Annotated in this window: 104 protein-coding genes and 1 pseudogene (2 of these 105 only partly in view); 40 read left to right on the top strand and 65 right to left on the bottom strand. The window is 46.3% G+C overall.

Annotation, left to right across the window (positions count from 1 at the left end; genetic code table 11):
- Positions 1 to 65: the end of a peptidylprolyl isomerase gene (locus Q7C_RS12705; RefSeq protein ID WP_014705189.1), read on the top strand. 214 nt of this gene lie to the left of the window's left edge; the window shows 65 of its 279 coding nt (coding positions 215-279); its start codon lies beyond the left edge, outside the window; it ends in the stop codon at positions 63 to 65.
- A gap of 47 nt (positions 66 to 112) precedes the next feature.
- Here the strand turns inward: Q7C_RS12705 and dinG are convergent, their stop codons facing one another.
- From dinG to Q7C_RS12695, 3 genes are all read right to left on the bottom strand, one after another.
- Positions 113 to 1,984 (bottom strand): ATP-dependent DNA helicase DinG, encoded by a 1,872-nt coding sequence (gene dinG / locus Q7C_RS12700; RefSeq protein ID WP_014705188.1) that lies wholly within the window; start codon positions 1,982 to 1,984, stop codon positions 113 to 115.
- Entirely contained in the window at positions 1,978 to 2,193 is a 216-nt protein-coding gene (locus tag Q7C_RS13950; RefSeq protein ID WP_014705187.1) for a hypothetical protein, read from the bottom strand. The genes dinG and Q7C_RS13950 overlap by 7 nt, the downstream gene beginning before the upstream one ends.
- Positions 2,194 to 2,692: 499 nt before the next feature.
- Positions 2,693 to 3,145 carry a hypothetical protein gene (locus Q7C_RS12695; protein ID WP_014705186.1) on the bottom strand — a complete coding sequence of 151 codons (453 nt, stop codon included), beginning with the start codon at positions 3,143 to 3,145 and terminating at the stop codon, positions 2,693 to 2,695.
- Positions 3,146 to 3,312: 167 nt separating this feature from the next.
- On the opposite strand from Q7C_RS12695, the gene Q7C_RS12690 reads away from it, so the two are divergent.
- Both Q7C_RS12690 and Q7C_RS12685 read left to right on the top strand, forming a co-directional pair.
- Positions 3,313 to 4,662 (top strand): sensor histidine kinase, encoded by a 1,350-nt coding sequence (locus Q7C_RS12690; RefSeq protein WP_014705185.1) that lies wholly within the window; start codon positions 3,313 to 3,315, stop codon positions 4,660 to 4,662.
- The gene (locus Q7C_RS12685) at positions 4,655 to 5,329 is read left to right on the top strand and encodes a response regulator (RefSeq protein WP_238532326.1); all 675 of its coding nucleotides are present in this window, start codon (positions 4,655 to 4,657) and stop codon (positions 5,327 to 5,329) included. The genes Q7C_RS12690 and Q7C_RS12685 overlap by 8 nt, the downstream gene beginning before the upstream one ends.
- Positions 5,330 to 5,968: 639 nt before the next feature.
- On the opposite strand, the gene Q7C_RS12675 is transcribed toward Q7C_RS12685, so the two are convergent.
- From Q7C_RS12675 to Q7C_RS12640, 8 genes are read right to left on the bottom strand one after another with little or no spacing between them, the layout of a single operon-like run.
- A complete protein-coding gene (locus Q7C_RS12675; protein WP_014705182.1) occupies positions 5,969 to 6,352 on the bottom strand; it encodes a hypothetical protein in 384 nt (127 codons plus the stop codon).
- An 8-nt stretch (positions 6,353 to 6,360) separates the two neighbouring features.
- The gene (locus Q7C_RS12670) at positions 6,361 to 6,744 is read right to left on the bottom strand and encodes a hypothetical protein (protein WP_014705181.1); all 384 of its coding nucleotides are present in this window, start codon (positions 6,742 to 6,744) and stop codon (positions 6,361 to 6,363) included.
- Positions 6,745 to 6,790: 46 nt separating this feature from the next.
- Complete coding sequence (recJ, locus tag Q7C_RS12665) at positions 6,791 to 8,518, bottom strand: single-stranded-DNA-specific exonuclease RecJ (protein ID WP_014705180.1); 1,728 nt, start codon at positions 8,516 to 8,518, stop codon at positions 6,791 to 6,793.
- On the bottom strand, positions 8,512 to 9,414 hold the full coding sequence (locus tag Q7C_RS13410) for a Regulatory protein, RpfE type (protein WP_014705179.1): 903 nt from the start codon (positions 9,412 to 9,414) through the stop codon (positions 8,512 to 8,514). The genes recJ and Q7C_RS13410 overlap by 7 nt, the downstream gene beginning before the upstream one ends.
- The gene (gene hda / locus Q7C_RS12655) at positions 9,404 to 10,093 is read right to left on the bottom strand and encodes a DnaA regulatory inactivator Hda (protein WP_014705178.1); all 690 of its coding nucleotides are present in this window, start codon (positions 10,091 to 10,093) and stop codon (positions 9,404 to 9,406) included. The genes Q7C_RS13410 and hda overlap by 11 nt, the downstream gene beginning before the upstream one ends.
- Positions 10,094 to 10,099: 6 nt before the next feature.
- Positions 10,100 to 11,170 carry an AI-2E family transporter gene (locus tag Q7C_RS12650; protein ID WP_014705177.1) on the bottom strand — a complete coding sequence of 357 codons (1,071 nt, stop codon included), beginning with the start codon at positions 11,168 to 11,170 and terminating at the stop codon, positions 10,100 to 10,102.
- The gene (locus tag Q7C_RS12645; RefSeq protein WP_014705176.1) at positions 11,146 to 11,700 is read right to left on the bottom strand and encodes a CDP-alcohol phosphatidyltransferase family protein; all 555 of its coding nucleotides are present in this window, start codon (positions 11,698 to 11,700) and stop codon (positions 11,146 to 11,148) included. The genes Q7C_RS12650 and Q7C_RS12645 overlap by 25 nt, the downstream gene beginning before the upstream one ends.
- Positions 11,697 to 12,737 carry a DUF2066 domain-containing protein gene (locus Q7C_RS12640; RefSeq protein WP_014705175.1) on the bottom strand — a complete coding sequence of 347 codons (1,041 nt, stop codon included), beginning with the start codon at positions 12,735 to 12,737 and terminating at the stop codon, positions 11,697 to 11,699. The genes Q7C_RS12645 and Q7C_RS12640 overlap by 4 nt, the downstream gene beginning before the upstream one ends.
- Positions 12,738 to 12,794: 57 nt before the next feature.
- On the opposite strand from Q7C_RS12640, the gene purM reads away from it, so the two are divergent.
- Genes purM through Q7C_RS12610 form a run of 6 tightly spaced genes read left to right on the top strand, consistent with a single transcriptional unit; the run spans position 12,795 to position 17,773 of the window.
- Positions 12,795 to 13,856 carry a phosphoribosylformylglycinamidine cyclo-ligase gene (gene purM, locus Q7C_RS12635; protein ID WP_014705174.1) on the top strand — a complete coding sequence of 354 codons (1,062 nt, stop codon included), beginning with the start codon at positions 12,795 to 12,797 and terminating at the stop codon, positions 13,854 to 13,856.
- Positions 13,853 to 14,431 carry a phosphoribosylglycinamide formyltransferase gene (gene purN, locus Q7C_RS12630; RefSeq protein WP_041366751.1) on the top strand — a complete coding sequence of 193 codons (579 nt, stop codon included), beginning with the start codon at positions 13,853 to 13,855 and terminating at the stop codon, positions 14,429 to 14,431. Before purM ends, purN begins: the two co-directional genes overlap by 4 nt.
- Before the next feature lie 4 nt (positions 14,432 to 14,435).
- A complete protein-coding gene (locus Q7C_RS12625; RefSeq protein WP_014705172.1) occupies positions 14,436 to 15,188 on the top strand; it encodes a DUF3108 domain-containing protein in 753 nt (250 codons plus the stop codon).
- Positions 15,185 to 15,799, top strand: coding sequence for an NUDIX domain-containing protein (locus tag Q7C_RS12620; RefSeq protein ID WP_014705171.1), 615 nt, complete (start codon positions 15,185 to 15,187; stop codon positions 15,797 to 15,799). The genes Q7C_RS12625 and Q7C_RS12620 overlap by 4 nt, the downstream gene beginning before the upstream one ends.
- Positions 15,800 to 15,811: 12 nt before the next feature.
- Complete coding sequence (locus tag Q7C_RS12615) at positions 15,812 to 16,378, top strand: glycine cleavage system transcriptional repressor (RefSeq protein ID WP_014705170.1); 567 nt, start codon at positions 15,812 to 15,814, stop codon at positions 16,376 to 16,378.
- 21 nt (positions 16,379 to 16,399) lie between these two features.
- Complete coding sequence (locus Q7C_RS12610; protein WP_014705169.1) at positions 16,400 to 17,773, top strand: PFL family protein; 1,374 nt, start codon at positions 16,400 to 16,402, stop codon at positions 17,771 to 17,773.
- Between the two features lie 36 nt (positions 17,774 to 17,809).
- Here Q7C_RS12610 and purC read toward each other — a convergent pair whose 3' ends face one another.
- Genes purC through dapA form a run of 4 tightly spaced genes read right to left on the bottom strand, consistent with a single transcriptional unit; the run spans position 17,810 to position 21,246 of the window.
- The gene (gene purC / locus Q7C_RS12605) at positions 17,810 to 18,520 is read right to left on the bottom strand and encodes a phosphoribosylaminoimidazolesuccinocarboxamide synthase (protein WP_014705168.1); all 711 of its coding nucleotides are present in this window, start codon (positions 18,518 to 18,520) and stop codon (positions 17,810 to 17,812) included.
- Positions 18,521 to 18,531: 11 nt separating this feature from the next.
- The gene (locus Q7C_RS12600; protein ID WP_014705167.1) at positions 18,532 to 19,299 is read right to left on the bottom strand and encodes an MBL fold metallo-hydrolase; all 768 of its coding nucleotides are present in this window, start codon (positions 19,297 to 19,299) and stop codon (positions 18,532 to 18,534) included.
- Complete coding sequence (bamC, locus tag Q7C_RS12595) at positions 19,299 to 20,363, bottom strand: outer membrane protein assembly factor BamC (RefSeq protein WP_014705166.1); 1,065 nt, start codon at positions 20,361 to 20,363, stop codon at positions 19,299 to 19,301. The genes Q7C_RS12600 and bamC overlap by 1 nt, the downstream gene beginning before the upstream one ends.
- Positions 20,356 to 21,246, bottom strand: coding sequence for a 4-hydroxy-tetrahydrodipicolinate synthase (gene dapA / locus Q7C_RS12590; RefSeq protein ID WP_014705165.1), 891 nt, complete (start codon positions 21,244 to 21,246; stop codon positions 20,356 to 20,358). The genes bamC and dapA overlap by 8 nt, the downstream gene beginning before the upstream one ends.
- Positions 21,247 to 21,359: 113 nt before the next feature.
- Here dapA and Q7C_RS12585 point away from each other — a divergent pair, with 113 nt between their 5' ends.
- The 10 genes and pseudogenes from Q7C_RS12585 (at position 21,360) to Q7C_RS12535 (ending at position 34,495) form a co-directional block, all read left to right on the top strand.
- The gene (locus tag Q7C_RS12585) at positions 21,360 to 21,827 is read left to right on the top strand and encodes a peroxiredoxin (protein WP_014705164.1); all 468 of its coding nucleotides are present in this window, start codon (positions 21,360 to 21,362) and stop codon (positions 21,825 to 21,827) included.
- A gap of 159 nt (positions 21,828 to 21,986) precedes the next feature.
- Positions 21,987 to 24,137, top strand: a complete 2,151-nt coding sequence (locus Q7C_RS12580) for a methyl-accepting chemotaxis protein (RefSeq protein WP_014705163.1) — start codon at positions 21,987 to 21,989, stop codon at positions 24,135 to 24,137.
- Positions 24,138 to 24,274: 137 nt separating this feature from the next.
- Positions 24,275 to 24,802 carry a hypothetical protein gene (locus Q7C_RS12575; RefSeq protein WP_014705162.1) on the top strand — a complete coding sequence of 176 codons (528 nt, stop codon included), beginning with the start codon at positions 24,275 to 24,277 and terminating at the stop codon, positions 24,800 to 24,802.
- 301 nt (positions 24,803 to 25,103) lie between these two features.
- Positions 25,104 to 27,971 (top strand): ribonucleoside-diphosphate reductase subunit alpha, encoded by a 2,868-nt coding sequence (locus Q7C_RS12570; RefSeq protein WP_014705161.1) that lies wholly within the window; start codon positions 25,104 to 25,106, stop codon positions 27,969 to 27,971.
- Complete coding sequence (locus Q7C_RS12565) at positions 27,968 to 29,140, top strand: ribonucleotide-diphosphate reductase subunit beta (RefSeq protein ID WP_014705160.1); 1,173 nt, start codon at positions 27,968 to 27,970, stop codon at positions 29,138 to 29,140. Before Q7C_RS12570 ends, Q7C_RS12565 begins: the two co-directional genes overlap by 4 nt.
- 89 nt (positions 29,141 to 29,229) lie before the next feature.
- A complete protein-coding gene (locus tag Q7C_RS12560; protein ID WP_151194774.1) occupies positions 29,230 to 30,243 on the top strand; it encodes a nucleotidyltransferase in 1,014 nt (337 codons plus the stop codon).
- Between the two features lie 4 nt (positions 30,244 to 30,247).
- Positions 30,248 to 31,975 carry a ThiF family adenylyltransferase gene (locus Q7C_RS12555; protein WP_014705158.1) on the top strand — a complete coding sequence of 576 codons (1,728 nt, stop codon included), beginning with the start codon at positions 30,248 to 30,250 and terminating at the stop codon, positions 31,973 to 31,975.
- Positions 31,944 to 32,462, top strand: a complete 519-nt coding sequence (locus Q7C_RS13405) for a Mov34/MPN/PAD-1 family protein (protein WP_050954412.1) — start codon at positions 31,944 to 31,946, stop codon at positions 32,460 to 32,462. The genes Q7C_RS12555 and Q7C_RS13405 overlap by 32 nt, the downstream gene beginning before the upstream one ends.
- Positions 32,459 to 33,184 (top strand): DUF6602 domain-containing protein, encoded by a 726-nt coding sequence (locus tag Q7C_RS12545; protein WP_014705157.1) that lies wholly within the window; start codon positions 32,459 to 32,461, stop codon positions 33,182 to 33,184. Before Q7C_RS13405 ends, Q7C_RS12545 begins: the two co-directional genes overlap by 4 nt.
- 163 nt (positions 33,185 to 33,347) lie before the next feature.
- Positions 33,348 to 34,495: pseudogene (locus Q7C_RS12535) on the top strand (IS3 family transposase).
- 182 nt (positions 34,496 to 34,677) lie between these two features.
- Here the strand turns inward: Q7C_RS12535 and Q7C_RS12530 are convergent.
- The 7 genes from Q7C_RS12530 to Q7C_RS12505 all read right to left on the bottom strand — a co-directional run bounded on the left by Q7C_RS12530 (position 34,678) and on the right by Q7C_RS12505 (position 40,650).
- The gene (locus Q7C_RS12530) at positions 34,678 to 35,130 is read right to left on the bottom strand and encodes a hypothetical protein (protein WP_041366749.1); all 453 of its coding nucleotides are present in this window, start codon (positions 35,128 to 35,130) and stop codon (positions 34,678 to 34,680) included.
- Between the two features lie 22 nt (positions 35,131 to 35,152).
- Complete coding sequence (locus Q7C_RS12525; RefSeq protein WP_014705154.1) at positions 35,153 to 36,793, bottom strand: hypothetical protein; 1,641 nt, start codon at positions 36,791 to 36,793, stop codon at positions 35,153 to 35,155.
- 11 nt (positions 36,794 to 36,804) lie between these two features.
- Positions 36,805 to 37,488 (bottom strand): hypothetical protein, encoded by a 684-nt coding sequence (locus tag Q7C_RS12520; protein ID WP_041366745.1) that lies wholly within the window; start codon positions 37,486 to 37,488, stop codon positions 36,805 to 36,807.
- A 159-nt stretch (positions 37,489 to 37,647) separates the two neighbouring features.
- Entirely contained in the window at positions 37,648 to 38,943 is a 1,296-nt protein-coding gene (locus Q7C_RS12515) for a hypothetical protein (RefSeq protein ID WP_014705152.1), read from the bottom strand.
- A gap of 74 nt (positions 38,944 to 39,017) precedes the next feature.
- Positions 39,018 to 39,290 (bottom strand): hypothetical protein, encoded by a 273-nt coding sequence (locus Q7C_RS13635; protein ID WP_151194773.1) that lies wholly within the window; start codon positions 39,288 to 39,290, stop codon positions 39,018 to 39,020.
- A complete protein-coding gene (locus Q7C_RS12510; RefSeq protein ID WP_014705151.1) occupies positions 39,266 to 40,075 on the bottom strand; it encodes a hypothetical protein in 810 nt (269 codons plus the stop codon). The genes Q7C_RS13635 and Q7C_RS12510 overlap by 25 nt, the downstream gene beginning before the upstream one ends.
- Positions 40,072 to 40,650, bottom strand: coding sequence for a hypothetical protein (locus Q7C_RS12505; RefSeq protein WP_041366744.1), 579 nt, complete (start codon positions 40,648 to 40,650; stop codon positions 40,072 to 40,074). Before Q7C_RS12505 ends, Q7C_RS12510 begins: the two co-directional genes overlap by 4 nt.
- 238 nt (positions 40,651 to 40,888) lie before the next feature.
- Here Q7C_RS12505 and Q7C_RS12500 point away from each other — a divergent pair, with 238 nt between their 5' ends.
- A complete protein-coding gene (locus Q7C_RS12500; RefSeq protein WP_041366743.1) occupies positions 40,889 to 41,092 on the top strand; it encodes a hypothetical protein in 204 nt (67 codons plus the stop codon).
- Here Q7C_RS12500 and Q7C_RS12495 read toward each other — a convergent pair whose 3' ends face one another.
- Complete coding sequence (locus tag Q7C_RS12495; protein ID WP_151194772.1) at positions 41,093 to 41,338, bottom strand: hypothetical protein; 246 nt, start codon at positions 41,336 to 41,338, stop codon at positions 41,093 to 41,095.
- Positions 41,339 to 41,389: 51 nt separating this feature from the next.
- Complete coding sequence (locus Q7C_RS12490) at positions 41,390 to 42,961, bottom strand: tetratricopeptide repeat protein (RefSeq protein WP_014705147.1); 1,572 nt, start codon at positions 42,959 to 42,961, stop codon at positions 41,390 to 41,392.
- Between the two features lie 148 nt (positions 42,962 to 43,109).
- Here Q7C_RS12490 and Q7C_RS12485 point away from each other — a divergent pair, with 148 nt between their 5' ends.
- The 6 genes from Q7C_RS12485 (at position 43,110) to Q7C_RS12455 (ending at position 47,788) form a co-directional block, all read left to right on the top strand.
- Positions 43,110 to 43,580 (top strand): hypothetical protein, encoded by a 471-nt coding sequence (locus Q7C_RS12485; protein ID WP_041366742.1) that lies wholly within the window; start codon positions 43,110 to 43,112, stop codon positions 43,578 to 43,580.
- Positions 43,580 to 44,854 (top strand): trypsin-like serine peptidase, encoded by a 1,275-nt coding sequence (locus tag Q7C_RS12480; RefSeq protein ID WP_083839473.1) that lies wholly within the window; start codon positions 43,580 to 43,582, stop codon positions 44,852 to 44,854. Before Q7C_RS12485 ends, Q7C_RS12480 begins: the two co-directional genes overlap by 1 nt.
- A 91-nt stretch (positions 44,855 to 44,945) precedes the next feature.
- On the top strand, positions 44,946 to 45,743 hold the full coding sequence (locus Q7C_RS12475; protein WP_014705145.1) for an SDR family NAD(P)-dependent oxidoreductase: 798 nt from the start codon (positions 44,946 to 44,948) through the stop codon (positions 45,741 to 45,743).
- 16 nt (positions 45,744 to 45,759) lie between these two features.
- On the top strand, positions 45,760 to 46,293 hold the full coding sequence (locus Q7C_RS12470) for a hypothetical protein (protein WP_041366741.1): 534 nt from the start codon (positions 45,760 to 45,762) through the stop codon (positions 46,291 to 46,293).
- A gap of 135 nt (positions 46,294 to 46,428) precedes the next feature.
- Positions 46,429 to 46,908, top strand: coding sequence for a hypothetical protein (locus tag Q7C_RS12465; RefSeq protein ID WP_151194771.1), 480 nt, complete (start codon positions 46,429 to 46,431; stop codon positions 46,906 to 46,908).
- Between the two features lie 370 nt (positions 46,909 to 47,278).
- Entirely contained in the window at positions 47,279 to 47,788 is a 510-nt protein-coding gene (locus tag Q7C_RS12455) for a hypothetical protein (protein ID WP_041366738.1), read from the top strand.
- A gap of 332 nt (positions 47,789 to 48,120) precedes the next feature.
- On the opposite strand, the gene Q7C_RS12450 is transcribed toward Q7C_RS12455, so the two are convergent.
- Complete coding sequence (locus tag Q7C_RS12450; protein ID WP_014705141.1) at positions 48,121 to 49,755, bottom strand: trypsin-like serine peptidase; 1,635 nt, start codon at positions 49,753 to 49,755, stop codon at positions 48,121 to 48,123.
- A 141-nt stretch (positions 49,756 to 49,896) separates the two neighbouring features.
- Between Q7C_RS12450 and Q7C_RS12445 the strand changes: the two genes are divergently transcribed.
- The 4 genes from Q7C_RS12445 (at position 49,897) to Q7C_RS12430 (ending at position 52,376) form a co-directional block, all read left to right on the top strand.
- Complete coding sequence (locus tag Q7C_RS12445; protein ID WP_041366737.1) at positions 49,897 to 50,499, top strand: hypothetical protein; 603 nt, start codon at positions 49,897 to 49,899, stop codon at positions 50,497 to 50,499.
- Between the two features lie 375 nt (positions 50,500 to 50,874).
- A complete protein-coding gene (locus tag Q7C_RS12440; protein ID WP_014705139.1) occupies positions 50,875 to 51,207 on the top strand; it encodes an REP-associated tyrosine transposase in 333 nt (110 codons plus the stop codon).
- Positions 51,208 to 51,698: 491 nt separating this feature from the next.
- Entirely contained in the window at positions 51,699 to 52,049 is a 351-nt protein-coding gene (locus Q7C_RS12435) for a cupin domain-containing protein (RefSeq protein WP_014705137.1), read from the top strand.
- A 36-nt stretch (positions 52,050 to 52,085) separates the two neighbouring features.
- Positions 52,086 to 52,376, top strand: a complete 291-nt coding sequence (locus Q7C_RS12430) for a DUF3144 domain-containing protein (protein WP_014705136.1) — start codon at positions 52,086 to 52,088, stop codon at positions 52,374 to 52,376.
- Positions 52,377 to 52,465: 89 nt separating this feature from the next.
- Here the strand turns inward: Q7C_RS12430 and Q7C_RS12425 are convergent, their stop codons facing one another.
- Both Q7C_RS12425 and Q7C_RS12420 read right to left on the bottom strand, forming a co-directional pair.
- Positions 52,466 to 54,301, bottom strand: coding sequence for a lytic transglycosylase domain-containing protein (locus Q7C_RS12425; protein WP_041366736.1), 1,836 nt, complete (start codon positions 54,299 to 54,301; stop codon positions 52,466 to 52,468).
- A 246-nt stretch (positions 54,302 to 54,547) separates the two neighbouring features.
- Complete coding sequence (locus tag Q7C_RS12420; RefSeq protein ID WP_014705134.1) at positions 54,548 to 54,739, bottom strand: hypothetical protein; 192 nt, start codon at positions 54,737 to 54,739, stop codon at positions 54,548 to 54,550.
- Between the two features lie 168 nt (positions 54,740 to 54,907).
- Between Q7C_RS12420 and Q7C_RS12415 the strand changes: the two genes are divergently transcribed.
- Positions 54,908 to 55,693 (top strand): nuclease-related domain-containing protein, encoded by a 786-nt coding sequence (locus Q7C_RS12415; RefSeq protein ID WP_014705133.1) that lies wholly within the window; start codon positions 54,908 to 54,910, stop codon positions 55,691 to 55,693.
- 152 nt (positions 55,694 to 55,845) lie between these two features.
- On the top strand, positions 55,846 to 56,298 hold the full coding sequence (locus tag Q7C_RS12410) for a hypothetical protein (protein ID WP_014705132.1): 453 nt from the start codon (positions 55,846 to 55,848) through the stop codon (positions 56,296 to 56,298).
- Between the two features lie 32 nt (positions 56,299 to 56,330).
- Here Q7C_RS12410 and Q7C_RS12405 read toward each other — a convergent pair whose 3' ends face one another.
- Positions 56,331 to 57,497, bottom strand: coding sequence for an MFS transporter (locus Q7C_RS12405; protein WP_014705131.1), 1,167 nt, complete (start codon positions 57,495 to 57,497; stop codon positions 56,331 to 56,333).
- Between the two features lie 173 nt (positions 57,498 to 57,670).
- On the opposite strand from Q7C_RS12405, the gene Q7C_RS12400 reads away from it, so the two are divergent.
- Both Q7C_RS12400 and ykgO read left to right on the top strand, forming a co-directional pair.
- Positions 57,671 to 57,916, top strand: a complete 246-nt coding sequence (locus Q7C_RS12400; protein WP_014705130.1) for a type B 50S ribosomal protein L31 — start codon at positions 57,671 to 57,673, stop codon at positions 57,914 to 57,916.
- Between the two features lie 18 nt (positions 57,917 to 57,934).
- Positions 57,935 to 58,078, top strand: a complete 144-nt coding sequence (gene ykgO, locus Q7C_RS12395) for a type B 50S ribosomal protein L36 (RefSeq protein ID WP_014705129.1) — start codon at positions 57,935 to 57,937, stop codon at positions 58,076 to 58,078.
- A 61-nt stretch (positions 58,079 to 58,139) separates the two neighbouring features.
- Here the strand turns inward: ykgO and Q7C_RS13400 are convergent, their stop codons facing one another.
- Positions 58,140 to 58,565, bottom strand: coding sequence for a VOC family protein (locus tag Q7C_RS13400; RefSeq protein ID WP_014705128.1), 426 nt, complete (start codon positions 58,563 to 58,565; stop codon positions 58,140 to 58,142).
- Between the two features lie 106 nt (positions 58,566 to 58,671).
- Between Q7C_RS13400 and Q7C_RS12385 the strand changes: the two genes are divergently transcribed.
- On the top strand, positions 58,672 to 59,415 hold the full coding sequence (locus Q7C_RS12385; RefSeq protein WP_014705127.1) for a dienelactone hydrolase family protein: 744 nt from the start codon (positions 58,672 to 58,674) through the stop codon (positions 59,413 to 59,415).
- Positions 59,416 to 59,526: 111 nt separating this feature from the next.
- On the opposite strand, the gene Q7C_RS12380 is transcribed toward Q7C_RS12385, so the two are convergent.
- From Q7C_RS12380 to Q7C_RS12315, 14 genes are all read right to left on the bottom strand, one after another.
- Positions 59,527 to 60,966, bottom strand: coding sequence for a GGDEF domain-containing protein (locus tag Q7C_RS12380; protein ID WP_050954411.1), 1,440 nt, complete (start codon positions 60,964 to 60,966; stop codon positions 59,527 to 59,529).
- A 344-nt stretch (positions 60,967 to 61,310) separates the two neighbouring features.
- Entirely contained in the window at positions 61,311 to 69,467 is an 8,157-nt protein-coding gene (locus Q7C_RS12375) for a putative Ig domain-containing protein (RefSeq protein WP_083839472.1), read from the bottom strand.
- Positions 69,464 to 70,081, bottom strand: a complete 618-nt coding sequence (locus Q7C_RS12370; RefSeq protein WP_041366735.1) for a hypothetical protein — start codon at positions 70,079 to 70,081, stop codon at positions 69,464 to 69,466. The genes Q7C_RS12375 and Q7C_RS12370 overlap by 4 nt, the downstream gene beginning before the upstream one ends.
- 224 nt (positions 70,082 to 70,305) lie before the next feature.
- Positions 70,306 to 71,706: an HlyD family type I secretion periplasmic adaptor subunit gene (locus tag Q7C_RS12360; protein ID WP_014705122.1), complete on the bottom strand. Its 1,401-nt coding sequence runs from the start codon at positions 71,704 to 71,706 to the stop codon at positions 70,306 to 70,308.
- Positions 71,703 to 73,940 (bottom strand): type I secretion system permease/ATPase, encoded by a 2,238-nt coding sequence (locus Q7C_RS12355; RefSeq protein WP_274377663.1) that lies wholly within the window; start codon positions 73,938 to 73,940, stop codon positions 71,703 to 71,705. Before Q7C_RS12355 ends, Q7C_RS12360 begins: the two co-directional genes overlap by 4 nt.
- 199 nt (positions 73,941 to 74,139) lie before the next feature.
- On the bottom strand, positions 74,140 to 74,952 hold the full coding sequence (locus Q7C_RS12350) for a hypothetical protein (RefSeq protein ID WP_014705120.1): 813 nt from the start codon (positions 74,950 to 74,952) through the stop codon (positions 74,140 to 74,142).
- A 285-nt stretch (positions 74,953 to 75,237) separates the two neighbouring features.
- Positions 75,238 to 76,191, bottom strand: coding sequence for a hypothetical protein (locus Q7C_RS12345; protein WP_014705119.1), 954 nt, complete (start codon positions 76,189 to 76,191; stop codon positions 75,238 to 75,240).
- On the bottom strand, positions 76,188 to 77,246 hold the full coding sequence (locus tag Q7C_RS12340) for a VWA domain-containing protein (RefSeq protein ID WP_014705118.1): 1,059 nt from the start codon (positions 77,244 to 77,246) through the stop codon (positions 76,188 to 76,190). The genes Q7C_RS12345 and Q7C_RS12340 overlap by 4 nt, the downstream gene beginning before the upstream one ends.
- Before the next feature lie 6 nt (positions 77,247 to 77,252).
- Positions 77,253 to 78,014: a MotA/TolQ/ExbB proton channel family protein gene (locus Q7C_RS12335; RefSeq protein WP_014705117.1), complete on the bottom strand. Its 762-nt coding sequence runs from the start codon at positions 78,012 to 78,014 to the stop codon at positions 77,253 to 77,255.
- Positions 78,015 to 78,155: a hypothetical protein gene (locus tag Q7C_RS13725; protein WP_014705116.1), complete on the bottom strand. Its 141-nt coding sequence runs from the start codon at positions 78,153 to 78,155 to the stop codon at positions 78,015 to 78,017. It abuts the gene before it with no gap.
- Positions 78,155 to 80,161 (bottom strand): SUMF1/EgtB/PvdO family nonheme iron enzyme, encoded by a 2,007-nt coding sequence (locus tag Q7C_RS12330; RefSeq protein WP_041366733.1) that lies wholly within the window; start codon positions 80,159 to 80,161, stop codon positions 78,155 to 78,157. The genes Q7C_RS13725 and Q7C_RS12330 overlap by 1 nt, the downstream gene beginning before the upstream one ends.
- Entirely contained in the window at positions 80,148 to 81,566 is a 1,419-nt protein-coding gene (locus Q7C_RS12325) for a hypothetical protein (RefSeq protein WP_014705114.1), read from the bottom strand. The genes Q7C_RS12330 and Q7C_RS12325 overlap by 14 nt, the downstream gene beginning before the upstream one ends.
- 12 nt (positions 81,567 to 81,578) lie before the next feature.
- Complete coding sequence (locus Q7C_RS12320) at positions 81,579 to 82,823, bottom strand: hypothetical protein (protein WP_014705113.1); 1,245 nt, start codon at positions 82,821 to 82,823, stop codon at positions 81,579 to 81,581.
- Positions 82,810 to 83,427, bottom strand: a complete 618-nt coding sequence (locus Q7C_RS12315) for a hypothetical protein (protein ID WP_014705112.1) — start codon at positions 83,425 to 83,427, stop codon at positions 82,810 to 82,812. The genes Q7C_RS12320 and Q7C_RS12315 overlap by 14 nt, the downstream gene beginning before the upstream one ends.
- Before the next feature lie 170 nt (positions 83,428 to 83,597).
- Between Q7C_RS12315 and Q7C_RS12310 the strand changes: the two genes are divergently transcribed.
- Both Q7C_RS12310 and Q7C_RS12305 read left to right on the top strand, forming a co-directional pair.
- Complete coding sequence (locus tag Q7C_RS12310; RefSeq protein ID WP_014705111.1) at positions 83,598 to 83,813, top strand: hypothetical protein; 216 nt, start codon at positions 83,598 to 83,600, stop codon at positions 83,811 to 83,813.
- Between the two features lie 78 nt (positions 83,814 to 83,891).
- Complete coding sequence (locus tag Q7C_RS12305; RefSeq protein ID WP_014705110.1) at positions 83,892 to 84,620, top strand: dienelactone hydrolase family protein; 729 nt, start codon at positions 83,892 to 83,894, stop codon at positions 84,618 to 84,620.
- 20 nt (positions 84,621 to 84,640) lie between these two features.
- Here the strand turns inward: Q7C_RS12305 and Q7C_RS12300 are convergent, their stop codons facing one another.
- Complete coding sequence (locus Q7C_RS12300) at positions 84,641 to 85,126, bottom strand: hypothetical protein (RefSeq protein ID WP_014705109.1); 486 nt, start codon at positions 85,124 to 85,126, stop codon at positions 84,641 to 84,643.
- A gap of 219 nt (positions 85,127 to 85,345) precedes the next feature.
- Here Q7C_RS12300 and trkA point away from each other — a divergent pair, with 219 nt between their 5' ends.
- Complete coding sequence (gene trkA / locus Q7C_RS12290) at positions 85,346 to 86,725, top strand: Trk system potassium transporter TrkA (protein ID WP_014705107.1); 1,380 nt, start codon at positions 85,346 to 85,348, stop codon at positions 86,723 to 86,725.
- Positions 86,726 to 86,731: 6 nt separating this feature from the next.
- On the opposite strand, the gene Q7C_RS12285 is transcribed toward trkA, so the two are convergent.
- The 8 genes from Q7C_RS12285 to Q7C_RS12250 form a co-directional block, all read right to left on the bottom strand.
- Positions 86,732 to 87,649: a mechanosensitive ion channel family protein gene (locus Q7C_RS12285; RefSeq protein ID WP_151194770.1), complete on the bottom strand. Its 918-nt coding sequence runs from the start codon at positions 87,647 to 87,649 to the stop codon at positions 86,732 to 86,734.
- 110 nt (positions 87,650 to 87,759) lie between these two features.
- Positions 87,760 to 88,311 carry a formaldehyde-activating enzyme gene (gene fae / locus Q7C_RS12280; RefSeq protein ID WP_014705105.1) on the bottom strand — a complete coding sequence of 184 codons (552 nt, stop codon included), beginning with the start codon at positions 88,309 to 88,311 and terminating at the stop codon, positions 87,760 to 87,762.
- 80 nt (positions 88,312 to 88,391) lie between these two features.
- The gene (locus tag Q7C_RS12275; RefSeq protein ID WP_014705104.1) at positions 88,392 to 88,961 is read right to left on the bottom strand and encodes a manganese efflux pump MntP; all 570 of its coding nucleotides are present in this window, start codon (positions 88,959 to 88,961) and stop codon (positions 88,392 to 88,394) included.
- Between the two features lie 15 nt (positions 88,962 to 88,976).
- Positions 88,977 to 92,114 (bottom strand): efflux RND transporter permease subunit, encoded by a 3,138-nt coding sequence (locus Q7C_RS12270; protein WP_014705103.1) that lies wholly within the window; start codon positions 92,112 to 92,114, stop codon positions 88,977 to 88,979.
- 9 nt (positions 92,115 to 92,123) lie between these two features.
- Positions 92,124 to 93,341, bottom strand: coding sequence for an efflux RND transporter periplasmic adaptor subunit (locus Q7C_RS12265; RefSeq protein WP_014705102.1), 1,218 nt, complete (start codon positions 93,339 to 93,341; stop codon positions 92,124 to 92,126).
- A gap of 4 nt (positions 93,342 to 93,345) precedes the next feature.
- Complete coding sequence (locus Q7C_RS12260; RefSeq protein ID WP_014705101.1) at positions 93,346 to 94,632, bottom strand: TolC family protein; 1,287 nt, start codon at positions 94,630 to 94,632, stop codon at positions 93,346 to 93,348.
- Between the two features lie 68 nt (positions 94,633 to 94,700).
- A complete protein-coding gene (locus Q7C_RS12255) occupies positions 94,701 to 95,024 on the bottom strand; it encodes a hypothetical protein (RefSeq protein ID WP_014705100.1) in 324 nt (107 codons plus the stop codon).
- Positions 95,025 to 95,098: 74 nt separating this feature from the next.
- Complete coding sequence (locus tag Q7C_RS12250; protein ID WP_202946508.1) at positions 95,099 to 95,518, bottom strand: hypothetical protein; 420 nt, start codon at positions 95,516 to 95,518, stop codon at positions 95,099 to 95,101.
- A gap of 260 nt (positions 95,519 to 95,778) precedes the next feature.
- Between Q7C_RS12250 and dacB the strand changes: the two genes are divergently transcribed.
- Positions 95,779 to 97,182 carry a D-alanyl-D-alanine carboxypeptidase/D-alanyl-D-alanine endopeptidase gene (gene dacB, locus Q7C_RS12245; RefSeq protein ID WP_014705098.1) on the top strand — a complete coding sequence of 468 codons (1,404 nt, stop codon included), beginning with the start codon at positions 95,779 to 95,781 and terminating at the stop codon, positions 97,180 to 97,182.
- A 34-nt stretch (positions 97,183 to 97,216) separates the two neighbouring features.
- Here the strand turns inward: dacB and Q7C_RS12240 are convergent, their stop codons facing one another.
- The 10 genes from Q7C_RS12240 to Q7C_RS12195 all read right to left on the bottom strand — a co-directional run bounded on the left by Q7C_RS12240 (position 97,217) and on the right by Q7C_RS12195 (position 111,364).
- Entirely contained in the window at positions 97,217 to 98,929 is a 1,713-nt protein-coding gene (locus Q7C_RS12240; protein WP_050954410.1) for a diguanylate cyclase, read from the bottom strand.
- A gap of 108 nt (positions 98,930 to 99,037) precedes the next feature.
- Positions 99,038 to 102,961, bottom strand: coding sequence for a PAS domain-containing protein (locus tag Q7C_RS12235; RefSeq protein ID WP_014705096.1), 3,924 nt, complete (start codon positions 102,959 to 102,961; stop codon positions 99,038 to 99,040).
- A gap of 299 nt (positions 102,962 to 103,260) precedes the next feature.
- Complete coding sequence (locus tag Q7C_RS12230) at positions 103,261 to 103,590, bottom strand: DUF3325 domain-containing protein (protein WP_014705094.1); 330 nt, start codon at positions 103,588 to 103,590, stop codon at positions 103,261 to 103,263.
- Positions 103,580 to 105,286: a PepSY-associated TM helix domain-containing protein gene (locus Q7C_RS12225; RefSeq protein WP_014705093.1), complete on the bottom strand. Its 1,707-nt coding sequence runs from the start codon at positions 105,284 to 105,286 to the stop codon at positions 103,580 to 103,582. The genes Q7C_RS12230 and Q7C_RS12225 overlap by 11 nt, the downstream gene beginning before the upstream one ends.
- Complete coding sequence (locus tag Q7C_RS12220; protein ID WP_202946507.1) at positions 105,286 to 105,606, bottom strand: iron uptake protein; 321 nt, start codon at positions 105,604 to 105,606, stop codon at positions 105,286 to 105,288. Before Q7C_RS12220 ends, Q7C_RS12225 begins: the two co-directional genes overlap by 1 nt.
- A 973-nt stretch (positions 105,607 to 106,579) precedes the next feature.
- Positions 106,580 to 107,026, bottom strand: coding sequence for an RT0821/Lpp0805 family surface protein (locus Q7C_RS12215; protein ID WP_014705090.1), 447 nt, complete (start codon positions 107,024 to 107,026; stop codon positions 106,580 to 106,582).
- A gap of 112 nt (positions 107,027 to 107,138) precedes the next feature.
- Positions 107,139 to 107,846 carry a monofunctional biosynthetic peptidoglycan transglycosylase gene (mtgA, locus tag Q7C_RS12210; RefSeq protein ID WP_014705089.1) on the bottom strand — a complete coding sequence of 236 codons (708 nt, stop codon included), beginning with the start codon at positions 107,844 to 107,846 and terminating at the stop codon, positions 107,139 to 107,141.
- Positions 107,847 to 107,890: 44 nt separating this feature from the next.
- Entirely contained in the window at positions 107,891 to 108,121 is a 231-nt protein-coding gene (locus Q7C_RS12205; protein ID WP_014705088.1) for a DUF2789 domain-containing protein, read from the bottom strand.
- Between the two features lie 58 nt (positions 108,122 to 108,179).
- Positions 108,180 to 110,666: an ABC transporter permease gene (locus Q7C_RS12200; RefSeq protein ID WP_014705087.1), complete on the bottom strand. Its 2,487-nt coding sequence runs from the start codon at positions 110,664 to 110,666 to the stop codon at positions 108,180 to 108,182.
- A complete protein-coding gene (locus Q7C_RS12195; protein WP_014705086.1) occupies positions 110,663 to 111,364 on the bottom strand; it encodes an ABC transporter ATP-binding protein in 702 nt (233 codons plus the stop codon). The genes Q7C_RS12200 and Q7C_RS12195 overlap by 4 nt, the downstream gene beginning before the upstream one ends.
- A 33-nt stretch (positions 111,365 to 111,397) precedes the next feature.
- Between Q7C_RS12195 and Q7C_RS12190 the strand changes: the two genes are divergently transcribed.
- On the top strand, positions 111,398 to 112,027 hold the full coding sequence (locus tag Q7C_RS12190) for an arylesterase (protein WP_014705085.1): 630 nt from the start codon (positions 111,398 to 111,400) through the stop codon (positions 112,025 to 112,027).
- Here the strand turns inward: Q7C_RS12190 and Q7C_RS12185 are convergent.
- The 3 genes in view from Q7C_RS12185 to Q7C_RS12175 are tightly spaced (each overlapping or abutting the next) and all read right to left on the bottom strand, a layout consistent with a single transcriptional unit that may run on beyond the window.
- A complete protein-coding gene (locus Q7C_RS12185) occupies positions 112,020 to 113,675 on the bottom strand; it encodes an ABC transporter ATP-binding protein (protein WP_014705084.1) in 1,656 nt (551 codons plus the stop codon). The genes Q7C_RS12190 and Q7C_RS12185 overlap by 8 nt on opposite strands.
- A complete protein-coding gene (locus Q7C_RS12180) occupies positions 113,672 to 114,856 on the bottom strand; it encodes an ABC transporter permease (RefSeq protein ID WP_014705083.1) in 1,185 nt (394 codons plus the stop codon). The genes Q7C_RS12185 and Q7C_RS12180 overlap by 4 nt, the downstream gene beginning before the upstream one ends.
- A protein-coding gene (locus tag Q7C_RS12175; protein WP_014705082.1) for an ABC transporter permease crosses the window boundary here: on the bottom strand, positions 114,849 to 115,343 show its 3' end. The gene runs 888 nt beyond the window's last position; 495 of the gene's 1,383 nt are visible here — the last part of the coding sequence; its start codon lies off the right edge, out of view — the gene reads right to left on this strand; the stop codon is at positions 114,849 to 114,851. The genes Q7C_RS12180 and Q7C_RS12175 overlap by 8 nt, the downstream gene beginning before the upstream one ends.

Here is a 115,343-nt window from a genome sequence, read left to right as displayed (position 1 = left end):
CGGTACAAGGCCCAGTAAAAACGCAATTCGGATACCATTTGCTTGAGGTCACCAGCCGCAGTTAATGGTATTGTTGGCTCAACCCGGCTCACCGCCGGGTTGAGCTAATCACTCAGTGTCTTTCCAAACGATAATCCGGCAAACTTGCCAGCAATTGACGACCATAGCCCTTGGTCAATAATCGCCTGTCCAAAATCGTAATATTGCCATAGTCCGTTTCTTTACGAAGCAGTCGTCCACAAGCCTGAATCAATTTTACACTGACGGCAGGTAGAGATAGCGCCGTAAAAGGTCTGCCGCCTTTGGCGATAATCCATTCCTGACGGGCTTGTTCAATCGGCCGGGTAAAAACCGGAAAAGGCAACCGGGTGATAATGACATGCGTACACAGATCTCCCGGTAAATCCACCCCTTCTGCAAAACTATCCAACCCAAACAAAACACTGCCCAGGCCAGATTCAACGCGCTCACAATGTTTTTCAATCATCCGTTTCGCCGTCAACCCTTCGCCTTGCATCAAAATAACTTGCGTCAATGCCTTAGGCAGTCGTTGATAAACAAACTGCATCACCACTTTAGAAGTAAACAAAACCAATGTCGCGCTGCTGAGATCAACCAAATCTGGCAATTTTTCTGATAACTCAATTTGCCACTCTTGCGGCGACTCACTGGGTAAATAGCGCATCGCCGGCAAATTCAATGTGGCTTGTTGCTGATATTTAAATGGCGAGGGTACCGCCAAAAAATAACTGGAATCATACTGATACAAGCCACAATCATGGCGAAAGCGTTGAAAGCGGCCCATACCGCGCAACGTTGCCGACGTGATCACGACGCCATAAGCGCGATACCAAAGCGTTTTGGCAAGAAAATCCGCTGCGGTCATCGGCCCCGCATGCATCAACAAGCGCTTATCCTGATTTGTTTGCAACAAAGACAGCCAAAGTACATTCGGTGGCTTATCCGCTACCTGTTCGGCTAAAAATAATTGAACAAAATCCAATAGGTAGCCTGTCAGGTTTTGAACTGTGCCAACCTGCGGCAAAATAGCCTCGCCAACCCGTGCTGGAATCTTCAATGACTCCATGCCTTCTCGAAGCCATTTGCCGAGCAAAACAACATGCTTATAAAGTGTATTTGCCTGTTGCATCAACGCTATCATCGGCACAGACAAGGCAGAAAATAACGGCTGATCAGCAAATATGCGCGGCTCACTCAATTCACCACGCAACATATCGCTAACCATATCGGTATCAGCAAGCAGCGTTTGTAACGATTGCAAGTGTTGATTACAAGCTGAAATTGCCGAACGAGACTCTTTAAAAATATAGCCGAAATCAGCGGTCCGATAAGCCAAAATTGTCGGCAGCTTTTTAAGCATTTTTTCCGCAGATTCCAGCATTTGTTCAAGCTGCATAAAATCCAATGTCTTAGCAGCATGATCCAAAGCTTTTCGAGGCAAGTTATGCGCTTCATCGAAAACCAAGACCATTTCTTCCGGCGGCGGTAATACCAGCCCGCCGCCCAAATCGGCATCGCTCAAAATCACATCATGATTGACCACCGCAACATGCGCCTGCGTCAAGGCCCGCCGCAAAACATAATACGGGCAAGTTTGATAAAACCGGCAGCTTTTACCCGCACAGCCTTCAGAATCTGTCGATATTTGCTGCCATAACGGCATTTGTAGTGGGAGCTGACAATGATCCCGATCACCATCCCATTGATTGGATTCCCACTGCTGCCAAAGCTGCTTTCCCTGAGCCTGAAAAATAGCGTTCTGATATTTTTCATCGACGTCCAAATCCAGTGCAGTTTGCTGTGGCTCAGTGACCAGCTGTTCTAACCGACTCGGGCAAAGATAACGCCGACGGCCTTTTATTTGAATAAATCGAATTGGCTCGGCCAAAGCAGCAGAAAAAGCAGGCAAATCTTTACGCATCAATTGCTGTTGCAAATTGACCGTTGCGGTGCTGATTACCAACAGTTTTTTTGCTGCTGGGCGGTGCGGAGTGCCCCACTCAGATAGCCCAATGTCTTACCAACGCCGGTTGGCGCCTCCACCACCGCCATTCGAGGACCATTTACAACCTGCAGTTGTGCATCAATAAAATCTGCCATCTGTTGCTGCTGCAGCCTGACTTGGAAACCATCGATTTTTTCTGCGATCTGCTGGTAAATCGAATCCGTCAATGATTTTCCTCAAACTCAGGTAGCTGGTTCATGGTGCAAGAATTGATATTGTCCGCATCTTACTGACTTGATGCAATTTAATTATCAGTGTGATTTCAACAGCGTGTTTGTAGAACGAACTCTAATCATTCCAAACTAAAAACGCGATGCGTCTATGCAGTCATAAGTGAAAAGGCCTGCGACTTCACAAATTCTTTTGTAAATTGATCTAAAGGTTGATCTTCTGGCCTATGGATTTTTTATCAATTTCGTACCTAGCCTCTCCATTTTTTGAAATCTTAAAGATTACAAATTTTAATTAAATCTAATCTTTGGATATATGCTTTTCTGTCCTCTATTTAAGGTACTTTTGACTAAGATGCTAATGCTCAATTCTTTTTAGTTCTCTCGTGCTAACCCTATGTCTATATATAATTCAATCATCGTTTTTATCATCCCAAAATATAAATCAAAATTTAGCTTTTCAATCGTATCTAACACGATTTTATCTCAACAAAAACTAGTCTGTTAAAACAGTGCCTATCTCTTGTAATTTAAATAGCTCCTTAAATGCCGCCATATCAAATTCAGCAATAACGGTTCCGTCATCGTCCATAATTTCGTACATCACACCACGTGTCCCCCGAATATTAAACAAGACAATGGTCCCATCATCCCCACCACACTCTCTATGTGGTGAATCATCAGGCTGACTGATGGTATAACTTCCCGTCGGTCTGATTTCTTTTAATTCTCCGTTTGGATAATAAATGCGGTGCTCACCATGAATCACGAATGTGTGGTTAATCGCACAATGTCGGTGTAACACAATGGGCGTATGTGGCAAGAAATGGAATATCACATCAACCAGTTGGTGTGTTTCATCAACATCAAAAATATAATAATAGAAATTATTAAAATCAGTTAATTGCTGCCAATTTACAGCGTAATAATCAAATTCATAAGTCGTCATTTTTGCGCCTTTTCAGTTTGAAAAGTCACTATCCTAACTTCATCGCAAGCACCAGACTTACCCGTTTTTGACCGTATTAGACGGGTGTTTTGCCCGAATATCTCTGTTAAGCGCAAAACAGCCGCGATGTCATATAGAATTGAATCCCCTTTACCAACGAATTAGCTATGCGGCTCACAACCTATCTCATCAGCGTCGTGTTTATCTGTTCCAGCCTATGTTTAATCACGGTATCTGCATATACGTTGTTCAAAGCCAATAAATACACACAAGCCCAATTTAGACACGCTGAAACTTCAGCATTAAATACATTGAACTTACAGGTGACTCGAATTGCGACTGGGTTTGAGTACATCAAACGATTACCCGATTATATTTTGTGGGATGAAATGGGTAATGCGCCAGGCGTTTGCATCAGCTTTCTTGCTTACCATTCAAATCGTCAGGCAGGACGCTGTCGCGGAACCGATATTCAAGAAGTCACGCCAGCTTGGTTTGAGACCCTTTACTGGCACATTTTTTCACCTCAAGAAGAAACGAAACACATTATTGACCACGTAAACAAAGCTTATGGTGAATTATCGATAAGCCAGAATAAATCAGTTCAAGTCAGCACTGCATGGTCTGCGATACATCAGTTGATGAGCTATTCACTCCTGCTCTTTATCAGTTTGTCTGTCTTGCTTTTTTTCAGTATCAGTTTTGTAATGCGGCCATTAAAACTAATCCATTCCAGACTCAATCAAATCGCCTATCAAAACCTAGAGACTTCCTTGCCTAACTTTACTATTGTCGAATGGAACGATACGGCAAATACCGTAAATCACATGCTGCAGAGACTGAAACAATCACAGAAAGAAAACCAACAGTTGCTGTTTAGATTGATGAATGTCCAAGAAGAGGAACGTAAATATCTGGCCCGTGAGCTACATGATCAACTAGGGCAATCACTGACGGGCTTAACGGCGTCACACAGTCTTCTGATGAAACTTGTCGACAGTGACTCAGATGCCATTCAGACAACACTAAGCAGGGCTTGCACCGTAACAGCATCAATGCATATTCAACTCAGGCATATTTTGGATTACTTAAACCCTACAGACATTGAGAATCTGGGCTTAAGTGCCTGTCTACAATCACTTATTAACTACTGGCAGCAACATTGTCCATGCATACACTATCAGTTGGAAATGAGTGCTCAGTTAGATACAGTTTCAAGCGCAAATTCATTACAGTTATTTCGAATTGTTCAGGAGGCCGTCACCAATATTGCCAAACACGCACAAGCCAAAAATGCATTTATTACCATTCAATTAGACTCGCAAAAATCACAGCTTGAACTGGACATTGAGGATGATGGGAAACTGACAAATGTCACTCAGTTATCAGCTGGACATGGATTGATCGGTATATCTGAACGAGTTGAAGCCTTGGGTGCAAAATTAACGCTCACCAGTCCTCCAGACGGCGGCTTAAAACTGAATGTCGTTATGTCACTGAACAGGCCAGATGAATAACCTGATGCAGGCGGATTGCATAAAAGTGCTAATGATTGACGACCACGCTATCGTACGTGAAGGCTATCGGGCCCTCATTAACTCCTACTCTGATATCCATATTGCGGCTGAGACCAACACCGGAGAAACGGGCTATCAACTCTATAAATCTATACAACCCGATGTAGTTTTACTCGATATAAATCTGCCTGAAATGAGCGGTATTGAAACCATTAATAAGCTCCGCTTTTATGACCCTACGGCCCGTATTATTGTATTTACCATGCATTTGTCCGGATTGATTGCGGCTAAAAGCATTAAGGCTGGCGCTCGTGGTTATATTACAAAGAACAGCAACCCAGACAAATTAATTGATGCGATTCGTCATGTGGTGAGACATAAACAACTTGTTTTAAGTCCAGACATAGAGCATGCATTGGCAATTGAGCATGTTGCGAGTCAGACGGAGGCAATCAAACAGCTCTCTCCGAGAGAATTCGAAATATTAAGACTGATCGTGATGGCTAAGTCAGCTGAACAGATCGCCGAGATTTTGAATATCAGCCCTAAAACAGCAGCGAATTGTCACTACAGAATCAAAAACAAACTGGGCGTTGCCAATGATATTGAATTAACCCATCTTGCGATTAAATTAAAGATAGCCTCTCCTGATGATGTTATTCAATAATGAATCTGAGGAGTTCAGGGTCGATCGATTTTCAATCATGTCTGCCCCCATTGATCTCCCCATACCAGTCACCGGCAGCGTTTTATCCTTTGAATAGCGTTTCCGAAACAACTCTGCTTGCGGCCAGGCTTGGCAGCGGTGATAGCAGCGTCACAGCCAGACTGGCAGCGAGCATTTTAAGACTTTGTCTGCGGGTGAAGCGATTTTTCATGGTCTTAGAATATTAAATGGCTACTCATTACACTCACAACTCAACTTTCCATGTCTAGTGATTGATACATAGCATGAGTATGATGTACCTTTTTTAAGCATACAATTTGAGGTGTACAACTCATCATCACCTGCACCGCACAGTCCGTATGAATACGCTAGCAACACCCGCTCTTCCTTGGGCACTAAAGCCATAAAGGCTGTGCTCCCTGCAGCCTCGACTGATTCTTCATTAACATAAGATTGCATTCCCCCCAGCTTGACCTTCTTAATACAAATTTTACTAAGCGAATTGTTGTGAATAAGAACTTGGGTCATGAGTTGAGAAGTTGACCATGCTAAATAAAGCAATAGCATAATTAGCATCATGCTGATAACAAATGGTTTCATCTTTGACTTATCAGATGCCTTATTTGGAAACCTCATTTGTTAGCCAACTCTAATCATTACATTGGATCCGAATATTACTTGTATATTAAAAAGCAACAAAAAAATAACGTAATATGATTTGATGGCTCGAAATTCGGTCACGACCAGCCTGTAACGAATCAGGACTTCTGTGCCCTGCTCCAGCCAGTCGGTTTTGCCTTGCCTGAAGGCCATGGCGGTGATTTTACGACTATCGGGCAGGCGTAAATGATCCTGGTTCTTTCCCACCAAGCGCCAGTCTGCGACTTCAAACAGACCGTGGAATCGCGGTTCTTTAAAGCCTTGCCCCCAGGGCGCAGCATTGGGTAATCGTTCAGCCAGATCCAGGTTGATTTCAACGTGATGCAATTCACCATCGGAAGAAGGTATCAAGGGGTCAGCCAACTTGATTTCTATTCATAGCACTCACAACTCAGCTTTTCGTCTTGAAAGAGTGATAAATAGCAGTAGTCTGCTCCATGTCTTTCAAGCAGACAATGTGAGGTAATCATTTCTTTTTCTGTCGAATTACACAATCCATTTGAGTAAGTTAAAGCGACATCGACTTGACGGGGAGAGAATCCTGAAAAATGGATGAGTTCACGAATTTTGGCAGGCTTGTCATCAAGAAACGAAAATACGCCAACGTCTATCTCCTCAATGCAAATTTCACGCGATGTCAGATTGTGTAATTGAAAACTGGTTAGCATCAAAAAAACTGACCACATCGCATAAAGTATTAACAAAGCCAGAAATGTGCCGATGATTACATTTTTCAATCGTGTTTGACTTTCCATGTCGGATTCACTTTTTCTATTACTTAGTTCGTACTTCGGGCTAAATTCAAACCGGCTGCAATAAATCATCCACCAGAAACTGTACCGACTTAGTGGCTCGAAACTCGTTAACGGCCAGCCGGTAACGAATCAGCACTTGTGTACCCCGCTCCAGCCAGTCGGGTTTGCCTTGTCTGAAGGCCATGGCGGTGATTTTCCGGTTATCGGGCAGGCTTAAACTCAGGCGTAAGTGATCCTGATCCTGCCCCACCAACCGCCAGTCTGCGACTTCAAATAGACCGTGGAAGCGGGGTTCTTCAAAGCCCTGCCCCCAGGGGGCGGCATTGGGTAATTGTTCCGCCAAATCCAGATTGATTTCTCCGTGGTGAAGCTCACCATCGGAATGCAGGTGTTGCTGGTAGACCGCGGGATCAACCATTTCTGTCAGCACGGTTTCAAATGCTTGGGAAAAGGTCTGGAAATCATCCAGCTTTAAGGTTAGCCCAGCTGCCATGGCATGACCGCCAAAGCGTTGCAGCATGGCCGGGTGACGGGAGGCAATGCGGGCTAATACATCGCGAATATGCACACCGGCAATCGAACGCGCTGAGCCTTTGATTTCACCTTCATTGCCCGGTGCGAAGGCAATCACCGGTCGGTGCAGTTTTTCCTTGATACGTGAGGCCAATAAACCAATGACGCCCTGATGCCAGTCGGAATCGAACAGGCAAAATCCGGGAGCGGTATTGTCGGTGTCCAATGACAGCTTATCGAGCATGCTTAAAGCATCCTGCTGCATCTGCTGTTCGACGCTGCGTCGGTCCAAGTTAATCTGATCCAGTTGTGCAGCCGCCGTCAGCGCCTGCTGCCAGTCATCGCTCAGCAGTAGGTTAATACCCAAGCCCATATCATCCATACGACCCGCGGCATTGAGTCGGGGGGCGATGCTGAAAGCTAAATCCGGGCTGGCCAGCTTGACGGCTTCCCGTCCGGCAACTTGTGCCAAAGCCAGAATACCAGCACAGGCGCGACGCTGGCGCATGCGCTTCAAACCAACATCCACCAAGGTTCGGTTGAGTTGATCCAACGGCACCACATCCGCGACGGTGCCTAATGCCACCAGATCCAGCCAGTCGCTGACATTGGGTTGTTTCAGGCCCTGAACATCAAACCAGCTCTGCTCACGCAAAGCCTGACGCAAGCCTAATAGCAGGTAAAAACAGACGCCAACACCGGCCAGATTTTTAGAGGGAAACGTATCACCAGGCTGATTCGGATTAATAATGGCATCAGCTTGTGGCAGCGTTTCACCAGCAAGATGGTGATCGGTGACCAGTACCTTGATACCACGCGCTTTAGCCGCATCAACGCCTGCCACTGCGGCAATACCGTTATCCACGGTCAGCAGTAAATCAGGTTGGTTCTGCGAGGGAATTTCGTCGAGTAACTCAGGCGTCAGGCCATAACCATGAACAAAGCGGTTAGGCACAATAAAGTCGATGTTTTTTAGGCCCATCGCTTGAAGACCACGAATCGCCAGTGCACAACTGGTAGCACCATCACTGTCAAAGTCAGCCACAACCGTGACTTTCCATTGCTGATTGAGAGCTTCAAGTAATAAACCGACCGCCTTGTCCATGCCCAGCATTTGCTCGGGTCGCGGTAGGTCGGTGAGTTCAAAAAATAAGTTTTCAGCTTTTTGTATGCCTCTGGCGGCAAAGACCCGGCGCAGACACTCTGGCCAATTGTCCGGCAAGTTTTCCCAGCCACTGCTGTCACGGGTGGTAATCAACACCAGCTTCGCCAACAGGCAAGTGAGTAGGTGCCATGTTCAGGGATAATCAGCTTGAATGTTCCGATTTGAAATGTCCTCAATTGTCGCCACACGGCTTCCAACCAAGGTAGCAGCTCAACATAAGGATCAGCCGTTTGTTCTTCAACTTGGGGTAGTACAGTGATACCGCAACCCGATGGCCATTTAGCCGAAGTTTTCATGTCAGAATAATAAGGTCGGTTCACCGTTTTTGCTAAAGCTGGCAACAAGGCATTTTTCCCTAACAGCCAATCCCACTTCACCGACGGTATATAACTATCTAAACCTGAAAACCAGACAGCATTGATAGGTAAAAGACCGGCCGCTTCACGCTCGATATTTACCGGATGTTGCGCTAACACCATTTGCATTTCATTCATTAACCGCCGCCATTTACCGGCATCCTTACCCTGAGGTAATGCATCCGTGATGGGTTTTCCTTCCAACTTCTCCGGCGAATAACATTGCATATCGGGCTTAGCGTTGAGTCGTAGCCCCCAATGGCGTGAATCAAATGTTAACCAAGACGACGCATAGCCAGTCAACAAGGGTGACAAAGCCGCTTGAATGGCTTGCATTTCCAGCTGCGTAAGCTGGATTGTCTGCCGAAACATTAACAGTCGATCTCGATCCGCATGCAAATAACAGGGGTCGGCACATATCGCGGTTTCTTCAGGAAAGCGAATCTTGGCCATCGGTAAATCTGGACGCTGGCTTGTTGATGACATCAACAAACTGACAACATCCGCATTATTTTCTGTCAATCGCGCGCGCTCGATTAGCGTTTGTAGCCGATCCGGTAAATGTAGCCGATTTAACGGCTGAAACAAGTGCGACGCGCCCGGCCAAATAAGGCTGAATTCGCGATTAAATGTCATGGATAACGTCTTTGACAAACGGAATTGTCAATCGGCGTTTGGCTTGCAACGAAGCAGCGTCAAGTTGCTGCAAAATACGCATTAAAGACGGCATATCTCGTCCTGCATGCCGTAATAAATAACTGGCGACTTCATCGGGCATAATAAGGCCACGGCTTTGCGCTTGCAAAACCAATGCAGCTTGCTTGGCTTCATCTGTCATCAGTGACAGGCGAAATACCAAGGCCAAGCTGAGTCGTGAACGCAAGTCTGGTAAGTCCAGCGCTAATTCTGACGGCGGCGTTCGGCTGGTAAATACCATGCGCGACGGAGTTTGTTGAAGCCGATTAAACAGATGAAATAGGGCTTCCTCCCAGGCATCTGATCCTGCGATAGCGTCAACATCGTCAATCATGACCCAATCCGCCAAGACAACACCTTCTAAAGCTTGAGGGGCAGCGCTTTGTCGTAGTTCATTTAAATTCAGATAGGTAACGGATTGCCTATCAAGACGCTCCTGAATGGCAAGGCATAAATGGGTTTTACCCGCGCCCTTCTCACCGCTGAAGAACAACATCGGATAACCCTCACCCAGGCAAAATGTTTCAATTGCTTCGGCAATCTCAGGGTCGGCAAATAAAAAATTATCCAGCCGATAGACTTCCTGAGGAGAAAGTCGCAATGTCAGTTGCTGTGTCATCAGATATCAGGAATACAGCTGGCTTTTAACATAGCGATCATGGGCATGACGCAGCATCACCATAATCACGGCAGCCACAGGTAAAGCCAATAACACGCCAATAAATCCGAACAGGCTACCGCCGGCCATGACGGCAAAAATGACAGCAACCGGATGCATGCCAATACGTTCACCAACAAAGCGCGGCGTCAGGAACATGCCTTCAATCAGCTGCGCAAAACTGAACACGCCAATGACAAACAATACGGGTAGCCACTCTTGAAATTGCAGATAAGCCGCCGTCCCTGCCAACAAGATCCCGACAAGCAGACCCAAATAAGGAACAAAACTCACAATACCAGCAATAACGCCAATTAGTAATGCCAGGTCGAGTCCGATTAACGTCAAACCAATACTATAGATAATGGCGAGCGCCAACATGACCATCAGCTGACCGCGCAAAAAGCCAGCCAGCATGTCATCACAATCTTTTGCTAAATAGCTAACCTCTTCCTGATAACGACGTGGCAACAGTTCCTTGATTCTGCCAACCAGAATATCCCAGTCCCGAAGCAGGTAAAAAGTCAGTACGGGAATCAACACCAGATTGGTCAAAAAAGTCATCACTGCCAGCCCTGACTTACTGACATAGCCAACAATATTACCGGCAACTTTCCCCGCTTGCGCCCAGTAATCTTTAAAGGCGGTTTTCACCGTTTCCAGATCGAAAACCTCTTGAGACAGTCCCAGACTTTGCATGACCGGGCTCAGTGCAGTCTGTAAACGATCAATATATCCAGGTAACTTCTCAAACAAGGCTTTTAATTGCTCGTTCAACAAAGGAATAAACAGCAATAACGCCACGATAAGTGTGATAAACAAACTGACGAAAACGATAGAAACCGATAAGGTTCGAGAGAGCTTTTTATCTTCAAGCCGATCAACCAGCGGATCACCAAGATAAGCCAATAATGCCGCAATAAAGAAAGGCATCAATACCCCGGACAGCAAATAAATCAACCAGCCTGCCACTAATATCAATGCCAGAATTAACCAGCGATTATGTTGTGGGATCAGCGGTGTTTCCGTTGTCGCCATGCATTCATTCCCCAAACCAGAATATATTCACTGCCACTATTAATCACACTGGCCACTACCAACCAGATACCAACCGTCGTGACCGCATGATGTTCAGGAAACCACTGCGTTTGAATCATCACTGTGAGAACCAGCAGGATCTGCATCAGGGTGTTGATTTTACTGCTCCACAATGGTTTCAATTCATATTCACCAAACGCATAGTGATACGCCAATGCACCAATCACAATGATCACATCACGGCCAATGACCACAGCAAACAACCACCAGGGGAGCAGGCCCAAATAGCTGAGCGTGGCAAAACTAACAACCAGCAATAATTTATCCGCAATCGGATCCAGAATGGAACCCAGCCGACTCTGCCATTGAAAATGTTTGGCCAAAAAGCCATCCAAACCATCAGAAACGCCAGCAACAGCAAATAAAATCAGCGCTAAACCAAAATCAAACTGCAACATCGCCCACATCACCGGCAACACCAGAAAAATTCTGGCAATAGAAATGAGATTTGGAATATCGCGAAGCGTCAAGGCATTAACCGATATCGCTCAGTTTGATTGGTGGCAGAAGATTGCTCGGGTACCAGCACATTATCAAAAGCAAGTAGCTCACGAAACCGGTTCACATCTCCGCGGAGTTGTAATTCAGCATCCAAGACACCCTCCGCCAGACTTTGTACTGAAAATGAGGCGACGGTTTGTGACTGACGAAAATATTGGCTCAAACGTTGATAGTCAGCATAGTTTTGTACATTTGAAATCTGTAATTTATAGGCAGTCGCTTCTCCGGTCTGAATCGCGAAGCGTCTGCCGAGCCTGTCGGCAAGCTCATGCATGCCCTGAGCCAAAGCATCACTCAATGGCCCTTCACTAGACCAGCGCTGCGTTTCGTCACCGCTTAACAACTGCCAACTTATGCCTGTCTGATCGTTATTTCCCCGAATCTGCAGACTGACCACCAATTTTGCCCCATAACGATTTGAGGCACGGTTGAGCGCCGCCACGTTTCCCGTCCAGATATCCGAAAAACTGATTTGGCTTTGATCTTCCAAGTCCATTACCGGCATCAGCACAGGTAAACCGCGTTGTTTTGCCAAAGACTTCAGCGTCACGGTGACCGCATCTGTCTCATCGGCAATCAACTGATGTTGGCCCGCTTGTTCAGAAGCAATCCAAAACAATATTTGTGGCCGGTTGGCTCCCCACCGTGGTAAACCAACCTGCTCTAACGCACGATCCAGTGTGGGTTTATCAAAATCAATCACCACGGCTAGTTCTTGTGGCGAGGTCAAATCCATATTGTCGGCATTCACTTGTTGGTAAGCAAATTGACCTACATAGCGCTGCGCATCGGCCAGGATTGCCGTGATATCTGCTTGATTTACCTGCTGTCTATCGCCCACCAATTTCACAATCACTTGCTTGAGCGCATCCGGCAACACGCGGTTACGGTCTGACTCGCTTTGCGAATCAATGGCAACCTCGGCTTGATAAAGGTGGGCCACCTGCGCTGCCTGAGCAGAAAACGCAGTAAAAAGAACAATCAGCACGGTAAATAATCGAGTCATTGTGTTATTCTAGCACGCTGATTTTTCTCTGTGATGTCCATTATTTCAGGAATTGATATGACTGATCCCGCCGCCCCGTCTCAACCCGCCAAAACCAGTCTCAGTTATCAAGATGCTGGAGTCGATATTGAGGCTGGTAACACCTTGGTCGACCGTATAAAACCGCTAGCTTCGCGGACAAAACGACCAGGCGTTATGGCTGGCCTGGGTGGTTTTGGCAGTTTATTCGAGTTGCCAACAGAGCGATACCAGCAACCGGTGTTAGTTTCTGGTACGGATGGTGTTGGCACAAAACTACGTTTAGCGATTGAAACTGGCGTGCATGACACAATAGGCATCGATTTGGTGGCGATGTGTGTCAATGATATTGCTGTACTGGGTGCTGAGCCACTGTTTTTCCTTGATTACTATGCAACCGGCAAGCTGAATGTTGATGTCGCAGCCAGTGTTGTCAGTGGTATCGCCGAGGGTTGTCTACAATCCGGTGCTGCATTGGTTGGCGGGGAAACCGCAGAAATGCCCGGCATGTATGATGCTGATGACTATGATCTGGCCGGTTTTTGTGTCGGCATCGTCGAAAAAGCTAACATTATCGATGGCAGCAAAGTTCAGGATGGCGACGTGTTAATCGGCCTTGCCTCATCAGGCCCCCATGCCAATGGCTATTCATTAATTCGAAAAATCATTGAACACAGCGGCGTTGATTTAAACAGTTCCTTCGATGGTGCCACACTTGCCGAAAAGCTGCTCACTCCAACTAGAATATACGTTAAATCATTACTTCAACTTAATGAAAAAATTGATATTCATGCGTTATCTCATATTACCGGCGGTGGCTTGTTAGAAAATATTCCTCGCGTTTTACCAGACGGGGTTGTCGCTAAAATTGATGCTGGCAGTTGGCAGCGCCCTGCTATATTCGACTGGCTGCAACAGCACGGTAATGTGGTTGATAAAGAAATGTACCGCACATTTAATAACGGCATTGGCATGGTACTTTGCGTGGATGCAGAACAAGTGGATGAAGCGGTTAATACCCTGACAGCCTTAGGTGAAACGGCCATGAAAATCGGCCGAATAGAATCCTCTGACAGTGCTGAGCGCGTACAAATTATATGACTAAGGCCCGTTTAGTCGTTCTGATATCAGGCCGTGGCAGCAATATGCAATCGCTGATTAGTGCTATTGAAAACGATGAACTAGAGGCAGAAATTGTCGCGGTTATCAGTAATCGTCCTGATGCAGCGGGCCTGCAAAGTGCCAGTGATGCCGGGATCAATACCGAGGCGATTGATCATAAGGATTTTGCCAGTCGTGATGCATTCGACAAAAAACTCGCTGAAGTGGTTGATCATTTTCAGCCTGATTTTGTAATTCTTGCCGGCTTTATGCGAATTCTGACTGCTGATTTTGTCAATCACTTTGCTGGCCGACTAATTAATATCCATCCTTCTCTTCTGCCTAAATTTAAAGGCTTGCATACCCATCAACGTGCGATTGAAGCCGGTGAAAAAGAACATGGCGCCAGTGTACATTTTGTCACCGAAACGCTAGATGATGGTCCGGTAATTTTACAGGCTAGTGTGCCCGTTTTACCGGCCGACACACCCGACACCCTAGCTGCACGTGTTCTGGTCGAGGAACATAAGCTCTATCCCGCTGCCTTAAAGTTATTATTGCAGCAGGAGTCCTGAATTTATGATGTTATGGCTGTCTTGTCTCTGGATATGGATAGCGGCCTCTCCGGTGTTGGCCGATTCGACGCCAATGGATTATCAAGCCAATTATCAGGTTGAGTTAAATGGCATTCAAGCTGGCGAACTCGAGCAAACCTTAACAACTGATGAAGCCAGCAATCGTCAGTTAGTGACAAGAACGCAGGCCAAAGGCGTCTTTGCTTTTTTTAAGCCTGACATTATTACCGAAACCAGTATCTGGCAGCAGGTTGATGGCCAGATAAAACCGCAGTTTTACCGGTATCAACGTCAAGGTGGCAAAAAAGACAAGTTGTTAACCATGTCTTTCGACTGGTCGACCGCAATCGTACACATCGATGATCGTGAACACCCATGGGAACTCGCACTGCAGTCTGACACGCTCGATAAACACGTTTACCAATTACAACTCATGCGTGATTTAGCCGCCGATCGACAATCGCTACAGTACACCATCGCCGATGGTGGCAAACTCAAACAGTATGAAATCACGCGACAGGCAACTGAGGTAATCGAAACACCACTCGGGCACATTGAGGCTATTCGGCTAAGTCGGGATCGAGACCCAGACAGTGAGCGACAAACCACCTTATGGTGCGCGCCGGCGCTGGGATATTTACCCGTCAAATTAGAACATATCGAAAAAGATGACAGTCGTTTTACGGCTCACATTCGTAAACTCGATGGCTTGCCTGTATCGGCATTTCAGACACCCCAACCGAAATCAACACCATGAGCACAAAACAGTTTGAAATTTTAGAAGATAAACCGGTTTTTAAGGGTTTTTTTGGGGTGAACCAACTGACAGTTCGTCACACACTTTACCGTGGCGGTTGGAGTCCCCCGCTCAGTCGAGAAATTTTTCACCGGGGAGAATGCGTTGCGGTGTTACTCTACGATGCCCAGGAAGATGCTTTGGTGATGATTGAGCAATTCCGCGTAGGCGCATTACAGTTTGGCGATGAACGGGCCTGGTTGCTGGAAATTGTCGCTGGTGCCATTGAGCCAGGCGAAACACCGGAATCGGTTGCTCGCCGTGAAGTCCTTGAAGAATCAGGCTGTGAGGTTGAGGATTTATTTAAAATCAATTCTTTTTTTACCTCACCTGGTGGCACCTCTGAATTACTCCACCTTTATTGCGGCAAAATAGACAGTACCAAAGCTGGCGGATTGCATGGCCTTGATGAGGAAAATGAAGATATTGCCGTCTCTGTCATGCCGTTTTCCAATGTTTTTCGATTACTGGAACAAGGAAAAATTGTCTCAGCAATTCCCATTATTGCCATTCAATGGCTGGCATTAAATCGCACACAACTTCGTCAACGCTGGCAAGCAAAATCAACTTAGTGGAACAACCCCATGAATAAAATGCTGATTTCAGTTTTAGGAAGTGATGAACCTGGCATTATGGCCGTCGTTGCTGACAGCTTACGACAAGAAAATGGCAATATTGAAAACCTCAGTCAAACGCTGCTAAAAGACGTTTTCGGCGCGCTGCTGATGGTGAGTTTTCCAGATGATAAATCGGCACAAACCGTGAAAACCACGCTTGATCATGCCTGCATAAACATGAATCTGTTTATCAGCGTTAACCCTTGGAATCAACAAGCCTCTGAATGGCAACAAAATAAACCGGTTACACAGCCCTACATTGTTACCTGTATTGGCCCGGATCGTCAGGGACTGGTTGCTGACGTGGCCAAGCAATTATTTATCCATGGGGTCAATATCACGGATATGCAGGCTATTTTCAGGGGCGGTGAGGATCCCATGGATAATTTAATGATTTTTGAGGTAGATGTGCCTAAAGCGACAGTCATGGATGATTTACGGCTTGCGTTAGCGGACATTGCCAACCGCTTGGCTCTGGAAATCCATGTCCAGCATCGGCGGATTTTTGAATCTGTCAGCAATATCTTACTGTAAATCTTTTCCGGAAAATTCGTCATGCTGAATCAAAAAGACATTATTTCAACACTGCAAATGGTGCGTGAAGAAAATCTGGATCTGCGTACCGTGACGGTTGGTATCAATCTGACCGATTGTGTCAGTGATGATATTGGCCGGTTTAAACGCAATATTTACGACAAAATTCTAAAACACGCTGGTCAATTAGTGACAACCTGTCAGCGGATTGAACGTCGCTATGGGATTGAAGTGGCCAATAAGCGTATTTCGATTAGTCCTATCGGCGTGGTTGCCGCCCCATTCAGTACCGAACAGATGGTCGACATTGCCTTAACTTTGGATCACGCTGCCAACGAATTAGGCATTGATTTCATTGGTGGCTTTAGCGCACTGGTTGAAAAAGGCATCAGTCGAGGTGATCAAGCCTTAATCTCGGCGATTCCAGAAGCATTGACCCAGAGTAAACGCGTCTGTGCTTCCGTCAATGTTGCCAGTACCCGCGCTGGTTTAAACATGGATGCTATTAATCAGATGGGCCAAGTGATTAAACAGGCAGCACAGCTTACCGCTGAAAATGATGGCTTGGCGGCAGCAAAACTGGTCGTCTTTGCCAATATTCCACAGGATGTGCCGTTTATGGCTGGTGCTTACCTCGGTATTGGCGAAGCAGATGCTGTCGTCAGTGTCGGCGTTAGTGGCCCTGGCGTAGTCAAAGCTGCGTTGCAACGCGCTTTAGAGGAAGAAGAAAAACTGGATTTAAGTCGAGCTGCAGATGTCATTAAACAAACGGCGGCGCGGCTTACCCGAGCCGGTGAATTAGTTGGCCGTGAAGTAGCCAGCTCACTTGGTTTACCGTTTGGCATCGTCGATCTCTCTTTAGCCCCGACGCCAAATGAAAACGACAGTGTTGGCGAAATTTTCGAAGCCATTGGCCTACCTGCGATTGGTGCACCGGGCAGCACCGCTTTTTTAGCCATGCTCAATGATGCCGTTAAGAAAGGAGGCGCCTTTGCCAGTTCGCATGTCGGCGGATTAAGTGGTGCCTTTATTCCGGTTTGTGAAGATTTGACTATCGCGCGATCCGCAAGTAATCGCACGCTGTCTCTGGAAAAACTGGAAGCCATGACCGCTGTCTGTTCTGTCGGTCTGGATATGGTGGCACTGCCGGGGGATACCAGCGCCGAAATGCTCTCGGCTATCATCGCCGATGAAATGGCCATCGGCGTGATTAACAAAAAAACAACTGCGGCCAGACTCATTCCTGTGCCAGGAAAACAAGCCGGTGATCAGGTGTTTTTTGGTGGGTTGCTTGGAGAAGGACCGATTATGGCCGTCAACATGGGCAATCAGGAAAATCGTTTTGTGCGGCTGGGCGGCCGAATTCCTGCGCCAACCCAAAGCCTGGTTAATTAATCAATATAGCGACGCTTCGGGTAAAACCTCTGACGTTTACAGCGTTACACCAATGCGTTTCGCCACTTCTTCGTATGCCTCGATGACACCGCCAAGGCCTTGACGAAAACGATCTTTATCCAGTTTTTTACGGGTTTGTGCATCCCAAAGACGACAACCATCCGGACTGAATTCGTCACCGAGAATGACTTCTCCTCCGAATATGCCAAATTCTAGTTTGTAATCAACCAAAATCATGCCGGCGTCTGCAAACAATTGCTTGAGAACCGTATTGACCTCAAAGGTTAATTGTTTCATTTTTTGAACTTGCGCTTCAGTCGCCCAACCAAACGTGGCAATGTGGTATTCATTGACCATTGGGTCATGCAAGGCATCATTTTTCAGAAAAAACTCAAAAACTGGCGGTGTTAAACTCATCCCATCCTCAACACCAAGCCGTCTGACCAGACTACCCGACGCCACATTTCGAACCACACATTCCACCGGAATCATTTGCATACGTTTCACCAGCGATTCCGTCTCATTAAGCAATTTTTCAAAATGCGTTGCAATTCCTGCTCCGCTTAATGTCTGCATAATAAAAGCGTTGAATTTATTGTTTACTTCGCCTTTACGATTAAGCTGCTCAACCTTTTCTCCATCAAATGCTGAGGTATCGTCGCGAAAACTGAGTACGACATAATCAGCGTCATCGGTGGCATAGACACTTTTGGCTTTGCCGGCATAGAGTTGTTGTCGTTTTTCCATGGGTCGTTCCACTAAGCTTTAGTTAATTGGCGCCAGCCAAAACCAGCATCCTGATCTGCTATGCCAATCCAGTCATGTTCGCAATTGAGCGCCTTGGCAAACAAAGGCAAAACCAAGGATGGCAGATTATTTTTTTCACTGATGTGCATGGCAAAAATATGTTGTAACCGAGAGGTGTCGATTTTCTCAAGTAATGTTGATGATTGCACATTATTTAAATGGCCGAACCGTCCACCAACACGAATTTTCAACGACGGCGGATAATCCCCCTCAGCGAGCATATCAATATCATGATTCGCTTCCAGCATTAACGCATCGCAGCCACTGAGTACAGATTCGATCAAAGGGGTAATCGAGCCCACATCGGTGAGTAAACCTAGTCGATATTCGCCATTGCTAAACACAAACTGCGCCGGCTCACGTGCATCATGCGGAACGGGAAATGGCAAGATATGCAGATCCTGAATACTAAAATCAGTATGGCAATTAAACGTTCTAATCAATCCGTTTAAATCTTCAGAAAGGCAAGCCGCCGTACCGGCCGTTGCATAAACAGGCAAATGGTAACGGCGGGCCAGCACCCGGATACCGCTGATATGATCAGCATGCTCATGGGTGACCAATAAAGCCGTTAGTTCACTTGGCGCAACTCCTTGCTGATAGAGCCGTTTTTCCGCTTCTTTGGCAGAAAAACCGCAATCTACCAATAAGGTTGTGTCAGCTTCTTTTATCAGCGTGCCATTACCGCGGCTGCCACTGCCAAGTGAAGCAAACTGCATTATTGTGTCAGCTGCTCCTGGATCAGGCTTAATAAACGTCTGGCCGTATCAGATACCGATCGCACCTGCTCAGCATCAAGCACCGTAATACGCGTATTTCCGGCATCAGAACTCAACTTGATGTAATAGTATTCTTCCGGTGCTTCTTCAGCATCATCACGCCAGAATGCCAATCCACTGAAAAAACCTTCCTCATCTTGTTCGGCTTCCAGGAACGGATCCACATATCGGACAAAATATGTACCACGAGAACGATCGCGATCTTCTACCGCAAAACCACGGCTATCGAGCACACGGCCAACACGTTCCCATGTTTCGACGTATTCCTGCTCAACAACCAAAACTTGGCGGCCTTCACCTTCATCCATCAAGGTAACCGCAGGCATCACAGACGATGGCGCTTGTTGACGCTGTTGAGGCTGACTTGCAGCCAATTGGGCTTTATCTTCTTGGAACAAAACCCCTAGAAAATCAGCCAACTGTCTCAACATGGCCTCATTTTTAACCACATTGGTTTCGGCTTCGTCACGCGCACCCAGATAAATTCGTGCCGACTGATTCACATCGCCTTTTTCCATACGGACACGATACGCATAATTTTCACCATCAGGCCCAGTATCCATCAAACCAATACGACGTTCTTTACGAACAACATCGATATTTTTAGTCGACCAAAAGTTTTCGATGCGCGTCCAAGTCACATCCGGCTCACCAGGCACCACTAAATGACGACGCCCTTCTTCACCCGCCAAAGCCGGTTTAGCATCGGGCTGGATGTTGTAGCGCGCGGCCAGCGGGTTGTTGGCAGCTTCTTCATACTCAGAATAGGTCGCTGAAGTATTACGATTGCCAACAATGTTGTCATTAATCTGATTAAGACTGAGTTCTGGCGGCACTTCCAATGCAGGCATCGTCTCAGCACGACGGTACTCTTGCGTATTATCAGGCGCCACTTCCTCCAATGACGGCAAAAGACCACAACTGCTTAAGGCCAGACTGGATACGACCAGCCATGCACTGGTTTTCAGACGATTCACGTTGTTCATTGATTGCTGTTCACTCATTTAAAGGATTCAATACCCCGGCTGCAGCCAGCGCATCACGAACCGGTTGATGAAATTTTTCTGACAAGACCGTCATCGGTAAACGTATGCCAGAGGGTATCATGTTCATGGTGTGTAATGCCCATTTTACTGGGATTGGATTAGATTCACTGAACAGACTTTGATGGAGCAACGCCAGCCGATCATTAATTTTACGTGCTTCTTCGGCTTTTCCTTGCATCGCTGCTTGACACATATCATGCATCAATTTCGGCGCAACGTTGGCTGTGACAGAAATGACGCCCCGTCCGCCCGCCAGAATAAAATCAACTGTGTTGCCATCTTCTCCAGTGTATAGCTCAAAATCTGGCGAACAAACGTCACGAATCAGCTGAACACGGCGCACATCACCTGTGGCTTCTTTAATACCGATAATGTTGGGAACATAGGACAGCCGACCGACTGTCTCTGGCAGTAAGTCGCACGCCGTACGGCTTGGCACATTATACAAAATCTGTGGTAAATCAACGGCTTCAGCAATTGCTTTAAAATGCTGATACAAACCTTCTTGGGTCGGGCGATTATAATAAGGTGTCACCAACAGCGCTGCTGTCGCGCCAAGCTGACGTGCATATTCAGTCAGTTCAATCGCTTCAGAAGTCGAGTTGGCGCCGGTGCCGGCAATAACAGGGATACGTCCAGCTACCTGTTTAACGATATCAGCAATAACGCCTGAATGCTCTTCGACACTTAATGTGGCTGATTCGCCGGTTGTGCCAACAGCCACAATCGCATCGCTGCCGTTTTCGATATGAAACTCAACCAAGCGATGCAGGCTGTCACTGTCCAGCGAACCATCTGCTCGCATGGGCGTCACCAGTGCTACCATACTGCCGCTGAACATAAATGCCGGACTCCAAAAAATAAACTGGCATGGTACTTTGCCAGCCTGCTGATGACAAGCGTTTGGCACATCGGACTCTAAAAATTAGAATCCGCTTAATTCAAGGAGATATTATGCAAACCGTATCGATTAACCAACCTGTCCCCGCTTTCACCTCACCAGCGACGGGTGAGCAAGAAATCAGTCTGGCTGAGTTTGCCGGAAAAAATGTAGTGATTTATTTTTATCCCAAGGATAATACGCCGGGTTGTACCACAGAAGGTCAGGACTTTCGTGATCACTATGACCAGTTTTCAGCATTAAATACGGTCATCCTGGGCGTGTCCCGAGATGGATTAAAGGCGCATGAAAACTTCAAAAACAAACATGCCTTTCCGTTTGAGCTGCTCTCTGACAAGGAAGAGCACTTATGCCAGCTGTTTGACGTCATTAAACTCAAAAAGCTCTACGGAAAATCCTACATGGGCATCGAACGGAGTACTTTTCTTATCGACAGTAAAGGCATTCTTCGTCAGGAATGGCGTGGCGTGAAAGTCAAAGGTCATGTCGCCGCCGTATTGGAAGCAGTTAAAAGCTTGTAAACGTTTCCCTGCACCCCTTGTGCGCAACTGTTATCGCAAGCAGCACCATAACGGTGCAAAACATGCCTAAAAATATGACATTAGCCCAGAACTGACGATAATTGAATGGTTGGTGTGAGTTTTGCTTGTTTTTCGCAATATCTACTATGAGAACCCCGCATGTCACTACAGCTTAAAAGTCAGCAAATGAACCTAAGTCGCTCTGAACGCAACTGGTTGCCCTGGTTTGGCGCTAATGGAAAACTGAAACTGGCATGGAGCTGTTTTTTAAACAAGGACACCTACAGCGATGTAGAACATACCTTTGAAGGTATTGCCGCGACACGGGTCAAATTACTCGAACAATGGTCCGAATATCTCTGGCAACAACTTGGCCAGATGGCTGAGCGTATCAGCACGCAATGGCCGGAAACCGGTAGTGAATATCTCAAACAACAGTTAGCGGGGCTGCGAGATTTTTCTGAGCTATTTTTAGTAAACCCCGATGGCAAAGTGCGCTACTCCACCTTCGCTGGACACATTGGCCAACAGGATTTGAATCCAGCAGCCGTCAATGCAGGACTGGAAGATATCTTCTTACATGGTCCGTATGTTGATCCCTTAACGTTGCAGATTGGCGCCTCAATCTCCAAATTTCATGATGCAGTCACGTTGATGTTTTACCAACCCATTCGGGTCGACAATGAGACTGTCGCGATTCTCTGTGGACGGGTTCCTAATGATGTCATGAGCGATTTGATTCAGCGGGAAGCTGGCCATATCTACCCAGAATCCGGTGACAACTATATTTTCATGGTCAACTCACTATTCGATCCGAATGTGCAGCAAGGCATCGCCTTGTCACGCTCCCGGTTTGAAGATGACACCTTTTCTCATGGCGAAAATCTAAAAAGCGGCATTCACACTGAATTCGGTACGGTTCGCATCCAAAACCATACAGAATTTGAAATTCGCTTTACCGATCCAGCGACAGGCCAGTTACATCCCGGTGTTCGTGAAACGATCAAAAACGGTCAAAACCTGTTTGTCACCTACCCCGCCTATTCAGACTATCGACATATTCCGGTTATCGGTAAAGGGGTTACCTTTCAATTAAAAGGTTCAAAAGATCGCTGGGGCATGATGTGTGAAGGTGATCTTGAAGAGGTTTATCGACGCCGCAGTGTCAACTTCAGCTTACTAAAAGGCTTTGTCACCGGCATGGCTGTTCTTTTGGCGAGTAACAGTGCCCTGCATTATTTTACTGCATTGCCACAATTGGCCATTGATGGGATATCAGTCGCGGCATTAATCCTTATGGCGCTGATTTTACGTAAGAGCCTGACCAAAAAACTGGCAAACAGACTCAACCAGATGACCCGCGTTATTCAGGAAATTGCCGAAGGTGAAGGCAATCTTCGCCAGCGATTAGATACCAACCGGTTAGCTAATGATGAAACCGGTGATATGGGGCGATGGATTAATAGCTTCATTGATAACCTTGATGGCATTGTTGGCCAAGTCATTCGCACCAGTCATGATGTGCGTGACAATAACGAAGCCATGTTGACGACTAACCAGGAAGCCTGCCAAGTATCAGATGAAGTGACGGATGCCATCAGTAAAATGTTGGGGCTAATCAATGAGCAGATTCAGGACATCAGCCAGACAGCTACCACCGCTGAAGCCATGAAATCCGCTATGGATGATGTCGTGGCAGAAGCCCGCGCGCAATATGAAGCGGCACGCAGTGGTACCCAGGAAATACGTGACGTTGTCGCAACAACCGCCACCGCTGTTAAATCCCTGAACAGCCGTACTGCTGACATCGGCAATATTATTAGTGTCATTACCGACATTACCAATCAAACTAATCTGCTGGCACTGAATGCGGCTATTGAGGCTGCCCGCGCAGGGGAACATGGCCGTGGTTTTTCGGTTGTCGCTGACGAAGTGCGTAATCTGGCATCGCGTACAGCGAATTCAGCCGATGAAATTCAAAAAATGATTGAAGGCATGCAACATGAGACTCAGGATGCCGTTAAATTCATGGAAAGCGGCGTTGAAAATGTTGATTTCAATCTGAAGAGAACAGAACAAAACAGTTCAGAAAACAACCAATTACACCAGCTTGTTGAGCAGATTTTTGCCAGTATCAAACAAATGGACCATAACAGCCATGTTCATGGCGATACCGCACGTCAGGTAGGCGCTTCAGCTGAGCAATTACAAAAAGCGGTTGATGCGCTGCAACAACGCTCGGCATCTGTCAGAAATACCGCACAACAATTAGGTCAATTAGTCGGCGTATTCCAGGTTAGTAATCGCTGATAATGAGAATAATTATTAAACATAGAGTCAAGTATACTTAACAACCATTTGATATAAATCACAAAATTAAATTACGCCTTGAAAAAAACCATACAATCCGCATTGTTACTATGTGTTTTAAATTTTGAGGCAAGTTTATGGACGTCAATCTGATTGATGAAGCACATCCCGGCAAAATTGCGGCAGTTTTTAATAACGAAACCGATGCCCGTGCTGCAGAAAAAGCGTTACTACAATCCGGCTTTTTTTCTCAGGATGTTATCAATATCATTCAGCCAAATGACGCTAATTTAAGCCATAAAATTGAGCCAGACAGTCCTGGTATTGCTGGCACCATCCTCAAATCACATGGTGTGCTGGGCGTGGTAGGCTTGTTAGCCGGCTTGATTTTAGCCAGCATTTTGATTACTGCTGGTCCGACTTTTACTGAATCAAACCCTGGCGCAACTTATTTTGCACTCGGTTTTGTCGGTCTGATGATAGGTATGATGATTGCGGGTGCGATTTCCCTTCGCCCAGATCATGATCCGCTCATCACAGAAACTGTTGAAGCCAGCGCTGATAATAAGTGGACCATTGTTGTTCAGGCCGAAAACCGAGATGGTGTCAATCAGGCAAAACAAATCCTGAGTAGTCGCGCAGTCAGCATCACCGAAACGATCTGAAATTTATCCGCCTCAGCTTGAGTTGATTTTCGTTGCGGCAGTCAATACGCAGCGAAAACGACCCTGCAAAAAAAATTTTTCAGACCGCACCAAAAAGAGACATGCAACAGGGATCGCGCATGGTCTCTACCTTACCCGATAGTCCCCCCTAAGTTATCCACAAATCATGCACAATTTATGTGCAGTTTATCCCCTTGCACCACTTTCAAAAACACATTATCTTGTGGTTCAATCTTATTTCGACCACAATTTATTGTGGTTTGTGGCAAATCGACTTTTCAGACAATGCAGGGATATTCTTATGGCGAGTGAAGCAGCACAATACACCCAATCCGCATCCGAATCTGGCTACAACGTGATTCGCCGTAACGGCAAAGTCACTGACTTTGATAGCAGTAAAATTGCCGTCGCCATGACCAAGGCATTTCTGGCCGTTGAAGGCGACGCCGCCCAAAATAGCCGACGGATCCATGAAACGGTTTCAGAGCTAACCAAACAGATCACTGAAAACTTGCTGCGCCGTCTGGATGACGGTGGCACAGTGCATATCGAAGATATTCAAGATCAAGTCGAATTAGCGCTGATGCGTGCTGGCGAATACAAAATCGCCCGCTCGTATGTACTTTATCGTGAAAAACAAGCCGAAAAACGTGCTGAAGAAGAAAAAAGACATCCGAAACCTGCCAACGAAACCACCCTGCATATCACCGCTGCTGATGGCTCACGCCAACCACTCGATATTGACCGTTTGCATGATTTAATCACCGAAGCCTGTGAAGGACTGGCTGAAGTTGATCGTGACGTCATCATGCGCGATACACAGCGCAACCTGTTTGATGGTGTGAAAGCCAGTGATGTGGAAAAAGCACTGGTCATGGGTGCACGTACTTTTATCGAAAAAGACCCCGCTTACAGTGCGTTAGCTGCACGTTTGTTAATGGACGGCATCCGTCGAGAAGCCCTCAGCTTTGTTTACAAAACGCACAAACAAGCGAAACAAAGTGAAATGGCGGAGATTTATCCGGATTACTTCAAATCCTATATCCACACCGCTATCGAACACGAACTGCTGGACTCCGAACTCGCCCTGTTTGATCTTGATCGACTCGGTAAAGCCCTAAAACCTGAACTGGATTTTGAGTTTACCTATCTCGGCCTGCAAACACTTTACGACCGTTACTTTATTCATCACGACGGCACCCGCTTTGAGCTGCCTCAGGCATTCTATATGCGTGTCGCGATGGGGCTGGCGATCAACGAAATCGATCGAGAAGCCCGCGCCATTGAGTTTTATAACCTGCTGTCCAGCTTTGACTTTATGAGCTCGACCCCCACGCTGTTTAACTCAGGCACCCTGCGTCCACAATTGTCGTCTTGCTATCTGACAACAGTACCGGATGATCTCAGTGGTATTTACGGTGCAATCCGTGACAACGCCCTACTGTCTAAATTTGCTGGTGGTCTGGGTAATGACTGGACACGCGTTCGTGGTCTCGGTGCCCATATCAAAGGCACTAACGGCAAATCACAAGGTGTGGTGCCATTTTTGAAAGTGGCCAACGACACAGCGGTTGCTGTTAACCAAGGCGGCAAACGTAAAGGTGCAGTCTGCGCTTATCTGGAAACCTGGCATATTGATGTTGAGGAATTCCTCGATATGCGTAAAAACACCGGTGATGATCGTCGCCGTACGCATGACATGAATACCGCCAACTGGATTCCGGATCTGTTTATGAAGCGGGTCGTCGAAGAAGCCCAGTGGACCCTGTTCTCACCAGAAGAAGTCGAGGATCTGCATGATCTCACCGGTCTGGCGTTTGAAAAAGCCTATGCCGAATACGAAGCCAAAGCGGATCGGGGTGAAATTCGCAACTTCAAACGTATGCCAGCCGTCGATTTATGGCGCAAAATGCTGGGCATGCTGTTCGAAACAGGCCATCCGTGGGTGACCTTTAAAGACCCTTGCAACATCCGTAGCCCACAGCAGCACGTTGGCGTCGTCCACAGCTCTAACCTGTGTACTGAAATCACACTCAACACCTCTGATAAAGAGATTGCGGTTTGTAATCTCGGCTCGGTCAATCTGGTCAAACACGTTGACGAAAACGGCAAACTGGATAAAGAGAAATTGCAAAAAACCATCCGCACAGCTATGCGGATGCTCGACAACGTCATCGAGTACAACTACTACAGTGTGCCGCAAGCACGTCACTCTAACCTGCTGCACCGCCCGGTCGGCTTGGGCATCATGGGCTTCCAGGATGCGCTGTACAAACTGCGTGTGCCTTATGCCTCAGAAGAAGCCGTTAAATTTGCTGATGACTCGATGGAAGCCGTCAGTTACTACGCGATTGAAGCGTCTTCTGACTTGGCAGCAGAACGTGGTAAATATCAATCTTATGACGGCAGCCTGTGGAGCAAAGGCATTTTGCCAATCGACTCTATCAAACTGTTACAAGAAGCCCGTGGCGAATACCTGCAACAAGACGATAGCAAAACCATGGACTGGGATATGCTGCGTGACAAAATCAAACGTCAAGGCATGCGTAACTCGAACACCATGGCCATTGCGCCAACAGCGACCATTTCAAATATTTGTGGCGTCAGTCAGTCCATCGAACCGACTTACCAAAACATCTTCGTCAAATCGAATCTGTCTGGTGAGTTCACCGTTATCAACCCGTACATGGTGGGTGACTTAAAAGATCGCGGTTTGTGGGATGAGGTCATGATTAACGACCTCAAATACTACGATGGCAGCCTGCAATCGATTGATCGTGTGCCGGATGAGCTGAAATCGCTCTACACCACTGCGTTTGAAATGGACGCCCGCTGGTTGATTGAAGCCGCTTCACGCCGTCAAAAATGGCTGGATCAGGCGCAAAGTCTCAACCTGTACATGGCTGAACCTTCGGGCAAGAAAATGGATAACCTGTACAAACTGGCTTGGGTACGTGGCCTGAAAACCACCTATTACCTGCGTTCGATGGGTGCCACCGGTCAGGAAAAAACCGCCGCAACGCCTAACTCGACCAGTGCGCCGAAACCCGCTGCACCGCCAACCTTAAAACCGGTCGGCAAAACCGAAGATGACTTTATTTCAGGCGAAGGTCAGGATGCACCGAAAGCCTGTTCAATTCTGGAACCAGATTGCGAGGCCTGCCAATGAACCTTAACTGGGACGATCCATTCTCCACCGCTCCAGCGGCGAAACCTGAGCAAGAACAAAGCGAACCGGCGGCAACCGCGCCGGCCAGCAATGTCCAAGCAGCCAACGAACTGGACACGCCGGTACCTACCAAAGCCAGCGTCAGCGAATTGCCGCCGGTTAATGCCAAACCGGTCAATGTCGATGACAAACGCGTTGTTAATGGCGAAACCGACATTAACCAGTTGGCGCCCTTCAAATATCCGTGGGCATGGCAATTTTTCTTAAATGCCAATAAAAACCACTGGACGCCGCTGGATATCAACATGGCGCAGGACGTTCACGACTATCGTCATAAATTGACGATGGAAGAACGTCACGTCTATGAAAACGTGCTGTCTTACCTGACCACCTCCGATATTCTCGCCATGCGTAATATCGGTCTGGCAGTCATGGAAAAAATGGCCGCACCCGAGTTGCAAATCTATCAGGCGCGTCAGGTTTACGAAGAGTCACTGCACACCTGGACTTACCAGCACTGTATTGAAACCATTGGCCTGGATCAGGCAGAAATCTACAACCGCTACCGCGTGGTACCGGAAATTTATCAAAAGATTAAATTTGCCAATGACCGCCTGAATACCGTGTTGCGCAGCGATATTGATCTGCGTGACCGTGACGAACTGGAAACCTTCGTCATGTCTTACGCGTTTTTTGCCGGCATATTTGAAGGCGCCTGGTTCTATAACGGCTTTTCGCCTATCTTCGCCCTGCAACGTCGTGGCCTGATGAAAGGCACTGCCGAACAGCTGCAATACATCATGCGTGATGAAGTCATGCATGCCGCATTCGGTATCCGGGTCTGCAAACAAATCATCAAAGAAGAAAACGTCAAACTGGACCCGAAAAAAATCCAGCAGATGTTTGAAGAAGCCGATGCCGCTGAAGAAATTTACTCCAGCTATATTCTGCGTGACCCTATCTTAGGTTACTCAAAAGAAATGCACCACGGCCAATTCCGTTACGTCGTCAACCGGCGCGCCAAACAACTTGGCTTTGCCGAACCCTTCCCCGGCGCAGACGCCACCCTGCCCTGGCTTGAGGAACAAGCCAATATGCGCAAGGAGAAGAACTTCTTCGAGACCAAGGTTACCGAGTATCAGACTGGTGCTGGCCTTAAATGGGACTAAACGAAAAGCCTGTAGGGACGACCATAAGATGCAATTTTACGACCATAAAATGCAGAGATCAAAATCAACCACTAGGTAGGCTCCATGAAATGACACCTAATGCTAGATTTAGTGAATTCATCAAAGACATCACACCGAGCAACACTACTGTCTCGAATTGTCAAAGTGCTCACAAGGACGTGCGCACTGCGCTTTTGAATGACGATGAACTCAAGAACAAAATCAAACGAATCATTCTAGGCGGCTCCTATAAGCGCTCTACGGCTATAAGGCCAAGAGTAAAAAATGGCTCGACCGAACGGCCTGACGTGGATCTGTATGTCGTTGTGGATGGTAGTCCTTTATTTTCAGATCCATCAGATCTTATGGATGAGATATACGCGGCCCTCAATCGAGCACGCAAAGATCTTGGCATTACCTCACTTAAACGGAATCGGTGCTCGATCGCCTTATCAATGAACAAAGCTGACCTTGATGTTTCACCTCTTTTGGAGAGACAGCACGATGCCTTGTACCGTATCGGCAATCGTATAACTGGTGAATGGTACAAAACCGATCCAGAAGAGCACACAAACTGGTCAGCACAACAAAATAAGCGTTGTTCAGGGCGATTTAATTCGCTGACTCGAATGGTTAAATGGGCTCGTAGACATAACAAGACCGTATCGCGACACCCTAAAAGTTTTGCACTGGAAGCATTCATCGCTCCAAACATCAGTGAAATTGAGACTCACTACGGTCAGCTATTCCATGATTGGTGTCAAAACTTTCTTGATTTGTATGAAGATGATCGCTTGTTCAGCATATGTCCGGTTCTTGAAGATCCCGCAGTCCCTGGAGGGGATATTTTATCTGGTGTTACGGATGAAGAGTTCTGTGCATATTACGACAAGGTCAAAACGCACAGGGACAACTCAGCAAAAGCCCTCAAAGAAGACGATGAAGAAAAAGCATGTGAATATTGGCGCAAAATCTTCGGTGAACGGTTCCCAAAACCAAAACAGTCAACCAACTCTACCAAAAGTTCAGCAATAACGATGTCACCCCTGAGCTTTACTGGAACTGAAGCAGCACCGACGGAACGGCCTGCAAAGTTTGCCTGATGATATGTGGTGGTTGACGGAACAATCGAGATTGAAAAAGGAGCGAGAGGCTATAGAATCGCTCGACGCAGAATGGTTTCAAAACCCGAGATGGTTTGTTGATAAGCAGTTACAGTTAAATCTGATATTCGACATCAATATCACACGTGGATCCTTTTCACTAAATCTAACTTATCACAACACATTTCCCGCAGGTCCTCCAAGTATTCGTCCTACAGATAGCGAAACAAGACTATCTGGCCACCAATATGGGAAAGGTGGTGAACTATGTCTTGACATCCGCAATGACAACTGGACGCCAGACGTTACTGGCTCCAATATGATTGAAAGTGCACGTCGTCTCTTAGAAGCTGAAACAGAAAGTGAAAATGGTGAAGCCGTTCATGCACCTTCCGCACATGATGTACCTGAAATAATATCACTCAGATCCGAGCTAAAACGCTTTTATGTAGATCCTGTTGCACGCCTAGTCCTTAACGATGACAACCTGGACCGTCTGCCTATTGAAGTTGGAATCGAATATCGCAGCGGCAGATCTATGATTGCACATCTTCTATCAATTGGCGGTGAGGCGGCAAATACAAAGCCTTTGTTAACCCCAGAAGCCCTAAGGAAGTTATGTGTAGTACAAAATGGCACTATTTACATCACCAATACCTCGACAACTAAGTTACAAGGGATAAAAACGCTCAAACAACTGTGGAATATTTTGGGGGATAGAGAGGGTTTCCGAAGTGATACTAATTGGTCTGTATTGCTAAAAAGTTCTGATAGCGGCTTAACGTTGATAAGCCACTTCAAAGATGATGATGATTTGATGAGTTTCACCACTGTGTTAGCACCGTTTGATGCAAACCGAAGTGGCGTTAATCATGCAACACTCAAAACGAAAAAGGTGGGTATCGTAGGCCTTGGATCTCTCGGTTCCAAAATCGCAATTTCTCTCGCAAGATCAGGCGTACGTCAATTTGAACTTGTAGATGGGGACGTTCTACACATAGGTAATCTAGAACGGCATGAAGGTGACTGGCGAGATGTTGGTCAGCACAAAGTTGAATTGATTGCAGATCGTCTTCAATTTATTCATCGCGGCGTCAAGAGTCGCACCTGGAGGAGCGCCATAGGCGCACAAATATCCTCTCAAGAAGCAGCGAATGTAAGTCAAGCGCTTGCATCCTGCGATCTAATTATAGACGCATCTGCAAATCCTGATGTATTTAACCATGTTGCAGACCTGTGTATTCACCATAATCGCACACTAGTCTGGGGAGCAGTTTATGCTGGTGGCATAGGTGGAGAAATAGCACGCTCTAGAGTTGGAAAAGATCCCTCACCCTATGACATTCGTTCAGCTGTTAATCAGTATTACAAAACTATAGAGGAAGCCCCACCAATTGCTGCCGGACGTGGTTACGACGGGTCTATCGGTCAAACAGAGCTTATGCAAGCTAGCGATGCAGATGTTTCAGTATTCTCCGCACATATAGTCGCCTTTACACTAGACTCACTGATGGACACTGAGCCCTCGAGCTATGACGAACATTCGTACCTCATCGGCTTGAAGCGTGGATGGATGTTCAAGGGACCTTTTGATACTCGTCCAATTGTTGTTAATGCGCCTATTCGTCTACCCTTTTGCATTGGACAAGACACCGGAAGCGAGTCAGCGTTTATTCAATCCTTATTCCAGGACTTGAGCAGTGAGACTGAGGATACCAAAAGAGATTCTTGACCAATGGCTTGAAGCTCTAGAGCGGGCAGATGGCACAGAGATCGGTGGTGTTCTCTTCGGTGAACAGGTTGACATAGGTGATTTCCGTATACTGGATGCGGCACCGCAACGATTCTGGAGAGGAACAGCAACATCGTTCAGGCGTCACGGAGGTAGCGCACGAAGGAAAATACTGACGCTTCACCAAAAAATTGGTGGTAATCCTCTACTCTATAACTATCTTGGTGAATGGCATTCTCATCCGAACGCTCCAGCTTGGCCCAGTATTCAGGACGAGATAACTATGAACAACCTCCTCTCCGAACAAGGCGAAGCCGTAAATTTCTTAGTACTCGTTATTGTAAAACTCGATGTGCAGGCAAGCATTCAAATTGGCGCCAGAACCTACTTGGCTTCTGGTCATAAGCTCGCTTGTAACATTGTAATAGAAGATACCAATACAAATTCTGAAAGCAACATACTTTGTAATGAAAAGGACATGGAATGAGCGACTGGTCGCTAGAGAGTATTTTATCAGGCCTGCACGATGACATTGAGCGGCGTCTAGAGACTGTTCGAAGCACAATCAAGCATCCAGGTACAAAGGGTGATGCGAGTGAAACTGTTTGGATCGATCTATTCAACAAATATCTCCCTTCCCGCTACAAAGCTGATAAGGCACATGTTGTTGATAGCAAAAACAATTTTAGCCAGCAAATAGATGTAGTTATTTATGATAGGCAGTACACCCCTTTCATCTTTCATTTTGAAGGTCAGATCATTATTCCTGCGGAAAGTGTCTATGCCGTCTTTGAAGCTAAACAGTCTGCCAACCTTGATCATGTCAAATATGCACAAGAGAAAGTCCAAAGCGTGCGTAGATTACACCGCACTAGCTTGCCCATTCCATATGCAGGTGGAACATACCCACCTAAGCCATTGATACCAATTTATGGTGGGCTACTAACTTTCGAAAGCGACTGGAGTCCTGCTATCGGAAATAGCTTGCTCACTGCCCTCAAAAGCGAAAAGGGTGATGGAAAACTTGACTTTGGCTGTTTGGCCGCGCATGGATATTTTCATTCAAGCTATGATGCAAATGATTATACAGTTCACGCAGGAGGTAAGCCCGCGACCGCATTTTTATTCAAATTGATTTCACAACTTCAGCTCAGTGCTACCGTTCCAATGATAGACATTCAAGCCTATAGCTCATGGCTAAATAACTAAACTACATATATATTTCTGCATACCTATAACCAAAGCCTCAATTACTCTCACCAACTATTGTGGTAAGCCGGATAACCAATATCTTTCTTGCACGACCATATGAATAGCCACCAATTTGCTAGACACCTTTCAGCCATTCAAAATGGCAATCAGAGAGGTGCAAATGAGCAACAAACGTTATCCCGAAGAATTTAAAATCGAAGCCGTTCGTCAGATCACTGATCGTGGTTACTCAGTAGCTGATGTATCACGTCGACTTGGCGTCACGACACATAGCCTTTACGCCTGGATCAAGAAGTACGATCCTGAAGCACCGCATTTTCAGCAAAAAGCGGATGCTGATGCAGAAATAAAGCGCCTCCAAAAAGAACTGAAACGCTTTACAGAAGAGCGAGACATCCTAAAAAAAGCCGCGGCGTACTTCGCCAGTCACCCCGAGTGAGGTACGCCTTTATCAAGCGATTCCAGCGTATGTGGCCGGTCAGGAAATTATGTCGATTGCTTGATGTTCACCCCAGTGGTTTTTATTCCTGGCTCAAAACACCCAAATCAAGCCGAACTATAGCCGACTAGCGGTTATCAGGGCTTATTAAACAGTTCTGGCTAGAGTCCGGTGCGGTGTATGGCTATCGAAAGATTTACAGCGACCTACGCGAATATGGTGAACATTGTGGCCCGAACCGCGTGCTGCGTCTGATGAAGCAGGCAGGCATCAAAGCGCAGGTTGGGTACAGAAAACCTCGCTCATCAAAAGGTAAGCCGCACATCGTCACACCAAACAGGTTAAAACGACAGTTCAGTCCTGCCACGCCCAATGAAGCCTGGGTAACGGACATCACGCATATACGAACTCATGAGGGCTGGCTTTACCTGGCGGTTGTTGTTGATTTGTATTCCAGGAGAGTCGTCGGCTGGTCGATGCAATCCCGCATCACTAAGGAACTGGTGCTGAATGCCTTGCTTATGGCTGTCTGGCGCCGAAACCCGGTGACTCCTGTCACTGTGCATTCCGATCAGGGTAGCCAATACACCAGCCATGACTGGAGCGCATTTTTAAAGGCACATGGCCTGGAAGGCAGCATGAGTCGGCGTGGAAACTGTCATGACAATGCGGTTGCAGAGAGCTTTTTTCAGTTACTCAAACGTGAGCGAGTTAAACGAAAAATCTATTCGACGAGACAGGAAGCGAGAAATGACATTTTCGATTACATCGAGATGTTTTATAACTCAAAACGACGACATAGTTTCAATAATCAGATGTCGCCTGTAGAGTTTGAAAACCGATTTCATAAACGGCTGATCAGTGTCTAAAAAGTTGGTGGCTATTCAACCTAAACTTACCGCTCTTGCTAGTCATCTAAAACTGCTCATTGAGAATGCGCTGCATCTTCAGGTATCGTAGCTAGCTCAGTGCACCAAGCGACGCTTGGTGCACTGAGCAAATCAGTTCTATGATGTCGCCAGTAAAGCAAGCTTATAAAAGACAGGTACTCTCAATCCAACCCACAAGCTGCCCGGACGGCTTGATAATCCTCTCCGGTGACTATTCTTTTCAGTGCAACATTTAAGGTCGTCTTTGTTTCAGCATGATTGTTGCTGCGATCACAACCATGTGCATCACATGCCAGCGCTATTTGCACACTGCTGTTAGATGTAGAGATAATGGCTGCGCTGGCTCTGTTATGGTTTTTCGTATTCGTAAGTTCGGAGCTCTCAATTAGCCATCCATTTTCTGGATGAAAAGTTTTTGTTTCATTTTTTTTCTCCCTGCCAACACACCCCTTGAAATCCTTCCAAGCTCCTCCTTTACAATACAAACCATAATTCACGGTTACGTTTCTCTCCTGTGAAGTGAGTCTGTCCATATGTTCGCTGAGACAGTCCGCAAAAGCCGGGGCAGTCAAAAGAAGAGTTGCCGCCACTAAACTTGAGAATACAATTTTCATAACTGAGAGCCCTCGTTTTGATTTATAGTCGTTTCAAAAGATTTTTGACTGTCTGATCCAACTGTCGATTCTGATCTTCCAGCTCTTTGATTTTTTTCGTCTGAGCATCTTCTTCAACGCTCACCATGTAGGTTCTTGGGGTTGGCATGGGTAAGACTTCGCCCTTGACATTCTTTAATCGCCTGATCGTTATCAACCCATTAATGGCTTTCCTGATTTCTCCTTTTTCAACGGTGTATAAGGTAATTGACTTGGGCACATTTGTTTCGAGATCTAATTCCGCTTCATCATTGGTTTTTGTCTCGACACTTCGTTCTCTAGAGGCGGATAAACCAGGTTGTTTAGGTCTTTTTTTGTTTGTAGCAGGAGGGCCCACTGAAAAAGACTGATCATCCTTTACCCCAATATCGATGTCCCTTTGGTTTTTTAGAACAGCCTTCACTTCATCACTGGAGAGCACGTGGCTAGCTTCGCCATTTGTGAAGGTCAAGCTGCCATCATCACCAAGCATGTAAGTCAACTGTTGGCTGGGCAACACGTCTTTTACCATGGTCATTAATGAATTGAAGTGAAATGCCGCGTCTGACTCAATCGTCGCGGTATAGCTGGCGCTTGATGTAAAGTCACGTAAGGCTTTTGATAAGGCGACTGAATTAACCAGGCGCTGCCGGCTGTCATCGAGGGTTTGATGGTTTTCGCCTCCCCCCAGGCTAAGACCACTACCACCACCCAGATTGATGGCGATTCCGCCAAAAGAAGAGTCACTTGAGCTGCTGATTCGACCTATTTGCTTTTCTTCTCGGGTTAAGTCATTGACGACATCAGAATTGAGAAATTGAGCAACGCTGAAGGCGACCGTGTCCACTTCGTAGTTTTTATTGTTGATCGCGATTTCTCCACTGATCTCTCTGTGATCTATGATCTCTTTAAGATCCACACAAGCGATCTGCTCGAAATACAGCATGGGGTTTGACGGCAACGACTGAAGGGAAACACCGCTGGGCTCGGGAGGGAACTGGTCGACGATGATCCCCGCAGATTTGAAGTACCGGCCGGCATAAAGCGTGTACTGATAGTACGGAATGTTAGAGATATTCTGATGGGTGTGCCCTGGGTAGACGGCGTTGGCATTTTCGAACAAGTCACTTAGCCACGCGTTAGACTGTTCATTGACTTGCTGAATCAGCGTTTTGCTGATTAACGAATAAGGATATTTAAAATCGACTTTTTTTTCCTGTTCGCTCGCGGGACAGAGTCTTTCATATTTGGCTTGGAACCCATCCCAGTCAATCAGCACAGGCGGGATAACAAATATTTTGAAAATCTTATGATCATCGACCTTACTGGTCTCATCCATGTAAACAGGAACGTCAATATCATGACCGAGACTGACGCGTGCATTGAACTTGAAGTCATAAGAACTGCTAACGCCCACAACACTGGCAGCAAATACGGTTCGCGAACCCAAAGCCAAAAGGATGAGGGACAGTATTAAAAGATATTTACTTACACTGCTCATAGCTGAGTTCCTTATTAAATGTTTAGCTACAAGAGGCTTTAAAAGCCAGCTTTCTAAAATACGAGTAGCCAGCACCACCTCAGGCCCATTTCTGTCAGATTGATTGACGAGTCTGTATCCGATTGGTCTGATAAAAGAAGACATGGGCTTGGCCCCTAATTAGCGCAGTAGTTGACCAAATAGGCTGAAAGTGTCTGTTGAAGAAGGTGAACCTCAGTCACTCTCTCATGGGCGTCCATGGCGCTTTCTGCTCGCTGAAGTTGATATTCAACCGCTTCAAAGCGATCCAGTAGAAATTGCCGCAAGTCACCATGCTTACTCTCAAACTCTTGCATCGAGGCGGCAGAAGTAACCATTTCACGTGCCGTTGTTAATCCTGCAATGACATTGACGCCAGTAATACCCAGAGAATTGAGAAATATGCCTTCAAGATCCTCAGCCATTAATGACTGAGACATACCCACTATCGACACAAAAGGACCGTAAATCGGGCTTGTAATACTCAGCGCTGACAGTGAGGCCATTGACGCTTGTTGAATGTACTGAGCGGCATGATGTCTATAAAGCATCCAGTCACTTGCTCCGCCATCTTCTAGTTCATCTATTAGTTTTTCTTTACGATCACTGAAATATTGATAGTGCTCCAGATAAGAGGAGTAAGCTGTTCCAGAATAGTTTTCGTATGCTTGGTGAACATCAGCCATGAGTCCTGGCAGGGTCTCATGATAATAACTGGAGATTTGATGGCACTCGTAATAGTCAAGAATTTCAGCACTAGAAGTCTGTGATAAGAACGAAAGCATTACAGTGGCCAACGGTTTCGAAATAACGTTTTTCATGGTTACCTCTTCATCTGGTTTTAGTTCTAGCTTGCTCGATGTTCCATGTCTATAGAAGTTAGTAACAGTTACACCAGGAAGTAACACCTGTTAGATTGCAAGGCCTCAGGGCTTATAAGCTTTAGAGCATGACTGATCTGATGGAAATATTTCAAATTGTTACTCTAAAAATATCTCTGGAGTTATTCCCTCGAGATAGGAATACACCTCTCCAAGAGAATGGCCTCTCCCAGTGGCCTCCGCCGCGAGCCATCGACCTTGAAAAAAATGACTTTCATTACTGGGTGGAGGTAGCGCTATGAGTGAAAACATATGCCCAGGCACCAGAGCAATAGCAGTCTCAATACCGAACAGCCTTGCTGATGCGTTAAAGAAAAAGGTTTTGTCTTCACAATCAGAGGCCTCTGTCCTGGGCAACAGCATGGCTTTCGCAAACACGGGGTGACTATGTCCGTAGTATTCATCATCCGTTTTGTATTCAAAGCCATACTGCGTCATTGCTAGCAAAAAGCGCGCGACTTCTAATTTGTTATTTGGGTCATCGACATATTCTGCCACCGCTGCCCTCATTGATTTTCCAGTAAAGGCATCAAACACCGTGTATTTGGTGATGTAGTCACCACTTTGTTCGTAGTCTATAGGGGGAAGGCGGTAATGGTATTGGGAGACAGGCACAGAGTAGTCCAGATCTATACGCAAGCGCTTACCTTTGTAGAAAAAAGATACCTGCCTGGTCCTGACTTTTTCATAACGCTTGTGATTAGTGAAGGTGTCCAGACCGGCAAAGATGTCTAAGGGCTTCATGTTCTGGGTTTTAATCACGACCCGGCTGTTGCTGGTGTCAAATTTGGCCGGGTATTTGGCCAAGATCGGATACGCGTGACCATACGGCTCTCCAGTGTTGTCATCTGTAAGGAAATAGGTTGATAAGAGGAGTCTTCTATGTGTCGCAATCATCACCTCTTGTTGAGAAAGTGATGAGACCAAAAGTGTTCTGTAACCTTTTTTCTTCATCGCAGTGAACAAGACAAGGTTGGATACCGATTTGCTGATTGACAACTTGTTTGCCCAGGCAGCAAATAGCTTGGCTTCAAGGTAAGGTGTGAACTTCGCAGCCGAGGCCAGTTTTTCTATATCTTTATATGACTGGTTAAACGCCTTATCCCTCAGGAGCCGGAGTGAGGCTTCTTCATAATCATCGTCAGTGGTAAGCGTAAACAGCGCCGGCAGCGATAACGCTCTCTCTGGGACAAAAAAACGATGGTCAAAAACTTCAAGCTCTATACCGTCCTTTTCGCCAAAATGGGCGACATAATCGACTTCTACCAGACCTGGATCGGGGGTGACATAATCAATCGTTGAGCTTACCGTTTCAGTGATCGAGGCACACCCTGTGGCTATAAGCAGCCCTAAAACCGTCACAGTGTTTTGCAATATAAGCCAGTATATTCTCATTTGACTATCTCACATTGTTGTTAGCATCTGCCAAGGGGCCGCTGAATTGATTCTTAAAACCGCTCCCAGCACAACTACCTCAAAGCAGCTCGGACCCATCCCATTATGGAGTTAAATTCGTGCTCCACATGTCCGTGCTTGCCTGCATAGCTTGTTCGATCCAGAAAATTGGGTGCACCGGTATTGGCGTATCTGACATCAAAACGCACTTCGTCTTTAATGAGGGTTTCCTCGATAACTTGGGTGCGGCATGAGATCCTGCCATCTAGATGCTTTTTGAGCGTGACGCTGTACAAGACCGGCACGTCCGGGTTGAATGTTTTTAGTGCTTCACGATACGCATCCATTGCAAGCACCTTTTCTGCTGGAGTTTCTGCTCTGATAGGGCATCAAACACTGCCAGAATCTGAGGTGATGTTTGGCCACCAGGGAGCGTTGATGTGTGACCTTTAATCCACTCCGCAGCACTGACTTGAACGCCTTCAACATAGAATGTGTCGATTTTTAAATGGATAGTCCCGCCATCACCTTTATCGGCGATATCTGTGTTACTGGATGGAAAGATAGGGGCTCGGATTGACCCTGGGGTTAGACGATAGGATGGTACGCCGGCATCGTTAATTGTTTTTTGCAGTTCCTCGGCGTAAAGCAAAGGCGTAATGCTATTCCCCTCCTGGAGGTTGATGGCGCCGATGTTGTAACGCGCCTGAACCAGCTCGGCGTCGTTGCTCACCACTTTCTGGTAATGTGGTTCAGTTTTCTTGAAATTGTGGGGCGTAATCTGGATAACGTCTCGGAGTTTAGCCATCCTTGAATACGGCGCATAAGTTGGGGCTGCCTCTCCATAGTCAATCTCACAAAACGTATTCAACGCATCGAATGCACTTCGTTCATCAAGAAGATCATGATGAAAGCTGTTGAGTGTTTTTTTTGAAAGACCTCTGATGCTACTGTTGATGGGGAACACCCCTGAATAACCGGAATAGGCCCTACCACCATTGGCCTCCAGCGCCTTGGCATCATCATTTTGCCATGAGATAACTTTTAATGTGTTGGCTGAAAGCGTGATGTTTCCACCATTCTCACCCCGTTCTCCGATGGTGTATTCACACTCAGACGGGCTATGCCTCACTTCATAACAGCTTTTCGGTATGCCAAGGAGTAAGTCACAATCGGCTCGTAAGCGCTAACGAGCGTATGTGTTGTGGCATGGAGAGGCGTTGTATTGAGCTGCGCTCCATCAAAGATATGAATGTTCTCGGCAAAAATCTCAATATCACGAGAAGGGAGCGCGATGTTGTGTCTGATATTAACCGTATCCGCGTGGATCGTGACCCGTTTGATCTCGTTGTAATAGCGTTTTTTCTTCAACTGCTCAAACCACAACTGGTCGAGATCAATATTCTCCGCCGTGTAGATAATTTCTTTGAGCTTCTGATAACAGAAGCCAGTCTCAAATGACGAGCAATCATCCGAATACACGCGGTTGTCGAAAACGCCTTTATCGTTGCCAGTTCCAACTAGCCATCCCAAGTTGCTCTCTAGTGGCCTGATTTCAACAGTCTCGGCGCTGTCGCATCCCAAAAGCATGAATACATTCATTAACAAGGCCAGGGTCTTTGCTAGGTTTAGCATCGTCAAACCGTCAACCACTGAGGACCTTACGGTATTTGAGTCTGAATGCTCTTGTTGCTCATGTGTAGTCACATCATTTCTCCTCGCAGCCCTCAAATTCTCGCTCACTAATCGCGAGTCAAGGTGGATGACTAAATCATGTTGAAAGAGACGTATGACGTGAAGTTAGAAACCGTTACATCTAAATGTAACCTTGTGAGAGTTTTAAAGAAGGGAATACTATTTTTGGAAAATGGAAATTTAAGCGTGACTAATGCTTTAAAGAAAACCTGAAACCTACTATTTTTTCAGTAGATAGAAGGAATATAGTATGAAATTTTTACTTACACTATCTCTGGCACTTGTCTCACTGGGTTTAATGGCTAATGAGCCAGGAACAACAGACATGGATGATGCCTTACAACAAGCTATTGAAGATCAAAATGAAGCAGAATCCGCCATGAAGACGGAGTTAGAGGAAATTGAAGATACAACGGATTCTAACAAGGAAGAACAATCGAAAGAGCCAAATTGACTATTCTTCTACCCCCTGTTTTTCCTCATTTGTCGACTGACCCTCTTCGATCAACTTCGCAGCTTCAGCTTCTAATCTTGCAATTTCTGCTTGGATTTCATAAAACTCCTCATCAGTAATATCAGATAGTGGATGGGAAGAATCATCATCAGCATAGACAGTTTTTGCTGAAGTTTGCACTTCAATGAAGATTGCAAAACCGCCAGCAACTATTACAAGTGCAAGAATAAACAAGGCTAACTTCATCACATTAATTCTTTTCACCATCTGAGACTGACTCTCATCAAGAGTAAATCCTCATTTTTCAGCAAACAGTTTTTTTCGTATTTGCTTTACTTCTGTGAGAATTTCATCACTGGTCCAAATTGGATTGTCAGCCAACTCAATAAGGTTTCTGAGTTGTTCATAAGCTACCAACTTTTTAGTAATCTCTTCCTGCCTACCCAATCGTTCAAAGGCACATAATTGCCCATAATGATTTGGTAAAAAATTGGTGTTTAATTTAATGCCATGCTCATAGGCGTCTAATGATTTTTTATATTCCTTGAGCACGTAATAAGCATTACCCAAGGCGTACTGATAAAACGGTGCGGAGGTTGGTGTGAAGCGCATCGCTTTTTTTGCGCTCTCCAGAGCATCTTCGCCCAGGCCAGCAGAAGATAGAGTCATAGACAGAAACAACAGAGCTTCTGCATTGTTTGGATCTAACGATACGGCTTTTTTACAGTACGAAATCGATGAAGCCTCATCCAAACGCCACATCAATACCCAGCCCATAACCGAGTTTGCATATGGCGATTGGGGATCTAGTTCAAGCGCTTTACTTGCAGAATCAATAGCCCTATTTAATATTGAACGCTCTCGGCACCAGTGCATTGACCACATAAATGACAACGCCCGGGCTAACCATGCGTGTCCAGCAACATAGTTTTCATCCAGCTCTATAACCTGTTGAAGTAGCTCTATTGATTGCTCAGTACTCTCTTTTGAATACTTATAGTAGATAGCAACAGCTCTCAACAGCATGTCGTGAGCATCAATATTATTTGTTGCTTTAACTCCAAAGAGCTTATCTTCTTTCCTTGTCAATTGAACTTTTAAGGCATCGACTATCTGCTTTGTTATTTCGTCTTGTAAAGCAAATATATCTGTCAGGTCACAATCATACCTTTCTGACCAAATGTGTGAGCTATTATCAGCATTGACCAAACGAGCAGCTATTCGAACACGATCACCGGCGTGTTGGAGGCTGCCTTCTAGTAAATATTGAACACCCAATTCTGTAGCAATTTCATTGGATGTCTTAAGAGTATCCTTGTAAGTAAAAGCAGATTGTCTTGATATAACGAACAAACCCGACAACCTCGCCAGCAGGGAGATCAAACTGTCAGTTATGCCATCGGCAAAGTAGTCGCGGGAATTATCTGGACCGATTGATACAAAAGGAAGGACAACTAAAGATGGTTTACTTGATATGGTTTCTGGTTCAGTATTTTCTTCTGGAGTGACCCGTTCCGGGGTTTGTGAGCCAATAGTAAATTCAAGTTTATATGTGCCCTTTCGAAAATGGATTCGAACCTCATCTTGAGCCCCTTCCTTTTCGTAATATTCCCTGAGCTTGTTTCGAATTCGAGTGGCCTCAACCCTGACAATGGAATCCACTCCAGGATCAAAGTCTGGTTCTCTATCGAAAACCTCTATCCCAATCGTATAGCCCTTGAGAGATGGAGCGTCATCACTTAAGGATTGACTGACTAAATATTTAAGAAATCGTTGCTGACGTGTTGAATTCGAAAAGTACCGGCTTGCTAAGATTTTTTCTGCATGCTCTCGGACTCTGTCTTTATCTATTTCCTCTAGAACAACCATTACAATCCCTGACCACTCTGAACCACCCTTGTAACAAGGTTACACCAAGTTTGTAACCGTTTCTAACTGCTATTTTTTTTCATAATACCGCAAACTTTTTTTCAACATAAATATGTCAACAGGTTCAGAAAGTCATGCGAGGGCACCTATGAAGATTGGAGTTTCTATTATCTCAGCCATATTGGCTTTTTCGTCTCATTCGAGCTTGGCTTCACCAATATTGAATAAATATGACCCCGATGGCGCATTCAATAAATGCTATTTATCCGGGGTCTGGACAATTAAAGGGGCTGCATACACTGGAGGCAGTGCAGTGATCACGGTTCTGGGGGATAAACTTGAGCTCAAAGGAAAACACTTCAACACCCTCGGTGATAGTCACACCTTAAGGGATTTCAAAGGAGGTTGGAATGGAGTTACCAATCGATGGGAAGGTACGATCAGGAATGGTTATGGTTGGGCTGGTGAAGGTACTAAGTACGAGATAGCCATTGAACAATTCCCAGCTATTGATGAGGCAAAATATGAAACTACAGATACTTTCTTGCCATTCTATGTGAACAGAAAACATACAGTTTATCTCTCTAAAGTTCGAGCATTGCCTTGCAAAGGAGATTAATGATGAAATCTCGAATTATCCCTATTTTGCTTGTTTTGCTCGCATCAGCGTGTACAAAAGAGCTTAGAGTCCTGGAAGTCGATCAACATGAGGTAATCAAAAGTACTTTAGAGGCAAAGTTTGATGGCATAGATACCGCCCTTATAGAGCGTGATTACGACACGGTCGATCAATTGATTGCGTCAGCCAGAAATTCTCTACCTTCTGGAGAAAATTACTACACTGGGAGTTATTACGTCGATAGTATGAAGATTGACCTCTTCTCCGCCTGGAGCCTGCTGCTTCAAGGGTATCCAATAAAAGCGAGGGAGATGTATCTGAATGCCTTTAATCAATTCCAGGAAGATGAGGCTGAAATGGTTCGGCTGAATAAATCTACCGGTGAATACAACACGCAGGTGATGGGAGCATTGCTTCAGCTTCAAGCGGCGACATCATCTGGCTCTTCTATTTTAAACAGCGTGTATTTTGAGCTAGGGAACAAGCTCATCGACACCAGTATAGAGGGTCTCAAAAACATCAACTCTCCAGAGCTAATGGGTCAGAAACGACCCGAGCACGATGGTGTCCGCTTAGTTGTTGTCCCCACTACCAACGCCCTCTTTCATGTGGCCAAATTTAAAAATCAAAGCGGTTGGTGCACAGCTTCTCTCGTTGGTTATCGATTGGCACTGACTAACAAGCATTGTGTTGAAAACGAGCAAGGCAATGATGTCTGGCAAGAGGGTGTGCTACTGTTTGATTCGCTCAGGCATCCGGACAGCGTCAATATCAAAGAGGTAGTTCGCTCAAAGGGCGATTATACGAAAGAAACAAAGCATGACTGGGCCATTTTGGTACTTGATAGACACCCATATGGTAGAGGCTACCTTGATGTTATGCCGGAAACATCTCAACTCGATAGTGGAACCAAAATCGCCATAGGTGGTTACTCTGGGGATCTCAACCAGGGACAATTGATGTCTCTTGACTGGGGTTGTGAACTCCGCAAGGGACAGGGAATCATGGGGCAACATGATTACACATGTGTGACTTGGGGCGGCTCATCTGGCTCACCGATTCTTTTGATGTCATCAATTCCTCAAAATCCGACAGTAATAGGCGTAAATGCTGCTGGCTACAGAGTCCAAAGCGGCGCAGGATACTCCAGAACGCCACTTGATGACGGTTCAAAGGCATTGGGAGCATCTAGCTCAATGTTTTATGACGCTCTAGTCAGATTACGCAAGCTAACCGAGCCAGAGCATCTAACAGAGCTGCGTCCATCCGAATGAGAAATTATGTCTACAAGGCCATCTCAAGGAATCAGAAAAGATACCTAAGTGCTGAGAAAAGTCATGTGAGCATTAGTTCTGGAGAAACTAGATGAATTTGAACGCCAAAACAGCAATAGTGACAGGGGCATCGAGCGGTATTGGTGCCGCCACGGCAAAAGAGCTGGCAAGGAAAGGAGCTAGAGTCATTCTCCTTGCAAGAAATGAGGCCCGCCTAAAAGAGGTTCAGTCAGAAATTAAAGCCTCCGGTGGGGATGCACACTATTATGCACTTGACCTTGCAGATGCCGAGATGGTCGAAAATGTTGCCAAGCAAATCAACACTGAGATAGGCACACCTGACATCCTGATCAATAATGCTGGACGAGGACAATGGAAAGATATTCAGGAGACCAGTGCTGATGAAGCCTGGCAGATGATGGAAGTTCCCTACTTTGCGGCCTTTAACCTTACTCGGGCTTTTCTTCCTGAAATGCGCAGGCGCAACTGCGGTCATATTGTGAATATTAGCTCTGTGAGCTCTCGTTTTGTGTGGCCAGGCGCTACCGCTTACCATGCTGCCAGATGGGCCATGAAAGGCTTCAATGAAGCATTACGTGCTGACTTGTATGGCAAAGATATTGGCGTAACTCTATTTGAGAGTGGCGTGGTCGAATCTGAATACTGGCAACACAACCCTGGAAGCAGAGAGCGTGTACCCAAAATTGCAAAAATGATTCCTAACCTCACTCCTGAGCAGGTAGCTAAGGCTATTGTAAAAGGTATCGAAAAGAACAAACGACGAATTGTGATCCCTTTTATGATGAAAACAGTCTGCTGGCAGCATTTTATGTTTCCAAGTGTCGTGCAGTGGCTGATGACAGTAACTGGGTATCGTCGTAGCTCTTGATAGGATATGTAATTCCATGAAGATACCTACTAGGAGCCATAGGTCTCTTTTAATCTGTGCGTTATTAGCCTTGATGCTAATCACCAGTTTTCTGACGGTGTCTCGATCTGAAAGAGCAGAGAGCGCAAAGAATGTTGTCAGCCATGAGCTCATCGTTCACCTCTTGGAAGCTTTACCAAAGCTCACCAGGGATAACTATTTCGACAAAGACAACGCCATCATATACGTTGATGCCGGCAGGCAGCATGCAGAGAATTTTAGGCATGGAAATCAAGCGATCATCTTTTCAGATGAGCTATACACGGATGCTAAAACACCAGCCAAAAGTCCTCCTCCAGTTTTTATCCAGGTGCATAAAAAAGCACTCGATGATGAAAAATTAAGCACACTGGGAAATCTAATTAAATGGCTGGTCAACGACAGGTTTTATGAGGTTAACGTGGACATTGGTGTCAGCGTGCTGCAAAAAGAAGGTCTCACATTTCTTTTGCTTGAAATCCTGCCAGGATGGTGGCTGACACTCAATGCCATCAACACTTACATCTCATGAAGCCGCTTATCAACAAGTAATAGATTGTTCAAAAGGATTGGGCATTGTATGAAAAACCTAACTCTCAGCATATGTCTGCTCTGTATTATTAGCCCTGTAACCGCTCTCTCTAAGCAGTTGGATTGGGCCGCCTTCATGTCTGATAGAGACTTGAGCCTGCCCGATTTAGGATACGCCTCTATAGCATGCACACCAAAACAAACCGCTGTAGTGGGCGCTGAAGGCAGTTTCCAGCTTGGTGGTGATGACATCACGCTAAGACAGCTCAATCATAACTCAATGACAGAGACTGACCAGTTAGCTTGTCTCGCATTATTTCGAGGTAGTGATCACATGCCTGACCACCTCTCCAGTAAAATGGGTCACCTCCATATCATGAATTACAGCCGATGTTATGAGTTACATACCATCGGGCAAGCGGTAGAAATGGCAGCCTGCAAGATCAACGTCAACGGCAGCAATGAAGACACCATTCAATGCCAATCAGATCACCTGCTAGAGATCAGGTTTGATGGCGGGCTGGGTCACTATCAGCAGACCCAACGACCTTTTACTGATAACCATATCACCTCATCATACGGTGAATGCACTCGAATCAAATCACAGCGTCCATGACCCGGGTTCATTCACCATCTGCATTAAAGATCATTAGGCTGTGTTCTGAAATCAGCGATGAGGGTCAATTAGTTCTTGAGGAGCTCAGCCCTGTCATTGTTTTGGCCGCAGAGCTTTACATGACACAGCACTCAACCATAGACGAATCAGAGTTGAAGAAGATGGTAAGCGCCTATTGGATGAAAAGAGCAGCTGTGGGATTGGATTACACGGCTTTTATCAACAGAAAGCTTTGCTGCAGCGTTTGCGGTGATCGATTCAAGCTCGACAACTTGGAGATATGCCCCGATTGCTTCCAGGTTTCTTGCTATAAGCATCACTGTGAATGCGGTTTTGATGATTGACACTTGCTATGATCAAGGAGCAATTCATGAAATTTCTTGTGACAATGATGCTACTTCTGAGTGCTTGTAATGTGTTTGCTCAGACTGAAAGTTCGCTATTCTCAACCGTGGCTGAATTTCTAACACACTCGCCGGTCACGGCTGATATTGCTGATAAGATAGAATCCAGTGACATGGTCTGCATCTCGATGCTTTATCCTGATAGTCTCAACTCACAAGATGCACTATCCCAACTTACACACGGCCTCAATGACAAAACAGTCTCGGATCAATGTGAAGAGATTCTGTCTTGTGATTTCGAAGAACCAGGACCATGCAAGGTTGAACTTGCCGTGATCGAGCCTCAACCCGGAGAACCGCACCACCTTGACCAGTTTGGCACACCATACCCGAACGATGTTGAGGGGTTGTCTGATATTCGTTTAATGATCATTCATTTTAATAGTGGCTATGAGCTTGAAACCACATTTAAACTGATCATGGGTGGCTTAGAGAACCGATGGGCAATTCTCTACTATGACGAAGTTAGACACTGATGTAGGTTAAAACTCAATTATGTGAATTACATATTGGGACTGCTTTGACTATCGTAGACAATTCGTGGCTATTATTTGGGCATCAGAACAGTTCCATATGAACAGTCAAAGGGGGTCTACCACTCTTCCACAGACCATTTCAAACAGTTAGGTAGTGTCTCCAGTTTATATGTAGGAGGTGCTTGGAATGGCAACACCCACAGGCCGCTTCAGTAAACATGGGTTTTAAGAGTTGGCGAACAATAAGACGACGCAAGTAGTGATCAATGAACTACAACTAAATCCGTATAATTGTAAAATCTCAGATTCATAAAATTACGCAAGATGATGAGTTATTGACATAGAATTGGGGCTATCTTCTTGCCATAGCCATTAGTTGAGATCATCAAATTGGTGTTTGTACGGACATAGTAGCTACCACGAACATCATATACATTGCTTCCAGACCCATAGACCGTGTCGTAAAACCCGCTTCTAACTTTTTGTCCAGTAAGTTGAAGCTGTTGAAGATAACCTGAGTGAGCTAGGTACCGTACATTTCTGCCACTTACCTCACCCGTAATTGTCTCTTGCATTACTGAAATGGAATTATTAGCTTCAGCCCAAATGCCTGACAACTGACAATCTGTGTTCCAGTCATAAAAGCCCGCGTCGACAGATCTGAGAACCTTGTTATTTAAGATCATCGAATCACCCTGATGATTTGATTTTCTATACTCAATCAATAAATCTATGAAGTCAGACGTGTTGGCCACGCCCTCACGCACTTCTGTGTCAGGGCCATATGAATTGACTCCGATAATCTTATCCTGCTCATCTAGGGTGAATACTGGCCCCCCTGATGCACCACCTGATATTTTGCACTTGAGCTCCGAGTAATGTGCCTGTCTATCTATGATTCCACAGCCCCAATGCATTGATAGGTAGCGGCCATCATTAAGGTCAGCTGAAAACCCAGTTGCTATCACCTTAGAGTCATCTCTGACTTGGGTTTGATCCATAACACCAGCGTAACCTCTACCGACAGGGTGTCTGGTAAGCTCAAGTAATGCCCAATCTTGGGCTTCAAGATTTATGTGAAGCTTATCGTATTCAAAGGGCTTATTTTGATGTGTGACAATTTGTTCAACAGATACAACATCTGGGATATACAAATCAGAAAACTCAAGTGTTAAAGACGCTGGGTTAACTAAAACATCTCCGTCTGTAACGCAATGAGCGGCTGTCAGTGCAACCTTTTCTCCGACTAATGTCGCAGTGCATCGTGAGGCACCTCGGGATGTATTGATAGTCAATTTACCTATGTTAAGTGGCTCATCAATACTGGGCAGGAACACAACTCTTATTCCATCGTCTGAAATTGCACCTGGCGCTTCTGGGAGTGACCACTCAGAAATTCGGTCATCAACTAAAAAGTTATCCTCATTGTATAGACTACTGATCCGATCGGCTTCTTCTTGAATTAAGTTCAAGACAGATTGCTCTTGTGTCGAGTCAGCGGCAGCCAAAAGTAAACCTGTTGTGATAGTTTTGCTCAAAGCCTGACTGAAAAGTTTCCTTCCCCTAATTTCCCGAGCCCGGTTTTCTGAGTAGTTTTTATGATTCTTAATTTCTGAATTTATATATTCAAAAACTTTCCTGTAAGTTTCATAGCCCTCTGCAAGGTCTCCCATTTTGAGACTGGCATAAGCAGAATTTGCCTCATACTTAGCCCCTTCCATGTACAGAGCGGCTGGGTATTTCATCTCAGGTAAACGAGAATCTACCTCCTGTTTAAGTATCTTCCAACTCAGCTTTGCCTCATGAAAGTCACCATTGAAGTATGCGTCTTTGGCTGTGTCTTGTTGTTGAGCATTTTTTATAAAGAAGTTGTTTCCATCACTTCCGTAAGAAGTCTCAACAAATTGAGCACATCCCGAAACATAAAATGGGATGGTGAGAAGCAGAATCTTAAACAGACTATCCATCTTTAGGCCTCCAAGCTCTAATCATAGAGTTACATTAAAATTGCGTAATTACACTATGCTCAGATTGGAGTAAGAAATTAAGTTAGTAACAGTTACACTGCAACTGGGAACCAGTTACTTTTGTAGTATGAAACCTGATAAGTGTCTAATGAATCGGTGGCTATTCAATTAATACTTAAAAATCATGGGTATCTATCAATATTCGTAGTAACTTTTACATTACATGATTTGATTGGGATGATGACTGTCGGGAACGGCACCGGACAAAAAATAACTAGAAGTATTATTAGAATAATATCTGTCCCATCAGTTCTGATATTTATATTTCAAGCTAGTCAAGAACCTGATCTAAAATCAATTATCATTTTTAACATCTTCATAGTTTTCGGTCTGGTTGGAGTGTCTCTCTCGCAAGTTGACCATAAATATGGTGTTGATCCACCTTACCTTGACGAAAACTCTGACGAGAAAACTCAAACAACTATGAAAATCATCTTGGGCTTTATCGCAATTGGGGTAATGACAACCATGTTGTGCCTTAAATTTTCAGATACCATATATCCTAAGATCCCTTCATATTTGGGTGGACCGCAACAACCACGAGCAGAGATACACATGGAAGGAAAAGTAATTGAGTCAGAAATATTATTAATAAATAGTGACTGGGTTGTGTTTGTTGACGCTCAATCAAAAAAAGCAAATAAAATACGATTAGGTCTAATAGATAAAATAATTTATAAATAACCAAAAACAGGAATCAAGGGTTCAGCCAACATGAAACACAACAGCTCAAGAAGCGCTCTCTGATGTCATAGAACTATAGAGTAAGCTGCCCCTTGATTTGTTCTATATCAGGGCAATGTAAGCTACTCCCAGCGCTGACAACAGTTAGCTCTTCCATGCCGATTTTGCACATCCTGTCACGATGCGATATGTTTAACCTAGCAAGGTAGGTTGGGCTGAGGTACGAAGCCCAACAATCAAAACAAATCGATCCTAAGCTTTGGATCCTAACCCCACGTTGGGCTTCATGCTTCAGCCCAACCTACATGGTTTTGCAGGTTTGATGTTGGGCTGATAAATTTGAGAAAGACTTTTAAGCTTTCACAAGGATTGTGAATGATGCGTTATCGACGTGCTGATGTGGCGGGTGCCACTTATTTCTTTACGGTTAATCTGCTTGACCGGCAAGAATCGCTTTTAACCGATCATATTTCTTTGCTGCGCCGATGCATGCGTAGCGTCAAACAACGCCATCCCTTCTATATTGATGCAATGGTGATCCTGCCCGATCATATACATGCACTCTGGACTATGCCTGATGGCGATGCCAATTTTTCCAAACGTTGGATGTTAATCAAATCGGCGTTTTCACGCGCCCTAGCCAAGACCGAACCGCTCAAGCCAAGCCGTGTGCTCAAACGTGAACGTGGCATTTGGCAACGCCGCTGAATGGCCCTATTCAAGCATTCATCGGTACATGAGAAAGGGTCTGCTAAGTCCTGATTGGAGCGTTGGAGACGTTGTTGATGAGGTATTTTTTGGTGAGCCGTGAGTTGTATTGATTTGGTAATTTTTCAGGAGAATACACATTGAGCCTTCACTTATGGATGACATTGATTTTTTTCATCATGCCCGGCTTCGCGCTGCTTCTCAAAAAATATTATTTTGTAAGGTCAGGCCGCATCACCATGAATAGCAGACAGTCGAAAAGCATCGATATGATTGCCGTGCCCATGATACTCATTTATAACGTTTACTTTCTTTATCACTACTTTTCTTAGTCTTTATTCAAGCCTTGATTATCACATCAATTTGGGCTTCCTGCGTCAGCCCAACCTGCCTTGTTTCATTGACTTGCCTATGAAAATGAGCGCTGATCCCGTACCCTACTTCCCCTGAAATCATATCGACCGGCGATATGAAATGTATCAGGAAATCAAATGAAACCCATCACCGTAGAGAGTAATCCTAGCGAAGCACAATTGAAAAAACTCGGCGTCAAACACTGGCCAACCTGGCAGAAAGAAGTCTCTGTTTTTCCTTGGAAATTCATCACTACCGAGTATGCCTATATTCTGGAAGGCGAATGCGTGATGACGCCTGAAGATGGCAGTCCTGCCGTGACCTTTAAAGCCGGTGACTTGGTGATTTTTCCGAATGGTTTTAAAGGCACGTGGGAAGTAAAAAGACCCTTTAAAAAGCACTTCAAGCACGCCAATGGTAATTTTGTGAAATGCTTATTAAGCCGCGTAAAGATTACGATCAACCGCCTGAAATCAATTTTCGGCTAATCAAGCCCCATAATTCAATTAAGAACGAGGGAGAATATGAGCGAAAATGCCCCTGCTAAAAAAACCTTCCAAGAACGTTGTGATGAGTTTATTAACGTTGCAAACCAGCAGCATGCAGAGACTGAAGTGGAAAATGTGAATACCGCACTCCTCTTCTCTGCTGCACGTTTTAATGTGTTTAGCACTGTGCGTCAGTTTGATGATGTTGAGAAGTTAAAAGAGGAAAAACAAAAAATCATCGAGTACTTCGCTCAGCGTTATGCAGAGATGATGAATCAGAACTTCGAGGAATATATTGAGCGTTTTGATGACTACAACCCAAATTAAGTTGAAGTTATTGATCCGCTAGCTAAAAAGCCGACATAACGTCGGCTTTTTTGTGTTGGCACTCATGAGATATTGAGGTCACCTACTTATTAATTACTGCCTGTGTAGCAGCTTGAGACTTCCGGCCATTTTTCGACCGTCATAGCCGTGTAATATTGCCAGAACGCATTGTCAATAGCCTTCAAAGACGAGGCTGTATCGTCGCGACGGTAGCGCGCCAAATGTCCCGGACCGCCGTTGTAGGCGGCATAGGTGGCCTTAATTAAATTATCATCGCCGCCGGGTAGTTCATGCTCGCCCCGCCGAATCGCATAATCAACCAGGTAATGCGTCAGGATATCGATACCCGCATTGACGTTGTAATCGACTTCAGCCACCAGTCGATCCAGGTCATAAACCTGCCGCCAAACCCGTCCGTTAATCTGCATCATGCCGACTGCCCCACCTGATGAACGCAGCACTTGTGGCTCATTACTGGAACCAACCAACTGTCGCCAGCAGGATTCTTTCCAGGCAGTGGCTCTGACTAAAGGATCCAGTCGCGCGGTTAATCTGTCCGGTATTTTATTATTGTCGGCTAACCATGCTTCCGCTTGCTGTTCCAATAATTTGGCGACTAATTCGAGATATTCCGTCAGATTATCTGTATGCGGAACACGCCCTTTCAGGGCCTCGGCTGGCGAAATATCTTCTGCATGGGCCGCTGGAAACAACCAGGCACCGACGCGGTCAAATCCACTGGCAATCTGTTGGCTTATTGCCGTTGTGATAACTTGAGGTTGTGTTGTTTGATTTAAGCCAAAAAGATCACGAAAAGTCGGATCAACCTCTAAAGGCAATGGTGTAAAACTCGGTGGTGCCCCTTCTGCCAACAACAAACGGGCGAGTCCGCGCAGGCCATCACGGGTAATTTCCAGTCCATACTCCGGCCCAAGCGCATCCAATGCCCGCAATACATCGCCGCCAGCGATGAATGCCGCAAGTCTGAAATCATTTTCCAGCCCCGGTGTTTCCAGTCCTTCGAGTTCACTCATCAGTGGCCGTAACCGTTCCCATGTGGTCAGAAACAGTTCGCGAACTGGATCCCGCTCAGCATCATCAACCGTTAATGCCTCGGCAATGGCATGACGTGCGTCCAGCAAGATCGCAAGTAATTCCAGGCGTAACGTTTGCGAATAGGTTGACTGTGCCAAGGTGGTAATAATGGTGGTTAAAAAACCATCCAGTTCATCTTCAAGTGTTAGCCATTGCGCTAACTCGTCGTCATCAAGACTGGGTTCTGAAATAGGTTCTCTTGGTTCTGGTGCGCGAACCTGAAAAGCCAACCAGGCTTTGATACCAGTTGCTTCGGTTTGAATATGACTAATGCGGGTACGCTGGACCAGTGTTTGTTCACGCCCTGCCCAGAGTGATTGCTCGATTAGATTATCGAGGCTATTGAGTGGCTCAGCTAAATCAATCTGTACGCGCTTTATACGTGGCAAAAGTAAGGCATCTGTCATCAGTTTTGCCGGTTTGCTTAACAGGCCACGACTGCCATCTGGACGCGATAATTCAATCGATTCAGGCACAAATGCTATCGCCAAGCCGGAGGCAGTGACTTGCGGCGTCATTTTTAAAGCTAGACGACCTTTCCAGGGCTTTAAACCACGACACGCACCAAGAACATAAGCGCCGGTTGTCACGGTGACGGCCATGTCCAGAGACAGATTGCTCTCCATCATGCTTGTCATTACCTCAGATAGCGCGATACGACTGCATTTATCATTACGCAGTATGCTGGTACCGCTGTCATCAAGCTCCAGGACCTGAGCTATTGCCTTCTGTAAATGGGCAGTTTCGGCCAATAAAGGAATTTCCACTTCGCCCGCAGCCAACACGTTTGAACTGAAAAAGACACAAACCAGCCAAAGAAGCGGTTTCATGTAAGCAGAAGATCAAAGTGAAGATAGAAGCGGATCATTGCGGCAGGCAACTCGTTATAGGGTGCTCTTGAACAGACACCAACGTTGCGAATTTTACAGGCAAGTCCACACAAAAAACATCTCTTTTTTACATGCCAGATTTCGCGTATTGGCGGCAATCATTTAATTTCATTAAACCAAATAAAAACAATGATTTGACACTTTTTATGCATATTAATTCTAGGTTTTAAACATGGAATTTCATGACTATTTCTTGCGCAGAATTGAGCGATTAACGGCCATATAAATGAGATACAAAAGGTAAGGTGTGATACCGAGTATCATGATCTCGACAACGTTAAGCTGTTCTCCGGTGAGGATGAGGACAATAATCAACAGTAGCCCGACAAGCAAAAACTTGAAAAATTTGAGTAATTGTTTTTTTAACCCCTTTTGCATTTTGCTTTCCTTTTCGCGATTTAACAGCTATACAAACATAAACAATCTACGCCTTTCTTTTACCGCCTATCAACAAAATCATTTCAAATAACAACGTAACTTCACGGCTTCAGGTATAAAGAGAGTCTCTGCCAAACTGATAGATAAATGCGCTCAAGGACTTGGTAAATGGATTTTTCACTCATACTGCAATCACTTTGGTCACTCTGGTATGTGCTCCCGTTTTTTCTCTTTGCGGCGATCATTCAGTCACGTTGGTTTAAAGGCGTGTTGGGCGAGTTTATTATCAATATTTTGGCCAGATGGAAGCTGGATAAAATGGTTTACCACCTGATCAAAAATGTCACCTTGCCAACCCAAAATGGCACAACACAAATTGATCACATCATTGTGTCGGTTTATGGCGTCTTTGTCGTTGAAACGAAAAATCTTCGTGGCTGGATTTATGGCAGTGAACGTCAACGAATGTGGACGCAGAAAATTTATAAACACACCCACCAATTTCAAAATCCGCTTCATCAGAATTACAAACACACGAAAACCCTACAGTCACTGCTGGGCTTGGATGACACGCAGGTTCATTCTCTCGTGGTGTTCATTGGTAACAGCGAATTTAAAACGCCTATGCCAGATAATGTCACTTACGGCATGGGCTATATCCGATTTATCCTAAACAGAACGGAAACCGTGCTCAGCCGGGCTCAAGTCATTGACATCAAGCAGACGATTGAACAGGGTCGACTGGCCAGAACGTTGAAGACTCACCGTGAACATATCAAACATGTCCAAACTATCGTTAACACGAAAAATCCGACCAAGCCCTGCCCAAAATGTGGCGGCACTTTGGTACTGCGCGAGACCAAAAAAGGCATCAACAAAGGTCAGCGATTCTGGGGCTGCGCCAGCTTCCCTCAATGTCGAGTCAGGATTCCTGCATCAGAATATCAGCCATAACCAACACGAAAACAGGAACTTGGCGAGGCCAATTGTGTCTTAAATCAGCATAAAAACAAAGTTTTAAAAGCGAATTTTCATACTTAATTTAATGTTAACGCGCTTTCTGAATCTGAGTTTGCGCTCAAACCGAAACGCAAAGGAAGAAGATAATGACGTCACTTAAAACAACGGTCATCGCTCTGTCGTTAGCTTGCCTGCCCTTGGCAGTCTCTGCTGATCCGACCCATGATCAATTAGTCGGTACATGGTATGCCATCGATTATGATGGCAGTAATGAAACCACCAAACAGCTGGTAAAACGGATGGATGATCATACCTATGTTGCGACGTCAATTACTTGCACTGGCATGATTTTGACATGGGTTGAAAGAGAAATGGGGACTTGGCAACTAGAAAAAAGCTCACTGATCGACAAACCGGAAACCCAGGAAAACTACAATGGTACGAAAGCGTTAGATCCAACTTCCTCCGTTACTTATACCGATGTTTCATTTCAAAATAACGCGCTCAGCTACAAAAATGCCAATGAAACACGCCTTGAATACAAGCCTGTTGATAGTTTTTTTCGGATGGGTTGCCGCAGTCTAAGTACGATTAATTAAAAGCGCGTAATAACTTATTGAAAAAATAATGCTCACCGCACTTCAACTGTTAAAGCTAACTTGAACAAGAGCAACCCCGATAAACTGAGGGCTAGCCCCACCCAAATCGGCGCAATCCATCCCAATTGATGACTGATAACAAAACCACCTAAAAAAGCACCTAAAGCATTGGCAACATTAAAGGCCGAATGGTTTAGCGATGCAGCCAACGCCTGTGAATCACCAGCCACATCAATCAATCGTATCTGTAAGACACCCGCGAGCCCTGTTACCGTAAAACCAATGAGAAACAAGGCCGTCATCGCGCTGTATAACTGCGTCATACTGAATGCTGCAATGATAAAGGCAACCGCTGAACTGCTGAGAACGGCCAGAATCGTTCTGTTCAAATGTTTATCGGCTAACCACCCTGCAACTAAGCCACCGATCACCATGCCCGTACCAAAAATCGCCAAAGCCAAAGGCACCACCTTAATACTCGCCCCTGTATATTCTGTGAGTATTGGTGAGGCGTAGCTATATACCGAAAACATTCCCCCGAATCCGATGGCACCAATCGCAAGCGTCAACCACATATTAATATTTTTAAATCCGGCTATTTCTGCACGCATACTTGATGTCGCTGATGGCTTTATTTTCGGAACAAAAAAACTGATCGCCAAGATAGTCAGTAGTGCAATCATCGCTGAAAACTCAAACCCTGCCCGCCAACCAAATGTTTGGCCTAACCAAGTGGCGAATGGTACCCCAATAACGTTTGCTAACGTTAAGCCCATCATGACGCGTGCAATGGCAGTCGCGCGTCGATGTTGACCGGCCAGATCGGCGGCAACCAGTGAAGCAATACCAAAGTAAGCACCATGCGGTAAACCAGCGACAAATCGACTGATTAACATTGACTCAGGCGTTGTCGCCAGCGCCGTAAATGCATTTGTGAGCCCATAAAATATCATCAGACCAATCAACATGCTTTTACGTGGCAATTTAGCACCCAAAATTGCCAGAACAGGCGCGCCAACGGTTACGCCTAAGGCATAAGCGGTAATAAAATGTCCTGCTGATGGAATCGATACCATCAGATCTGAAGCAATTTCCTGAACCAGCCCCATTGCGACAAATTCAGTTGTGCCGATACAAAAACTACCGATTGCTAAAGCAAAAATCACCCAGTGTAATTTGTAAGGAGAATAGGCTGTCATATTTGTTGGCTTGATCCTGCGGGGTAAGCGGAAAAAACCGCTTAATTTAACACAAAGCCTGCCCAAAAATATGGCGTTTTTATTGTAAAACCATCGACGCACTTTACTTCTTGTTGAGAATGCGTTTTAATCTTATTTAGATACGATACACCATATCATTTATGAGGAAAGTTATGAGAAAAGATATCCACCCAGATTACGATTACGTGGTATTTCGCGATGTCAGCTGTGGCGAAACCTTTCGCATTCGTTCCACGTGTACATCGACTGAAACGATTGTTTGGCAAGACGGTAAAACCTATCCGCTGATTAATCTGGATATTTCCAGTGCCTCACATCCGGTTTATACCGGCCAGCAGCAACAAAACAAATCCGAAGGTCGGGTGGCACAATTTAAACAACGCTACGGTAAAGCTTAAGCCAAATCAGGAGTAAAAATGCAGGTTCTCAATTCATTAAAAACAGCCAAAAAACGTCATCGTGACTGCCAGGTGGTCAAGCGTCGTGGTCGGCTCTATGTTATTTGTAAAAGTAATCCCCGTTTTAAAGCACGCCAAGGTCGGGTAAAAAAACGGGGCTAATGGCAAGCCGGCGAAGCAATCTTTTTTGCTTGGTCAGGCTAGTTTAATAACGCCGTTTTTGTCAGCCTGGCACATAGGCATACTCAATTCTCAAGCCATCTGGATCACGAAAAAATACAGCGTAATAACCGGGCACATAATCATATTCTTGCGGCGCATCTACAATCTCTGCACCAATCGCTTTCATTTGTTCGTAGAGTTCGTTAACAGCCTCTCGTGATACCGCATTAAAGGCAAAATGATGCAATCCAACGTTATAGTCTTTAAATTGGTTTGATTTGTTTTCTTCAAAAGCTTCCCAAACTGAAAACATAAAATCCGGGCCAGCAAAGATAATGACGTTGCCATTTTCTCGCCGATGCGGTGCACCTTCATTTTCGATAAAAGGACTGGCACCGAGGGCCGCCGCCAGTGTTTTATAAAAAGGTGCTGAAACGGCCCAATTATTCACTGTCAGGCCAATATGATGTATTCCTTTGGCAGGCATAATCGCCTCCTTTAGCGCATTAAAACGATAGTGATGTGCTGCTATCCCGTTGCAGCCTGTGTACAATGACTACCCTACATTATTCTGGAAAACAAGCCTATTTATCATGAAAATTCAGAGCCATTTTGTTGATCTTGAAACGCCAACCGGCATCATGCGTACCTATATTCATCGACCTGTTGACGATGGGGCGTTTCCGGTCATTTTGTTTTATTCTGAAATTTTTCAGCAAACCGGTCCGATTGAACGTGCAGCCCGTTTAATGGCAAGTCATGGGTATGCCGTACTGGTACCAGAAGTGTTCCATGAACTGAATCCAATCGGCACCGTATTGGGTTATGACGATGCCGGCCGGGATAAAGGCAATGCGGATAAAGAAGCCAAAGATGTGCAGGGTTATGATAGCGATAACCGCGCCATGATTGACTGGGTAGTTAAGCAACCTTGGTCAAATGGCCATATCGGCGCCATGGGTTATTGCATTGGCGGTCACCTCGCCTTTCGTGCTGCCTTGCAACCCGAAGTAAAAGGCACGGCATGTTTTTATGCCACGGATTTACATATTCAAAAGATACCGAATCAGCCTGGCCAGCACAGTATGGATCGTCTAGCTGATATTCAAGGCGAACTGTTGATGATCTGGGGTAAACAAGATAATCATGTCCCGCGTGAAGGTCTGGACAAGATTCACCAATTGTTAAATCAAACTGATATTACATTCACCTGGCACGAGTTTAACGCTGAGCATGCCTTTATGCGTGATGAAGGTGATGGGGGCCGTTATGATGCACAAACAGCCATGATTGGTTATCAACTGGCACTCAATCTATTCAGCCGCCGGTTACGCTAATCCACCGAATGAACCACGTCAAAAAGCCCTCTTTCGAGGGCTTTTTTTATTGATGTCAGCAAAGCAACACAAATTAACATCTCAAAATCTTAATCTTGGCGTTGACAGACATCATGCCGATGCGAGATTCATCACAACACAATTACGACCTGACTCTTTTGCATCATAAAGTGCCTCATCAGCCAAACTCAGAATGGCTTCAATTGAGAAGGATTGTTGCTCATCAAAATAAACCAAGCCAATACTTACCGTGACATCAATCTGAATACTTTCATTCAATTGAAAAGGACTATTAGAGCAAGCTTGGCAAATCCGATCAGCAATGTCACTTGCAATATGATGGCTACAGTCGGTCAACAGAATACAAAATTCTTCCCCGCCGACTCGGGCAAAAATATCACTTTCACGTAAGCAAGCTGACGTTCGCTTGGCAAACTCAGCTAAAACCAGATCACCGCAAGCATGACCATATTGATCATTGACCAATTTAAAGTGGTCAATGTCACACATTAGCAACGCATAGGGTTTTTTAGAGAGTAACTCTGGCTGCATTTTTTCGTACAAACCTGGACGATTTAATATATGCGTAAGTGAATCATGCGTCGCCAAATGACGTAATTGCTCAACCAGTTCGTTCCGTGCATTCATCACGCTGGCAACAGCCAGCGGTGCTAATGACTGCAGGGCTAACCCCATTCGAAACGATTCCAGAATTAAAAAATCGCGGACATTTACCCCGAGATCCAATAGTCCTGTCGATATCGTCAGCATCACCCAAATATTGGAACACAAGATAACCAACGCCGTTGTAAATAAACGATAAGTCAGCGCGCACCACAACAAACCCGGGACCAAAAACGCCAGTGCGCCGGGTCCACCAATAACGACGCCTAGTCCCATGCCTAATATTAATGCTAATAATGCCAAGCCCTGATGCAAATTGATTAAATGGCAGTCCTGTTTGCGACGTAATCTGATTAAACCCAATCTCAGCCGAGGCAACGTGAGCATAACCGGTAAAATAGCGAGATAATTTGCCCATTCAGTGGCAAACCAATATATAAATCCGTCTTTAGCAAGGCCATCGAAAAAATAAGGAAAACCTGCCATGCCGACAATGCCAGCAGCTACTGATGCCGCCAGTGTGACCAGAATCAGATAGATAATGGATAAAGGCTGTTTCAATAAGCGGTGTTTTTCAGCCAACTGCTTGAACAAGAAAACGCCCATTGCAACACCGGCAAAATTACCTGCCGTCAGAAAAACGCTCAGTTCCCAGTTCATGCCTGTTATGAGATCTGCCGTTAAATATCCCAGAAAAGCAGCTCCCCACCCCAAGGGATGAGCGAGTTTGGGCAGACGAACAAAAAGCCCCAAAAGAACAGCGTTAGCGGGCCAAAATGCCGCCAATAATCCAGACGGACGCGTCCAAATACCAAGCATGGAGCATAAAAAGATAATGACACCAACCACTGTGGCGTTGAGCAGAATTTGACCTGGTGTCAAACGAAAATCTGTTACATCAACATGCTTCATGATTGTCTCTGTCATGACAGGATATCCGGATCATCCATTTCGTTTTCAGGTTCATGTAACACAAATTTTGCGCATTCAAGGCTTTATTAGACACAAAAAGTCCGCTAAAGCGATTCTTTATTAAAAAAATAAAAGATTAACCCGCCATTGATATTGTGCAGAAACGATAGGCTCAGTTATTTTTCACTAATTATAAGCAATTTCTTGACAAGGATTTGCCAATTTAATGCGGCTTGTTCCGCGTATTCAACTGGCATTACTATTAGCACTGACTCTTTTATAACGATAACGCTAAAGCAAACAAGCCCTCAAGCATGGGTGCGTGAGGGCTTGTTTTTGCAAGAACCAATCAGCCGGTATCAGCTCGTCCAGCTACTCGCAAGCACAGGTTGCAGATTATCCTTCACATCCTGAGGGATAAAATTTCCGGCGCCTTTTGGTACATCATAGTTAGCCATAGCTGAGACAAGCTGGTCCAGTTGCTGATTCATCAACCCCATCGAGTCCGTTTCAAACTTGTCTAACTGATTGTCACTGCTGCTATACCAGTCTGTAATAGTCACCTGATCATCAGTACCTTCAATATTGATTTGAAGATCATCACCTTGTCTGCTGAACCAGAGTTCATCATGTGTGATGCCACTATCAAAGGCGAGCACATCTTCGAATAGGTTTGCTGTATTGGCGTCTTGCTGGATGATCGTATCATCGCCATCACCCAAGCCGAACAGGAATCTGTCGTTTCCACCCCCGCCATCGAGCGTGTCATTACCCAAGCCACCTGAGATGAGATCATCGCCGCCATAGCCAGAAATCATGTCATTGGCGTCCGAGCCTGTTAAGGTGTCGGCATTTTCACTACCGCCTATAACATGACTCAAGGCGTCTTCAGTAACCAGCTCTGCTGTAGGCGCTGAAACACCGAAGGCCCCATAGAGTTGGCTGGCAGTTATCTGACTGCCATTTTCAAACTCAATCCTGTCAATCGTATTGGCAATAGTAAAGAACTGACTGACCCTCACGCTGTCGCCTGAACCGCCTACGTTCAAGATAAGGTCATCTCCGGAACGCATCAAACCACTGGCCACATCATTGAAGCCGATACCGTCCACAAAGCTGATGACATTCACGCCATCGGTGTCAATGACCGTATCCTGGCCGTTACCGGTACCAAATACATAGGTATCATCACCCGCCCCGCCAATCAGTTGATCATCGCCGGCGAGTCCTTGCAGGGTATCTTCTCCCCGGCCAGCCAACAGGACATCATTATCTGCCGTACCGGAAATACTATTGTCTCTACCATCACCGAGAACCAGCTCACCAGTGATGGCAACCGCTGTTGGCTCAGATTGGCCAAATGCAGAGTACAGTTGTCTGGCTGGCAATTCACTTCCATTATCAAAGATTATCTTTTCAATGGTGTTGGCATGTGAGAAAAACTGCGCGACACGCACAGTATCACTGGCGCTGATGTTAAGAATCAAGTCATTTCCTGATTTCATCAGGCCGCTGGCCACATCATTGAAAGTCAGGCCGCCTGAGAAGTGAATGATATTAGTGCCATTCGTATCGACGATGACATCGTGGCCCTCTCCGGCATGAATCACATAGGTATCATTGCCTTCACCACCAATCAGCCGGTCATTGCCATCAAGACCTTGAAGTTCATCATTACCTGCGCCAGAGGCAATCACCTCATTTAACGCGGTACCGACCAACACATCATCACCCGTAAAGTCCAGATTTAGACTTCCACCAGAAGTGCCACTTGGCTCTTCGGGATCTTCTTGGGGGTCTTCACCACCTCCATTGCCCGCAGGTAAATCAGTAAGCTGATTGGCGATATCCGTCGGTGTTTGGGTATAACCGCCATTAGGCTGCACCATGATGGCATGGTTGCCACCTAGGAAATGGTTGATAACACGCACCTGCTGCTCAAGGTCAGCATCAACCAGGACTATCAAGTCATCACCATCTTGGTGGTAACTCAGACGTCCTGGTTCCACATTATTGAAGAACAATATGTCCTGACCATCTCCCGCATCCGTAACCACGTCCTGACCACCGCCGGAATAGTAGTAATAATGGTCGTTACCATCACCGCCATCCATGGTGTCATCGCCGTCTTCACCAAAGAGCGTGTCGTTGCCATCACCACCCAATAGGGTGTCATCTCCGGAACCTGAGCCGGAACCATTTCCGCCGGCAAGCCAGTCATCACCGCTGCCACCTTCGAGCTGGTCATTACCGGCAAATCCATATAAATCATCATTTCCTTGCAGACCTTTGATCAGATCAGCCTCGTTCGACCCCAACAACTGCTCATCAGATGAAGTCCCGATGACTTCATTACCGGCGGGTGGGGAAGTATATGACTCCACAATCAAATCAAATATGTCACTCACCGAAGCCCCTGAAGAGTCTGTAGCAACTACTTTGACGTTATAAACGCCAGCATCACCATTAGACGGGGTGCCAGAAAAAGTCTGGGTATCAGGATCAAAACTTAACCATGCTGGGAGTGGAGTATCATCAGCGAGGCTCACTGTATAAGTTAGACTATCACCGACATCTTCATCCGAGAAACTGGCTGCCGGTAGAGCAAAATTAAATACATCCCCTTCAGTTACTAATTGATCAATAATCTCAGCCGAAACTGTGGGGGCAGTGTTTGTATTCTGAACCGTAATCACAAATGATTGACTGGTACTTTCACCGATGATGTCAGTGGCTGTTACTTGAACATTAATATCCCCAACATCAGTGTAAACTGGTGTTCCAGAGAATGTAGCAGTTACAGGGTCAAATATAAGCCAATCTGGTAAAGCCCCCTCTCCAGGTACAGTCGCTTGAAGTGTTATAACGTCACCAATATCTGGGTCGGTGAAGGCATGTTCGGGGAGAGTATATGTAAATTGGCTACCTTTCTGAGCAACTTGATTCAATATCTCAGTACTCACAATAGGTGCGTCATTAGTGTTAGAAACAGTTAAAGTGAATACAGTATTCACAAATCCCCATTCATTGTCTAATGCAGTTATTTGGATATCATATGTGCCGACATCATCATTACTCGGTGTGCCGATAAATGTCTGTGTAGCGCTATCAAACTCTAACCAGCTGGGTAAATCAGTATCATCTGCCAGTTGAGCATAGAGCGTCAAAGTATCGCCTATATCAATGTCAGTAAATGTCTCAGAAGGTACTGTAAAGATGAGTGCTTCATCTTCATGAATATACTGGTTAGTTATTTCATGACTTACCGTAGGCGCATCATTTACGTTATTAACTGTTAATAAGAAGTTCTCACTTGCACTTAAACCTGTCTCATCAGTAGCGGTAACGGTTATTTCATAAGTGCCCACATCTTCATTTTCAGGGGTTCCTGAGAAAAATTGTGTTGTTGGGTCAAAATTTAACCAATTAGGAATTGGGCTATCGTCTGCCATCTGGATACTATAAGTAAGCGTATCACCACTACTATCGCTGAAAGTATTCAGTGGTAAGGGGAACTGCAAAAGATCATCTTGATTTACAACTTGATCTAGTATTTGATTTTGCAAACTTGGTGTTGTTAATATTTCTGCTGGAAGTTGCTCGGGATCGAGCATAGTACCATCAGAAAACTCAAGTACTTCAATCTTGTGACGACCGCCAAAACCACCTGACTTCAACCCGTTAGAGATGGTGACACTATCACCGCTTTCATGGCCATTACCGTCTAGTATAGTTATAATTATGTCGTAATCTAAATGTACGACAGATAAGTTACTAGATGAAATCCCTGGCCCGAAAACGATCTTATCGTACCCCCAACTATCTGTTAATTTATCATTACCGTCTCCCAAATTGAAAAAAACAGTATCGTCGCCAGAACCAGAGTTAATGATGTCATCACCAGTTCCTCCAGTAATAAAATCATTATCTCCACCACCGTTAATGTTGTCATTACCAGCATCACCATGTAATTCACTACCGTCCGAGCCACCAACTAATACATCATCACCATTTCCGCCATACATGATATTGTATCCATTATGTGGGGTATCTCTTTGGGTTGCCACGATTACATCGTTACCGGCACCGCCATATGCGATGTCATTACCAAAGCCTACATCAATGAAATCGTCACCATCACCGCCATATACCGTATCATTCCCATCAAACGTAAAAATATAATCAGTTTGAGCTGAACCGTTTATGACATCACTATTTTCTGCACCGTGAATCAGTTTTTCATCAGAAAATAACGCATATAAGTCCTGTTTAGTAATGATTGTTCCATCAGAAAAAGTAAATTGCTCTATGGCATCATCTTCATACGAAAACGCATTTCTCAGAAGAAGTGAGTCACCAGTTACTTGGCCATTATCATCGAGAATAGTAATCAGTATGTCATCTTGTATACTGATTCCTCCTCCATTAATAAACTCAGTACGATATGTGGCTAAATTTTTCGAATGTGATAACACTATATTGGACTGGTTTATGCCATTACTAAAAACAATCTGGTCAAAACCATAGTTATCTTGGATGAAATCTTTTCCATCACCTAAATTGAATTCAATTACATCGTCACCAGATCCTGAAATGATGTTGTCATCACCAATGCCGCCATTAATATAATCGTTCCCATAGCCAGCTATGATGTAGTCGTCACCACCTTCGCCGTAAATAATGTTATTTCCATATTCGAAATTCTCAAAGTTTGTGTGAATTGTGTCATCACCGTCTCCTGCATAGATGACATTATTACCATGAGAAGCTTCGATATAATCAATACCTCCATACCCATAAATAGTGTCATTAAGATAAGTGCCTGTAATAACGTCATCTGACTCGGTACCATGTTGAGTCACTACTGGAGTTATAAGATCATCAAGTTCGATGGAACTGCCATCATGAAAATTTATAGTTTTTATTGCCCGTGATGAAGCACCCGATATCAATGTGATGCTATCCCCACTCAAGCTCCCCTGACCATTAAGTAAATCAAGGCGAATATCATAGCCAACCTTGCTAACTTGGATGCTAGAAAGACTTATACCTTCTCCAAAATTAATCTGGTTATTTCCAGTGCTATCCTCAATAGAGTCTTGGCCGTCATTTAAATTAAAAATATAAGTGTCACTGCCTTGGCCGCCTCTTAATAAATCATTGCCACCATTACCTATGAGCGTGTTATCCAGGTAGTTGCCTGTAATATTGTCATCGTAATCTCCACCACTTGCACTTATAGCTGCTTCACTGAGTGTCGTGATGACTTCTTCTTTGAGTGTTTGTTTTAAAAATGAGTTTGAGTCAAAGCTGGTACCATCACTAAATTTAAATGCAGAAATTAGATTTTCTATACCATTTTTGACTCTAAGAGAATTTCCATCACCATACTCAATTAATAAAAACTGACTCGTGGAGCTTTGTTGTGTTGAAGTGATGGAATCTAATGAAATACCTGCTTTAAATTGAATGATATCTTCATCATCCGTATCACGGATGATGTCGGTTCCATCACCATTACCAAACACAAAGGTGTCAGCCCCATCTCCTCCCCAAAACGTGTCATTCCCAGCTCCGCCCTCAAGAAGATCGTCACCTGCCTCACCTTCTAGATAGTCAGCTCCCGAGCCACCATAAAGTCTGTCGTTACCATCACCACCCCACAGGTCATCCTCATCACTGCCACCACGAAGTATGTCATCTCCAGCGCCACCATCCAGCACATCCTTACCTGCATCACCATGTAAGATATCTGCACCCTGCTGTCCAAACAGAGTGTCCTCTCCTGCGCCGCCTACAAGAGTGTCATCACCTGCCCCGCCTACAAGCTGATCGTTACCTTCGCCACCATCTAAGTAATCATCGCCATGAAGATTTTCATCTAGATAGTCACTATCGCCCCAGATAAAATCATCTCCATCCCCACCATAGACTCTATCATTGCCTTGTTCACCGAACAGTTCATCATTCCCACTTCCACCATCCAAAAAGTCTTCCCCAGCTGCACCTTTTAAAAGGTCATCATCAGCCTCACCGAAGAGAGCGTCATTTCCCCCATTCCCTGCTAATTTGTCACTTCCTATACCACCAGTTAAAATATCAGCACCATCATTTCCAATCAGAATGTCATCCCCAGCACCGCCAGAAAAGACATTTTTCCCTTCATCTATAGATGAAGAAAACGTAGCAGAAAGAGTGTATGAATCACCGTTTATATCAACATTGCCAAGGTCGTAACCTGCCGGATCAGGAATGTATTCATAATCGCCATCGATAAATCCAGATTCAGCACCAGTCCACTTCAATAATATATTTAACTGGCCAGTCTCTGTGGTCGTTATCCCTGCGTAAGCACCTCTGAATGTATGAAATAACCTTGACCACTCATCATGTTGAAGAGGCAGATTGTCAATATTAAACTTCACCGCATGGTTACTAATTATTATGTCATTACCATCTCCGCCATAGGCTTTGTTATCACCTGACATGGTGAAAATATAATCATCTCCTGCTTCACCATAGAGAGTATCGTTTCCGATTCCAGCATAAATCCAGTCGTTACCATCTCCGCCATAGACTATGTCATTACCACCACCGCTAACGATAAAATCGTTACCATCTATTCCAAATATTTGATCGGCTATATCTGCTTGAAGATCATATCCATGAGGGAAACCTTGGTCATATCCATCAGGATATAAAACATCATTGCTGGCTGTTCCAGTGTTTAAAATTCCACCTGTTTCCTCAGTAATTTCACCTGTATCTATTACGATCCCCAAATTACCAGATACGAAATCAATTACTTTTATCCCGCCATTTCCCGGACTGTTATTATCAATAATGTACAAAGTGCCCCGACCATTAAGATCTGGCTCAAATTGATAAGTAACACCAAGAGTTTCATCTATGAATGTGTTGTTATTTGCAAAATCGTAGCTACCGTCAAGAACAGTGCCTTTCCAATTTATTACGCCAAGCCCATCTTTATCGAAAATCGTGTCAAAACCATCATTTTGGTCATATATATAGGTATCAACACCCGTTCCACCTTCAAGATAATCATCACCGGCGCCACCATCTAAAACATCATTTCCTGACAAACCATAAATCCGGTCATTCTGTTGATTGCCAAGTAAAGTATTGCTTCCATTGTTATTGTTTTCATCACCAAAGATAATGTTGGTTACATCAGATCCATTAAGGGGGTTTGATCCACCTTGACCAGAACTATACGCACCAGCAAAGACCTCCCCAATTTTTGCATCATCGAAACGAATTGCCTCACCATCTATTTTGTCGGGGTTGGTACTATTGAGTGTATTACGCTGAAGAATGGCATTAAGCATCAATTTCCGATCTTCTAAATAACTCTCGGTAAAGTTATCAGCGTTTAACTCGCCACTTAGATTGTGTTGTTCGTATAGATCCTCATTACCTGTAATTGCAAATGGTGTTAATTGCTGTAATGCATATCGATATGCAAAGCCATCGGCATTATCTAAATTGGCTGAGTCTACAAGACTAAAAATGTTTACAAACTGGAGGTTTTCATACTCTGACTTTAATACAGGGATTTCCGCGTCTGGATCAACAAAAATACCACCAGATATTTCTATAAACCGCTGATAATAGGCTTCCCTATCACTAAGAATGCTTTCCTGACCGATACCAAGAAGAACACCAAGAGAATTAAGCAGTCCGTCCAAATCCCATTCACCGTTATTTGAACCTGTTGGTAAAAGAGCCGCTATGAATTTATTATCTATTGATGGTGAGAGGGTTTCGAATAAACTATATAGAGCAAGGGCATCTGTAAGTCTTTTGACCTCGTGATTCCCCCAAATTTGCGTGTCTTCTCCTTCAATATTTATGGGTATTTGTTCCCCCCAACTTATCCCCCAGTCTGCCGTACCATCTACCCCATAAGCTGCAACTACATTCGATATAAGACTTAAATCAATACTCGGGTCCAAATGGCCAGTGAGTATTCCAAATTCTGCGAGTAGCCCACCTACCCCTGGAGCGTTGTAAATGTATGCATGACTAATATCATCTGGATAATCAACTAATAAACCACCTGCGAGAAAGCCTCCTAAAGAATGGCCACTAACCGTGAAGCCTGAATCAAGCGTACCGTCATCAAGCCAACCATCAACAAGGTCTTTTAGCTCTTGATACTGAGTAGTCTGCTCGGGTGTCACCCCTTCGAGAATACCGAGATCCGTAATGACATCAAAAGGGTCATCGGTTCCCCGAACTGCTAATACCTTGTCACCATTTAGATTCTCGAAGACCGTAACAGAGAGTCCAGAAAATGTATTTGGTTGGTGAGCCCGTACCGTCCATTCATCAACGAATTCTTCGGCTTGGGTTTGCGAAAACCCTTCAAATGTTAGAGCAGCCGCTATAAGACTTGAATCTGTAATCAATTGCTCAGTAGCATGATTCCAAAAATCCGCGTAAGCCGCTTCTGCTAGTAAAGCCTGTTGAAATAAGTTGTTGGCCGTCATCATCTCACTCCTTTGATATGTTTAGACTTCATATAAAAATCTATAAATGAATCATTATTCACTAACCATTTGGATTTGCTCCCAAATCTTGGGCATGAATCAACCTTAATCCACCACTTGTAATCTCTGATGGAGTCAGCAGAAACATATGGATTGCCTACCCCAGTATTAAAATCGACATTGCGTGCCAGTACTTCGCCTGTTTTTATATCGACAATACGTTGTTCACGTTCGTGAATTTTAAAAAGGTGGATGCTGTCTTCAAATTCCCACGCAAACCGCTGATTGAGCTGAACTCGCGTCAGATTATCGTTTTTTATCCAATCAGGTTTATCGATAGGTGTCAGAGTTTCGGCTACCCCCGGATTTTCCTGTTTCCACTGATCTATCGATTTATAAACCGTAAAGCCGGCATCTGTAGCGCAGTGATATTGCTGCATAAAATGTGTCGGAATAAAATCCCAAAGAATCAATGAGTACATAAGAATACCAGCCATCCAGCCGGCAAGCTTATGATTACCACCAAGTTTCTTGGACTGACTAACGGCACGCCGAACTACTTTTTTAGATAGCCAGATATAGAAAATTAGAAATAGAATGACTACAAGTAATGGCATGTTCAGATACCTGTTTTCAGAGATAAGGCTGACTTATCCATTTTCTGGATAAGTATTGAGTTATCGCACTGCTTCAAATTTCTGAATAGGAAGATTTGAGAGAAAAACTTGATTATTTCTTTAAGCTGCAAATATGGCAGCAAAAAATCGCCAAATTGAAGACAATAATGCGCCTTGACGACGGGTGTGTTTTTGGTTCTTGTAGGTTGTATATTCATCTGTAATCACCGCTCCCTCAAGCTCTCATTACCGTGTCTTAACAATGGCGCCAAAAAGAACTCAATAATCCGCCTAGTCCCAGTTTTCATCTCAGCTGTCACAGCCATACCAGGCATTAACTTCACTTCACGACTATCAACCATGATTGCGTTTTTACTCATCAGTAACTGCATTCGGTAAATCAAGCCCTGTTTTTCATCGACGGTGGCATCATCGGAGACGGTGGTAACTTTGGCATCAATCACACCGTATTTAGTGAAAGAGAAAGTATGGACTTTGATTTCTGCCGGCATGCCTTCTTCAATAAAACCAATGTCTTTGTTCTCCAGAAACACTTCCACTTCCAGTTGCTCTGCATTAGGCACAATCAGCATCAGCTGCTGGGCTTCGGTTACCACACCACCCACTGTGTTGATGGCAAGCTCCTGCACTTGCCCTGATACCGGCGCGTAGAGGATTTGTTTGGCATTTAAATCCTGCGCTTTGGTGAGCTCCTCATCCAGTGAGGCGATTTGACGTTGGTATTCGGTGATTTCTTGTAATGTTCTGGCCTTGGTTTGAGCTGCGAGTGTTTGCAGTTGATGCTTGACTTCAGATTCGGCCGCAACAAGTTGCTGTAGCCGATGCTTTTCCGCTGCCAGATCTTGTGTTTGTTCGATGCGCTGTTGTTCCAGATCCAGGTACTCTGTTTCAGTCACAAAGCTTTGCTGATGCAGGCTTTGCAAGTCCTCAGCCCGCTTGGTAACGATGGGCAGTGTTTGCTGAAGTTTTTTAATAATTTCTTTACTGGCCGCCTGCTCAAACCGGGTTTTATTCAAGGTATTTTGCAGGGTCTGCTGCTGACTTTGATAATCCTGCCAGTGCTGCCAGAGTAATTGCTGATAAAGGCTGGTATCATGCTCAGCGTTATTCTTCGAGAAGGTCAGTTTGACTTGTTCAGCGGGGACAGTTTTGTTAGCGCTTAACGCTGTCAGCAGCGCTTGTTTCACCGCCAGTTGCATCTGAATACTGTGGCGCTCAGAAGTGAGCCTTTTTTCGTCTGCTGAAGTGAGCGTGCTGTCCAACTCGACCAAGGGCTGACCTTTTCTAACTTCTTCGCCTTCGCTGACCAGAATGGTTTTGACCACAGCCTTTTCCAGTGGCTGGATTTGTTTGACTCTAGCGCTGGGAATAATCTTGCCTTCGGCACTAGCGACGATATTAACTTCGCCGACACAAGCCCAGACAACTCCTATCAGGAATAAAATAATCAAGCTGCGGCCTAGCCATTTGGCAAGGGGATTGGGTGGCGCTTCCTGTATCTCCAGTGCAGCCGGTAAAAAGGCGGCAAGCTCGCGTGTTTTACTGCCCTGCCCCATTGTGTGGCGATTTTTCCAGGCATCCCAGAAAACGGTAAACGGCCTCATGGTCGTGCACCTTCCAAACTTCCCTCAGGTGTCGCTTGAGCAGCGTTGTGAGTTACAGGGTGCAGATTCGGAGTGTGGTTTTGATAACTGTGTAGTTTGGCGTAGTAGCCATTTTTGGCAATCAGCTCTTCATGATTGCCTTGCTCGACGATACGCCCTTTCTCCGTCACGATAATTCGATTGCACTGACGCACCGCAGTCAGTCGATGAGCAATGATAAACACGGTCCTGCCCTGACAAATCTTCGCCATATTGTCTTGTATCAGTCGCTCTGACTCATAATCAAGCGCACTGGTCGCCTCATCAAAAATGAGGATACGAGGATTATTGATTAAGGCGCGAGCGATGGCCAATCGTTGGCGCTGACCGCCCGATAAATTACTGCCTTGTTCGCCGACCAAATTATCGTAGCCTTCAGGCAAGTCAACAATGAACTCATGAGCACCGGCCATTTTTGAGGCCGCAATCACACGTTCCATCGAAATGGATGGGTCGCTTAAGGCAATATTCTCACGAATGCTGCGATTGAACAGGAAGTTCTCTTGTAGCACGACACCAATTTGTTTACGAAGCCAGACAGTATCAACCACTGACAGGTCAACACCATCAATCAAGACCTTGCCGGACTCTGGAATATAGAGCCGCTGTATTAATTTAGTGATAGTGCTTTTGCCACTGCCGCTTCGGCCAACAAGGCCAATCACTTCCCCCGGCCTGACTTGTAGGTTTAAGTCATCAAGAATAACCGGGCCATCCGGGCGGTAGCGAAACCGGACATGCTCCATCGAGAAGGCGCCTTGCAAAGATGGCAGGCGTGAACGGTTGGGGTTAAAACCTGGCTCTCTCGGCGTATTAAGTATATCGCCCAGCCGTTTGATGGAGATACCTGCCTGCTGGAAATCTTGCCAGAGTTGAACCAGCTTGAGGATGGGGCCACTCACTCTGCCGGCAAGCATATTAAAGGCCACAAGTTGCCCCACTGTGAGCTGGTTATCAATTACAAGATGCGCTCCCCACCAGATAATGCCTAGCGTCATGAGTTTGTTGACTAACCCAGCTATCTGGTTAGCCACATTATTGAGGTTCTGGCTTTTAAACGAGGCATGCACATAGTTGGAAAGGTGGTCTTCCAGTTTGCGTTTCATCTGGGGTTCGACCGCCAGGGATTTTACCGTGCCAATTCCTGTTATAGACTCTGTGAGAAAGGCGGTGTTTTCAGCGCCGTGCTTGAACTTATCATCAAGCCGTTTTCTTAAAATCGGCGTGATAAAGATTGAGAGAATGACATAGAACGGTATGGTTGCCAGTACAATCCAGGTCAATGTCGGACTGTAGTACCACATGACCGCAAGGAAAACGAAAACAAAGAACAGGTCAATCACCAATGTCAGTGCGGTACCGGTAATAAAGTTACGGATAGTATCCAGTTCTCTAACCCTAGCCACATTCTGCCCTACCTGTCTTGATTCAAAATAAGACAGCGGCAGTGCCATCAGATGGGTATAAAGGCGTGAGCCTAACTCAACATCGACCCGGTTGGTGGTATGACTGAACACATAATTGCGAATACCGCCAAGCAGCGCCTCAAAGACAACGACAACGAAGAATCCAACCGCCAGCACATCCAGCGTGGTAAAACCACGGTGTACCAGAACCTTGTCCATAACGACCTGGAAAAACAGCGGGGTGACTAGAGCAAAGAGCTGGAGGAAGAAAGAGGCGACGAGGACTTCGGAGAAGAGTTTACGATATTTGATAAGAGAAGGAATAAACCAGGAGATGTCGAACGTTTGCTGCAGGCTTTCACCGATGCCTTGTCGTCGTGTCAATGCAATCAGTTCGCCAGACCAGATTTCGGTAAACTCATCCAGGGTCAGACTTTTTGGTGCTTCATCACGAAGATCTTGAATCAGTACGCCTGACTTTTTCGCCTGCTCAGCTTCTTCATTATTCGCAATACGGGCAAGGATGAAATAACTGCCATCTTTTGCCTTGGCAATCGCGGGCAGCATGCCATTGCCAATGTCGTTGGTAACCGGTTTGAGTTTTTTTGCTCTGAGGGTTAACGCTTTTGCGGCTTGCAGAATTTGGGTGTCAGTAAATACCTCGCCGGGCACACCATATTGGTGAGCGAGCTGTTCAGGTTCTGCGGGCAGCTGATGAAAACGCGCGATCGCGACAAGTGTGTTTAGACCAGTATCCATACCAGTACTCTGTTTGCTCCATGCAGTGATATCTCAATGTAGCACAATACTTAATGAGACAGACAGTAATAATCCATTAACTTCTATCAAATATCAAACTGGCTAACACCTTGGTCTTATCATCTTTTTATTAGATCACAAAACCTGATTTTTATGTATTCAATAACGCTGAGAAAACGCAAAAACCACTCAACACCACAACCAAATAAGTCATTGAATTTCTACCAAATTACAGCTTGGGCTTGGCCGTTGAGCTGTTGATCTTGTCTTCTTCTTGTTTCGCTAGAGAATCAATCCATTGATTTACTTCACGCTCGCTTTTTATGATGCCGCTCACATCAACTAAAATACCGGTCGCCGCATTGACTGGGTCGTAAGCGAGCTGATAGGTCAACACGGAAGCACAGTTGTCTAAATCCAGGTTATTCACATCCGTTTTTTGGGACATAATGACTTGCGTCACCTCCCCTTTTTCAATGCTACTCATGCCAATAGTGCCGAATGGCCCCTGTACTTGCCTGCCGCCTGAAAAGTAAGGTAAACACTGTGGCTTATCCCCTATATGCCATTGTAACCAATGCATTTGTCTTTCCGAATTCACCTGTTTATCGTTTTGTGTAGCAACCGGCTGCCCATATTTATCTACTAGCGCGTTGCTATAATTTTCACGGGTAATCGGCGGGACAAAGTTGTTGTGGGAACGCGAAATTGCCACCACTCTAGGTTCTGATGGCGGCATTGAAAAATAAATCTGAACATTGCCTTTTTGCTTGTCTTTGGCAACCGCATAAAGAGAGCTGATAAATGGTTCGGTTTTGATAGTTTTATTGGCGACCCGGTATTGATAAACCCGCTGCATAGGTGGCTGAAGCACAAAGTCCTTATCATAATCAGCAATTGTCTTTTTGACTTGCTCAACAGTCATGCCTAACTTCAAGCCAATAATGTCAGCATCATCACGCTCTAATGCCAGCGCTGAATGTGTCAACATGAGCATGGTAAATACCGAAATCACGGCGATAGATTTTTTAACGGCATTCATTTGTAACCCCTAATCGTTACGAAATTATTAAATCATTCAATAAACCGTTTCATGACTGTTGTCTGTTGTTAATCCCCTAATAAATAGTCTGCTCAGCAAAGATTTAGCGATCGTCATTTCCCGTGGTTAATGACGCCTGATAATGGCCGAATACAACGACTGATAAGCCACTATCTTGTGAATAATTTCACAGATTTATATCGCTGCCAACAACAAGATTCGCGCCAAACAAGAATGTTATAATTCCTGTTTAGCTGCCTGCACCATCGCTGCCGAGATACTATTTTAAGGCGGCAGCGCCAAATAGGTGCCACCATTTTGCTTGGTTAGCTCCCGCATCAAAATACCGTATCGTTCGGTACTGCTCATCGACAGAAAACCAACACCATGAATGCGGGCCAACCGTTGCCCATTGCTAAGAACCCGGTTTTGTTGGGTAATTCGCGCAATCACATTATCAAATGAGCCACCGGTATAGTCATCACCGAAAACGTAAATAGAGGTCGTAATGTTGGGTTTAGCATATTTTCGTAATGCGGTCTCGATCCCCTCGACCGGGCTGCTGTTGGAAACCACTGACCACTTGTCAAACATGCGAATCACGTTGTTTCGCGTTGCGGGCGTGTCTGACATCCATTTGCCGTCATAACCGGAGATCATAGACGTTCCCAAGTCGTTCAGAATCTGAAAGCCTTTCACTTCCGGATGAATATTCAACACATTGACGACTTCTCGTGATACCCGAGACCAGATGCGTTGCATACTGCCAGAGGTATCAATAATAAAAACGACATAGTCACTATCGACCGGAATCCCACCCACGGCTTCTGAACGCACTTCCGGCGTGTTTTGACGTGGTGTTGTCAACGCCGCCTGGCGCAAACGTGACTCGACCAGACTGAGGCCACTTATATTGTCAGTTAATGCCGCATCAGCCGCAGCAAGTTGTTGCTGTTGTTTTTGCAGATCAGCTTGTGCCTGACGCGCGGCGGCCTGCTCAACCGATAATGCCTCTAAACTGGCAAGTTCAGATTCAATTTGCTGTTGCGTTATGGTGACCGTGTTTTTAAGGCCTACCAAGGTTGCCAACATCTCGCTGATATTGCTCTGTCCCGCCTGGGAGATTGCGGTATCCGGTTTGGCTATCAGGATTAACATCACCACAGCACCAAAGCCGCAGGAAATGATATCCAGAAACGATAAACTGAAAATATCCAGTGTTTTTTTACGCGATTTCATGGCCAGTTTTCCGCGGGACTGATTAACAGGCCCCCTGTTGCCGCAGCCCAACCCCAATATTGATTGACGGCATCCGGATCCCCTTCCAAGGGTAACAGCACGACATTAACTTCGTTACTGCGTTGTCCACTCTCTCGCACGGTTTGTTGAAAAAGTTTGACCCGACACGGACCAGAAATAGTCTGGGCATTACCTGTCAGCGACCGGCACTGGGCAAACGGATTTAAACTGCGATAAGAAGATTCGCCCAGTGTGGGCAATCCATCTGTAATTACATACAAATGATCTGGCGAAAAATCATTGATTGTATTCAGGCCTTTTTGCAGGTTGGTGCCGCCCTCTGGAATCACCTTGTCTAAAGATTGCAGGATTTGACCGACAGTTGTCTCGTTCGCCGGTTGCATTGACTGGCCGCCCAATACCTGTGCCTGCTCACTAAAAGCCACAACGACAATGTCACTGTTTGCTGGCAGTCTGGCCAGCAGCCAGCGCACCGTATTTTTAGTACGTATCCACTTGGCAGCGCTTTGTTTGTCCTGATTAGTGCGACTTTTGGTCTGGATAATATCGATCAACTTTTCATTGGTCATGGACGCGCTCATATCGACCAGAATCCCGATTTTATTGCCCGTCACTTGAAGGCCCATCAGATAGTTTTCTTCGTTGAGGTTATCTGATGACACTAAATCCTGTTGCTCGGGTATTTCAATTTCGGTAATGCGCGACTTCAGTTTAGCCAGTGCTTGCTCCGCGTCGCTGATGGCACTGCGCTGAGCGCTCAGCGCTGCCTGTCTGTCAGCCAGCGCTGAGGATTGTTGTTCAAGATCTTGTTTTTGTTGGCTGAAATCGTCTCGGATTTGACGCAACGTCTGATTCGCCTCCTGCTGTGTTTGTTCAAGCCTAGCAATATCCGCTTGCAAGCGGTCTACTTCGGAAGCTGCCGATTCCAGATTTTGTTTGACTAACATAAACACCAGAATCACCGCGCCAAGGCCACAGGCCATGATATCCAGAAACGCCAGATTAAATCCTTCAGTGCGTTTACGTCGCAGCATGACCAATCAGCGAATGCGTCTTAACAAATATTTATCGCAATAATGCTGCGTTTCGACTATTTGACCATCTTGCAGACGTTGCAGTTGGTGAAACAAAAACATCAGAAAAATGCTGATTAACAGCGCCACCAGCGTCGAGTTAAATGCCAGACCAAGGCTATCAACCATGCCGGCAATATTACCGGCCAGTGCTTCATCAGCCTGAGACAACGCTTGACCAATCCCTCGGACTGTCCCGATAAAGCCGATGGACGGAATCGCCCAAATTAAATAGCGAATCATGGTGTTTTCCGTATCCTGACGCACCGCAAGCGCTTCCAGATTACTCTCGATAGCATCCGATAAGTTTTGCACATTATTCGTCGCACTATATCGCCATAGTGCCGCCCGCAAGGTCTGAACCAATGGTGAAGCCAATCCCTCTTTGGGAATTTCGGTATCCAGCCGGTCAATGATCTGATTCACATCCAATGCACTATCGTTGGACTCCGTCGTTTCAATCAGATCTACGCTATAAAGATATTGCGTTTTCAGAATGCGGCGATAGGCACTGGCTATCAAGTAACAGCCCCACAGCATCAGAATAAAACAAATTTCCTGTTCGTAACCTTTAACAATGACGACAAAATTCCGCGGTAATGACTGTTGCTGCTCGAGACCGATAGCAATATATTGCGCGGCCTCCGGTCGGATATAGCCCAAATAAACCATATGCACTATCACAATGGCCACCACCAGTGCCGCAAAACTCTTCAACATCTCATTCATTTAGATATCCACCGGAAAGGAAACCGGCGAGTTCAGACTTATCACCGGCTTATCGGCATAGGCGCTGTGCAACAACACGCCGACAAAAAAAAGGATCAGCGCCGAGACACCAGCGCGTATTGGCTTTTTGAAGCGTTGCATTATTGCTCTCCCTTATTCAGATAGCGACCAACACGAAAGCCGACTGTCTTTCGCGGCTGGCTTAGGCCTTCTCGATACGCTGCACGTAAGGTTGTCAGCGATCCTGACTGCCAGTTTGCTCCTTTTACCACACGTTCCGCCAGTAAGCGCTTATCCAGTTGTTGTGGAAAAATGGTTTCTGAATCAGGCGGGGTCAAACGATAAACATCATGCGTCCATTCACTGACATTGCCAGCTTGATCTTGTAATCCACTGATCTCTTTAGAGAAACGACCGATTGGTGCAACGCCGGCATAACCATCATCATATTGCGGTACGTACATAGCGACTGCTGTCTTGGCCTGCTCATCGGCAATATTCGCAGCGTGTTTTGGCAGCGTGGTGCTATCACCCCAAGCAAACCGGGTTGGCTGCGGGCGCTTTGCTGATCTGGCCAGCCACTCCCACTCTGCTTCAGTCAATAATCGGTAGCCATTTGCTGTTATGTCAATTGCGATGAGTTTTTGGTTTGAAAATTGGTAAACGGGTGGCAGCCCTTGCTGTTCGCTGAGCCAATTACAAAACCGTGCGGCATCCAGCCAGCTGATTGCCGTTATCGGTTCCGCTTTGTTACCGGTTTTGCTGGTATCAAACTGTTGATATTCGCCAATACTGACTTCCGTTACACCGGCGTAAAATGGCCTATTCAGATGCACCTTATGTAAAAACTCATTGGCACGCTGGCCTTGACTGTCTCGTGCCGCACCAAGCGTGAATACCGTATTCGGCTGAAACAACAACATCTCTCCCCCAGCAGGATGCTGATAACGTTTTGGCGATTCAGCAAGCTGGGCCTGCGCTTCTGGAATCAGCGTAACCGATACCTGACGTGTCACATCACGACTCGGCGTCACGGTTTGTGTGATTGTGCGATAACCTGGGTGTTGAAAACTGAGCTGCTGTGGCACAGTTTGCAGTGTTAATGTCAGTGGCGTCTCCCCGACGCGTTTGCCGTCAATGGATACTGCCGCTTGGGGCGTCGCCATGATTTGCACCTGACCTCGGGCTTCCTGCAAATCAAAATTCAAGGCTAACGGTTGACCTAACGGTGGCGTCACAATTTGCTGTTGTGTGACATAGCCTGCTTTTTGATACACAACCCGGTGAGCTTGTCCCGCGGCCAATTGAATGGTTTTTGCCGCCGGCTGCACAATGTCATCTACAGTCAAGCTGCCACCGCCAGGCGACAAAGACAGGGACACCGTGGTTTGTGCAGCCGGTAGCTGATATACCCGCGATACCTGTTTATGATTGCGCGTTACTTCCAGCGTTTCGGTGACCGTATCAAAACCCGATTTGGAGAGAGTTATCTGGTAAACACCACCTGAAATGGGGTGCGTCAAAGGCGATTCACCGATCACTTGATTATCGACATGAATCACCGCACCGGGCGGCGTAGAGGTAATCTGCAATTGGCCAGTGATGGGCGTCAATACGACGATCTCATGCCGATGTTGCCCTGCTGTCAACGAAACTGCTTTGTTGATCTGTTCGTAGTAAGGATGATCGATTTTTAAATCATATTCGCCGGGTAACAAGCTTTGTTGCAGCGTATCCGACTCAGAAATAAATTCATTATTAAGGTACCAGCGTGTCAGGCTTTCCTCTGGATCGGTGCTAAAACGTACTTCAGCCGGCTTTGGTTCTAAAGTGATATGAAGTCGTTTGCCTTGCTGTTCAGGCAATAATTGATGTTCATATGTCTGATATTGCAGGGCGCTGACGCGTATCCGGGGCGAGTCCGTTAGCGCATAAACCGAATTAAACAACACCATGCCTACACCTTCCGTCATGCTTATCTTTGCTGGCAAAGCCGCTTCGGGGAGAACGACAATACGGGTGCCACGGGAAATCCCTAGTATGGTTACGATAACCACGGAGGTCGTCAGTAACGCCACCAGCATCCAGACTAACCGACGCCGGTGTCTTTTTTGCGCAGCTTCAAGCGCGTGTTTAAATGGCTTCATCACAGATCAAGGTAAGCGAAACCGGGGTATGATCCAAGGGCACATCAATAGTTTTTAACTTAGATTTGTAGCCGACTCTTTTGCCTTCCAACGTGTACTGGCCGGGTTTCAGTTGAATGGTTTTACTGATGACCTCCCCAACTTTACCAACGCCGCGAACACTGACAAAAGTCTGCTTATCCGAGTTAATCGTCACAGCGACCGGCTGGTTTAACGCCGTCAGCAAATCAGCAACCTTATCGGTTTTTTGTGCAAGGCTGACACTGTCAGCACGATATTGTTTCGCATTGGTAATTGCAGAACGCATCTGATTGGCGGCAGTTTCTGCCGATAATGAAAAAGGGGCCGCCAAGGCCGTGGTGAACGCTTTATCAAGGCTGACTATTTGCCTCGCTTTTGCCATCTCTGCGGCATGACTTGCCGCCTGCGGCACAAGCGTTTCTAACGCCTGCAAATGCGTTAACACGGCTTGCCAGTCATCGGTACGCCGGGCCGTTGCAATCTGCTTTTGCAAGGTGCTTATCTGTTGCTTTTGTTGATATTGCTGAATCGCCTGCTGTACGTTTTTGACCTCCTCACGGGCAGGATAAATCTGTTTCGCTGCCTTTAAGGCTGACTGCGCCGTGTCAACTTGTCCATCTTCAAGCGCACGATAAGCACGACGGATTTGTTCATTAAACTGATCCGTTTTAATTAGCGTCTCAAGTTCAGCCGCACGTTGCTGATAAACCGTGCGCTCTGGCGTTAATTGAAGTAGCTGTGAAATGAGACTGCGTTCCAATTGTTTATTTTGTTGAGACTGCGCCGCATTGATTTGTCGAATCAAATCCGTGATTTTGGGTATCTGTTCAATGCGTTCAGCCAAGTCTTGAGCGGCTTTATCTGATGTATTCAACAGCATAGCGGTATTTATCGACTGCTTGGCAACCGGATAGTCATTATTGTCAAAGGCGTTCTGCGCTGTGATCATGGATGTTGAAAATGCGGTCTCCACCTCAGCAATGGTCTGTTCTGCCAGGGTGACTAACTGGCTGAGACCGGTCTGTGCTTGCAGGTAATCACCGGCGGCAAAATGTGTGACAGCCTGTGACTCCAATTCACTCAGCTGCGTGGCCAGATCTGGTCGCCAGGCTTTTATATCCGTGTTGCTCAGCTGCGGCTTGAGAGTCGAGTCAAATTGTGCGTAAGCATCAAGATAAGCAGCGCGTGCCTGCTCATTTGCCAGCGCGTTTTGCGATGGTGTCAGATTGTCCGGCTGCGTAGATACAGCCGGCGTCGATGGGTCAGGTTGTGCAGCCCAGTAAATAGCGCCAATACCGGCCATGCTCAGTATCAGCATCATACTGACCGTTTGCAGTAATCGGCGGCGTCTTTGCTGACGCGCAGCAGCGAGTTTGTCGTGCATCGTGCTGCCCGCCTATAGCTGAATATCTGGCGTTGCTTCCAACTGATACATCCGATTCAGAAAAGCACGCCATTGTTGAAATTGTTGTTCAATATCTCCGCTCAGTTCGACAGATTCCTCTTCATAGGTGATCACCTGAGGTGCCATTTCCAGATTGATGGATTCGCCAAGCTCATTTAATGCGTCTTGGTGAAATTTGGCTTCTTCACGGGATTTGAAACCGCTTGAAATCAATAGCGCACCGCCCACTCCCCCTGCAATTACCGCGACATCCCGGCCAATATTCTGATCCACTGAGCTGCCGCTTACCGCTGCTGCCACCGCTGCCGCCACTAATGCCACACCGCCCAGCATTTTCCAGACACTTTTTCTTTTAGCTTCTTTTTGCAAGGCCAGTTCTGTCGCGCTTGCCTGTTGCCAGGCCAGATAACTACTGTCCATTTTGGTTGAGAACTGCTGATAGTGAGACTGCAAATTATCAATAAACAGTTGTTCGCGAACACGTATTGATTTAACTCGCTCAAACATCGGATCAGCATCACTTGGCAAACCCTGCAAATCAATATAGCGGCCACTGGTATCCAGATATTCACCAAAAGCAGCGTCACTAAAGCTATTTGCAAAACGCATCTCTGAGACGGATTTGAGTTGTGTTAAATAGCTTTGTTTTTGTTTTAGCAGGGCTTCAATCACGGCTTCCGCGGCTGCATCGAACACCGGCTGATAAGGATCTTGTCCGGTATTTCGTGGATTTTTGTAAAACCCCTCATGCACCTCATGTTCAAAGGTCTCAGACAGCCACTGCCGGTTACTGGCATCGACTGCCGTCAGTCGAAAAGCAACGCGCTGGCCATTTGATTCAATAATGTCACCCAATAAATACAAATCTCCTGACGCAGAACTATTTGGCGTCACCCTGACCGCACTAAAATGATCGCGATTATCTAACGCTTGTTTTAATTGAAAAGCAAAGCGATTGGCTTCAGCACGTCTCAGTTCCGGCCATATTCCCGCCTCCTCATAATTCGCCTCTGAATCAGATAAACCGGGTGAAAATACCGGGATAATTACTTCAGGTTTAACACCCAGATAGCGATTTTCATCTACTTTATCGTAGCTTGACGCGGGTTGCGGCCCCGTTTCTACTGTACCAGACCGCCCGGCGCTTCCAGCGCAGCCCGTTAAAATATGCAGCGAAATCAGCAGGTAAACACCTAATTTATAGGGCAAATTGGCCCAAGCTTTATTCAACAACATCTAACCCCTTATATTTTCGATATTCGTTCCAGAGCTTTTGCCGAATCTCTGGGTCAGTCTCCAGCTCTGCGGCACGACGAATTTGCGCGGCAATGGCATCATCATTATTGGCGGATGGAATGTCTTCAGGCACCGCACCGTTATCACTGCCTGCTGTCAGTGGCGGTGAATCAGTCGATGACTCGGGTTGGTCTGATGGGCTCTGGCCATCTCCGGGTACAGGCAATTCCCCCTCACTGGCCGCTTCGGTGCCTTGCATCTCTTGGCTGGCTGCGCCAGATTGGCCTGCACTTCCTGGTCCGTTTTGTCCAGACTCACCCTGTTGCGCACTATTTCCTTGATTATCTGATGTGCTCGTTAATTCACAAGTTTCAAAGCGATTAACCGAGTCAAAAAATGCCTGTTCCATGCGTGCAAGGCGCTCTGCACGACTCAAGCCGGGATCATCAATATAATGAATCCTGGCCTCGCCGCATTGGTCACGATCATCAGCGTCACTATCAGTCGGTGAAGCCGACACTACCGGCGCCAGCAGCATCACAAGCAGCGATGCCAAGGAAGCCAAGCCAGCCCAATTAGAATTGTTGTTCTGCCAATCTGTCATCGCCTGTTTATCCGATACCGAAAACAAAGTTTTGCATATTCTAAGTTTTAGTCAGCGAATAGAAGTATTTAGTTTTTTTCATCACCACACTATGCTAGTTCATTATGACAGTGGAACAATTTGTTGCCTTAATTTCCACTATACCGATCGATTCACATCGCGAGGACAGCATGAAAAAACCGCAAGCGACCATTGAACAAGAAACCGGCAAAGCATCATCAACTTACACCGTTTCTGTAGATGATAATGGCGAATATCGTAAAGTAGAAGAACAGTTTGACCGCTATGAAGATGCGTTAGATTACCTGCTGAAACAAGGTTGGCAGTTAAAGCGAGATGCGCCTGCTGGTTCTTTGCATGTTGATGTGCGCTTTCGTAAACCCTAAGCCATCTCGCCATGACCTTGATGCCGCCTAATGGTTGGTTTTCGTTACCCTCAGTTTAGCATTACCGGAGAACTGAACATGAAATCTATCTTTGCCGTTTTTTTCATGCTGCTGAGCCTGAACGTGGCAGCTGAATCTATAAGCCATCGCATCAATGATGAGGCTTTTGAAAGCTATTATTTATCACCAGATGCCAATGCACCGCTAGTGATTCTGCTGCATGATTGGGATGGCGTAACAGACTACGAAAAATGGCGTGCCGAAAAGCTTTATCAGCTTGGCTATGCTGTCTTCGTGCCCGATTTATATGGGGCGGGTATTCGACCTGAGGCCATTCCCGATCGGCAAGCCCAAACTGCCAAACTGTATCGTGATCGGCAACGAATGCGAACACTTATTGAGGGGGGCATTGAGAAAGCCAAAATGCTTGGTGCAAATACCGAAAATGCCGTCTTGATCGGTTATTGTTTCGGCGGTACAGCAGCATTGGAAATGGCAAGGTCCGGATTAGATATGCAGGGTTTTGTTGCCATCCATGGCGGCTTGGGCACACCTGCTGATCAAGATTACAAACAAGTTAAAAGCGAGATACTAGTCCAGCATGGTGCAGCAGATGCCAAAATTTCCATGGCCGATTTTGCGGCATTGGGCATCGCAATGGAGCGCGACAAGGTAGATCACGAGATGATTGCTTATGGCGGCGCCGGACATTCCTTTAGCAAACCTGGCAATGACAAATATAATGCCAAAGCAGATGCGGAATCCTGGGCGCGATTACTGCGTTTTCTGGAAAGCAAATTGAATTAAAGCGGCGGTTCTCAGGAGCCTTATTGTTTATCGCCCTCTTTTGCTAGCCGCAATTTACGACGTTGCTCCTGCTCTGCCAGGCGAGCATAGGCGGCGCTTTCATGATGCAAATCAGAAATCAGGCCTCGGTGCAAGGCAACGGAGACCGCTTCCGGATTACTGAATCGGGCGCCTTCTTTAAAAATCAAATCCAGTAACGCTTTCGCTGGCATATCGAGGTACCGTGATAGTTCCTGTGACTCCGTAGAAAATTTTTCGATGGCTTCCGGGTGGGCATACTGCACATTTAAAATAGCGAGGTTATCAAGCAAAATCAGCTCATCAACGGTTGCATCACTGAGGCCGTGGTTTTCAACAAAGCGCAGACTGGTCAGGCCGGTCAATTGGTGAAAAACATTCTGAACCTGATTTAAATCAGCCTCGCGCCCGGCCAGCGCCACTTTTAACGCTTTTAAACGCTGTCTTGCCAGAACGACAATACTCGTTTCCAGCTGGTGGTTAGCCATTTACCCTCCTGAATAATCTGTGACCTTGATACAGAGCATAGCGGTGAATAAGATGACATTCAAAGTAACTGGCCCGGTTTTCTTGTTATCAGCCTGCGAATTTCAGGCGCAACCACTGACTCTGAAAGGTATAATGAAGCAACTCATCATCATAAAAAACAGCGTTTATAAGGCAAGCAACGTTAATAACGGACTGGCGCAATTACACGAGGTCTCTGTATGAAAATTGTCATTCTGGGTGCGGGTCAGGTTGGTAGTAATACTGCTGAAAAACTGGCATCCGAAGGCAACGATATTACCGTCGTTGATACCAATACCAGTTTGCTTGAACACCTGCAGGACAGACTGGACATCCGCACCGTTACCGGCCACGCAGCTTATCCTGAAACCCTCGAACGTGCCGGCCTGCGCGGTGCAGATCTGTTAGTTGCCGTGACCCAGAATGATGAAGTCAATATGATCGCCTGTCAGGTAGCCAAAACTCTGTTTCAGACCAAAAAAAGAATCGCCCGAATTCGATCTACCCCCTACCTTCAAACGCGACTTGGCGGTGAGAACGGTATTTTTTCCATTGATGTCATTATTAGCCCTGAAAAGCTGGTCACGGATTATTTATTTGATTTGATTTCACAGCCAGAAGTGACCGAATCACTGGCTTTTTTTGATGGTATGGCACAACTCGTTGCCGTTCGTGTTGACGATAAAAGTGAGATGTCAGGCAAGCCGGTTAAACATTTGCTGAGCATTTTGCCCGAGGTGAGTTTACGTGTCGCCGCCATTTTCCGAAGTGATAAGCTGCTGCCCGATGCAGGTAACAGTATGCTGCTGTCAAATGACGAGATTTTTTTTCTGGCCAAGCGTGAAGATATCACCCCTGCTATCAAAGTCTTCCGCCCAGATTACCAGCCTTATCAGCAAATTATCATTGGTGGCGGTGGTAACATTGGACGACAACTTGCTGAAAAGCTGCAAAACAATCTTTCTGTCAAAGTGATCGAGCAAAATCCAGAACAAGCTTCACAATTAGCTAAAGACTTGCCCGACTGTACCGTGCTGCAGGGGGACACCGGAGATGCGGAGCTGCTCAAAAACGAACATATTGAAGAGTCCGATGTGTTTTGCGCCGTCACTAACGATGATGAGGCCAATATCTTATCGGCCATGCTGGCAAAGCGTATGAAGGCTAGAAAGGTTTTTTCGATTATCAGCAAAGCCAGTCACGTCGATCTGATCCGTGAGACGAAAATTGATATTGCTATCTCACCGGCGCAAATTACTATCGGCTCCTTGCTGACACACATCCGAAAAGGTGATGTGGTGATGGTACATTCCCTGCGTCAGGGGGCAGCAGAGGCGATGGAAATTATTGCCCATGGTGACAAAAAAACATCCCGTGTCGTCGGCAGACAGATCAGCGAAATTCCTTTACCAGAATCCTCAACAGTGGCGGCAATCCTTCGCGACGACGACATCCTGTTTCCCGCGCCGCAAGATCGTATTGACAGCGGTGATCATCTTGTTATTTTTACCGCAAATCGAAAAGATGTGCAGGCGGTTGAGAAATTGTTCCACGTCGATTTCCCAGAAAAAACAGATTAAATCTTGTTATCTGCTATCGTGCTCTGCTTTTTTCATCGCAACGTGCAATTCACCGGAACGAATATGCAAGTCCCGTTGCGGGAAAGGAATTTCAATTTCATAGTTGCGAAGCTGGGTTTCAATTTCCCATAAAAAAAGTGCCCGGGTTCGTGCCGGACGACTCATCAGTTCGTTACCCACCCAGATAACCAGTTCAAAGTTCAAACTGCTGTCTCCAAACTCGGTCAACCAGACTTCAGCCGGACGGGATGGGTCATCAACAATAGCGCCTGCAACTTCATTTGCTGCCAATAGCACAGCCTCTTTGACCTGTTCCTTATTGGCACCATAAGCAACCCCAAACGGCACATGAATGCGACGCAGCTTTTCACTAAAACTCCAGTTGGTCACCTGGCCATTAATAAACTCGGAATTTGGCACCAGAATATCGATGTTGTCTCGCGTCGTCACTCGGGTATAACGCAAGCCAATCTCTTTGACAATGCCATTGGTGCCGGATGACATTTCAATGAAGTCACCGAGTTTCAGGCTTTTTTCAAGAATGAGCACAATGCCGGAAATAAAATTGCTGACAATACTCTGCAAACCAAAGCCAATACCGACACCGATAGCGCCGCCGACAAAAGCCAGGCCGGTTAGATTGAAACCAATATAAGACAGGCCAATCAAGGTGGCCATGATCCAGATGATATAGCGTAATAAGCGGCTAATTAGATAAAAAGTCGCATCATCAATGTGACGATAGGTTCGCCCTAAGGTCATCCTTTGCATCAATCGCTCAATACTGGCCGACAGCCACCAGGCAACGATGACAATGAGCATAAAACCAAACACGCTGGACAAGGTGATGGAGTCTTCACCCAGAATCGGGGCATGGATAATGCCGATAAACTTGTCGAGAGAGGAAATAAACCAGTCCATCATCAGCCTTAAACTAATCTATGCATTTGCGCGTTTTGTCTTTCTACGGACAATAAAGAGTATTAGACGTCCAGAACAAACCCTCTGGACGCCTTTTCCTTTATTTCAGTCTACTACCACAAGGATTCGCCAGTTTCCGGATCATACATTTCATGATGCACACGATGCCGATTGGCAATTAACTCATCAATAGATGAGCTATCCGCCATTGCCCGTTTGATTGCTAATTTCATGGCTTCGTAGTTAGTCCGATACAGATCTTTACGATCAACATCTGGATTCGCCGCTGCTTCCGGGGCAATCCAAATCATGGCAATGATGCACAACTCTTCTGCATGCTCTTTTGGAATCACACCCTCTATCACGCTATCCAACACTGCATCAGCAATCGCCGATTGTACCGGCCCACCGAATAACGCGACGTAACTGCCCGACTTGATGGTCACTTTTGGCACCATCAGCGTAGCCGGTTTCACTTGTTGATTCGTCGCCCGGATAGCAAACATTCGGGTATGCCCTTCCGTCTGACCCATTAAATTTGCAAATGCCTGCCCTGCAGGGCCACGGGCACTGCCGATTAGAATTTCCGGCATGGCATCTGTACCTTGATCATCGCTGGCAAATACCGTGGCTTCCCCTGTTCTAAACCAGACTGGTTCTGACATGAATCATTCTCTCTTGTGATAATAAAAGCACTATTTTAGTCTTAAATCAGCAAGTGCGGCGGCACTTTTTCATCCCTCGCTCAGATCGCCTGTCGTGTATGCTCAATCACGATCAAGATGCCAATAGCAATAAGCACCAGCCCACCAATGATTTCGGCTTTTTGACCGACTTTCTGTCCCAGCACCTGCCCAAGTAACACACCCGCGGTGACCATCACAAAAGTACAACAGCCAATAATCAACGCCACCAGGAAGATATTCACTTGCAGAAATGCCAGGCCAACCCCAACCGCCATCGCATCAATACTGGTTGCCAAACCGGTTAATGCCAATCCCCAAAAGCCGGTCTTTTCTGTGTTAGTGGCTGCTACCGGCTCATTCTGTAAGCCGTTATAAATCATGTGGCAACCCAGCAAGCTGAGAATAAATAACGCGACCCAGTGGTCCCACTCCTGTACCAACCCTATTGCTGACTGACCTAACAACCAACCGATGACCGGCGTGATGGATTCAATCACCCCAAAGATCAACCCCGTTTTGATAGCAGTCAGCCAAGTGGGTGATCGCATGGCGATACCTTTGCCAATGGCAGCGGCAAAGGCATCGGTTGACATGGCAAAACCAATAAAAAATAACGAAATGAGATTCATAACGAGCCTGCTAAATTAATGGGCGTGTTGCTTGCTAAACCGATGCATCAGAAAATATAAAGCCGGCAATACCAGCAACGTTAATATCGTTGAGGACAGAATGCCGCCCACAACGACGGTGGCCAGTGGCCGCTGTACTTCCGCACCGGTTCCCGTATTCAAGGCCATTGGCAAGAAACCAAGACTTGCGACTAATGCCGTCATCAATACAGGTCTTAGTCGTTGCATTGCCCCTTCAAACACCGCTGTTCGGAGTGACTTTCCCTGTGCCCACAACTGTCGAATAAAAATCAGCATAACAATACCGTTCAATACCGCGATGCCCGAAAGCGCAATAAAACCAACGGCTGCCGAAACCGATAAGGGCATTTCCCGCCAGAACAATGCCAGCACCCCGCCGGTCAACGCCAACGGAACGCCAGTGAAAACAAGCAAGGTATCACGCAAGGATTTGAATGCCATAAACAGTAAAACCAGAATGACGAACAACGTGACCGGTACCACAATCAATAAGCGTTTTTGTGCAGATTGCAGCTGTTCAAACGAGCCACCATACTCCACCCAATAACCGGCAGGATAGTTAACCTGATCGGGCAGTTTTTGCTGAACTTCAGCGATAAATGACCCCAAATCCCGATCATCGCTGACATTGGCACTAACGATGACATTACGTTTGCCACTTTCCCGGTTGATTTGGCTTGGCGCGCTGACTTCTTCGATATCGGCAACTTCGCCCAATGGCACGTAGGATAGATCCGGGTCGCCGTTTTCCGGCAATGCAACCGGTAATTTTTCCAGGTAAGCCACATTTTGACGTTTCGTTTCATCAAACCGCATCACTAATTTAAAGCGTTTATCGCCTTCATAAATCAGCCCGAGTTCCTGCCCGCCCATCGCCATTTGCAAAGCATCCTGTAAGGCCGAAATGTTTAACCCCAGTAATGCCAGGTGATCGCGTTGCGGGTTAATTGACAACATGGACAATCCGGTGACCTGTTCCATCCGAACATCTCGGGCGCCCTCAATTAGCTGAATAACCGAACTTGTTTGTTCACCAAGCTCGGCCAAAATATCCAGGTCATCACCATATATTCGAATGGCAACGTCAGCCCGAACACCGGCGATGAGTTCGTTAAAACGCATCTCAATTGGCTGGGTAAACTCATATTTATTGCCCGGTACTGCTTCAACCGCTTCCCGTAGTTTGGATAAAAACGTGGCTTTGCTTTGCTGCGGATCCGGCCACTCAGATTGCGGTTTTACAATGACAAAGGTATCAGCAACACTCGGTGGCATCGGATCCGTGGCAATATCAGGTGTGCCAATTTTCGAAAATACCCGTTCCACTTCATCAAAGTCACGAATCACCCTGTCCAACTGCTTTTGCATTTTTACCGATTGCTCAAGCCCGGTTCCAGTGATCCTTAATGCATGTAAAGCAACATCACCTTCATCTAACTGCGGCAAAAACTCACTGCCCAAGCGGGGAATTAAGCTACTGACGAAAATAACAAATATTAACGCTGTAACCGTAACAACAAAGGGTAATTTCAAGGCGATCGTTAAAAAAGGCTGATAAATGCGTCGGGCAAATCGCATCAGGAAATTTTCTTTTTCAGATACCCTCCCCGTCACAAACACCGCAATGGCGGCCGGCACGAAAGTCACGGCAAAAATCAACGCGCCAGTCAGCGCCGCGATGACGGTAAAAGCCATTGGCTGGAACATTTTGCCTTCCACGCCTGACAAGGCAAACAAAGGCAGGTAAACCAGCATGATGATTAACATACCGAACACGGCTGGATTAAAGACCTCCCGCGTACTCTCCGAGACGGTTTGTAATCGTTCTGATAAGGTTAATAATCGCCCAAAGCGCTGTTGCGCCAGACTAAGGCGTGACAAGGCATTTTCGACCACAATCACGGCGCCATCAACGATCAGCCCAAAATCAATCGCGCCCAGACTCATCAAGTTACCGGAAATTTTATTACTGACCATGCCGGTCACAGCAAATAACATGCTGAGCGGAATAACCAGTGCGGTTATCAAGGCAGCGCGGATATTACCAAGTAATAAGAACAACACGACGATAACCAGTAAGGCACCTTCAAGCAGGTTTTTTTGAACCGTCTGGATGGTTTTATCAACGAGTGTCGTCCTATCATAAACAGCTTCAGCAACGATACCTTCCGGCAAGCTTTGATTTACTTGAACCAGTTTCTCCGCTACGGCACGGGCCACTATCCGGCTATTTTCTCCCAGCAGCATCATCGCAGTGCCCAGAACCGTTTCTTGCCCATCCAGTGTTGCCGCGCCGGTACGCAGTTGTTTGCCTAAAGACACATCCGCGACATCGCTTACCCTTACCGGCGTGTCGTCAAGCTTACGAATGACCACATTTCGTATATCGGCTAAGGACTGTAATTGACCGGGAGAGCGAACTAACCACTGCTCGCCATAGCGTTCAATATAGCCTGCTCCGACATTTTGGTTGTTGTTCTGCAGCGCAGCCGATAATTCCGCCATGCTGATCTTATATGCCAAGAGGTGATCCGGCTTTGGGGCAACTTGATAAATACGCTCATAACCGCCAACACTGTTTATTTCAGTGACACCGGGTACTTTGACCAACTGTGGTCGGATAATCCAGTCTTGTATTGTCCGCAAATCTTCGGGGGTATAGGACTGCCCATCGGCACGCAGTGCGCCTGTCTTAGCCCGCACAGCATAGGTAAATATTTCACCCAGACCACTGGCTACTGGCCCCATTTGTGGCTCAGCCCCAACCGGCAAGTCGCCCCGAATTGCTTGCAGGCGCTCACTGATTTGTTGGCGTCCCAGATAAATATCGACTGATTCATCAAACACAACCGTGACTTGAGACAAGCCATAGCGAGATATGGAGCGGGTATAGTCGAGATTTGGTAAGCCAGCCATGGCATTTTCGACCAAATACGTCACACGTTGCTCAGCTTCTAGTGGTGAAAAACCCGGCAACTCCGTATTGATTTGTACTTGGTTATTGGTGATATCCGGTACCGCATCGACCGGAAGTTGAAGCATGTTATAACCCCCTAAACCACCGATAAACAGGGTCATCAATAACACCAACCAGCGTTGCTGAATGGCAAACTTTACAATTAAATTAACCATTATCTGTCCTTAGTGTGCGTGCGTCGCACCCGCTTTGAGTACCTCTGCACGGAGCAGATAACTGTTGTCTGTCACATAGGTTGATTGCGGGGTTAACCCGCTCGTAATTTCCACATAGGTCTCATCCCGACGGCCCATTTCAACCATACGCACCTCGAAGGTGTCACCGACACGGATAAAAACCACTGGCTTGTCTCGAAACTGTTGAATCGCACTTTTTTTAACTGCTAAGGCAACCGGTTTTTCTTCAACCATCACCTCAGCATTGACATGCATGCCCGGCCGCCAATATCCGGTCTTATTATCGATAACAGCCCGGGCACTGGCGATATGACCGCCAGTCATTACCGGTGCAATATAATTAATCTTGCCAAGTGCTTGTTCATGACCATGTAAATCTTTTACGACAACAGACATACCGGTACGTAATTGTTCAATGTCCTTGGGAAACATTGACATATCTACCCAAACCTGGCTTAAGTCACTTATTTCCATCATATTTGCCATCGCCGAGTGATCGCCGATTTGCACATTACGTTTCGTGATCTGCCCTGATGCCGGGCTGTTAATATCGTAGCTTTTCAGGGTTTGCTGATTTCGGACTGTGACCAGTTTTTGTCCTTTTTTAACGTTATCGCCAGTGTTAACGTAAACGGTTTCAACAATGCCCGGGTAAGGCGCAAATATCCGGTATTGTCTATCTTCTGCAGGGGCAATTACGCCGTAAAGCGAATTGGTGATTGCCAATACTTGCGGCTCAGCAATCTCAGTGCGAATACCTGAGGCGGCAATAAGTCTGGGTGTTAATACGACCCGACCCTCAAAATTATCGTAGTGCCAGTGAAAGTCTTCACCGTCAAAAGTGGCTGAGACCTCGACTTCATAGGAATGTGGCTCCGTGATGACCACACCCCCCAACAAGTAATCCTGCTCGGGAGTAAAATCAATAATCTCTTGTTCGCCACCCAATCGATTCAAGATCACTGACAAGGTTACGTCTTCAGGGTTAACCGGCTGTCCATCATGATAGGCATAAACTCGCATTTCCGGCGCCACACCGTGTTCATAAATCGTCATTTCCAGGGTGAGTTCTTCTGAGCGCAGTAAGTGACCCTGATGCGGGCCTTCCTCTGACTCTGTTTCTTTATGATCGTGATGGTCATGATCTTCTGCCGCGGCCACAAACTGGCCCGATAACAACAGAAATATAAAGAGCAACATTTTCATCGGTTTACTCCTGAATGAACTGGTCAGAGTCAGCATGCAATGCGTTTCCTGTCAGCCGCTCCAATTCGAGCAGTTGTAAATGCATAGCGACGCGTGTTTCTATTAATTCACGCTCAACAGCAAACAACTCATGCTGCGCATCAACCCATTGCAAAACACTGTATTGACCGAGCTCATAGCCTTTGGCAACACTGTCTAACAAGGCTTTACTGACTGGGCGAACCGCCTCAGTTAAGCTCTGCGTCAATAACTGATTGTTTTGCATGGCAAGGTGTATCTCTGCTAGCGCCAGACTGATTTGCGTCGTGGTCAGCGTCATGGTCTGTAATTCCTGTTGATACAGCGCATTGGCACGAGCGATATTGCCTTGGTTACGATTCTGCAGCTGCAATGGCATGGAAAACCCAAAAACCAGCGCATGGTCATTTGTGCCTTCAAAACGGCGAAAACCGGCACTTACCGTAAGATCAGCGATCGACTCGGCGTCTGCCAGCGCAATCTGGGCTTCACGCAATCGAGCGCTAGCGGCCACTTGGAGATATGCCGGTGTATTGGAGATCGCTTGCATCAGGAGGGCTTTGTCCGGTATCACAGGCACTGCCATCAAGTTGCCTGCCAGACTGTTAAAATCCGGCTCATCAGCCCAGTTTGCCGCCAGTTTTTGATGTGCTAGTCGGCGTTGATTTGCAAATTGCTTTTGTTGGTTTTCAGCACGGGTAAGCCGCAGTTGCATTTGTAAAACATCCGCGTTGCCAACCGCACCCGCCTCTGCCCGGCGTTTGATCACCGTCAGCGCCTCTTGCTGGTAATCAATACGCCGTTGATTCCATTGCAATAAGGCATCCAAACGCAGTGCTTGATAGTATTGACGCAACGTTTGCGCTACCACATCAAGCCGCTGCATTTCATACTGCTGAGTTAATGATGGCTGCCTGGCATTGGCAACATTGACTCGTTGTTGCCGCTTTGCACCCATTTCAATTAACTGACTGATTGATAAGGTTATTTCGGCATTTTTAAAGGCGCTGGTTTCTCCTGTTCCCAGAATATTTTCCAAACTGCCCTGCAACTTTGGGTTAGGACTCAAGCCCGCTTGCTGCATATCAGCAGCAATAACTTGCTGCTGATAAGGATAATGTTGCAACACCGGGCTATGTAACAAAGTTCGTTCGACGGCCATTGCCGTAGTTAGCTGGTTGGCGTTTACCGAATTAATCATCATCAGATTGCCAATGACAAATAACGTAAACAGCCCTATACGGGGAAATATCCCACTGATTGGCACACGCATATCACTTCTCCATCATGCTGATGCCCTAATGGCTCAGCAAAAAACAGTTGAATTAACAGTTTTTGGCGTTATGCGTTGGGTGGTGGAATTGGTGGTGCTGCCGCTAAAGACGGAAATAACGGTTGCGTTGGCGGCAACGCTGTTAGCTTACGTGCCGTGTGCGAAATAACAGGCTGGCTGTGCAAGTCACCTACCATATGGAGATGAAAATGATGTTCATGATCAACATCTTGTTGATGCTGCTCATGCGCCTCGGCAGAATGGTGATGAGCCAACCCCGTCTCTTGACCATGCAGATGCTCACCAACATGCAAATACGCACTGACACCGCTGGTAAACACCATGCAGATTATCAGTAACATTGCCTGCAAATAGCTCAATGGTCGAGACATGAGTAGCCCTATTGAATTTGACTTAATATTAACGACTTAAGTCACGGTTAGCAAAATATGGTCGTTTTATTCACTTAATATCTGCCACGAAAATACAACAGGCACCCCACCACAATCAGGCAGGCGATGCCAATCACGGCAGGGAACAATGCTGTCGTTAAAGAATAATGCTCAAGTGCCAATAAAACCAAGCCATTCCGAATAGCGAACAAGGTAAAAAACCACGCTGACTCGCTGTCTGGCTGATCCCGGATTTGACGGATTGTCGGGATAAACCCGGACACATCCACCAAAGTTAAGATAACCACGGCAACGACTGGGTCCCCTACAAGCCACCAAAGTGGAAAGGCCAATAATGCCCACATGAACACAAGCCAGTCGTGAAAATCAACACCGCTATTGTCCCCGCATCTCACCGCTAATATGGCAACACAGCAACTGAATAATGCCGATAACCCAATGGGCCAACTGCCAACCCCCGCGCCATCCAGCATTTGCCCGATAAAAACCCCCGTTGTGACTAGCGTCCAAACACACCAAGAAATTATCCGCGGCCGAATTTTTCGCCTAAAAATCATGGCTATGTACGGAGTAAAACCTAATATAGTTAATAAGATAGCAATAAAACTTGATGTTATTTCCATACTATATCTCAACCTAATTCAGCTTGCTGAAAGGAGATTTTAAATCTCTTGTCAAATTTCGTGCTAGGCTGTGCGGTCATTCGCTTGCTTAATTATTTTCACAGGTTTTTATGTCACGTTATGCTGCCTTTATCCTGATGTTGGGATGCCTGCTGCCAGTCACAGCCAATGCACTTTTTTCTCACCCTGATCTTGCTGATATCCCGACGCCACCCAACGCTGATGTGGCACTCATGGTAGTGGATACCACTAATGGCAATGAAATATACGCAGAACGCGCCGATCAGTTTCAACAACCGGCCAGTTTGCAAAAGCTGGTAACCGCCTTGGCCGGGAAACTGTATCTGAAAGATGACTTTCGATTTGATACTACAATCGAATCCCGAGGCAAAGATATTATTGTTCGTCTTGGTGGCGATCCCAGTTTTACGCACACAGATTTGCGGGTTTTGGTAGAGAAGCTGAAAACACAACACCCTGAAATTCACGGTAACCTGATTCTCAATGGGGGTATTTTTGAACCATTCGAACGCGCTATTGGTTTGCCTTGGGATATTATGGGCATCTGCTATAGTGCCCCGTCCAGCGCTTTTACTCTGAATGGCAACTGCGTTTACGGCAAACTTGAGGCAACCAGCGAAGCACCAGTAACCGCGGTAAAAGTCAGTGCCTCTGATCGCGTCACAATTGACACAAACCGTATTCACCTACGGGAAGGTCTCAATACCGATAATATCGACTGCGAACTGAAATTAACTGCCGATAACAACAACCATTATCAAGTTGGCGGCTGTGTCGGCGTGCATCGTTTACCCGTCAATTTCCATCTATCCGTTCAAAATCCGGAAAAAGTCATGACCGCGATTTTGCGAGAAGAATTAGCCCGGGTCGGCATTACCCTGCATGGTAAACTGATCCGAAATGATCAACTGCGGGGTGACATTATCCTCCGCCACCAGTCTGCGCCACTGGCCAAGCTGATTGACGAAATGGTGAAAAAATCGGACAACCTTATTGCCGATAATCTGCTGAAAACCATTGGTGCACGTTATTTCAGTACGGCAGGCAGTTTTGAAAACGGTGCCGCTGCTATCAAAGCTATTCTTAACGAACATAACGTCGATATCGGTACAGCAGAGATTATGGATGGTTCTGGTTTATCCAGAAATAACAAGATGACGCCGCGACAAATGATGCGCGTCGTTAATTATATTTTTCAACATCCAGAAGCCGGCATGATCGACACCTTACCGGTATCCGGCGTCTCCGGGACACTGCAATGGCGTCCCAGTCTCGTCAATGCACCGTTAAAAGGCAAGGTCACGGCCAAAACCGGGTCGCTTCACGGCGTCTACAATCTGGCTGGACGTATTAAAACCAAGTCCGGTAAATCGCTCACCTTTGTTCAGATCATCAGTAACTATCATCCTCAAAGCCAAAATCGGAATATCGCCCGTAAGCCTATTCGGGTCTTTGAAAAATCGTTTTATGAAAGCCTTTATAATAAATATTGAGCGAATATTAACAAAAGCGCATTGATTAACCGATTTAGACTGCACTAAGACTGGCTGAGATAACGCAATTACGGCCACCATTTTTTGCATGGTATAAACATTGGTCTGCGGCTTTGATAAGCGATTCAAGTGAATCAGCGGCAGATCGATTATCAACGACCCCTAGGCTGGCACTCAGTTGCATCTTTTGCGTTGTATCAAACTGTGCGGCCAGTGCCGAAATCTGAAATCGAATACGTTCAGCAACCCGAAGGGCATCAGATAAGCTCGTGTTCGGCATAAAAACAATAAATTCCTCACCACCCCATCGTGCCAGCACATCCTCGTTGCGTAACGAAGCCTCAACGACTTTGGCTGTTTTTGCCAAAACCTCATCGCCCACCTGATGTCCATAGTTATCATTCACTTGCTTAAAATTGTCTAGATCTATCAACAACAAAGACATCGGCTTTCCCTCAGTCATACCGGCTAACCATAGCGATCTGACCTGATCATAAAATGCGCGTCGGTTGTAAATACCCGTTAACGGATCCGTTCGCGCCAAGCCCTCGGCTCGGGTTTTGTGTTTTTCGACCCGTCGAAAGTGATCTGCGAGAGCCAGCGCCAATAACACCGCCTCGACCATTGTCCCAGCCTCAACCGCACGGAAGGTCCAGAACGAATAAGGTATCCAGCCCCAGACCGACAATGACGATACGGCCGCCGTCAGCATGGAAACGATCGATGCCAACAAAAAGAAACGGCCTGATGGATTACCGGCTTTGATAGCCAGCACACCAAGCACGATCATCAAACAAGCAAATAGCAATATAAAAATAAAAGCCAGCACCAATGCCACCTGAATCCAGTCAGCATAAAAAGCACCGACGAAGCCCACCACCATCAGCACACAAAAGCCGCTTACCATCCAGTGCAATCTCGGCAGCATTTTTCTGGTTTTCAAAAAAGTTAAGGCAAACAGTAAGCCCGTGACACAGTAACTCATCATCAAAGTCGGATTTGACCATTTCTGCCAGACAACCATATCCGGCCAGAACCACCAGAAAGCATGTCCGGTGTAAGCCATATTGCACAGAATACAGGCGGCAAGATATAGGGTATAAAACAGATGCGGCAGACTGCGTAATCCAAGGAATAACATCAGGTTATAGAGCATCAGTGCAGCTAAAAACCCATACAAGAGTCCGTAGCTATATTGATCAAACTCCTGACGCTGGGCCTGGGCAGCAGCATCATTTAGATAAATCGGCAACATCATCGGATCGGGTGTTGCGACTCGTACCAATAAAGTGGTTTGCCCCGGCTTAAACTGAATGGGCATATCAAAAAATCGACTGAAATACGGTCGCGTAGCGAAGGGATAACTGTCACCCATTGAAAACTGGCTTTCTAACTTATCCTGATAAAAAACAAACACCTGAAGATCATCCAGCCAAGCATTCTCAACCGACAGAAACCGTTCCACCATGATCTCGTGAGGATTGTTCACCGTCACGGATAACCAATGGGGTCTCGCGCCAATCCCAAAATTTGGCGTCGTTTCTTTAATGGCAACACCGGCCTGTTCAGCAAACAAATGCTTGGCCTGCGCGGAGGTCATGATCTCTTCCGGTTCAAAAAATATTTCGGCAAATTGACCAAGTGATGAGGATGGATGATCCACAGATAACTCTGCCGCCAACAAGGGTCCACATGCCAGTAAGCCGGCTAGCAGCCACCACAAGTAAAAGCGGTGTAACTTAGCCATAAGAATTGATATCGTTTAATTGCACAATCTGTTGCTCGGCTTCATCTATATCAGCCGATGTTAGCACAAGCAAGCAACGGAATAGCCCGTAATAAAGTGTCGTTCAATTTAGGATAAAGCTTCGCGTATTTTTTGCGCAAGCTTATCCCGACTGTAGGGTTTGGATAATAACAACACACCAGCATCAAGCCGGCCATGGTGAACAATCGCGTTTTCTGTATAACCCGAAGTGTACAAAGTACGTAACGAAGGCACAATTTGCTTTGCTTGTTCAGCGAGCTCTCGACCAGTCATTCCGCCCGGCATCATCACATCTGTAAACAGTAGATCCACCACTAACCCATTTTTAAAGAGATCCAAGGCCGCATGACCATTTTCAGCAACGGAAACCTGATAACCCAGCAGTTGCAACTGTGAGACAACATACTCCCGCACCAGTGCATCATCTTCCACCACCAGCACCGACTCATTGCCTGTCGGCATGGGGGGCGCAATGGCTTCTGTGAGATCGGCTTTGTGTCTCTCATTGCCTCTGGGTAGGTAAATGCGAACCGTCGTCCCCTGTTCCGCTTCTGAATACAGATTAATGTGTCCTTGGCTTTGTTTGATAAAACCATAAACCATCGCCAACCCCAGCCCAGTGCCTTTGTCTTTATGTTTGGTAGTAAAAAATGGTTCAAACGCCTTGCCGAGTGTCTCAGGTGACATACCAGAGCCGGAATCGCTAACCGCCACCATCACATAATCACCAGCGACAATGTCATGTTGGAGACAATAGCTTTCGCTCAGTTGGATATTTTGTGTTTCTATACATAACTGCCCGCCATCTGGCATCGCATCACGCGCATTCAGCACCAAATTTAACAGGGCATTTTCCAACTGGCCCATATCGACATTAGCCAGCCACAAATCTTCTGAAGTCAGCAACTGCATATCGACCGTCTCACCGACTGCCCGCCTCATCAGAGCTTGCATATTCAACAGTAACGCGTTGATATCAATATTTTTTGGTGACAGCGGCTGGCGTCTTGCAAAGGCGAGTAAACTGCCCGTTAAGTCAGCGCCTCTTTTCGCGGCAGTCAGTATCATTTCTGCCAGATTTTGGCGTCTATCTGACTCAGGAAAAGACATTTTCAAAATATCAGCATTGCCAATTATCACGGTCAACAGGTTGTTAAAATCGTGCGCCACACCGCCAGTTAGCTGACCCACCGATTCCAGACGTTGCGACTGACGAAGCTGCTCTTCAAGCGCCATGCGCTCGGTGATATCGGTAATGCCGCCAACCATACGCGTCGCATTACCTTGCTCATCATAAATCACATAGCCTCGATCAAGCACCTGAATGACATTGCCATCTTTTTGGACCATTCGATAGCTGTTTTGCCAACTGGCTTTATGGTCCGCAATTGCCTGATCCAACGAGCTGACTACATGATCTCTTTCTTCTGGGTGAACACATTCTGCCCAAAACTCCAGTGTTGGCTCAATTTCCGATTTGGTATAGCCAACCAGTTCGGCAAAACTGTCATTCCACCATAAACTGTTTTTTTTCAGATCCCAGTCCCAAATCGCATCATTGGTTGCTTTGGATAATAATTGAAAACGCTGTTCACTTTGTCGCACTAGGCTATTAATGGATTTTTGGACAGAAATATCACTGAGGTAACCCTCAAGGTAAATCACCTCACCTGCGCTGTCATAAACCGCCGCGCCTTGCTCCCAAATCCAAATAACCTGGTTATCCTTACGGCGTAAACGATACTCAACCTGATACGGCTTCTTCAGAGAAACAGCATCTCTAATCTCAGCAAAAAGCCTGTCTCTGTCCTCCGCAACGACCAGTGATGCAAAACTGGTCTGATTGTTTTGCAAAATCGCTTCTCTTGGATAGCCACTAAAGCTTTCAAAGCCATCACTGAGGTACAACATGGTCCAATGCCTGTCATACAAGCAACGATAAGCGACACCGGGCAGATTTGCGATTAATTGGGACAGCGAACGTTCTGCCTCAATACGCGATTGTTCTTCGCGTTTTCGATCCGTTATGTTCTCCGTTATCGCTACCAGCCCCTTAATCTTGCCGCTAAAGTCACGCTGGACGGATATGCTGAGTTTTGCCCAAACCGTTTCCCCCAACTTGTGGACATAGCGTTTTTCAAGCACGGTACTATCTAGATCGCCAGCAAGCATCTGCTGAATATCCAGCCAGTTCTGGTTGCGGTCTGCGGGATGGGTCAAGGTGCTGAAATCTAATGTCATCAACTCACTTTCCTGATAACCAATCATGTCACAATATGCTTTATTGGCATGCAGGAATTGTCCCGACGTAGAGGTCACCGCAACACCAGTCGCCGCATCATGAAAAATTTTCTCGAAGCGTTGTTCGCTCTCTGCCAGTCGGGCATCACTGCGTTTTTTCATAATCGTCAAAGACAACAGCCGGGCAATGCGATTGATGATCTCTTTTTCCTGTTGTGTTGGAGTTCGGACATAACGGTAATAAATTGCAAAAGTCGCAATCACATTTGCATCATCATCAAATACCGGGTGAGACCAACAGGCTTGGAGTTCATATCTTGCAGCGACATCACGATAAGCCGCCCAACGTTCATCATTTTGGATATCTGAAACAATGACCGACTCTTTGGTATAGGCTGCCGTACCACAAGAGCCAACCAATGGACCAATTTTCAAACCATGAATTGCTTGATTATATTCATCTGGCAAACTGGGTGCAGCACCTGACAGTAAGTGTTGCCCTCTTTCGTCAATCATGAGTATAGAAGCCAACGCATCCTCGTAAAGTGCCTCTATTCCCAATGTGATGCGTTGCAAAATATTTGGCAGCAATTGCCCCGCCATGAGCTGCTGATGGATGTCTGACTCCAAATCACGCACAGATTCGAAACATTTACGCTCAGTGACGTCCATCACCATACCGATATATTTCAGCCGATTGCCTTTATCATCAAGGAAAACTTTAACGCGCTCTAGCAAGTCGCGTCGTTGTCCATCAGAGGCGCGACGGATGCGGTATTCTTTTTGAAGGTAGTCCTGGTTATTGTCAGATACATCCATATGCTCGAGGATATGTCTGTCTTCAGGCAAGACATAATCGATAAAATCGGCGAAATTCCTTGGATAGTTATCAACAGCAACCCCAAAAATACGGCAGGTTTCCTCTGACCAGATAATCCGATCCTTAACCAGATCAAATTCCCAACTGCCCAGATTGGCTAATTGCTCGGCATCATCCAACAATTGCAACATTTTGGTCTGCTCAGCCGTTTGCTGACGTTGTGCCGTCACATCGGTTGCAATCCAGGTATAAAGTTTGTTACCTGCTCTATCTTCACCAATCAAGCTAATATCAAATGCCCAGAGGCGCTCTTCACCGTGCTCGGTATAAACAATAAATTCACCGATATTTTTTGTCTGGGTATCCCAATGCTGACGAAATCGTTGAATCATTTCTGATGATTGCTCACGATGCGCTAATCTGGCCCATTTTTCGATCGTATTGATGGCCTCTTGTGGATAGCCGGTAATATCATGAACGGCCTGACTAGTCACTAGAATGTGGCCATCTTCACGGTAAATAAACGCCGGTAAAGGCAAATTAATAATAGCTTGTCGTAGCTGCGTTTCAGATTCCGTCATCGCCTGAAACCGCTGGTTACGCTCTTTGGCAGTCCGCGGCAACCAATGCCGATAAAGCAACACCAAAATGACTATCGCCAAAGCCATATTAATCAGTTGTGGCAATAGCAATAATTTAGGCTGGGCGAGCAGTTCTGAAATAGAAGCCGGCAGAAAACCATATAACGCCGTAAAGTAACTGCCAAAGTAGACAGATTCGAACAGGGTGATGAACGCATCCAGTGCCAGAATAAGCAATAGAGCGCGCACCGCCAATCCCATTTCCATTGGCTGGTGTTGTCGTAAATTAAGCGCATACAGACCGAAAATAACGGCCCACAACACGAATAAAACCCAATAAACGGCTGAAGTCAGTATTTCAAAGGCCATTCACTACTCCCTATGACGCCCATACAGACCAAAAATTTGGTGATAACCTTTTCTTCTAGATTAATGCCCTGTTTTCAAGTTGTTATAAAGCAAATTGTTGCTAAAGAAAAGCACGGAGAAGCCTAGACTGAATCTTAGTGGTGACCCACACCCACATTCGCGAAAACACACTGTCTCTTCTGGTACTCAGCCCTGTTAATTCCGGCAAATGAAATTATCTTGCGCACGAAAAGCCAGCCTTAACGGCAATTCAATTGCGCGTTGAGAAAAGTAAACCGACACAGCAGATTTAATGCCTATCAGGCTCGGCCAAGCCTGCCAAGCCAAGAAAATAAGCACAGCCACGCAGGTCGCCATGTCAGGGTGAAAGCCACCATTAAGGCACCCGCCGTCATCGCCATCACCCAAACCAACACGGCCATGGTGGCATGATCTACCAGGTTACATAACACCAGGGACACAAACAGCGCTGAACTACCGGCCACACGCAGTAAAACTTGCCCGGTTTTCGACCAAGGCTGATCGCCTTGAACCTGTTTCCAGTGTTCATTCATGGCCAATGCCAACCAGGCAAACCCAGAAATACTGCAGATCACAGCACCGGCAAGTAATAACGCATCAAGAGACATGCCGTATCTCCCGTCTCATATTGTTTGAAGCCACTGATGAGGTTGCAGCCGACATGCTTGCCTGTAATTTTTTCGCGGCAAAAATAGCCACAGCAGCACTGGTTAATAAAGCCAGATCAACACCTGCAACCGGCCAATAACCAGCCGAAATGGTGCTTAATAGGTGGTCGCCTGTGGTGATCCAGTTCAACAGAACCGCCATCACCGCCATCACCGCGATTGCCCAGCTTTGTTCACGCCATGCAGGATTGAGCTTTCCCTCGGCAACCGGCGCACTGCGGACAAAAGCATGTAACATGGCCAGTACCCATGCCCCCCAAAAGGCATAGCGTTCTAATCTGTCTCGTCCCAGCCAGTCAGCAGGCAAGGTTTCGGGTAGTAAACGATTGGCAATCAGAATCGCCATCGTCGCAATCAACATACCGGTGACCGTGGTAACAGCCAACGCATCCACAACACGCGATCCCTGGCTACCCGATTTCGCATGGCGTTGTTTGCGTTTTTCCACAAAAAAGATAAACCCGGTGGCGATACAGACACAGCCCATCAACCCACCAAGAACGTATAACCAACGCAACAACCAATGGCGAAAATGCTGTAAATGCAGTCCAGTTAAAAAACTGTCAATGCTGCCCACTACCGTACTGGGTGGATTTTCATGCAATACCTCACCTGTGCTGGCTTTAAAGTGAATACCATCACTCACATTGGCAACGCGATCTGTCCCAGCCCGATAAATACTCACGTAGCCATTTTCATCGTTGTAATGGTTCACCGATAAAAAGCCTACTTCACCCGCCATGCCTTTCTCTGCCCAGCGACGCTGCGCTTCTTCTACCATCGCATCGACAGATGCCATTGGCGTGTAAACCTCAGCGGGATCATGTGGTAAGCCGGTTTCTTGCTCTTCCTGCAACTCATGCAATTCATGTAATGGTTCCAGCTGACTATGCGTCACTGGAAAATAGATGCCGGCAAAAATCACCAGCCCGGTAAACGCAAAGAAAAAATGAAACGGCAACCCCAACACACCGGTCATATTGTGCAAATCCAGCGTACTTCGCTGAATCTTGCGTGCTGGTCGAAAAGTGAAAAATTCACGAAACACTTTATGATGAATCACCACGCCAGTAATCAGCCCCACCAACATAATCAGCGCGGCGAAACCGACAATCCAATAGCCTAGATTCATCCAGGTAAAAGTCAGGTTGAAATGCAGCGGATAGAAAAAGCGACTGCCAATTTTCTGTTGATCATCGGCAAACAGTTTGCCATTACGCGGATCGAGTGTTGCCCAACCGTGAACATGAACATGTTCGTCATTGGCATCAACCGGCTTATTCGGGATGTCATAGGTCGTAAAAATCTGCAAAACCGGATCCCGATGGGTAGTGTAAGCCCCCATGCTGGTCAGCGGTAAAGAAGCCGGATCTGGAATATCGCCGATGACACGTCTTTTGGTTTCAGCCAGACTGTCCGGATGTGGCAGCAATTTGAGATAAGCAGGCTCCAGCATATCGTCGAAAGACGGCATCGGCTGCGGCGCAAAGCGCGATTCGGGGATCGCCCAACGGTCTATCTCGCGGTCAAAAACAGACAGTGAGCCAAAGAAAAACACGACCACCAGCACAAAACCAATTACCAGCCCAAACCAGGTATGTACCCAGGTCATGGCTTGACCAAAATTCTTAAACATCAGGTCATGCCTCCCGTCATCAGCATCTGTATCAGCGAGGCGGTCACCGTCATCAACGCACCACCGCCTACTAACACTGCCGCTACCAGCCCAACTCTGCGGGTTGCAAACGCCCACAAAAAAACGGCCGGATAAATTAGAAAACTCAGTATCGAACCTAGTTGCTCACCATCGTGGAACGCCATGCCTGCCGCATAACAAGCCGCGACTGTCAAAGCGATAAAACCCCAGCAAAAAATATAGCCACCGAAAACAGCAACCAAAATACGACTGCCCAATATGGCTTGTTCTTGATGACGAGAAAGCACGGCTTTCAACAAAATTCGATTCCTCAATGTCACATTCGTAATGCGAGGCTTATCCAGACGATCTAACCTCTTTCCACGCTTATTGTATTTTTCATCAGGCTCAATGTCGATAACTTATTCTTTACACAGCTATTTTCGCCACTGTAAGGCAAGCCATATCCAAAAGTTCATAACGCAACTAAACCTGCAGCTCGTCGGTTGGGCTGAGGGATGAAGCCCAACACTCCCGGGCTGTTTTTATTCGCTATTCCGGTGCGGATTGGCCAGTGTCTGCACCGGTTGATTTCATTTTAAAAGTTAAAGGTTGCTGAGATCCTTAATGTACGGGACATCCCTTGGTATAGAAAGTTATTCGATTGCCCCCCTTTCCAATAATTTTTGTTGAAGACGTTATCAACGTTTAAGCGAAGGGTGACCGGTTTACTGCCCCATGGAGATGGAGTGGTATATCTCGCCCGAGGTCTAAAATCGACCATGAAGGAATTGAAAGATCTTGACCAGTAGATACCATTATGTCGCTTGTATACGTAAAACGTCCGTTAAAGGTCAGTCCATCTACGTATGGTGAATCCCATTCAGCTCCGATTACAGCGCGCAGTTCCGGCGCTAATTCTGCTCTTTGGCCATCGAGAATACCATCTAAAGAATTTGTCACACGTGCATCAAAAAGTGGTTGCCAAGTTTAGCGCGCAGCCAATCCCGTAACCAATGGTGATGGGTGTTGTAAAGCGTATGCATTTCATGCTGTGCGATATGTTCGGCTGGCACAATATTTTCCTGATGCAACCCGCTTCCGCCGAGAGCGGTGCGAAGCAATAGACGTTGCACTTAAAACTAATTGAGAATTATTCGCATATTATGCGTATTTTGTGAGCCAGTGCAAGATCGCAGAATTAAGCCATCTCAACTTTTGTTTGTGGTGACGAAGTGGCAGCAATAAAAAAGCCGGCATCGCGCCGGCGTTTTTATTCTTTGATAATAAGGCTTATTGATTTATCCACTCACCCTGGTTATTACGACAAGCCGTGCCTGTAACCACGTCGCGCTGTCCATCCATATAAACATCCATTTCATATTCGCGACAGGGTTGCTGGTTGGCTTGATAAGTGCGCGTGGGTGTGACGTTATAGCGCGCCCCGGTGTCTGGATTATTCCAGCTACTGGTTCGTCCGGTTGGATAGGTTTCCAGCGTATCATTGGCCCGACGTCGATCCAGTTCATCCATCTCGCCACCGATATGACTGCCCAAGGCGGCGCCCAACAGTGAACCGGCAATAATCGCTGCCGTGCGGCCACTACCACCACCAATGTTAGACCCCGCAACCCCACCGGCAATACCACCGACTGCACCACCCAGCGTTGATTTGCTTTGACACGCAGCGATGGTCATCGTCAGACTGGCAACCACAAAACTAATCAGTATTTTTTTCATCACTTTTCTCTGCTCTGCTGATTGAATGAATAAGCATGGCTCGATTTTAGCCACTGCCTCCAAAACGACACAGGATATGCATCACACTCTGGTTAAGTGCCGCCTGCTCCACCTAAGACAAGTCCGCCAGCCAGGCCGAACCACCGAGTTTTCTTTGTTGTTCAAGATTCCAGCGGGCACGCTGTTGAATATGTGCGGCCGGCTTCACCGGATCGTAGCGAAGGGGGCTGGGCAATGTGGAGGCAAGCAGTGCGGCCTGCATCGGCGTTAATTGTGATGCAGGACGGTCAAAATGATGAAACGCCGCCGCCTGGAGCCCAAACACACCCGGCCCCCACTCCGCAATATTTAAATAGACCTCTAAAATCCGTTGTTTACCCCAAATCAGCTCGATCAATACCGTAAACCAGGCTTCCAGACCTTTGCGTAACCAGCTACGGCCGGTCCAGAGATACATATTCCTCGCCACTTGTTGGCTGATAGTACTGGCACCACGCAATGCTCCTTCACGTTGCCACTCACTCAGCGCCTGCTGGATTGCCTCTACATCAAATCCATGGTGGCTCGGAAACCGTTGATCTTCAGAGGCAACAACGGCAAGTGCCGCATGCGATGGAATCTGCTGCCATGGCAACCATGCCTGCTGCAGGCTCATTTTCTGATCTGCAGACCACCAGCGATCCAGCATCACCATACTGTATGGCGGATTGATCCATTTGAATGGCACCACTATTAGCAAGCTGATTAACACCAACATACTGACCAGAATCAGTAGCATCTTGAAAAACCAAGATGACCGCGTTTGACGTTTTTTTGCCATTACCTTGTTATTTCCGGTTGCACAAAATCAGTAATTTGGCGACATCATACCCGCAACTGTGCACTCAACTGATCGACCACTTCCGCCCAATCAGAATCTGCCGTCAAACATTCACGTAAAAATGCAGCCTGGTTAGGCGACCAGAACAAGGCATCTTCAATATTTTCGTCGTCTTGCAGCCGGTGAATTTCAATAAAGCGTCGAATAGCATAGGCATCGTTTTTCAAACCCAACTGCAAAAAAAGATTTTCCATCGTATGAAATTGCGTTTCCATGTTCGCCTCTATTAACTATTCAGGTGTTTGCCCCATCAGATTAGCTGATTGCCAACTACTATTCCAAACGACGTAGCAACACCATCGGTGACACCATTAACACGGGTCGCAGTTGGAGATAGCCCAGTATCGCCAGTAACAAGCCACTCACTATGGGCATGATCACTAAAAATTCAGCATGCCAACTAAAGCTGCTCTCAAAAAGCCGATATTGCAATAACCAGACTACCGCCTCGGCAGCCAACACGCCGATAACACCGGACAAGAAGCCCAGAATGCCGAATTCTAAAACTGTTGCCAGCCGCAAAAATCGTTGCTGCGCACCTAATGTCCGTAATAACGCCCCTTCGCGTTGTCGTTCCGCAAGCGTCGCACTGGTTACGGCCACCATTACGGCGATGGCCGCCAGCAATATCATCCAGAGTAATGCCTCAATCGCCTGGCTGACCTGTAAAATAATTTGTTGTATCTGCTCAATAATATGGTCTATTTCCAATACCGAAACGGTGGGAAATTCGCTGACAAAATCATTTAGCCAGGATTTATTTTCAACGGGCAGATAAAAACTGGTCAAATAGGTCGCCGGTAATTCCGCCAGCGCACCCGCAGGCGGAAACATGATAAAAAAGTTCGGTCGCATCGAATCCCATTGCACTGTTCGAATACTGGTCACGGTTGCTGTAAAAGTCTCACTGCCCGAGCTAAACCCAAGAGTATCCCCAACCGTCACACCAAGTGATTCTGCCAATGAGGCCTCAATAGACAAGCCTTGTGTGTCGTTGTCAGCAAACCATTGACCAGCCACAATTCGGTTATCTGGCGGGTAATCTGCTGCGGCAGTCAGGTTAAGCTCACGTCGTAACTCATCATCACGCGGATTGGTCGCCACCTCCGCGGCCGGTTGGCCATTAATTTCCGTCAACCTTGCTCTGACTACTGGATACATTGGGCTCCGGGTCAAATCAGCCGAAGAAAGCAAGGTATCTATTTCCTCAACAGCATCAGGCGCAATATTGATCAGAAAATGATTAGGCGCATTTTCAGGTAACTGCGCCTGCCAGTCTGCTAACAATGACGTTCTGACCAAGACCAGGGTCGATGCCAGCATCATGGTGATGGCAAAAACCGTCAATTGCGTCAGCGTGGCCTGACGATGACGTTGCATCGCCATTAATGCGGTTCGCATGACACTGGCACCACCGCGAAGGGGTTGTAATAGTCGCATAATCAACCAGCCAACCCCGGCGACAACAGCCAGCAAAACAGTTAATCCGGCAATGAGTGCGGCAATCAGGGCAACATCACCCGCGAACAGCCACAATAAGCCGGTGATGACCAAAACAGCGACCAGTGCATCTCGCCAGTATTGTCTGGAATTCGCTTCCGGCAAACTGCGTAAAACCTGCATTGCCGGCGTTTGGCGAAGCCTGTCAATGGGCGGCAAAGCAAACACAAACAAGACCACCATCGCGGTTATCAGTGCCGGCCACAAACTCGTTAACGATAAATGCCACTGAAAGGGTTGTGCCATCACTGCAGCAGTTAAAGCCGCCAGTGCTGCCGACGCAGGTAAAGCAAACAGGATGCCTAGCAAGGTGGTCACGCTGCCCCATATTGCTAACCTTCCCGCATAGACATAACGTATTGCGCTGCTGGTCAGTCCTAATGATTTCAGTAACGCAACGGTATCTCGCTGCTGCAACGCATATTGACGGCTGGAAACGGCAATGGCTACGACAGCCAGTAACACCGCAAGGCTGCCTCCTAATAATAAAAAGTTTTCCGCCTTTTCCAACGCTTCGCCTAAACTTTCTCCATCACGGGCATCTCGCCAACGTAATTGGGCTGCGGTCATATCGGTGGGTAGGAGCTTTTCAAAACGCGTCAAACTGTCTATGTCGCCCGACAGTAATAATCGGTGACGAACCCGACTCCCTGGTTGAATAACTGCCGTTTTCTCGACATCGCTGATGTGCATCAAGGCACGTGGCGCAAATGAGGATAGTCGAAAGCCACTATCCGGTTCCCGGAGCAAGATGCCCGTAATCGTAACCAGCAACTGCCCCACCTGCACACTATCACCGATATCCAATGCCAATAGCTTTAACAACCGGGGATTCAGCCAGATTTCACCTTCGGCTGGGCCCTTTTCAATCGTTTGTCTTGGTGCCGTTATAGTCGGTTGCCACTCAAGTTCACCACGCAACGGATAGCGCGCATCAACGGCTTTAATGGTGGTCAACTGGAACTTGTCCTGATGCGATAACATGGTCGAAAACTGCATCATTTGGCTGTATTTCAGCCCTATTCTCTCGGCGGATTGTTGCCACTGCGCCGGCACCGGTTCACTGCTTCGAGAAATCAATTGCCGATCCGCTGCCAAAAAACTGCTTGCAGATTGCATCAATGTATTTTGAAGATGAGCGGCAAACAGGTTTATTGTCGCTATTGTCGCCACGGCAATCAAAATAGACGACAGCATGACTTTAACTTGTCTCAGTCGTAAATCCTGCACAAGCCCCTTGCTCAGAAGACGTCGGCTCATGATTGCGTTATCCGTCCGGCATCAATCTGAAACTGTCGATCACACCGGCGAGCCAACTGACTGTCATGTGTCACCATCACCAGAGTGGTATTTTGCTGCTGGTTCATCTGCATAAGAATATCGGTTATGGTCGCACCAGTTTCTGAGTCGAGATTACCGGTTGGCTCATCTGCAAACAAAATCACCGGATCCACAGCAAACGCTCTGGCAATGGCAACCCGTTGCTGTTCACCACCCGACAGTTGTCTTGGGGTATGACCCAGTCTGTCTGCCAGGCCAACCTGACTAAGTAATTGTGTTGCTTTGCCGCGAGGTGAAGCGTGACCGGCCAACTCCAAAGGCAGCAGCACATTTTCTAATGCTGTCAGGGCCGGTAATAATTGAAACGATTGAAACACAAAGCCCACTTTACTGGCCCGTAATTGCGCACGGGCATCTTCACTCAGCTGGCTGATGGGCTGGCCATCCAGATTAATTTCACCTGAAGTTGGTACATCCAAACCTGCCATTAAACCTAACAGCGTTGTTTTACCGGATCCGGATCGCCCCACAATGGCAACCGATTCACCACGCTGGATCTGCAAATTAACGTCATGCAAAATTGGCAACGCTTTACCACCCGGAAACACTTGGTGATTTAACTGATCAATTTTAATGATGCAGTCATTGGCGTTTATTGTTGGTCTATGCTGTGACATGGTGTCCCTAATCTGATTAATACGGGTATAAGAATGGTCCAATCCCTGAAAAAGTTCGTTGCTTTACTCTTTTTTACATCGGCGATGCTGATTGCTCAGACAAATGCGGCAGCGTCAGAAAAAACGCTGTTAGTCATGGGCGATAGTTTGAGCGCCTATTACGGCATGTCTAAAAAGGCCGGTTGGGTCAACTTGCTACGTGACCGTCTGCAACAGCACGATACTGACTGGCAGGTTATTAATGCCAGCATCAGTGGAGAAACGACTGATGGCGGGCAACGTCGCCTACCGGATTTACTGGCCAAACATCAACCACAAATTGTCATCATCGCATTAGGCGCAAATGATGGTTTACGCGGTTTTCCGCCGCCGCAAATTCAAAGCCGACTGGCTGATATGATCCGTCAATCTCAAAGCTCGGCTGGAGTGATATTGCTCGGTATTGAACTGCCACCAAACTATGGCCCCGTTTACACACAAGCTTTTCGCCAGGTCTATCAGGACTTGTCGGATACTTACCAAATCGGATTGCTGCCTTTTATGCTTGATGGCATTTATGACCAGCCCGGCATGATGCAATCTGACGGTTTGCATCCCAGTGATAAAGCACAACCGCTTATCCTCGATCTGGTCTGGCCGTTAGTCTCGCCACTGATTAATTAGCGAAAACCGCAGTACTTAAAAAGTGGTCGTCCAGTCGCGGTACCGCATCAAGCAACGTTTTGGTGTAATCAGCCTGTGGCGACTGCATCACCGTATGGGTATCACCTGATTCAATTAATTTGCCCTGGTGCATCACCAACATGCGATCCGCCAGATAATCAACTACCCCCATGTTATGGGTAATAAACATCATGCCGATTTGCTGCTCATCGACCAACTGGCGAAGTAACTTCAATATCCCTGCCTGCACCGAAACATCCAGCGCCGAAGTAATTTCATCGCAAAGAATAAATTTTGGCGACAACACCAGTGCCCGGGCAATCGCCAGCCGTTGGCGCTGACCACCGGAAAATTCATGCGGATACCGCCATAAACTGTCTGCCGGCATCTCAACACGCGCCAGAAATTCCGCGGCAATCGCTGTACGTTCAGCATTATCTGCACCGATACCATGTACCCGCATCGGCTCCGTCAGCGTCGTATGAATGGGTAACCGAGGATTCAGGCTGGAACCGGGATCCTGAAACACCACTTGTATTTGTCGACGAAGCGGTTGCAGCGCTTTTGCATTCAGCTTCGTTATATCGTTGCCGTTCAGCCAGATTTGCCCCCGCGTCTCCTGCTGCAATCGCAAAATCGCTCGCCCCAGCGTGGTTTTGCCACAGCCAGATTCCCCCACCAGCGCAACCACTTCACCGGCGGCGACGTCTAATGACACACCATCCACCGCCTTGAAATGATCCACAACACGTCTTAACAAACCTCGTCTAACCGGAAAATGCACAGCCAGATCCGTTACTTTCAACAAGGGCTTTTTTTCCTGATCGGGTCTTACCGGACGCTCAAGACGCTCAGGTAAAGCCGCGATCAGACTTTGCGTATAGGGATGTTCCGGCTGGCGCAATACCGTTGCCACCGATCCGGTTTCAACCAGCTTACCATGACGCATCACCCCAACCCGATCAGCAATTTTGGCCACCACCCCAAAATCATGCGTGATGAATAACATGCCCATGCCATAACGCTGTTGCAGCTCTTGCATTAATTTCAAAATTTCAGCCTGAACGGTGACATCCAATGCAGTCGTTGGCTCATCCGCAATGAGTAAAGCAGGTTCACAAATCAAAGCCATGGCTATCATCACCCGCTGCCGCTGACCGCCGGACAATCGATGCGGATAATCATTAACCCGACTTTCAGGTGATGGAATACGCACCTCGGTCAATGCCTGAATAATCCGCTCACGACGTTGCGAAGCGGACCAGTCTGGACGATGAATTTGCAGCGCTTCATCTAATTGCTGACCAATTGTTTGTACCGGGTTTAATGACGTCATCGGCTCCTGAAAAATCATCGCGATTTGTCGGCCGCGAACCTGACGCAGCTGTTCGGCGCTGGCTTGCAGCAGATTTAATTGGCTGCCATCCGACTGCGTCAGGATGATCTCGCCTTCAGGATGTCGAAAATTATCTGCTGGTAATAAGCCCATCACCGATAAAGCCGTCACTGACTTGCCACTTCCCGATTCGCCAACCAGACAATACGTTTCTCCCGGCTCGATGCTGAGTGTGATGCCATGGACAACAGCATGCCAGTTGCCCTCTGATGCCAGTTCCGTCTCCAGGTTGGTGATAGTCAATAAACTCATGCTTTGCGGCCTTGACTGGTATGGGGATCGATCGCATCGCGTAACGCTTCACCAAGCAGATTGTAGGCAAAAACGGTCATGAAAATGGCGCCCCCCGGAAAGACGGCCAGCCACCAGTTAAAGGTTGAAGATTGCACCGCCTGATTGAGTAATTGCCCCCAAGACGGATCATCAATCAAACCCAACCCCAGAAAACTCAAGGTCGCTTCTGCCAGAATCGCCGATGCGACACCAAAACTGGTGGCAACCAATAATGGCGCCAGTCCGTTTGGTAGCATATGCCGAAACAAAATAGAGCGCAGCGGTAAACCACACGCCACCGCAGATTGCACAAAATCCTGTTGTCTCAACTTCAAAAATTCAGCACGGACATAGCGGGCGTAACCTGACCAGGCAGTGATACCGATAATCACCATCATCATATAAATTGACCGGCCAAAAAAGGCGACAAATGACAGCAGTAAAAATAAAGTCGGTATGGCTTCAAAAATCTCAACCAAACGCATGCCGATAATATCGACAATGCCCGAAAAATAGCCCATCAGCCCGCCAATGATAGTCCCAATCACCAAGGCGATGCCGGTAGCGATAAAACCAATCCCCAGGGCAATTCGCGCGGCATGAATCATCCGTGACGCGACATCAGCACCATTCTCGTCAGTGCCTAGCCAGTGATGTCGGTCCAATGCTGATAACGGCGCTTCGATCCCGGTATTACCGTAATCACGTAAATAATCTTTGGCAGAATACGGAATCGGCGCCCGAATAATCCGACTGACTTCGCCTGTGCTTTGCATTTCGCGGTATTGTTCATAAATAATCAGGTTAGGCGGCGAAACAACAACCGCCGCGATCACACTGGTCAGCAATATCGCAGTCAACCAAATGACTATCCGCAACCAAATTGGTTTGGACCACCAGATCAAAGGCAAAATGGTTAAAAAGCCAATCAACCAGACCCAGTCTTGTGCCGACAAATGTGCCAATAATGGACTGCTGGTTTGCCCATTGTGTGTCAATAACAAAGGATGACTATTGGCGATAAACGGGGCAAATGTGGCGATAACCACCAAAAGCCCAATCCAGATCAACCCAAGACGTGCACTATTGCGTTTCAGCAAACCGATCAAGACCTGCCTGTGCCAAGCCTGAGATCGAACCGTGGCGACCTGCTCACTCATAACTCACCCTTGGATCAACCATGGCATAGGCAATATCAGCCAGCAAATAGCCAACCAGTGTTAATAGTCCGGAAATCAGCGTTACCGATAACACCAACTCCCTGTCACGCGTTTGTACGGCTTCAACAGCCAGTTTGCCCATGCCATCAATACTAAAAATACTTTCGATAATGACAGAACCTGCCAACAAGCTTGGCAATAAAGTGGCAGACACCGTAATCAGCGGCAGCAGTGAGTTGCGAAACACATGCCGCCACAACACGGCGTTTTCATCAACCCCTTTGGCCCGTGCCGTCCGCGCGTAATCCGCGGCCAGGTTTTCCAGTAACGCAGATCGGGTCAGTTTCGCCAAAAAGGCCAGACCACCGTAGGACAAGGCGATAACGGGTAAGACCAAGTGCCATATCCGGTCCAGTAAATAACCATTTTGTATCGCCTGAACACCGAGGATGCCTGCCAGTACCAGACCGGCACCAACACCAAGACC

Origin of the sequence: Methylophaga frappieri, from assembly GCF_000260965.1 — a bacterium.
GTDB classification, from domain to species: domain Bacteria; phylum Pseudomonadota; class Gammaproteobacteria; order Nitrosococcales; family Methylophagaceae; genus Methylophaga; species Methylophaga frappieri.
This window is presented reverse-complemented; position numbering and strand designations above follow the sequence as displayed.

Excerpts from the sequence above, each read along its gene's own strand:
- Q7C_RS12695 (WP_014705186.1), bottom strand. The coding sequence starts at position 3,145 with ATGACGACTTATGAATTTGATTATTACGCTGTAAATTGGCAGCAATTA.
- Q7C_RS12690 (WP_014705185.1), top strand. The coding sequence starts at position 3,313 with ATGCGGCTCACAACCTATCTCATCAGCGTCGTGTTTATCTGTTCCAGC.
- Q7C_RS12685 (WP_238532326.1), top strand. The coding sequence starts at position 4,655 with ATGAATAACCTGATGCAGGCGGATTGCATAAAAGTGCTAATGATTGAC.
- Q7C_RS12670 (WP_014705181.1), bottom strand. The coding sequence starts at position 6,744 with ATGGAAAGTCAAACACGATTGAAAAATGTAATCATCGGCACATTTCTG.
- Q7C_RS13410 (WP_014705179.1), bottom strand. The coding sequence starts at position 9,414 with ATGACATTTAATCGCGAATTCAGCCTTATTTGGCCGGGCGCGTCGCAC.
- hda (WP_014705178.1), bottom strand. The coding sequence starts at position 10,093 with ATGACACAGCAACTGACATTGCGACTTTCTCCTCAGGAAGTCTATCGG.
- Q7C_RS12650 (WP_014705177.1), bottom strand. The coding sequence starts at position 11,170 with ATGGCGACAACGGAAACACCGCTGATCCCACAACATAATCGCTGGTTA.
- Q7C_RS12640 (WP_014705175.1), bottom strand. The coding sequence starts at position 12,737 with ATGACTCGATTATTTACCGTGCTGATTGTTCTTTTTACTGCGTTTTCT.
- purM (WP_014705174.1), top strand. The coding sequence starts at position 12,795 with ATGACTGATCCCGCCGCCCCGTCTCAACCCGCCAAAACCAGTCTCAGT.
- purN (WP_041366751.1), top strand. The coding sequence starts at position 13,853 with ATGACTAAGGCCCGTTTAGTCGTTCTGATATCAGGCCGTGGCAGCAAT.
- Q7C_RS12625 (WP_014705172.1), top strand. The coding sequence starts at position 14,436 with ATGATGTTATGGCTGTCTTGTCTCTGGATATGGATAGCGGCCTCTCCG.
- Q7C_RS12620 (WP_014705171.1), top strand. The coding sequence starts at position 15,185 with ATGAGCACAAAACAGTTTGAAATTTTAGAAGATAAACCGGTTTTTAAG.
- Q7C_RS12615 (WP_014705170.1), top strand. The coding sequence starts at position 15,812 with ATGAATAAAATGCTGATTTCAGTTTTAGGAAGTGATGAACCTGGCATT.
- Q7C_RS12610 (WP_014705169.1), top strand. The coding sequence starts at position 16,400 with ATGCTGAATCAAAAAGACATTATTTCAACACTGCAAATGGTGCGTGAA.
- purC (WP_014705168.1), bottom strand. The coding sequence starts at position 18,520 with ATGGAAAAACGACAACAACTCTATGCCGGCAAAGCCAAAAGTGTCTAT.
- Q7C_RS12600 (WP_014705167.1), bottom strand. The coding sequence starts at position 19,299 with ATGCAGTTTGCTTCACTTGGCAGTGGCAGCCGCGGTAATGGCACGCTG.
- bamC (WP_014705166.1), bottom strand. The coding sequence starts at position 20,363 with ATGAGTGAACAGCAATCAATGAACAACGTGAATCGTCTGAAAACCAGT.
- dapA (WP_014705165.1), bottom strand. The coding sequence starts at position 21,246 with ATGTTCAGCGGCAGTATGGTAGCACTGGTGACGCCCATGCGAGCAGAT.
- Q7C_RS12585 (WP_014705164.1), top strand. The coding sequence starts at position 21,360 with ATGCAAACCGTATCGATTAACCAACCTGTCCCCGCTTTCACCTCACCA.
- Q7C_RS12580 (WP_014705163.1), top strand. The coding sequence starts at position 21,987 with ATGTCACTACAGCTTAAAAGTCAGCAAATGAACCTAAGTCGCTCTGAA.
- Q7C_RS12575 (WP_014705162.1), top strand. The coding sequence starts at position 24,275 with ATGGACGTCAATCTGATTGATGAAGCACATCCCGGCAAAATTGCGGCA.
- Q7C_RS12570 (WP_014705161.1), top strand. The coding sequence starts at position 25,104 with ATGGCGAGTGAAGCAGCACAATACACCCAATCCGCATCCGAATCTGGC.
- Q7C_RS12565 (WP_014705160.1), top strand. The coding sequence starts at position 27,968 with ATGAACCTTAACTGGGACGATCCATTCTCCACCGCTCCAGCGGCGAAA.
- Q7C_RS12560 (WP_151194774.1), top strand. The coding sequence starts at position 29,230 with ATGACACCTAATGCTAGATTTAGTGAATTCATCAAAGACATCACACCG.
- Q7C_RS12555 (WP_014705158.1), top strand. The coding sequence starts at position 30,248 with ATGTGGTGGTTGACGGAACAATCGAGATTGAAAAAGGAGCGAGAGGCT.
- Q7C_RS12545 (WP_014705157.1), top strand. The coding sequence starts at position 32,459 with ATGAGCGACTGGTCGCTAGAGAGTATTTTATCAGGCCTGCACGATGAC.
- Q7C_RS12530 (WP_041366749.1), bottom strand. The coding sequence starts at position 35,130 with ATGAAAATTGTATTCTCAAGTTTAGTGGCGGCAACTCTTCTTTTGACT.
- Q7C_RS12525 (WP_014705154.1), bottom strand. The coding sequence starts at position 36,793 with ATGTCTTCTTTTATCAGACCAATCGGATACAGACTCGTCAATCAATCT.
- Q7C_RS12520 (WP_041366745.1), bottom strand. The coding sequence starts at position 37,488 with ATGAAAAACGTTATTTCGAAACCGTTGGCCACTGTAATGCTTTCGTTC.
- Q7C_RS12515 (WP_014705152.1), bottom strand. The coding sequence starts at position 38,943 with ATGAGAATATACTGGCTTATATTGCAAAACACTGTGACGGTTTTAGGG.
- Q7C_RS13635 (WP_151194773.1), bottom strand. The coding sequence starts at position 39,290 with ATGGATGCGTATCGTGAAGCACTAAAAACATTCAACCCGGACGTGCCG.
- Q7C_RS12500 (WP_041366743.1), top strand. The coding sequence starts at position 40,889 with ATGAAATTTTTACTTACACTATCTCTGGCACTTGTCTCACTGGGTTTA.
- Q7C_RS12495 (WP_151194772.1), bottom strand. The coding sequence starts at position 41,338 with ATGAAGTTAGCCTTGTTTATTCTTGCACTTGTAATAGTTGCTGGCGGT.
- Q7C_RS12490 (WP_014705147.1), bottom strand. The coding sequence starts at position 42,961 with ATGGTTGTTCTAGAGGAAATAGATAAAGACAGAGTCCGAGAGCATGCA.
- Q7C_RS12485 (WP_041366742.1), top strand. The coding sequence starts at position 43,110 with ATGAAGATTGGAGTTTCTATTATCTCAGCCATATTGGCTTTTTCGTCT.
- Q7C_RS12480 (WP_083839473.1), top strand. The coding sequence starts at position 43,580 with ATGATGAAATCTCGAATTATCCCTATTTTGCTTGTTTTGCTCGCATCA.
- Q7C_RS12475 (WP_014705145.1), top strand. The coding sequence starts at position 44,946 with ATGAATTTGAACGCCAAAACAGCAATAGTGACAGGGGCATCGAGCGGT.
- Q7C_RS12470 (WP_041366741.1), top strand. The coding sequence starts at position 45,760 with ATGAAGATACCTACTAGGAGCCATAGGTCTCTTTTAATCTGTGCGTTA.
- Q7C_RS12465 (WP_151194771.1), top strand. The coding sequence starts at position 46,429 with ATGTCTGATAGAGACTTGAGCCTGCCCGATTTAGGATACGCCTCTATA.
- Q7C_RS12455 (WP_041366738.1), top strand. The coding sequence starts at position 47,279 with ATGAAATTTCTTGTGACAATGATGCTACTTCTGAGTGCTTGTAATGTG.
- Q7C_RS12450 (WP_014705141.1), bottom strand. The coding sequence starts at position 49,755 with ATGGATAGTCTGTTTAAGATTCTGCTTCTCACCATCCCATTTTATGTT.
- Q7C_RS12440 (WP_014705139.1), top strand. The coding sequence starts at position 50,875 with ATGATGCGTTATCGACGTGCTGATGTGGCGGGTGCCACTTATTTCTTT.
- Q7C_RS12435 (WP_014705137.1), top strand. The coding sequence starts at position 51,699 with ATGAAACCCATCACCGTAGAGAGTAATCCTAGCGAAGCACAATTGAAA.
- Q7C_RS12430 (WP_014705136.1), top strand. The coding sequence starts at position 52,086 with ATGAGCGAAAATGCCCCTGCTAAAAAAACCTTCCAAGAACGTTGTGAT.
- Q7C_RS12425 (WP_041366736.1), bottom strand. The coding sequence starts at position 54,301 with ATGAAACCGCTTCTTTGGCTGGTTTGTGTCTTTTTCAGTTCAAACGTG.
- Q7C_RS12420 (WP_014705134.1), bottom strand. The coding sequence starts at position 54,739 with ATGCAAAAGGGGTTAAAAAAACAATTACTCAAATTTTTCAAGTTTTTG.
- Q7C_RS12415 (WP_014705133.1), top strand. The coding sequence starts at position 54,908 with ATGGATTTTTCACTCATACTGCAATCACTTTGGTCACTCTGGTATGTG.
- Q7C_RS12410 (WP_014705132.1), top strand. The coding sequence starts at position 55,846 with ATGACGTCACTTAAAACAACGGTCATCGCTCTGTCGTTAGCTTGCCTG.
- Q7C_RS12405 (WP_014705131.1), bottom strand. The coding sequence starts at position 57,497 with ATGACAGCCTATTCTCCTTACAAATTACACTGGGTGATTTTTGCTTTA.
- Q7C_RS12400 (WP_014705130.1), top strand. The coding sequence starts at position 57,671 with ATGAGAAAAGATATCCACCCAGATTACGATTACGTGGTATTTCGCGAT.
- ykgO (WP_014705129.1), top strand. The coding sequence starts at position 57,935 with ATGCAGGTTCTCAATTCATTAAAAACAGCCAAAAAACGTCATCGTGAC.
- Q7C_RS13400 (WP_014705128.1), bottom strand. The coding sequence starts at position 58,565 with ATGCCTGCCAAAGGAATACATCATATTGGCCTGACAGTGAATAATTGG.
- Q7C_RS12385 (WP_014705127.1), top strand. The coding sequence starts at position 58,672 with ATGAAAATTCAGAGCCATTTTGTTGATCTTGAAACGCCAACCGGCATC.
- Q7C_RS12380 (WP_050954411.1), bottom strand. The coding sequence starts at position 60,966 with ATGACAGAGACAATCATGAAGCATGTTGATGTAACAGATTTTCGTTTG.
- Q7C_RS12375 (WP_083839472.1), bottom strand. The coding sequence starts at position 69,467 with ATGATGACGGCCAACAACTTATTTCAACAGGCTTTACTAGCAGAAGCG.
- Q7C_RS12370 (WP_041366735.1), bottom strand. The coding sequence starts at position 70,081 with ATGCCATTACTTGTAGTCATTCTATTTCTAATTTTCTATATCTGGCTA.
- Q7C_RS12360 (WP_014705122.1), bottom strand. The coding sequence starts at position 71,706 with ATGAGGCCGTTTACCGTTTTCTGGGATGCCTGGAAAAATCGCCACACA.
- Q7C_RS12350 (WP_014705120.1), bottom strand. The coding sequence starts at position 74,952 with ATGAATGCCGTTAAAAAATCTATCGCCGTGATTTCGGTATTTACCATG.
- Q7C_RS12345 (WP_014705119.1), bottom strand. The coding sequence starts at position 76,191 with ATGAAATCGCGTAAAAAAACACTGGATATTTTCAGTTTATCGTTTCTG.
- Q7C_RS12340 (WP_014705118.1), bottom strand. The coding sequence starts at position 77,246 with ATGCTGCGACGTAAACGCACTGAAGGATTTAATCTGGCGTTTCTGGAT.
- Q7C_RS12335 (WP_014705117.1), bottom strand. The coding sequence starts at position 78,014 with ATGAATGAGATGTTGAAGAGTTTTGCGGCACTGGTGGTGGCCATTGTG.
- Q7C_RS13725 (WP_014705116.1), bottom strand. The coding sequence starts at position 78,155 with ATGCAACGCTTCAAAAAGCCAATACGCGCTGGTGTCTCGGCGCTGATC.
- Q7C_RS12330 (WP_041366733.1), bottom strand. The coding sequence starts at position 80,161 with ATGAAGCCATTTAAACACGCGCTTGAAGCTGCGCAAAAAAGACACCGG.
- Q7C_RS12325 (WP_014705114.1), bottom strand. The coding sequence starts at position 81,566 with ATGCACGACAAACTCGCTGCTGCGCGTCAGCAAAGACGCCGCCGATTA.
- Q7C_RS12320 (WP_014705113.1), bottom strand. The coding sequence starts at position 82,823 with ATGTTGTTGAATAAAGCTTGGGCCAATTTGCCCTATAAATTAGGTGTT.
- Q7C_RS12315 (WP_014705112.1), bottom strand. The coding sequence starts at position 83,427 with ATGACAGATTGGCAGAACAACAATTCTAATTGGGCTGGCTTGGCTTCC.
- Q7C_RS12310 (WP_014705111.1), top strand. The coding sequence starts at position 83,598 with ATGAAAAAACCGCAAGCGACCATTGAACAAGAAACCGGCAAAGCATCA.
- Q7C_RS12305 (WP_014705110.1), top strand. The coding sequence starts at position 83,892 with ATGAAATCTATCTTTGCCGTTTTTTTCATGCTGCTGAGCCTGAACGTG.
- Q7C_RS12300 (WP_014705109.1), bottom strand. The coding sequence starts at position 85,126 with ATGGCTAACCACCAGCTGGAAACGAGTATTGTCGTTCTGGCAAGACAG.
- trkA (WP_014705107.1), top strand. The coding sequence starts at position 85,346 with ATGAAAATTGTCATTCTGGGTGCGGGTCAGGTTGGTAGTAATACTGCT.
- Q7C_RS12285 (WP_151194770.1), bottom strand. The coding sequence starts at position 87,649 with ATGATGGACTGGTTTATTTCCTCTCTCGACAAGTTTATCGGCATTATC.
- fae (WP_014705105.1), bottom strand. The coding sequence starts at position 88,311 with ATGTCAGAACCAGTCTGGTTTAGAACAGGGGAAGCCACGGTATTTGCC.
- Q7C_RS12275 (WP_014705104.1), bottom strand. The coding sequence starts at position 88,961 with ATGAATCTCATTTCGTTATTTTTTATTGGTTTTGCCATGTCAACCGAT.
- Q7C_RS12270 (WP_014705103.1), bottom strand. The coding sequence starts at position 92,114 with ATGGTTAATTTAATTGTAAAGTTTGCCATTCAGCAACGCTGGTTGGTG.
- Q7C_RS12265 (WP_014705102.1), bottom strand. The coding sequence starts at position 93,341 with ATGAAAATGTTGCTCTTTATATTTCTGTTGTTATCGGGCCAGTTTGTG.
- Q7C_RS12260 (WP_014705101.1), bottom strand. The coding sequence starts at position 94,632 with ATGCGTGTGCCAATCAGTGGGATATTTCCCCGTATAGGGCTGTTTACG.
- Q7C_RS12255 (WP_014705100.1), bottom strand. The coding sequence starts at position 95,024 with ATGTCTCGACCATTGAGCTATTTGCAGGCAATGTTACTGATAATCTGC.
- Q7C_RS12250 (WP_202946508.1), bottom strand. The coding sequence starts at position 95,518 with ATGCTGGATGGCGCGGGGGTTGGCAGTTGGCCCATTGGGTTATCGGCA.
- dacB (WP_014705098.1), top strand. The coding sequence starts at position 95,779 with ATGTCACGTTATGCTGCCTTTATCCTGATGTTGGGATGCCTGCTGCCA.
- Q7C_RS12240 (WP_050954410.1), bottom strand. The coding sequence starts at position 98,929 with ATGGCTAAGTTACACCGCTTTTACTTGTGGTGGCTGCTAGCCGGCTTA.
- Q7C_RS12235 (WP_014705096.1), bottom strand. The coding sequence starts at position 102,961 with ATGGCCTTTGAAATACTGACTTCAGCCGTTTATTGGGTTTTATTCGTG.
- Q7C_RS12230 (WP_014705094.1), bottom strand. The coding sequence starts at position 103,590 with ATGTCTCTTGATGCGTTATTACTTGCCGGTGCTGTGATCTGCAGTATT.
- Q7C_RS12225 (WP_014705093.1), bottom strand. The coding sequence starts at position 105,286 with ATGTTTAAGAATTTTGGTCAAGCCATGACCTGGGTACATACCTGGTTT.
- Q7C_RS12215 (WP_014705090.1), bottom strand. The coding sequence starts at position 107,026 with ATGAAAAAAATACTGATTAGTTTTGTGGTTGCCAGTCTGACGATGACC.
- mtgA (WP_014705089.1), bottom strand. The coding sequence starts at position 107,846 with ATGGCAAAAAAACGTCAAACGCGGTCATCTTGGTTTTTCAAGATGCTA.
- Q7C_RS12205 (WP_014705088.1), bottom strand. The coding sequence starts at position 108,121 with ATGGAAACGCAATTTCATACGATGGAAAATCTTTTTTTGCAGTTGGGT.
- Q7C_RS12200 (WP_014705087.1), bottom strand. The coding sequence starts at position 110,666 with ATGAGCCGACGTCTTCTGAGCAAGGGGCTTGTGCAGGATTTACGACTG.
- Q7C_RS12195 (WP_014705086.1), bottom strand. The coding sequence starts at position 111,364 with ATGTCACAGCATAGACCAACAATAAACGCCAATGACTGCATCATTAAA.
- Q7C_RS12190 (WP_014705085.1), top strand. The coding sequence starts at position 111,398 with ATGGTCCAATCCCTGAAAAAGTTCGTTGCTTTACTCTTTTTTACATCG.
- Q7C_RS12185 (WP_014705084.1), bottom strand. The coding sequence starts at position 113,675 with ATGAGTTTATTGACTATCACCAACCTGGAGACGGAACTGGCATCAGAG.
- Q7C_RS12180 (WP_014705083.1), bottom strand. The coding sequence starts at position 114,856 with ATGAGTGAGCAGGTCGCCACGGTTCGATCTCAGGCTTGGCACAGGCAG.